Source organism: Streptomyces sp. NPDC001663 (assembly GCF_042893105.1).
Lineage (GTDB): Bacteria > Actinomycetota > Actinomycetes > Streptomycetales > Streptomycetaceae > Streptomyces.
Window position 1 is genome coordinate 1 of the sequence record NZ_JBIAUR010000015.1, and the last position, 112709, is coordinate 112709.

Here is a 112709-nt window from a genome sequence, read left to right on the forward strand (position 1 = left end):
GGGCGGCGGGTCCCCGCTCTTTTTGGGTTGTTCGGTTGCGGTCGTCCGGCGCGCCGCCGCTGCGTTTTTGGGGGGGGGGCCCGGGGGGGGCGGGGGGCCCCCCCCCCCCGCCCCCCCCACCACCGCCTTGTCCGCATACGTTCTTCCCGCTGCGAGCCGCCGGGTCAACGGCGGCTCCCCAGACGGGAGATCGGGGGTGCGCACGTGCGCATCGGACTGCTTACGGAGGGTGGCTATCCGTATGTGAGCGGTGACGCCAGGCTCTGGTGCGACCGGCTCGTGCGCGGGCTCGGGCAGCACGAGTTCGACGTCTACGCGCTCAGCCGCAGCGAGCGCCAGGAGGACGAGGGCTGGATCCCCCTGCCGCCCCAGGTCGGCCGGGTGCACACGGCGCCGTTATGGGCGGCCGAGGACGACGGAGTGGTCTACGGGCGCCGGGCGCGCCGGCGGTTCGCCGAGTGCTACGGGCAGTTGGCGGCCGCACTGTGCACGGGGAGCGCAGGAGATCCGTCCGGCGTTTCGGGGGAGGGCTCGGCCGTTGAGGCGGACCGTTTCGGCACTGCGCTGTACGGGCTCGCCGAACTCGCCCGCGACGAGGGCGGGCTGGTGGGAGCGCTCCGCTCCGAGGCCGCCGTACGCGCCCTGGAGCGCGCCTGTCGTGCGCCGGGCGCCCTGCAAGCGGCGCGTGAGGCGCGCGTACCGGATCTGCTCGCCGTCGCCGCACACCTGGAACGCGCGCTGCGCCCGCTCTCGCTCGACTGGTACGAGGACGACGACGGGCTCGGCTCGGTCGACCTCTGCCACGCCACGTCCGGTGGCTCCGCGGCCCTGCCCGGGCTGCTCGCCGGCCACTTCTTCGGCGTACCCCTGCTGCTGACCGAGTACGGGGTGCGGCTGCGCACGCACTACCTGGCCGTCACCGACGCCCCGCCCGCCGTACGGTCCCTGCTCGCCGCCTTCCACAGCCGGCTCGCCGCCGAGATCTACGCGCGGGCCGCGATCGTCACACCCGGCAACGCGCACGCGCGCCGCTGGCAGGAGCGCTGCGGCGCCGACCGGGCGAAGCTCCGCACGGTCTACCCGGGCATGGAGGCCTCCCACTTCGCCGAGGTGGGCGAGTCCCCGGATTGCGCGGACCCCGACACGCTGGTCTGGGTCGGCCGCGTCGAACCCACCAAGGACCTGGTGTCGCTGCTGCACGCCTTCGCGGAGATCCGCAAGGAGGAGCCGAAGACGCTGCTGCGGATCGTCGGCGCACCGGCCGGCCCCGAGGGCGAGGCCTATCTCGGGCACTGCAAGGCGCTGGCGGCGCAGCTCTTCCCCGACGAGGCCGAAGGGCTGCACTCCGTGGGCGACAACCCGGTCTCCTTCGAGGAGGTCGGCGGCCCCGAACTGCCGAGCCTCGCCGACGCGTACGCCGCCGGGGCCGTGACCGTGCTGTCCAGCGTCGTCGAGGGCTTCCCGATCAGCCTGGTCGAGGCCATGTTCTGCGGCCGCGCGACGGTGTCCACGGACGTCGGCGCGGTCGTGGAGGTCATCGGCGGCACGGGGCTCGTCGTACCGCCGCGCAACCCGCGGGCGCTCGCCGAGGCGTGTCTGGCGCTGCTGCGCGACCCCGAGCGCTGTGAGCGCCTGGGCGCGGCGGCACGCGCGCGTGCGCTGGAACTGTTCACCGTCGAGCAGAACACCACGGCATTTCACGGCATTTACCTGGAGATCGTCTCGCGCACCCCGGTACGCCGCGTCGTCCTCGACGACACCGGAGAGCCCCTGCCCTTCGCCGTCCCCGCCGAGGCGCACGTCCCCGGCCGCTGGACCGGGCAGGGCGCACGCGTCGTGGCCCGCGGCGGACCCGGCTGGGCGGCAGGCCCTCCGGCGCGCGCGACCTCTGCGCAACCGGCCGCCGAGGGGGCGCGATGAGCGGACTGGGAGAACTGGACCGGCCCGGGACACCGGACAGCCCCGGGGCTTGGGACGAGCGCTCGAAGGAGTGGGCCGCGGGGGAGCCGGAGGCATCGGGGGCCGCCGCCGGACCAAGCCGCGGTGACGACATCCTGGCTGGGCTCAGTGACGACGCCTCGGCTGCCCGCCGCAGTGACGACGTCCCGACCGCTCGGCACGGCGACGATGCCCTGGTCGTGCACAGTGACGATGCCCTGACCGTCCCGCGCAGTGACAGTGCCCCCGCGCCGCGCCGCCAGACCTCCGCCCGCCGAACCGCCGCCGACCCCGTGAAGGCGCTGATGCACCGTCACCGCGAGCTGTGCGAACGGGCCGTGGACCCCCTGGAGATCGCCGCGGGCCTGGAGGCCCACGGCGTCACCGACCGCACCGCGGCACGCTTCCGGCACCGGGACGTCTTCTCCCTCGCGGAGGAGCTGTACGCGCGCGTACCCCGCGACGACTCCCCTCCTCGCCCCGCGGCCCTCCCGGCCCCCCGGGCACGCGCCGACTGGGCCCTGCTCACCCTCCTCCCCGGAGCGCTGTGCACCGCGACCGTCGCCGCCCTGCACCTCACCCACGGACAGGCCCGCGTGATCGCGGCCGTCGTGGGCGCCCTCGCCGTGGCCCTCGGCCTGCGCGCGGCACTCTCCCGCGGCCCGCTCGGCACACCGCACCGCACGCCCCCGGGCTCCGCCACCCGCATCTGGACGCACTGGCTCATCGCCTACGCCCTCCTCGGCGACGGCCTCCTGCGCGCGGCCGTCGCCGGCGGCCCCGACAGCCTGCCGAACGGCAGTGCCCACGGCCCCTGGCCGCTCGCCGGCACCCCCGTCCTGGCCCTCGCTCTGGCCTGTGCCCCCGCGGCGTGGACCGCCCACCTCCTCGCCGTGCGCGCCCGCCGCAGACTGACCGCCAGCCGCGGCCTGCAGGACTTCGCAGCCTCCGTACGGCCGCTGCTGCTCGGCACGTTCGCCCTGTTCCTGTGCGCCCTGACGGCCCTGCTCGCCCTGTGCGGCACGGCCCTGGGCGAGAGCGCGGCCTACGCCCAGACCGTCACCCTGGGCGCCCTGCTGTTCCTCGCCCGCCTCCTCACCGTCCACGGCTTCACCCACGCCCCCTCGATCGTTCTCACCGCCACGGCCACGGCCGAGGCGACCGCCCTGGCCACGGTCTTCGCGGGCCGCCTCCCCGGCTGCGGCTTCCTCGCCGCTCCCGTGCGGACCCTCGTCGACGCCTGGGGCCCCGGCAGTGTCCCGGCCCTCATCTGCTCGGCGGCTGCCCTGACCCTGCTGATCCACGCGACCCGCACCCTCACCCGGGCCTCGGCCCACGCACCCGCGGACCGGCCGTGCTGACGCGGCAGCCGTCCCCGGGACACCTCCAGGAGTCGCATGCACGCCGGCCCATGCCGGCCCCCACCCCGCCACAGGCGCCCGGTCCCGCCGCCCGAGGCAACCGCACCACCCCCTCTGAAGGAGAACCCCAGATGATCACCTCCCGACCCGACGCCTCGGCACCGGGAGCCGCCCGATGAGAGTCCTGCTGATCGGAGCCAACGGCTACCTCGGCCGCTTCGTCGCCGACCGCCTGCTCGCCGACCCGGCCGTCCAGCTCACCGCACTCGGCCGCGGCGACGACGCCGACGTCCGCTTCGACCTCGCGTCCGGCAGCCCCGGCGCCCTCACCCGCTTCCTCGACGCGGTCCACCCCGGTGTCGTCGTCAACTGCGCCGGCGCCACCCGGGGCGGTGCCCGCGAACTCACCCGCCACAACACCGTCGCCGTCGCCACCGTCTGCGAGGCCCTGCGCCGCAGCGGCTGCGGCGCACGGCTGGTGCAGATCGGCTGCGGCGCCGAGTACGGCCCCAGCCAGCCGGGCTCCTCCACGGCCGAGGACGCCGTGCCGCGCCCCGGCGGCCCGTACGGCGTGAGCAAGCTCGCCGCCACCGAACTCGTCCTCGGCTCCGGCCTGGACGCGGTCGTCCTCCGGGTCTTCTCACCGGCCGGCCCCAGCACGCCCGCAGGGTCCCCGCTGGGCCGGCTCGCGGAAGCCATGCGCCGCGCCATGCAGTCCGGCGACGGCGAGCTCAAGCTCGGCGGCCTCGGCGTGCAGCGCGACTTCATCGACGTACGTGACGTGGCCCGAGCCGTGCACGCCGCCTCGCTCTCCGCCGCGCAGGGCGTCATCAACATCGGCTCCGGCCGCGCCGTCCGCCTGCGCGACGCCGCCGCCACGCTCGCCCGCGTGGCCGGATACGGCGGCGCCCTCCACGAACTCGACGGCCCGCCCGGCCCGCTGCGGGCGACCATCGGCCATCCGCGCGGCGAATCGGACCACGCCGCCCCGGTCGCATACCCGTACCCCGACGGCTGCGGCAGCTGGCAGCAGGCCGATGTGCGCACCGCACGCGACCGGCTCGGCTGGCGGCCCCGGATCAACCTCGAAGAGTCCCTAGCCGACATCTGGATGGAGGCGGCATGCCGTATCTGACCAGTACCAAAGCGGCCGTCGCGAGCACCGACGTACGTACCGGCCTCGGCATCCCCGGCTACGCACATCCCCTCGTCGCCCCCGCCGAGTGGGGCGAACTCACCCGCCCCGGAACCCCCTTGCACTGGGTCGTCCTCAATGTCGCCGACGGCCCCGGCGCCCGCCCCGACCCGCACTGCCTGGAGGCTGCCGGCCGACTGCGCAACGCGGGCGTCCGTGTCCTCGGCCACCTCTCCACGGCGTACGGAGTCCGCGGCCACGGCGAGGTGATCTCCGACGCCAACCGGTACGTCGACTGGTACCAGGTCGACGGCTTCCTCCTGGACCGCTGCCCGACCGAGCGCGCCTCGCTCCCCGGAGTGCGCCGCACCGTCGCCACGCTCCGCACGATCCGCGACGGCGCCCACATCGTCCTCGGCCACGGCACCCACCCGTACCCCGGATACGCCGAGAGCGCCGACCAGCTGGTCACCTTCTCCGGCTCCTGGAGCGACTACCGCTGGTCGCAGGTGGCCGAGTGGACCGCCGACCATCCGCCCGAGCGCTTCTGCCACTTCGTCCACGGAGTGCCCCGGCCCCATCTGGAGGAGGCGCTGCGCATCGCCCGCTGGCAGGGCGCGTCGACCATCTACTTCACCGACCGCACGGACCGCGGCGGCCGCTGCGATCCCTGGGAGACCATGCCCGGCTACTGGGACGAAATCGTCTCGCGGATCGGAACGGGTGTCTCGGAATGAAGAAGGCCATGGCACTGTTACACGGAGAACAACTGTAGTGATTGACCGATCAACGGAGTCCCCGTGTCGCTGCCACCCCTGGTCGAGCCAGCTTCTGAGCTCACCGTAGACGAGGTCCGCAGGTACTCCCGCCACCTGATCATCCCCGACGTCGGGATGGACGGGCAGAAGCGGCTGAAGAACGCCAAGGTGCTCTGTGTGGGCGCCGGCGGCCTGGGCTCGCCGGCGTTGATGTACCTGGCCGCGGCGGGCGTCGGCACGCTCGGCATCGTGGAGTTCGACGAGGTCGACGAGTCGAACCTGCAGCGCCAGATCATCCACAGTCAGGCCGACATCGGTCGCTCCAAGGCCGAGTCCGCGCGCGACTCCGTCCTCGGCATCAACCCGTACGTGAACGTGATCCTTCACGAGGAGCGGCTCGAGGCCGACAACGTGATGGACATCTTCAGCCAGTACGACCTGATCGTCGACGGCACGGACAACTTCGCGACCCGCTACCTGGTCAACGACGCGGCCGTACTGCTGAACAAGCCGTACGTGTGGGGCTCGATCTACCGCTTCGACGGCCAGGCCTCCGTGTTCTGGTCCGAGCACGGCCCCTGCTACCGCTGCCTCTACCCGGAGCCCCCGCCGCCGGGCATGGTCCCCTCCTGCGCCGAGGGCGGCGTGCTGGGCGTGCTGTGCGCGTCCATCGGCTCCATCCAGGTCACCGAGGCCATCAAGGTCCTCACCGGCACCGGCGAGCCCCTCGTCGGCCGCCTGATGATCTACGACGCCCTGGAGATGCAGTACCGCCAGGTCAAGGTCCGCAAGGACCCGAACTGCGCGGTCTGCGGCGAGAACCCGACCGTCACCGAGCTCATCGACTACGAGGCCTTCTGCGGCGTCGTCTCCGAGGAGGCCCAGGAGGCGGCCGCCGGCTCGACGATCACTCCCAAGCAGCTCAAGGAGTGGATCGACGACGGCGAGAACATCGAGATCATCGACGTCCGCGAGATCAACGAGTACGAGATCGTCAGCATCCCGGGCGCCAAGCTGATCCCGAAGAACGAGTTCCTCATGGGCACCGCCCTGGAGAGCCTCCCGCAGGACAAGAAGATCGTCCTGCACTGCAAGACGGGTGTCCGCAGTGCGGAAGTCCTCGCGGTCCTGAAGTCCGCGGGCTTCGCCGACGCCGTGCACGTCGGCGGCGGCGTCATCGGCTGGGTCAACCAGATCGAGCCGGACAAGCCGGTCTACTAGGCACACGCCTTTCCGGAAGGGGCTCGGCACCACGCGGTCCGGGCCCCTTTCCGCTGCCCGGGCCCGGAGATCCGCGGCCCGGGCCTCGAGGCCCGGTTCCCGGGCTACTCGGCGCAGACCTTGCCGTCCCTCGGCACCGTCCCGTTCAGCAGATACGCGTTCACCGTCGAGTCGACGCAGTCGCTCCCGCTCCCGTACGCACCGTGTCCCTCGCCCTTCCAGGTGAGCTCCACGCCGACGCCCTTGCCCAGCTCGTCGGCCATCTTCCGGGCACCCTCGTACGGCGTCGCCGGGTCCCCGGTGTTGCCGACCACCAGGATCGGCGCCGCACCGGGCGCGCTCACCTGCGGGGTGTCGTACTGCCCGGCCACCGGCCAGTCGTGGCACCAGCCGGCCGTGTCCCAGCCGAGGAAGTCCCCGAACACGGGCGAGATCTTCTCGAACGTAGGCAGCAGCTTCTTCGTCTCCTCGGCGGTCGGCCGCTGCTTGTCGTCCAGGCACGATATGACCCGTTGCGAGTGGGTCGTCGTGCCGTAGTGCCCCGACGCGGTGCGTTCGTTGTAGCCGTCGGCGAGTGCCAGCAGCTCCGAACCGTCACCCTGTTCGGCCGACTTCAGGGCGCTGGTCAGCGTCGGCCAGCCGGCCTTGCTGTACAGCGGCAGGACGATGCCGGTGAGCGCGAGCGTCTGTGTCAGCTTCCGTCCGGACGACGTCGGCAGCGGGTTCGCATCGAGCCGCTTCACCAGGCTCGCGATCTTCTGCGTGCCCTGCTCGGGGTCCTGGCCGGTCGACTTGAGGTAGTCGTCCAGGGCCCGCTGGAAGCCCTTGGTCTGGTTCTCCGCGTGGCCCACGGTGTCGGCGCTCGGGTCGACGACCGCGTCGAGGATCAGCCGCCCGACGTTCTTCGGGAACAAGTGGGCGTACACGCCGCCGAGTTCGGTGCCGTACGAGATGCCGAAGTAGTGCATCTTCGTGTCGCCCAGCACCTGGCGCATCAGGTCCATGTCGCGCGCGGTGTCCGTCGTCGACACGTGCGCCATCAGCTTCCCGGCGGTCTTCTGGCAGCCCTTGCCGAAGTCTGCGGAGTCCTGGAAGTAGGCCTTCTCCTCGGCCGGGGTGTCGGGGGTGGCGTCCACGTCCTCGGCGGCCTGGATGGCCTTGTCGCTGCGGCAGCGCACGCCCTCGCTGGCGGCGACCCCGCGCGGGTCCCAGCTCACCAAGTCGTAGCGCTCGCGCAGCTGGGACACCGTGGCGGCGTACGACGGCATCATGGACACGCCCGAGCCGCCGGGGCCGCCGAAGTTGAACACGAGGGAGCCGATGCGCTTGCCTCCGCGTGCCTTCTCGCGGATGAGTGCGAGGCCGATCGTCTCGCCCTCCGGCTTCGACCAGTCCAGCGGCACCTTGAGCGTCGCGCACTGCCAGTCGCTGCCCGGCGCGGGGGAGTCCGAGGTGGCCTTGCAGCCTCCCCAGTCGAGCTTCTGCCCGGTCAGCGAGGAGGGCAGCGCGGCGGTCGTACCGGAGGAGCCGGACGACGGCGAGGCTGCCGCGCTCGTCTCGTCATCGCTCTTGCCGTCGGACGACGAGCCGCTGCTGCAACCGGCCACCAGGAGCGCGGCGGCGGCCCCCAGAGCCGCGCACCGTACGAATCGCGCCATGCACATTCCCCCCACACGGGCCGTCCGCACCGAGCAGCAAACGGCGGTCGGGCCATAGTAGGCAGATCCACGCCACATCTGCCCAAGCCTGTGGATAACCTTCTGACCTGCGGGTTTATGGGGAATCGGCCTCGGGGTCAGGAGCAGACGGTGCCGGCCGCCGGTACCTTCCCGTCCAGTAGATAGCCGTTCACCGCGGCCTGCACGCACTGGTTCTTGCTGTCGTACGCGCCGTGCCCCTGCCCCTTGTACGTCAGCTCGACGCCGACGCCCTTGCCCAGCGCGTCCACCATCCTCTTCGCGCCCTGGTACGGGGTGGCCGGGTCGCCCGTGTTGCCCACGACGAGGATCGGCGCGGCCCCGGCCGCGCTCACGTCCGGATGGTCGGCGGCGCCCGCAACGGCCCAGTCCGTGCAGCCGAGCATGCCCCATGCGAGGAAGTCGCCGAACAGTGGCGAGGCGGCCCGGAACTCGGGCAGCTTCTGCTGCACGTAGTCGGGGTTGTAACGGGGCTTGTCGTCGGCGCAGTTGATGGAGACGTTCGCGGCGGTGATGTTGCTGTACTCGCCGTTCTGGCTGCGTCCGTTACTCGAGTCGGACAGCGCCATCAGGATCCTGCCGTCACCCTTGTACGCCTGCTGCAGGCCCTGGGTGAGGTACTGCCAGAAGTCCTTCGAGTACAGGGCCTGCGCGATGCCGCTGGTCGCGGTGCTTTCGGTCAGCTGGCGCGGGAAGATGCCGGGGATCGGCTTGCTGTCGAGGTCCTTCAGCAGCGTGGCGATACGGTCCTTGACGTCCTGGGCGGTGTCGCCGATCGGGCATGGTGTGGTCTTCGACACGCAGTCCGCGGCGAAGTTGTCGAGCGCGAGCTGGAAGCCCGCGGCCTGCGCGAGCGAGCCCTGTTCGGAGTTCAGCGTCGGGTCGACGACCCCGTCGAAGACGGCGCGGCCGACGTTCTTCGGGAACAAGTGGGCGTAGACACCGCCGAGTTCGGTGCCGTACGAGATGCCGAAGTAGTACAGCTTGGCGTCGCCGAGGACCTGCCGCATCAGGTCCATGTCGCGGGCCGCGTCGGTGGTGCGCACATGCGGCAGCGTCTTCTTGGAGTTGTGCTCGCAGGCTCCGTTGAACTCCTTCGTGTTGTCCAGGAGCTCGGTGCGCTCGCGGGCGTCGTCGGGGGTCGAATCCTGCTGGAAGTACGCGTCGAGCTGCTGGTCGTTCTCGCACTTCACGGGGGCGCTGCGGCCGACTCCGCGAGGGTCGAAGCTGACCAGGTCGTAGCGGGTGCGCAGCTTCGCGTAGTCCGGGCCGAAGGACGGCAGTTCGGCGACGCCCGAGGCGCCGGGGCCGCCGAAGTTGAAGACGAGCGAGCCGATGCGGCTGCTCTTGTCGCCGCTCGCCTTCGCCCGGATCAGTGCGATGTCGATGGTGTCGCCGTGGGGCTTGGCCCAGTCGAGGGGCGCCTTCATGGTCGCGCACTGCCACCGGCCGCCGTTCGGCAGGGGCGAGGGGGCGTCACCGTCGCCCTCGGCCGCGGAGGGGGCCGGGCAGTCCTGCCAGTTCAGTTTCTGGGCCGGCAGGTCCTCGTCCTTCTTGGCGTCGTCGCTGCAGCCCGCCAGAGCGGAGGCGAGCAGCACCGCGGCGGCGGTCAGGGCAACGGCGCGCAGACGGGGAGGGTTCGGCATGTCTCCATCCTGCGCTCGCGCGCGGGGGGCCGCTCGGGACGCGAGCCGTAAGAGGTACGCCGTATACGGTCGTCGTACTACTACAGCGCGCCCTTGCGTGACAGCTGGTTGAAGGCCAGCCAGCCCGGCAGCACCGGCAGCCACAGGGTCAGCAGCCGGAACAGCAGCACGGCCGGTGCGGCGACCTCCTTGGGGAGGCCGACGGCGATCAGACCGACCGTCAGGGTCGCCTCCACCGCGCCCACGCCGCCCGGGGTCGGTGCCGCGGATCCCAGCGCGTTGCCGGCGAGGAAGACGACGGCGACGCTGGCGATGCTGAGCGAGGTCCCCTCCTGGCCGAAGGCGCGGATCGAGGCGTCCAGGCACATCACGAAGCAGGCGGTCAGCAGCAGCATGCCGCCGATGCCGGTGACGAGCTTCTGCGGCCGCTGCAGCACGTCCAGCATGCGCGGCACGACACCGGCGAAAAGCGACCGCACGCGCGTGGCGACGAATTTCCTCAGGAACGGCACCGAGGTGACCACGAGGACGAGCACCGCGACCGTCAGCAGGCCCGCGATGACCGTCCGGGACGGCGACAGCGACGGTGTCTTCTCGGTGCCGGTCAGATAGCCGAAGGACAGCAGCATCAGGATGTGACAGCCGAGTCCGAACAGCTGCGAGGCGCCGACGCTCGCGACCGCGAGGCCGGGCCGCACGCCCGCGCGTTGCAGGAAGCGGGTGTTGAGGGCGACACCGCCCACCGCGGCCGGCGCGACGATCTTGACGAAGGACCCGGCGACCTGCGCCCCCACGGTCCGCAGGAACGGCACTCGCTCGGGCACGAACCCCAGCAGCGCCATTGCCGCCGCGACGTAGCTGAGCGCCGAGAACAGGACGGCCGCGACGACCCAGCCCCATTCGGCGTTGGCGACGAGCGGACCGAACTCGATGTGGGTGAGCTGCGTCAGCAGGAAGTACGCGCCGATGGCACCGGCGATGAAACTGATCAGCGTCCGCGGTCGCACCCGCTCCAGCCGGGCGGGCTCGACCGGTGCCTGCGGCCTGATCAACAGCACCTGGTGGCGGATCTGGGTGAGCAGATCCTCCTCGCGCGCCTCGTCGATGGCCTCGTCGATCGCTCGCTTCTCGGCCCGCTGCTCCGCTCGTACGGCCTTCTTGTCGGGCTTTTCGAGTACGGGCCCGGTGTCCTCGTCGCCGGCCTCCAGGCGGGCCTGCTTGGCCTGCCGGGACGCCTCCAGGACCGCCTCGCGCTCGCGCTGGGCCCGCTCCCGGGCGAGCTTGCGCAGCGTCGCGCGGGAGGTGCGGCTGAGCGCGATGGGCTGCAGCATCGGCAGGCAGTCGGCCACGGCGTCCGGGCCGAGCACGCCCACCGCCGACGCCACCGCTCGCTCGGCGCCCACCCGCAGGCCGAGCGTCACCAGGAGCTGCGAGACGTCCATGCGCAGCAGCAGCTCGCCGGCCGCGATCTCGCCCACGCGCAGGTCGGTGAGGATGACCGTGCCGGAACGATCCACCAGAATCGCGTCACCCACCAGCCTGCGGTGCGCGATGCGCCGGGACTGCAGTGCCCGTACCTGGTGCCAGGTGTCGCGCAGCAGATCGTCGGTGATCTCCTCGTCCGCCAGGGTGTCGAGCGTGCGCCCGCCGGTGTGCTCGTAGACGAGCATCACGGCGTCGGGGCCGAGCTCGGAAGTGGCGATCAGCTTGGGCGCGTTGGCGCCCGCCGCGATAGCCGCATACGCGAGCAGCGCCTCCTGCTCCAGGGCCTGGCGCAGCGACTGCAGGCTGCTGCGGGTGGCGAAGCCGCGCAGCGTCAGATTGCGCCACGCGCGGTAGAAGAAGCCCTGCGCCTGCTGCTCCCGGTCGACCACCGTGACGTCCAGGGGCGGGCCGTCCTCGAGCGTGACGAAGTAGCGCCGGCCGCGGTCGCCGGTCTCCGGGGTTTCCACGACCTCCTCGCGGGAGGCGCTCACGGGGCGGAAGCCGACGTGCCTGAGGCCCGCCATCAGCGTCCGCCCGGTCGGGCGGACGTTGGGCGAACCGACCGCGTAGAGCGTCCCGTAGGCAATGGTCCAGCCGATGAGCACCGTCAGGATGATCGAGAACGGCGTCGTGTAGCCGGTGACGAGCATCGAGAAGGCGTCGAGAAGCAGCACCATCCACAGCACCGCGCGCCAGCGCGGCCGCCGCGACATGCCGACGGCGGTCATGTACGCGATGACCGGCGCGAGATAGCCGTGCACGGGGTCGGTCAGGGCGTGGATGTCGCCGGGGGAGGGCTGGGTGAGCGCCTCCTGGATGGAGTCGGGGGCGGCCTTGGCGACCCACAGGTCAGTGGCGAGAGTCACACCGTGCGCGAGGACCGCGGCGAGTACGCCGTCGGCGATGCGCAGCCCGTCGCGCTTGATCAACCGCTCGATCGCGAACGCGACCGGTACCAGGAGGATCGCGATGCTGGAGGCCAGTCCCGCGATCTTGATGAGCAGGTCCGGCGCCTGTCCGGTGCCCTTGTTGATGTCCTGTTCGAGCCCTGAGGTGGTGCCGTGTGCGAACGCGGCGATCGCGAGCAGGACGACGATGGCCAGGACGCCCACCAGGAGACGCATCAGGTCGGACGGACGGTGCACGCGCGCGGGGAGCAGCGGTTCGTCGCCCTCGACCTCGTCGGCGTGCGCCTCGTCCACGAGGTCGGTGTCGTCCCCGGCGTCCTTGTTCACGGCTCGCGCGGCCGTGTTCTCGCCGTCTGTGTCGGTGTCCGGGCGCGACGAAGCGTCAGAGGTGCTCTCCGCATCCTCTGGGTGCGCACCCTGCTGCTTCATCGTCTCTTCTTGGTCTCGTATCACCAGTCACCGCCCGCACGATGGTGGCATGCCCCACCGACACACGGGGGCATCAGGGTGCAGACGCGGGGGCGCACAGTCTGCCGGAAGCGCCGTCTCGGGGCGAGGGATACGCACAGTGGCGAGCTGGTCACACTGTCGGTGGGATGGGGCAGGATGGGCCGGATGAGCGAGAAGAGCCTTCCGCGGGACGGCCGGCCGGAGCACCCGGACGCCCTGCCGGAGTACGCCGAGCGCGTCCTCGAGGTCGCCGAACTGATTCCGCGCGGGCGTGTCATGACGTACGGGGACGTCGCCGAATGGCTGGAGGAAGGCGGCCCCCGCCAGGTCGGCCGTGTGATGGCCCTCTACGGGGGAGCCGTGCCGTGGTGGCGCGTCGTGAGCGCGGGCGGCGTCCTGCTCCCGGGACACGAACTGGAAGCGCTCGGCCACTACCGCGCCGAGGGCACCCCCCTGAAGGAGGCGAGCAGGGCCGCCGAGGGCCACCTGCCGCGTCTCGACATGAAGCGCGCGCGGTGGGACGGCGGCGAACACGAGGGTCACACCTGACAGCTTCCGCCATACGGCGGCCCGGCGTGTGACCCGTGCTCCGTACGGGGGAACAGGGGCACGTCCGTGGCATGCCGTACGTTCGTGGGGCGAGGGGCCTGCGTGTCGCGAGTGCCGTGAGGGAAGAAGCGGAAGCCCTGCTTCCGTCCTGGCCGTCGGCGTAGCGTCGGCTGCGCGTGCCCCCCTCATCCCCCGATCACCGTCCTGCACGCGCGGTGGTCCGACAACCAGTACGACCACCAGGACCGGCGAACCACGTGAGCTCCTCTTCCTCCACCAGGCGCCTGCCGCACCCCCGGGTGCGACAGGGGAACAGTGGCGCTTACCGACTGGTCCGTACCCCGCCGGCCCTTCCGGATCCCCCTCGTCTGGACGCGCCACAGCGCTCCGTGGTTGACCACGCGGCCGGTCCGCTGCTCGTCCTCGCAGGCCCGGGCACCGGCAAGACCACCACGCTCGTCGAGTCGGTGGCGGCGCGGATCGCCCGGGGCGGGGACCCCGAGCGCATCCTGGTGCTGACGTTCAGCCGCAAGGCGGCCGTCGAACTGCGCGACCGCATGGCGCTGCGCATAGGAGCGGCACACGCGCCCCGGGCGACCACCTTCCACTCGTTCTGCTACGCCCTGGTCCGCGCCCACCAGGACAGCGAGCTGTTCGTGGAACCGCTGCGCCTGCTGTCCGGCCCCGAGCAGGACGTCGCCGTGCGCGAACTGCTCGCGGGCCAGCCCGACCTGGAGCGGCTCGGCCTCGCGCATGTGCGCTGGCCCGACGAGCTGCGGGCCTGTCTGACCACCCGCGGCTTCGCCGACGAGGTCCGCGCGGTGCTCGCCCGCAGCCGCGAACTGGGCCTGGGCCCGGGCGCCCTGGACGCCTTCGCCCGCCGCATCGGCCGCCCCGACTGGCGTGCCGCTGCCGCCTTCCTCGCCGAGTACCTCGACGTCCTCGACGCCCAGGGCGTGCTCGACTACGCGGAACTGGTGCACCGCGCGGTCCTTCTCGCCCACCGCCCCGAGGCCGCCGAGCGGCTCGCCGCGCAGTACGACGCCGTGTTCGTCGACGAGTACCAGGACACGGACGCGGCCCAGGTACGGCTGCTGCACGCCCTCGCGGGCGGCGGCCGCACCCTCGTCGCCTTCGGCGACCCCGACCAGTCGATCTACGCGTTCCGCGGCGCCGACGTGAACGGCATCCTCGAGTTCCCGACGGCCTTCCCGCGCGCGGACGGCCGCCCGGCGCCCGTCGAGGTCCTGCGCACCTCCCGCCGCTCCGGCGCCGCCCTGCTCACCGCGACCCGGCTGCTCACCCAGCGCATGCCGCTGACCCGGCTCCCGGCGGACAAGGTGCGCGCGCACCGGGCCCTCGCCCCGGTGCGGGACGGCGGCCGCGTCGAGGCCTTCACCTACCCGACGCCCGGCACGGAGCTGGACAACATCGCCGACATCCTGCGCCGGGCACACCTGGAGGACGGCGTCCCGTGGCGCGAGATGGCCGTACTGGTGCGCGCCGGGTCCCGCACGATCCCGACGGTGCGCCGCGCGCTCACGGCCGCGGGCGTCCCCCTGGACATCGACGGCGACGACCTGGCCCTGCGCCACGAACCGGCCGTGGCACCGCTGTTGACGGCTCTGCGGGCGGTGGCCGAGGCGGAGGCGACGGTGCGCTCCGAGGGAGACGGTGCCTCGGCGGAGGGCCCTTCAGCGGAGCCTCCCTCCGAGGAGGAGGCGGCTTCATCGGGGGCGGAACGCTGCTGGCTCGACACCGAAACCGCCCTCACCCTTCTCGCCTCCCCTCTCGCCGGCATGGACGCCGCCGACCTGCGCCGTCTCGGCCGTGCCCTGCGCGACGAGGAGCGGGCCGCGGGCAACGCCCTGCCGCCGCCCTCGGACGAACTGCTCGCGCGTGCGCTGGCGGAGCCGGAGCGCCTGGTCGCGCACGACCCCGCGTACGCGCGTGGCGCCCAGCGGCTCGGCGCGCTGCTGCGCAGGGCCCGTGAGCGCCTGGCGGGCGGCGGCACGGCCGAGGAGGCGCTGTGGGACCTCTGGGAGGGCACGCCGGGGCCCGCGCGCCTGGAGCGGTCGGCGCGCCGCGGCGGCGCGGCCGGGCGCAACGCCGACCGTGACCTGGACGCCGTGTGCGCGCTGTTCGCGACCGCCGCGCGCGCGGAGGAGCGCACCGGCGGCCGGGGCGCACTCAACTTCCTGGAGGAGATCGATGCCGAGGACATCGCCGCCGACACCCTCACCCGCCGTGCGGTACGCCCCGACGCCGTACGCCTGATGACCGCGCACCGCTCCAAGGGCCTGGAGTGGCGCCTGGTCGTCGTCGCGGGCGTCCAGGAGGGCCTGTGGCCGGACCTGCGCCGCCGCGGCTCGCTCCTGGAGGCCGACCGCATCGGCCGCGACGGCCTCGCCGAACCGCTCACCCCGGGCGCGCTGCTCGCCGAGGAGCGCCGCCTGTTCTACGTCGCCGCCACACGCGCGCGTGAGCGACTTGTCGTCACGGCGGTGAAGGCCCCGGCCGACGACGGCGACCAGCCCTCCCGCTTCCTCACCGAACTCGGCGTCGAACCACGGGATGTCACGGGCCGCCCCCGCCGCCCGCTGTCCGTCGCCGCGCTCGTCGCCGAACTCCGCGCCACCACCGTCGATCCGCGCGTCTCCGACACTCTCAGGGAGGCCGCCGCCCACCGGCTGGCCCGGCTCGCCGCGCTCGCCGACGAGGACGGCCGTCCGCTCGTCCCGGCCGCCCACCCGTACCGCTGGTGGGGCATGTTCGAGCCGACCGAGAGCAAGGTGCCGCTGCGCAACCGCGACCAGCCCGTCGTCCTGTCGGGCAGTGCGCTCGACCAGCTCGCCAACACCTGCGCCCTGCAGTGGTTCCTGGGCCGCGAGGTGAAGGCCGACGCACCCGCGACGGTCGCCCAGGGCTTCGGGAACGTGGTGCACGTCCTCGCCGACGAGGTCGCCTCCGGACACACCCCCGCCGACCTCGTCGTCCTCATGGAGCGCCTGGACTCCGTGTGGAACGCGCTCGCCTTCGACGCGCCGTGGAAGTCGGCGCAGGAGAAGGAGAACGCGCGCGTGGCGCTCGAACGCTTCCTGAAGTGGCACGTCATGGACCGCACCGGCCGCACACCGGTGGCCAGCGAGCACGACTTCGACGTCACCCTCGAAGCGGGCGACTACGAGGTGCGCATCCGCGGCTCCATGGACCGCGTCGAGGCCGACGGCGAGGGACGCGCCTACGTCGTCGACTTCAAGACCGGCAAGCAGGCGCCCACCGCGCGCGAGGTGGAGCGCCACCCCCAGCTCGCCGTCTACCAACTCGCCGTCAGCGAGGGCGCCGTCGACGAGGCCTTCGACGGCGTGCGCCCCGAACCCGGCGGCGCCGAACTGGTCCAGCTGCGCCAGGGCGCCGCCCAGCGCGACGGCGGCGAGACCCTGCCCAAGGTGCAGGCCCAGGAGCCGCTGGAGGGGGAGTGGGTCGGCGAACTGCTGGCCAACGCCGCCGGAAAGGTCCTCGACGAACGGTTCACACCGAGCGCCGGCCAGCACTGCACGCACTGCGCGTTCCAGGCGTCCTGCAGCGCGCGGCCCGAAGGGCGGCACGTGGTCGAGTGACGCGGGTGATCTTCGGGGGCTCTTTGTGATCGACCGCACCACGCGTGCTGACCTGCGCTTCTTCCAGCCCCGAGGCCGATCCGTCATCCACTGTCAGTGGCCGCCGCTAGCCTCTCTGACGTGCCGCCCCGTATCACCGACCCCGATCAGCTCAAGGAGCTCCTGGGGATTCCGTTCACCCCGGAGCAGACGGCCTGCATCGTCGCGCCGCCCGCCCCGCAGGTGATCGTGGCCGGAGCCGGGTCCGGCAAGACGACGGTGATGGCGGCGCGCGTAGTGTGGCTGGTCGGCACCGGCCAGGTCGCCCCCGAACAGGTCCTCGGCCTCACCTTCACCAACAAGGCCGCCGGAGAACTCGCCGAGCGCGTCCGCAAGGCCCTCATCAAGGCCGGGGTGACCGACCCGGACGTCATCGACCCGGACAACCCGCCGGGCGAGCCCGTGATCTCGACGTACCACGCCTTCGCGGGCCGCCTCCTGACCGACCACGGCCTGCGCATCGGCCTCGAACCGACCTCCCGCCTGCTCGCCGACGCCACCCGCTACCAGCTCGCCGCGCGCGTGCTGCGCGAGGCCCCGGGACCCTACCCGGCACTCACCCGCTCCTTCGCGGACCTGGTCAGCGACCTGCTCACCCTCGACGCCGAGCTCGCCGAACACCTCGTACGGCCCCAGGAACTGCGCGCCTACGACGCCGGGCTGCTGCGCACCCTGGAGGGCGCCAAACTCACCAACGCCGACCTGCGCAAGGTCCCCGAGGCGGCCGCCGCGCGCCGCGAACTGGCCGATCTGGTGGTGCGTTACCGGGCCGCGAAGCGCGAGCGCGACCTGCTCGACTTCGGCGACCAGATCGCCCTGTCCGCGCAGCTCGCCCAGATCCCCGAGGTGGGCCGCATTCTGCGCGACGAGTTCCGCGTGGTCCTCCTCGACGAGTACCAGGACACCTCGGTGGCCCAACGCATCCTCCTGGCGGGCCTGTTCGGCGACGGCACCGGCCACCCGGTCACCGCTGTCGGCGACCCCTGCCAGGCGATCTACGGCTGGCGCGGCGCCTCCGTCGCCAACCTGGACGACTTCCCGGACCACTTCGCGCACCCCGACGGCCGCCCCGCGACCCGCCAGGCGCTCAGCGAGAACCGCCGCAGCGGCGGCCGCCTCCTCGACCTCGCCAACGGCCTCGCGGAGCCCCTGCGCGCCATGCACGCGGGCGTGGAGGCCCTCCGCCCGGCCCCCGGCGCCGAACGCGACGGCACGGTGCGCTGCGCGCTGCTGCCCACCCACGCCGAGGAGATCGACTGGATCGCCGACTCGATCGCCCACCTCGTGAACACCGGCAAGGCACCGGGCGAGATCGCCGTCCTATGCCGTACGGCTACCGACTTCGCCGAGATCCAGGGCGCGCTCGTCGCCCGGGACGTCCCCGTCGAGGTCGTCGGGCTGTCCGGGCTGCTGCACCTGCCCGAGATCGCCGACCTGGTCGCCGTCTGCGAAGTCCTCCAGGACCCCGGCGCCAACGCCTCCCTGGTCCGCCTGCTCACCGGCCCGCGCTGGCGCATCGGCCCCCGCGACCTCGCCCTCCTGGGCCGCCGCGCCCGCCGTCTCGTCGCCCACGCGCGCGTGGCGGACGACGACGACCGGGACCGCAAGCTCGCCGAAGCCGTCGAAGGGGTCGACCCGTTCGAGGTGATATCGCTCGCGGACGCCCTCGACACCTTCCTGGAGATGCCGCTCGACGCCGTACAGGAGGACGACGGGCTGCCCTTCTCACCGGACGCGCGCGTGCGGTTCGCCCGCCTGGCCGCCGAACTGCGCGACCTGCGGCGGTCGTTGTCCGACCCGCTCATGGACGTCCTGCACCGCGTCCTCGCGGTCACCGGCCTCGAGGTGGAGCTGTCGGCGTCCCCGCACGCCCTGGCCGCCCGACGGCGCGAGACCCTCTCCAACTTCCTGGACATCGCCGCCTCGTTCGCCGCCGGTGACGGCGAGGCGACCTTGCTCGCCTTCCTGGGCTTCCTGCGCACCGCCGCCCAGTACGAGAAGGGCCTCGACAACGCCCTCCCCGGCGGAGAGAACACCGTGAAGGTCCTCACCGCCCACAAGTCCAAGGGCCTGGAGTGGGACGTCGTCGCCGTCCCCGGCCTGGTCACCGGCACCTTCCCCAGCACCCAGGGCCGCGAGAAGTGGACCGCCCAGGGCAGGGTGCTGCCGCACGAACTGCGCGGCGACGCCGCCACCCTGCCCGACATCGAGGCATGGGACTCCCGGGGCCTGAAGTCCTTCCAGGAAGCCATGAAGGAACATCAGCACACCGAGGAACTCCGCCTCGGCTACGTCACCTTCACCCGCCCCCGCTCCCTGCTCCTCGGCTCCGGCCACTGGTGGGGCCCCACCCAGAAAAAGCCACGCGGCCCGTCCGACTTCTTGCAGGCCCTCTACGACCACTGCGAGGTCGGCCACGGCGAGATCGAGGCCTGGGCCGACGAGCCCGCCGAGGGCGAGGAGAACCCGGCCCTGTACGCGGCGAGCACCGACCAGATCTGGCCACTGCCCCTGGACGACGCGGCTCTCGCCCGCCGCCGCGCCGCCGCCGAAACGGTGCTGGCCCACCTGGAGGAGCTCGCGTCCCACGACGACGACCACCCCGCGGCCACGCACGACCCCGACAGCCACGAGGACCCGGACTGGCCGCCGCCACCCGACGACGAAGCCTCTTACGACGAAGCCTTCTACGAGGACGACGACTTCGAAGACGACCCTGGCGACTGGGACGCCTGGTCCGCCGACCGCCCGACCGTCCCGCACCAGGCGACGGCCCCAGAGAGCGCCGTACACCAAGACGCACCGGACAGCGCACGTGCCCACCCGGAGCGCAACGCGCGCGAATCCGGCACCGGGCACACCCGCCCTGCCCCCGCACGCCCCCGCCTCACCCCGGAGGAAGCCCGCACCCTCGCCTCCTGGGACCGTGACCTCGACGCTCTCACCGGCGAACTCCTACGCGCGCGTGAAGCCGTTACCGACGTCCCCCTGCCCGCCTCGCTCACCGCGTCCCAGGTCCTGCGCCTGGCCGCCGACCCGGACGGTTTCGCCCAGGAACTCGCGCGCCCCATGCCGCGCCCGCCGCAACCCGCCGCGCGCCGGGGCACCCGCTTCCACGCCTGGGTCGAGGCCCGCTTCGAAGAGCTGACCCTCCCCGTACTGGAGCCGGAGGAACTGCCCGGCAGCGAGGCGGAGATCGCCGACGAACGCGACCTGGAAGCCCTCAAGGACGCCTTCGAACGCACGGAGTACGCCCACCGCACACCCCACCGCGTCGAGACCCCCTTCCAGCTCGCCATCGCCGGCCGTGTGGTCCGGGGCCGTATCGACGCCGTCTACAAGGAGGGCGACGGCGACGGGGCGACGTACGAGATCGTCGACTGGAAGACGAGCCGCACGCGCACCGCGGACCCGCTCCAGCTCGCCCTCTACCGGCTCGCCTGGGCCGAGCAGCAGGGCGTCCCCCTGGAGTCCGTCAACGCGGCGTTCCTATACGTACGCACCGGTGAGGTCGTACGACCGGAGGACCTGCCGGACCGGTCCGCCCTGGAGCGGCTGCTCCTCGAGGACCCGGCCGCGGAAGCAAACTGTGAGGAACCGCCCAACGAGGATGTCGGTGCGGGCCGATAGGCTCGTGACCATGAGCCAGACCCCGGACAGCGCCGTCCGTACGTACATCGAGCAGCACCGCGCCGCCTTCCTCGACGACCTCGCCGAGTGGCTGCGCATCCCGTCCGTGTCGGCCCAGCCGGACCACGCGCCCGATGTACGCCGCAGCGCCGACTGGCTCGCCGCCAAGCTCCGCGAGACCGGCTTCACGACCACCGAGGTCTGGGAGACGCCAGGCGCCCCCGCCGTCTTCGCCGAGTGGCCCGCCACCGACCCCGAGGCGCCCACCGTCCTCGTCTACGGCCATCACGACGTGCAGCCCGCCGCCCGCGAGGACGGCTGGGACAGCGAGCCCTTCGAACCCGTCGTCCGCGAGAACCGCCTCTACGCGCGCGGGGCGGCCGACGACAAGGGCCAGGTGTTCTTCCACACACTCGGCGTCCGCGCCCACCTCGCCGCCACCGGCCGCACGGCCCCCGCCGTCAACCTGAAGCTGCTGATCGAGGGCGAGGAGGAGTCCGGCTCGCCGCACTTCCGCACGCTCGTCGAGGAGCACGCGGACCGCCTCGCCGCCGACGCCGTGATCGTCTCCGACACCGGCATGTGGTCCGAGGACACCCCCACGGTGTGCACCGGCATGCGCGGCCTCGCCGAGTGCGAGATCCACTTCTTCGGCCCCGACCAGGACATCCACTCCGGCTCCTTCGGCGGCGCCGTGCCCAACCCGGCCACCGCCGCCGCCCGCCTGGTAGCCGCCCTGCACGACGAGCACGCACGCGTGGCGATCCCCGGCTTCTACGACGGCATCGTCGAACTCACCGACCGCGAGCGCGAACTCTTCGCCCAGCTGCCCTTCGACGAACAGCAGTGGCTGCGCACCGCCAAGTCCCACGCCACCCGGGGCGAGGCCGGACACACCACCCTGGAGCGCATCTGGGCCCGCCCCACCGCCGAGGTCAACGGCATCGGCGGCGGCTACCAGGGCCCCGGCAGCAAGACGATCATCCCGTCCTCGGCCATGGTGAAGCTCTCCTTCCGCCTGGTCGCGGGCCAGGACCCCGGCCACATCGAGAAGTCCGTCCGCGCGTGGGCCGCCGAACAGGTACCCGCCGGAATCCGGTACGAGATCACGTTCGCCGCAGCCACGCGCCCGTGTCTGACACCACTGGACCACCCCGCCCTGCAGTCCGTCGCCCGCGCGATGGGCCGCGCCTTCGACAAGCCGATCCTGTTCACGCGCGAGGGCGGCTCCGGACCGGCCGCCGACCTCCAGGAAGTCCTGGACGCACCGGTGCTCTTCCTGGGCATCTCCGTCCCGTCCGACGGCTGGCACGCACCGAACGAGAAGGTCGAGCTCGACCTGCTCCTCAAGGGCGTCGAGACCACCGCGTACCTGTGGGGCGACCTCGCCGAGACGTGGCGCCATGCGCCCTGAGAGTCCAGCGCCGACCGGAGCGGTATCGCGCGCGGGGCACACTGGAACAACCGCCCCACAGCGCCCAGCCCCACCGGATCCGGTCGCCTCCTGCCGTACGTCCCGCCGAACCGCCCGCCCGAACAACCCGTTCCACTGGGGGAGTTGGAAGCACCCGTGACCACCTGGACCGACCACACCGCCGAACGACCCATCTCGCTCACCGCCCCCAGCGGCATCGACCGCGCCGCCCACCACCGGCTCGACGAGGCCTGGCTCGCGGCGGCATGGAGCCACCCCACGACCCGCTGCTTCGTGGTCTCCGGCGGCCAGGTCCTCATCGACGAGACGGCCGACGGCCGTACCGAACTCGTCATGACCCCCTCCTTCGAAGCCCCCCTCACCGAGGCGCACCGCTACTTCCTGGGCACCGACGAGGACGGCGTCAGCTACTTCGCCCTCCAGAAGGACGCGCTGCCCGGCCGTATCGACCAGTCCGCGCGCCCGGCGGGCCTGCGCGAGGCCGGACTGCTGCTGTCGCCCCGCGACGCGGGCCTGATGGTGCACGCGGTCGGCCTGGAGAACTGGCAGCGCACCCACCGCTTCTGCTCCCGCTGCGGCGAACGCACCGTCATCGCCGCCGCCGGCCACATCCGCCGCTGCCCCGCCTGCGGCGCCGAGCACTACCCGCGCACCGACCCCGCCGTGATCATGGCCGTCACCGACGAGGACGACCGCATCCTCCTCGGCCGCCAGGTCCACTGGCCCGAGGGCCGCTTCTCGACCCTCGCCGGCTTTGTCGAACCCGGCGAATCCATCGAGCAGGCGGTGCGCCGCGAGGTCTTCGAAGAGGCCGGCATCAGCATCGGCGGGGTCGAGTACGTCGCCAGCCAGCCCTGGCCCTTCCCCTCCAGCCTCATGCTCGGCTTCATGGCCCGCGCCACCTCGACCGAAGTCAACGTCGACGGCGACGAGATCCACGAGGCCCGCTGGTTCTCCCGCGACGAACTCGGCGCCGCCTTCGAGTCCGGCGAGGTGCTGCCGCCGTACGGCATCTCCATCGCGGCCCGCCTGATCGAGATGTGGTACGGCAAGCCGCTACCGACGAGGAGCTTCGTCTGACCCGGGCGCCGCGATGACCGACCCGTACTGGAACCACAACGTCCACTACCACCCCGAGGTGCTCGCAGCCGTCCCGGACGGCTGCGAGGCGGCACTGGACATCGGCTGCGGCGACGGCCTGCTCGCGCGCAAGCTCGCGACGAAGGCGGCATCAGTGACGGGCGTGGACCGCTCGACGGAGATGATCCGCCAGGCACGTGCGCAGACGCCGGCGAACGTCACCTTCCTGGAAGGCGACTACCTCGACGACACGACGCTCGCCGAGAGCAAGTACGACTTCGTCAGCGCGGTCGCCGTGGTCCACCACGCGCGCTTCGACGAAGCGGTCGGCAGCCTGGCACGGCTGCTGGCCCCCGGCGGCCGCCTGATGATCGTCGGCATGGCGTACAACAAGACGGCCCTGGACTGGGTGATCAGCGGCTGCGGTGTACCGCCGAGCCTGCTGTACCGACGGTTGCGCGGCGGCAAGCGCGGCCCGTCCGGCATGCCCGTCAAGGACTCGTCCATGAGCTGGGGCGAGGCACGCCGGGCCGCACACCGCCTGCTGCCCGGCTGCGAGTTCCGACGCCGACTGCTGTGGCGCTACACATTGGTGTGGGACAAACCACAAGAAGGCGGTCCCTGAAGCTCCTCAGGGACCGCCTTCCGCACCGCCGCAGCGGGGAGCGACTACGCGCCGATCTTCTGCTTCACCTGCGCCAACGACGGGTTGGTGAGCGTCGAGCCGTCCGGGAACAGCACAGTGGGCACCGTCTGGTTTCCGCCATTCGCCTTCTCCACGAACGCCGCGGAATCCGGGTCCTGCTCGATGTTGATCTCGTTGTACGTGATGCCCTCGCGGTCCATCTGGCTCTTCAGCCGACGGCAGTAGCCGCACCACGTCGTGCTGTACATCGTCACAGTGCCCGGCATGTCTCTCGCGCTCCTCAGCTGCTCGGAGATGGGTGGTCGCAGTCATGGAACGTACTTGAAAGGGCCACCATTCCCACATCCGGTCCCCCGCCGGACGTGACGCCTGCCGCATTAGTACGACTGCAGCTACCTGCCTGTGGACAACCGCCGCACCCGTCTCCGCCGACCTGGCAGCATGGCCGTGTGACAGCAGCAACGCACTCCACGCTCTTCCCGCAGGCCCCCGACTCGGCCGACGCGGTGCTCGAAGGGCTCGACCCCGAGCAGCGCGAGGTGGCCACCGCCCTGCGCGGCCCGGTGTGCGTGCTGGCCGGCGCCGGTACCGGCAAGACCCGGGCGATCACCCACCGCATCGCCTACGGGGTCCGCGCCGGAATTCTCCAGCCCTCCAGCGTCCTCGCCGTCACCTTCACCAACCGGGCCGCCGGCGAGATGCGCGGCCGACTCCGCCAGCTCGGCGCCACCGGAGTCCAGGCCCGCACCTTCCACTCGGCAGCCCTGCGCCAGCTCCAGTACTTCTGGCCGAAAGCGATCGGCGGCTCCATGCCCCGGCTCGTCGACCGCAAGATCCAGCTCGTCGCCGACGCGGCCGCCGCCTGCCGCATCCGCCTCGACCGCGGCGAGCTGCGGGACGTCACCGCCGAGATCGAGTGGTCCAAGGTCACCCAGACCGTCCCCGCCGACTACGCGCCCGCAGCCGCCAAGGCCGGCCGTGACACCCCCCGCGACCCCGCCGAGATCGCCCAGCTCTACTCCGTCTACGAGGACCTCAAGCGGGACCGCTCCGTCATCGACTTCGAGGACGTCCTGCTGCTGACCGTCGCCATCCTCCAGGACCGGCATGACATCGCCGAGCAAGTCCGATCCCAGTACCAGCACTTCGTCGTCGACGAGTACCAGGACGTCAGCCCCCTCCAGCAGCGCCTCCTGGAACTGTGGCTCGGCGAGCGGGACAACCTGTGCGTCGTCGGCGACGCCAGCCAGACGATCTACTCCTTCACCGGAGCAACCCCCGACCACCTCCTCGACTTCCGCACCCGCCACCCCGGAGCCACCGTCGTCAAGCTGGTCCGCGACTACCGCTCCACCCCCCAGGTCGTCCACCTCGCCAACGGCCTCCTCGCCCAGGCCCGCGGCCGCGCCGCCGACCACCGACTGGAACTGATCTCCCAACGCGCCGCCGGCCCCGAACCCGTCTACACCGAGTACACCGACGAACCCGCCGAGGCCGAGGGCGCCGCCCGCCGCATCCGCGACCTCATCGACGCGGGCGTCCCGGCCGGCGAGATCGCCATCCTGTTCCGCACCAACTCCCAGTCCGAGACCTACGAGCAGGCCCTCGCCGACGCCGCAGTCCCCTACCAACTGCGCGGCGCCGAGCGGTTCTTCGACCGCCCCGAGGTGCGCAAGGCAGGCATCGCCCTGCGCGGCGCGGCCCGCTTCGGCGGCAACGACTCCCTCCTCGACGACGCCGTGGACCTGCCCTCCCAGGTGCGAGCCGTGCTGTCGGGGGAGGGGTGGACACCGCAACCCCCGGCCGGCTCCGGAGCGGTCAGAGAGCGCTGGGAGTCCCTCGCCGCCCTGGTCAACCTCGCGCAGGACTTCGCCGCCGCCAAACCGGGCGCCACCCTCGCCGACCTCGTCGCCGAACTCGACGAGCGGGCGAGCGCCCAACACGCCCCGACCGTCCAGGGCGTCACCCTGGCCTCCCTCCACTCGGCCAAGGGCCTCGAATGGGACGTCGTCTTCCTGGTCGGTGTCGCCGAAGGCATGATGCCGATCACCTACGCGAAGACCGACGAACAGATCGAGGAGGAGCGCCGCCTCCTGTACGTCGGCGTCACCCGCGCCCGGGAACGCCTCCACGTCTCCTGGTCGCTCTCCCGCTCACCCGGCGGCCGCCCCAACCGCCGCCCCAGCCGCTTCCTGGACGGACTGCGCCCGGGCTCCACCACCACCGCCGGCCGCACCCCGGCGGGCGGCGCCGGCGGCGTCGAGCGCGGCCTCACCAGCAGACCCGAGGCCGTACCGCGGCGCAAACAACGCACCCCCGCCCGCTGCCGGGTGTGCGGACGCACGCTCACCGACGCCGGCGAGATGAAGCTGATGCGCTGCGAGGACTGCCCCTCCGACATGGACGAGGGCCTCTACGAGCGGCTGCGGGAATGGCGCGCGGACCAGGCGCAGCGCAGCGGACAGCCGGCCTTCTGCGTCTTCACCGACAAGACCCTGATGGCGATCGCCGAGACCGCCCCCGACGAGGAGGGTGAACTGGCGCGGATCCCCGGCGTCGGCGTGCGCAAGCTCAACCGCTACGGAGCCGATGTACTGGCCCTCTGCGCAGGCCGCGAGCTTGGAGAAGACGACGAGAGGGACTGATTCAAACTCGTCGAAAAAATAGTTTGCGCATGCCCCAGCAATCCCCATAGGTTCTTAGCCACGGGGACGGAGGCCTTCTCGGAGGCCCCGATTCCGTGTTCTACTTGCATATCCGTCGGACTGGTTCATCCCAGTCCCCCGAGACGCCGAGAGGAGGCGAGTCCAGTGATCAGCATCAAGAGCAGCTCCACCAGCATCGTCAAAATGACCGATCGCTCGGTCGTCGCCTCCCTGTGCATGCTCGACGTCCCGAACCAGGGCACCGGTCTGTCCGGCATTCCTGCCGGTCGTCCGGCGTCCTCCGTGTCTCTCGCGGGCCTTCCCGTCCGTGAGCGCAATGAGCGACCGACGAAGGCACTGGAAGCAGTAGTGGCACAGGCGCAGGCCTATGCCTTTACGGCGGCCGGTGCCGGAGGCCGGAAGCAGACGACCCAGCACCACCTGATGTGGGCCTTCCGTGGGCCAGAACCCTGGAGTGATCCAGCCTGATCGCCGATCAGGCCGGCGCCTTCAGGGCCGCGGAACCCCATCCGGGATCCGCGGCCCTTCTGTTTTCCCCGAACGGGGACGACGGAGCGAAGGGGCCTCGGGACAAGAAAAGAACCCGGTACCAGCCGACTACCGGTCCAACAGGGCCGGACCGACCAGACGAGGAAGACGAACCGTGCAACTCGAAGCGCACGCCCCGTCCGTACCGCCTTCCGAAACGATCCCCCCGCCCGGCCTCACGGAGGACTCCACCTTGACTCCGCTCACTGCGCTCACCGCGCTCGACGACGCCATCGAGAACCTCGGCGTACCCGTCCCCTGCCGTTCCTACGACCCGGAGGTCTTCTTCGCCGAGTCGCCGGCCGACGTCGAGTACGCCAAGTCCCTCTGCCGCACCTGCCCGCTGATCGAGGCCTGCCTCGCCGGCGCCAAGGAGCGGCGTGAGCCCTGGGGCGTCTGGGGTGGCGAGCTGTTCGTCCAGGGTGTCGTCGTCGCCCGGAAGCGGCCGCGTGGCCGCCCGCGCAAGAACCCGGTCACGGCATGAACATCACAGGAACGATCGACCGCCCCCTCACGCACGACCCCAAGAAGCAGGCCCCGATGAAGCCGTCCACCAACGAGCCCGCCGGCTCCGCGATCGAAGATTTCACCACCACCGGCGCGACCGGTTCGCGTCAGAACAGGACCCGAGAGATGCAACTCATCCCAGAAGCCCTGGCTCGTGCGCATATGCACGACCGCCTGCATGAGGCAGAGCGGGAACGCCGGGCCGTGCGCCTGGCGACCGCCCGCCGGATGCAGCGCCGGGCCGAGCGCGCCTCGCTGCGTGCCCGCCGCGCGCTCGCCATGGCCGTCATGCAGTAACCCACCACACCTGAAGCGGTGGCTTCCCGACCACGGGAGGCGATAGCTCCCCGCGGGGGTCGGTCCGTCCGAACGGACCGGCCCCCGCGGTGCGTTGTGCCCGCCGATCGCCGACCGCGGAGTTATCGTCACCGGGTGACGAGTCGTCCCGAAGGCAGTGACGAGGGAGGCTCCCCCGCGGAGCCCGAGTCCCTGGTGTGCGCCCGCTGCGGCACCCAGGCCGAGGGGCCTCAGCCCACCTGGACCTTCTCCGTGGAGAACGGCATCCGGCACTACTTCTGCGACGCGTGCTCTCGCGAGAACCTCAGGGCGATTGAGGGGCGGTTGGACTCGGCCTGGTGGTAAGTCGGCCTCTGTGGGGGCCTCCCCCCCGCCCCCGCCCCTCCCCATCCCTCAGGCACGCAGCACAGCAGCCCGCATCACGCCTCCGCCGCCGACTCCTCCTCGTCCGCTTCCAGGACGAACCCCGGCAGCCACTCCTCCAGTTCCTCGCGCAGCCGTACCGTCGAGCCCAGTTGGCACAGCACGCCGATTGTGCTCAATGTCACTCGGTGTATCAGGAGGTACGCCGGAGGCAGGTTCAGCTGTTTGCCCAACTGGTAGGCGGGGGAGCGGGGATCGGCGATGCGGGCCGCCTGGCTGCGCATCCAGCCGCGGGTGAAGGTGAACTCGTCCGCCCGGGCCGGTTCGATGATCGGCAGGAGGTAGTCGAGTACGGCGCTCGGGTCCAGCTCTATTGAGTCCTTGACGAAGCCCTCCGCGCAGAGCAGTCCGTAGACCGCCTCCGCGTCGCCGTCGATGGTCATGCGCAGGGAGTCGCCGATGGGGGCCGGCAGGCCGCCCGGCAGTCGGTCGACCGTGCCGAAGTCCAGGACGCCCAGGCGCCAGTCGTCCTCGCCGGCCGGACCGCCGGGCAGCAGGCGGAAGTTGCCCGGGTGCGGGTCGGCGTGCAGGAGGCCGGTGCGGGCCGGGCCGGAGAAGAGGAAGCGGGCCAGCAGCTGTCCGGCGCGGTCGCGCTGCTCCTGGGTGCCGTCCGCGATGATCTCCGACAGCGGGACGCCGTCGATCCACTCGGTGATCAGCACCTGGTCGCACTGGTGGACCACACCCGGCACCAGGACGTCCGGGTCGCCCGCGAACTCGTCGGCGTGCGCCTGCTGGGCCTGGGCCTCCAGGTCGTAGTCCAGCTCCTCCGACACCCGGTCCTTGAGCTCCGCGATCAGGGGCTTGATGTCCATGCCGGGGATCAGCGGGCCCAACAGCCGGGCGAAACGGCTCAGTTGGTTCAGGTCGGACAGAAGGGCCTCGCCGGCTCCGGGGTACTGCACCTTGACCGCGACCTCGCGGCCGTCGTGCCACACCCCGCGGTGCACCTGGCCGATCGACGCCGCCGCTGAGGGCTTGTCCTCGAACTCGAGGAACAGGTCGTGCCAGTCCTCGCCGAGCCGCGCGGAGAGCACCGTGTGCACGGTGCGCGTCGGCATCGGCGGTGCAGCTTCCTGCAGCTTCGTCAGCGCCGCACGGTAGGGGCCGGCGACCTCCTCGGGCAGCGCCGACTCGAAGACGGACAGGGCCTGGCCGAACTTCATCGCGCCGCCCTTGAGCTCACCGAGCACCTTGAACAGTTGCTCCGCCGTGCGCTGTTGCAGCTCGCGGCCGACGATCTCCGCGGACTCGCCGACGATCCGCTTGCCCAGTCCCCAGGTCGCCCGCCCGGCGAAGCCGAGCGGGAGCGCGGCGAGCTTGGCGGTCCGGGTGACCGCCTTGCGGGGAAGATCAGACATGCGCCCTCCAGGTCCCTGCCGGCCGCGCCGCGTCTGCCTTACGGCATGACTCCTTCGGCGACCGTTGCCCTGTCATTGTCTCGTGCGAGTCCGCGTCCTCAGAGGTGTGTTCTCCCTTACTTACCTTCTCCGCCGCCCCGCAGGGGCATGCGGCGTGCGGCCAGACCGGTCGCGCATGCCAGGTCAGGCCCGGCAGGGAGACCTCCCAGCGCGCACCGGCGCTCGTCGGAACCCGGCCGTCCAGGAACGCGAGCGCGTGCGCGGCGGCCAGTCCTGCCACCGTAGTGGCCAGCGTCAGGTCGCAGGGTCGCACATGCCGCGACTTTCCCGAGCCCGAGCGCCATTGTGCGACCAGGCGGGGCCAGGCCGGGTCGCGGTCGGTCCGTGCCTCGTGCAGGCAGCCCGCACAGCCCGTCTCACCGGGCAGGACGAGGGGGCCGACGACGCCCGTGGCCTCCACGACGCCGGCGTACAGATGCGGTGTGCCCGAGCCGATCAGGGGTTCGGCGGCGGACGGCGGGGGCGCGTGGACGGAGACGTCGTCACGGGGGGTCAGGATCACCAGGGAGAAGCCGGGGTCGCCGTCCGAGGGGGGTGTCCCGCGGTCCCGGCGCGGTGGGCGGTCCGGCGCGGACCGGCGTGCGGCCTGCCGGGCGGCCTCGTCCCTGCGGTCGCCGACGGACTCGGCGGGCAGTCCGCCCGGCGCCACGTCCCACCGCTCGACCCGGCCGACGTCGCGCACATCGACCTCGCCGATTCCCGCGCCCGCCAGCAGCGAGGCCAGGACCGCACCCACCCGGCCCGCACCCCGCACCTGCACGCGCAGTGAGCGGCGCGCGGCCAGGAGCCTCATCGCGTCGCCCGGCTCACTGGTCACCAGGGACAGCGAGCCGAGGTCCGGGCGGAGCCGGTCGAGGACTTCCTTCTTGCCGCGCAGGGCGTCGGCGGCCGGTCCGCCTCCCTTCGCGTCGTCCAGGAGACCGGACCGCGCCAGCTGCTTCACCAGCCCGTCGACATGACCGTCCGGCAGGTCCATGCGGCGCCCCTCCTCGCGCAGGAGCGGCAGCCCGCGGGTGCCGTTGAGCAGGTCGAGAAAGCTGCCCGTCGCCGTGTCCATCGGGCCCAGCGTCATCGCGTGTGCCGGTGCCATTCCGAACTGCACGGTGTGGAGATCGCGCCAGCCGCGCCTGAGCGCGGGCTTCACCATTGGAACGACCGGAACCATCGCTTCCATCGCATCCATGACAGGCCCCCGTAGCCCTCGTAGAACGTCCCCGTCTGCCGGTTCAGGGCGGCGGTGACCCGTCGATGGTCGGTCGACGGTCCGTCGCGGTGCTCCCGGCGGGGTCCAGCATGCCCGGACCTGGCGCCCGGGTGCCGAAAGTTGTCCACAAGCTGCGGGTATTCGTCGTACAAATCAGACGCTCGGAGGGGGATCGGCACGGAACCGTCCCGGAGTCGGGACTTCCCCCGTGTGCAGCGGGTAACGTCGGGGCGTGCCCGCCGACCCACTGCACCGCGCCGGAACGCCACAGCGCAGCACGACGAGCCAGCCGCCGAGCGGCTCGGGGGCGAGCGCGATCGAGGTCCGCAGGAGCGCCCGGCGCCGCCGGACGGTCTCCGCGTACCGCGAGGGCGATCGCACCGTCGTACTCATCCCTGCCCGGATGTCCGAGGCGGAGGAGCAGCGCTGGGTGACCGTCATGCTCGACAAGCTGGCCGCCCAGGAGAGCAAACGGCTCCTCGGTGACGACGAGCTGGCGGAGCGTGCGGAGCGGCTGTCGGCCCAGTACTTCGACGGCCGGGCCCGGCCCAGTTCGGTGCGCTGGGTGACCAACCAGAACACGCGCTGGGGCTCGTGCACCCCGGCGGAGGGCAGCATCCGGCTGTCGCACCGGCTGCAGGGCATGCCCGAGTACGTCGTCGACTACGTCCTCGTCCACGAGTTGGCGCATCTGCTGGTGCCCGGGCACGGGCCCCGGTTCTGGCGGCTCCTGGAGGCGTATCCGCGCACCGAGCGGGCCCGGGGCTACCTCGAAGGCGTGGTTGCGGCCGAGCGGTTGCCGCACCTGCCGGGCGCGCGCGACGAGTGACGGCCGTTCCCGGGTGTCCGGGGGTGTTGTGTACCGGGTCTGTACCGGCTTCATCCGATGTCGGAGTTTGCCGTTAGCCTGGCGCGACGCACTCACATTCGGGATGGGGGACGGTCGTTACGCATGGCCAGGGAATTCCAACGCGGCCACAAGGCCAAGATCAGTGACCTCACCGCGGGCACCGATCTGTACGTAGGCGTGCAGATCAGCGGCCCCGGACTGACCTTCGACATCAGCTGCTTCGGTCTCGACGCCGACGAACGGCTCTCGGACGACCGCTACTTCGTCTTCTTCAACCAGCCGAAGTCTCCCGAGGAGTCCATTCAGCTCCTGGGCACCCAGGCGGGCGACACGGAGTCCTTCCGGATCACCCTCGACAGGATCCCGTCGCAGATCCAGAAGCTGTCGTTCACGGCGACGCTCGACGGTGCCGGGCAGATGTCGCAGATCGCCCCCGGATACATCCGCATCGTCGCGGGCGGCGAGGAGGTGGCCCGCTACTCGTTCAACGGCTCGGAGTTCTCCACCGAACGGGCCGTGATGCTGGGCGACTTCTACCTGAAGGACGTGTGGCGGTTCGCGGCAGTCGGACAGGGCTTCGACGGCGGCCTCGAGGCGCTGCTGAAGAACTTCGGCGGCGAGGTCATGGAGGAGGAGGCGCCTGCGGCACCTGCCCCGCAGCAGCCGCAGACCGGCGCCGCACCCGGCTTCGCACCGCCCGCATTCGGCGCCCCGGCCCCCGCACCCGCCCCCGCCCCGCAGCCTGCGGCGCAGGGCTTCGCGCCGCCCCCGGGAGCGACTCCGCCCCCGGCCCCTGCGCCGGCGCCCGCGCCGAACGTGCATGCCGCGCCCACCATCATCGCGCCCATGACGCCGCCCGGCGGCGGTCAGGTGCACCCGCCTGCGCCGGCGCCCGCGCCCTACGGCCAGCCGCCCCAGCAGCAGCCGTACGGCCAGCCTCCCGGCCAGACCGCCCCACCGCCGCCCGGCTACGGCCAGCCCCAGGCACCCCAGGCCCCGCCCCCGCCGCCCGGCTACGGACAGCCGACGCCGCCTCCCGGATACGGCCAGCAGCCCCCGTTCGGCCAGGTCCCCGGCCAGCAGGCCCCCTACGGCGCACCGCAGGGCATCCCCCAGGGCGCGCCCCAGGGTGCCGGTGTGTCCGCCGCACTCCAGAAGTTCAAGGAGACGCCCACCGGGCAGCGCTGGACGCAGCAGAACAAGAAGCTCGTCCGCGTCGATCTCGGCATCGGCGGTGGGTCCGTGCTGGCCCGCCAGGGCAGCATGGTGCTCTACCAGGGCAAGGTCGACTTCAGCTACAAGGGCGCCGGGTTCGCCGGCCGGCTCGTGGGCAACGCGACCGGCCAGGAGATGCAGCTGATGCGCTGCAGCGGCCAGGGCCAGGTGTTCCTCGCCGAGAACTCCACCCATCTGCACCCGATCGAGCTCCAGGGCGACGCGATCTGCGTCTCCGCCGAGAACGTCCTCGCCTTCGACGAGGGCCTCCAGTACGAGGTCCGCCGTATCGAGGGACACGGCATCCCCGGGGGCGCGCTGTTCACGATGCAGTTCCAGGGCACCGGCACGATCGTCGTCAAGACGCACGGCACGCCCGTGGTCCTGCCGGTCACGCCGACCACCTTCGCCGACTGCAACGCCGTCGTCGCCTGGTCGGCCGCGGCCCAGGTGATCGTCTCCAGCCAGGTGCGGATGCGGCGCAACGCCTATCCGGGCGACACCGGCGAGAGCGTCAACCTGCAGTTCCGGGCAGCCCCCGGCAACTTCGTCGTCGTCCAGCCCTACGAGGTCTGAGGGAGCCCGTCATGAACCAGCCGCTCGCGGGCTTCGCCCCCGCACCCGTCACCGCCCGCATGGAGAACCACGGCAGCCACATGCTGAAGGTCGCCATGCAGACCGGAAACGACCTCCTCGCGCGCGTGGGGTCGATGATCGCCTACGAGGGCTTCATCCAGTACGAGCCCAACCCGCCGGCCGTGCGCCAGATCGCCCGCGACTGGATGACCGGCGAGGGCGCGCCCCTGATGAAGTGCTCCGGCGACGGCCTGCTCTACCTCGCCGACTACGGCGCCGACGTCGTCGTGATCAACCTCAACGGCGACGGCATCTCCGTCAACGCCACCAACCTGCTCGCGTTCGACGCGTCCCTCACCTGGGGCGTGGAGCGGGTCAAGGGCCTGGCCAAGTTCGCCGGACAGGGCCTGTGGAACACCAAGATCTCCGGGCAGGGCTGGGTCGCGCTGACCTCCCGGGGCAAGCCGATCGTCGTCGACTGCGGTGGCGGCGAGGACGAGACCTACGTCGACCCGGACGCGCTCGTCGCCTGGTCCCCGAACCTCAAGGTGAAGGGCAAGCGCAGCTTCAAGGCGCAGTCACTGATCGGCCGCGGCAGCGGCGAGGCCTACCAGATGGCCTTCTCCGGTCAGGGCATCGTCGTCGTCCAGCCCAGCGAGGACAGCACCGACCGCCTGCGGTTCCGGGGCTGAGGGGGAGCCACAAACGCCATGCAGAGTCCGCTTTTCGCCTTCAACGACTCGCAGTCCCAGGAGCGCTACAGCCTGCAGAACAAGCAGATGCTGCGCGTCACCCTGGAGGGCCACGACGACATCCTCGCCCGCAAGGGCACCATGGTCGCCTACCAGGGCCTCGTCGAGTTCGACGCCGAGTACCAGAACAACCAGCAGGCACGCGCGCGTGCGTACACCGGCGAGGGCCTCAGCCTGATGCGCTGCCACGGGCAGGGCACGGTCTTCTTCGCCAACCTCGCCCAGCACATCCATGTGATGGACGTGGAGCAGGACGGCCTCACGGTCGACAGCAGCTACGTCCTCGCGATGGACTCCTCGCTGCACCACGAGGTCATTGCCGTCGACAGCCAGTACGGCATCTCCGGCTCGGGGAAGTACCAGCTCAACATCACCGGCCGCGGCAAGGTCGCCCTGATGACCTCGGGCGCGCCGCTGATGATGCAGGTGACGCCCGACAAGTACGTCAACTGCGACGCCGACGCGATCGTCGCCTGGTCGACCGGGCTGCGCGTCCAGATGCAGGCCCAGACGCACTCCTCCGGGGTGTGGCGGCGTCGCGGCAACACCGGTGAGGGCTGGGAGCTCAGCTTCATGGGCAGCGGCTTCGCGTTGGTCCAGCCGAGTGAACTGCTGCCGCCGCAGAACGCCCAGATCGGACAGGGCCTCGCCGCCCAGTACGGCATGGGGCAGCACGGTGCGCGGGCCCAGAACCAGGGCAACGTCTGGAGCTGAGGGTCCAGTAATCCAACGTAAGGGGCGCCTGCAATTGCATGCGCCCCTTACCCGTTGCCGAGACTCACAGCCTGGAGCGCGTTGCTTCCAGCAGTCGTACGACCGACTCGTCCGCCACGTCCGCGACCTCTCCGTATGCGAACCAGCGCAGGTCGAGGGACTCGTCGCTGATCTCCTGGACCGCGCCCGGCGGTGCCACGGCCGCGTACTGGACGTCGAGGTGCCAGTGGCACGGTGCCGGGATCGGGTGCCGGTCGAGGCGGACCGGGCCGCCCGGCAGCAGCGTCAGCCCGGAGATGCCCGACTCCTCCGTGGCCTCGCGCAGGGCCGCCGCCTCCAGGGAGGTGTCCTCCGGCTCGCAGTGGCCGCCCATCTGCAGCCACATCTGCAGCTTCTTGTGGAGGGTCAGCAGAACGCGGTCCCGTGACGGATCGATCACCAGGGCGCTCGCCGTGATGTGGCCCGCGTGGCAGGCCTTCCACATGCCGTCCGGGTGGGCCGTCAGATGGTCCAGATAGGCCTGGCGCAGCTCTTCCTGGTCCTCGTACCCCTTGAGCACGAGGACCGCGTCGTCGTACAGGCTCACTCGGTGTCGTCGCCCTTGTCGTCCTCGGGGGCGTCGTCCTTCTTCAGGTTCGGCTTCTCGGCGGAGCCGCCCGCCGCCTCGCCGAGGATCCTGTCCAGCTCGGAGAAGTCCAGCTGCTCGCGGTGCACGAAGCCGTCCGGGTCGTCCAGGTCGGAGGCCGTCGGGAGCATGTCCGGGTGCGACCACAGGGCGTCGCGGCCGTCGACCCCGCGCGCGTCCGTGAGCGAGGCCCACAGACGGGAGGCGTCGCGCAGGCGGCGCGGGCGCAGCTCCAGACCGATCAGCGTGGCGAACGTCTGCTCCGCCGGGCCGCCCGTCGCACGGCGGCGACGCAGCGTCTCGCGCAGCGCGTCCGCGGACGACAGACGCGGCTTCGCCGCCGCGTGCACCACCGCGTCCACCCAGCCCTCGACGAGCGCCAGAGCCGTCTCCAGACGGGCCAGGGCGGCCTTCTGCGCGGGCGTGTCCTCCGGCTGGAACATGCCCTGCTGGAGGGCGTCCTGCAGCTGCTCGGGGTTCTGCGGGTCGAACTGGCCGACCACGTCCTCCAGCTTGGCCGTGTCGACCTTGATCCCGCGCGCGTAGCCGTCGACCGCGCCGTACAGGTGCGAGCGCAGCCACGGCACATGCGCGAACAGGCGCTGGTGGGCGGCCTCGCGCAGGGCGAGATACAGCCGCACCTCCTCCTTGGGCACGCCCAGGTCCTTGCCGAAGCCCTCGATGTTCACCGGCAGCAGCGCGGCCTTGCCGACCGGGCCGAGCGGCAGGCCGATGTCGGTGGAACCGACGACCTCGCCCGCGAGCACGCCCACGGCCTGCCCGATCTGCGTGCCGAACATGGCGCCGCCCATGGAGCGCATCATGCCGATCAGCGGGCCCGCCATGGCCTGCATCTCCTCCGGCAGGACGTCGCCCATCGCCGCCCCGACGCGCTCGGCGACCGGGTCGACGAGCTCCTGCCACGCGGGCAGGGTCGCCTCGACCCACTCCGCACGCGACCACGCCACGGCGGTGCCGGCCCCGGACGGCAGAGAGGTGGCGTCGTCAAGCCACAGGTCGGCCAGGCGCACGGCCTCCTCGACCGCGGTGCGCTCGGCGGGGCCCACGCTCGCGTCCTTGGTGCCGTCAGGAGTGCCCTGGGAGACCGTCTGGCGGGCGATCTGCTTGGCCATGTCCCAGTTCACCGGACCGCCCTCGTACGAGAGCATCTGGCCCAGCTGCTGGAAGGCCGCGCCCAGGTCGGTGGGGTTCAGCGAACCGAACATGGCAGCGAGCGGGTTGTCCGCACCGGGGCCGCCAAAGCCCCCGGCACCTGGCAGCCCGCCGAAACCGAACGGGTTGGCCGGGCCCTGACCACCACCGCTCTGCTGGTCCTTCTTCTTGCCCTCGTCGCCGTCTTCCGGCTCCTCCGGCGGAAGGCCGAATCCGAATGGGGTGTCACTCACGGGATTCCTCGGCTGGTAAGGCCGCCGGTTGTCTCCGACGGCACGGCTGCCCGATAACACCACCCAGCGTAGACACCATGGGCGGTTCGGGCCTCGGTGCTTCGCCGACTCTTGGCCTGCGGCAGGATGGATGCCACCTGGTACGGACGCGTCACTCGCGTTCTTACTGAAGACAACCGCTGGAGACGCCCGGTGAGTTCCCCAGATCCGCAGGTTCGCGCAGCGCGAAACGAGTCAACCAATTCCGCCACGCGCGGGCCCGTCGTCGCGGTCACCGGCGCCGCCTCCGGCATCGGCGCGCTGCTCACCGAGCGGCTCGTCGCCTCGGACGAGATCAAGCAGGTCATCGCCATCGACGAGCGGCGCGGGGAGTGCGCGGCGGCGCAGTGGCACATCCTGGACGTACGGGATCCGGCCATCGCGGACAAGCTGCGGGGCGCGGACGTGGTGGTGCACCTGGCGCTCGATCTCGATCTGGAGACCGATGCCGCCGCCCGTACGGCCTACAACGTCCGGGGGACACAGACCGTGCTGACGGCTGCCGCCGCGGCAGGGATCCACCGCGTCGTGCTGTGCACGTCCGCCATGGTGTACGGCGCGCTGCCCGACAACGAGCTGCCGCTGTCCGAGGACGCCGAACTGCGGGCGACCGCGGAGGCCACCGGTGTGGGTGACCTGCTGGAGATCGAGCGGCTCGCGCGACGCGCCCCCCGCGCACACCCCGGGCTCAACGTCACGGTCGTACGCCCCGCGGTGCTGGTCGGAGGCACCGACACCGCACTGACCAGGTACTTCGAGTCACCTCGGCTGCTTGTCGTCGCCGGGTCGCGGCCCGCCTGGCAGTTCTGCCACGTCGAGGATCTGTGCAGCGCTCTGGAGTACGCCGTCCTGGAGAAGGTCGACGGGGAACTCGCCGTCGGATGCGACGGGTGGCTCGAGCAGGAGGAGGTCGAGGAGCTCAGCGGGATCCGGCGGATGGAGCTCCCGTCCGCCGTCGCGCTGGGCGCTGCGGCCCGGCTGCACAGGATCGGGCTGACACCCTCCCCGGCCGGGGACCTGGCGTACACGATGTACCCCTGGGTGGTCAGCGGGAGCCGGCTGCACGACGCGGGATGGCGGCCCCAGTGGACCAACGAGGAAGTGCTCGCGGAGCTGCTTGAGGAGGTCTCCGGCAGGCACACGGTCGCCGGCCGGCGGCTGGGCCGCAAGGACGCGACCGCGGCCGGAGCCGCGGGGGCGACGGTGGCACTGCTGGGCGCGGCTGCCGTGGTGCGGCGGGCGCGGAAGGCGCGGCGACGGATCTGAACGGCCGGGAACCTGTCCCTTCTGCGGAGCCGGGCCCTGTAGGACACTCCAAACCCGCACGCGCGTGTGCCGGGTGAAAACGCTATTCCCCGCGTTCTGGCGGGTGGGGCACGATGGAGGCATGGCACCCATGAACGATCACCCCGGTGAGCAGGCCGCTCAGGACCCGATCAAGTTGATCGGCATCCGCGAGACGACCCTGTCCGTGGACGAGGTCTTCCGGGCCGTCGGGGACGAGGCCGCCGGCGGGACCGCGCTGTTCGTGGGGACCGTGCGCAACCATGACGGCGGTGCCGATGTCGACCGGCTCGGCTACTCGTGCCACCCCAGCGCCGAGGCCGAGATGCGGCGGATCGCCGAGAAGGTCGTCGCCGAGTATCCGGTGCGGGCCCTGGCCGCCGTGCACCGCATCGGTGACCTGAGCGTCGGGGATCTCGCCGTCGTCGTCGCCGTCTCGTGTCCGCACCGGGGAGAGGCCTTCGAGGCCTGCCGGAAGCTGATCGACGATCTCAAGCACGAAGTGCCCATCTGGAAGCACCAGACGTTCTCGGACGGCACGGAGGAGTGGGTCGGGGCCTGCTGATCCCCCTGCGCCCTACTCCGGTTGCGTAACCGCACCCCTGACGCGAGCGTTGTCAGTGTGACTGGTTAATCTGCTGATCAGTCAGTTCTTTGCGGTTGCCCGCTGGGGTCGGAGGTCGGCATGGGGGCGCTCGTCTGGTTGTTGATTCCTCTCCTCGCTGCGATCGGCGCCGGTGTGTGGGGCAGTTGGGCCAACCGCACCCGGAAGGTGCGCGGCGACGGACCCGAGCTCGACGGGTACGCCCGCTTCCGCGAAGCCATGGAGAAGTCCCACACCGGTACATGACAGAGGTGGGGCTGACGGTGCGCTGACAGACACGTCCCGTACTGTCTTGGCATGCCACGCCGCACCGCGACGATGCTCGCCTCCACCCTGATGCTGATCGCGCTCCTGTGCGCGGGAGTGTTCATCACCGTGCCGTACTCGGAGATGTCCCCCGGGCCGACCGTGAACACGCTCGGCGACCACGACGGCGAGCCGGTGCTGCAGATCTCCGGACACAAGACCTACGCGACCAGCGGCAACCTGAACATGACCACCGTGCGGGTCACCAGCGCCGACTACAACATGAACCTGGTCGAGGCCGTCTACGGGTGGCTCGCGCACGACTACAAGGTCGTGCCGCACGACACGCTGTACCCGGACGGCAAGACCGAGGAGCAGTCGACCCAGGAGAACGCCGAGGAGTTCAGCCAGTCCCAGGAGAGCGCCAAGGTCGCCGCCCTGAAGGAACTCGGCATCCCGGTGAAGTCCTTCGTGATCGTCTCGACCGTGGTGAAGGACTCGCCGGCCGAGGGCAAGCTGCACGCCGGAGACGTGATCAAGGCCGTCGACGGCACCGCCGTGAAGGAACCGGGCGACGTGGCGAAGCTCGTGACCAAGCACAAGCCCGGCGAGGACGTCGTCTTCACGGTCGTGCCGGCCAAGGAGCAGGCCGCCGCCGAGAAGAAGAACAAGACGGCGACCAGGACCCAGAACATCACCATGACGTCGACGACATCCCACGACAGCGGCAAGAAGCGCGCCATCGTCGGGATCTCCGCCGGGACGGACCACACGTTCCCGTTCGCCATCGACATCAAGCTCGCCGACGTGGGCGGACCGAGCGCCGGCCTGATGTTCTCGCTCGGCATCTACGACAAGCTCACCCCGGGCAGCCTCACCGGCGGCAAGTTCGTCGCCGGCACCGGGACGATCGACGACGACGGCAAGGTCGGCCCCATCGGCGGCATCGAGATGAAGACGGTCGGCGCGCGCAACAAGGGCGCCCGGTACTTCCTGACCCCCGCCGAGAACTGCGCGGCCGCCGCCAAGGACACCCCGAGCGGCCTCAGGCTCGTCAAGGTGAACACCATCGACGACGCCCTCGGCGCACTCAAGGACATCCGCAGCGGCAACACCGCCGACCTGCCGAAGTGCACGGCTAAGTAGCCGGACCGGCTACTCCTCGAACGTCGCCGCCAGCGCCTGGGCCAGACCCGGCACCAGGTCCCCGCCCGTGAGGACCTCCGTCGGGGTGTCCTTCTCGCGCAGACGCAGCGCCGAGTCACGCGTACCGTCCCGCAGGACCGCCACCGTCATCCGGACCTCGTGACGGTCCGGATGCTCGGCCACCCACTTCGCCAGCCGGGCCTCGTCCAGCCCCTGAGGGACGGACGCCTCGGCGGACGGCGGCAGCATCAGCCGCTCCACCGTGAGCGCGCAGCCGGCCACCGCGTCGGGCCAGGCGATCGTGGCGAGGAACTCGTCCAGCGGCTTGCCGGCCGGGATCTCCTCCTGCTCGATCGGGGTGAGACCGGCGCTCTCGGACTCGTCCTCCAGACCGAGCTGGGCCGCGAGAGCGGGTTCCTGGGTCCGCAGCCGAGCGGTGTCTACGAGGGCGAAGAGGCGGGCGGGCTGGTCCCAGCCGAGGCCGGAGGCGTACTCGTCGATCTCGAGTACGGCCCGGGTGAGCGGGCTCGCTGCCATGGGAGTGTTGGACATGGTCACAATCCTGCCTCGTTCATGGCCGGAATCGGGAACCGAGTAAACGGTGAGTAAGTTGCATAGGTGTGGGCCCACGATCACGGGGGGCCACGGAAGGTCCACGAACACGCGGGCCTGACGAACCGACAGCGACTTCGAGGTGCGCACCTTGGCTTTCCAGATGCCGGACCGCGGCGGAGGCCCGACGGGGCCACGGATCAGAGTGGGCCGCCCGTCCCGGCGCGTCCGGACCCTGCTCATGACACTGGGCGTCCTTGCCGTGCTCGGCATGGCGTTCACCATGTTCGCGGGCTTCTGGACGGACTGGCTCTGGTACCGCTCCGTGAAGTACTCGTCCGTCTTCACGACCACGCTGTGGACGAAGATCGGACTGTTCTTCGTCTTCGGCCTGCTGATGGCCCTCGCGGTCGGCTTCAACATCTGGCTGGCGCACCGGCTGCGGCCGCCGCTGAGCGCCATGTCGATGGAACAGCAGAGCCTCGACCGCTACCGGATGGGCATCGCGCCGTACAAGAAGTGGCTGCTGCTCGGGCTCACCTCGCTCGTCGGGCTGATCGCCGGCGCCTCGGCGTCGAGCCAGTGGCGCACCTGGCTGATGTGGGTCAACGGCGTGCCCTTCCACCAGAAGGACCCGCAGTTCCACCTCGACATCTCCTTCTACACCTTCGACCTGCCCTGGTACCGCTTCCTGCTCGGCTTCGGCTTCGCCGCCGCGATCCTCTCCCTGATCGCCGCCGCGCTCACCCACTACCTCTACGGCGGCCTCAGGATCACCTCCCCGGGCGCGCGTGCCACCGCCGCCGCCACCGGTCATCTCTCGGTGCTGCTCGGCATCTTCGTCGCCCTGAAGGCGGTCGCCTACTGGCTCGACCGGTACGGACTTGCGGTCAAGTCCAGCGACTTCAAGGCCACGGACAACTGGACGGGCCTCCGGTACGTCGACGCGAACGCCTACCTGCCGGCCAAGACCATCCTGTTCTGCATCGCCGTCATCTGCGCGCTGCTGTTCTTCGCCACCCTGTGGCGGCGCACCTGGCAGCTGCCCATGATCGGCTTCGGCCTGATGGTGCTCTCGGCGATCCTGATCGGCGGGCTCTACCCGGCGATCGTCCAGAAGTTCCAGGTCCAGCCCAACGAGCAGGCCAAGGAAGCGCCGTACGTCCAGAAGAACCTGAAGGCGACGCGCGAGGCGTACGGCATCGACGACACGAAGGTCACGGAGTACTCGGGGACGAGTACGACCAAGGACAAGACCAAGCTGCGTGACGACGTCGACAGTGCGGCAAGCATCCGGATCATGGACCCGAACGTCGTCTCGCCGACGTTCCAGCAGCTCCAGCAGATGCGGAACTACTACGCGTTCCCGACCAACCTCGACGTCGACCGGTACTCCAAGGACGGCAAGGACCAGGACACGGTCATCGGTCTGCGGGAGCTGAACCTCAACGGCATCCCGAAGAACAACTGGATCAACGACCACTTCCGCTACACCCACGGATACGGCGTGGTCGCCGCCAAGGGCACCGAGGCCGACTCCGAGGGCCGCCCGGTCTTCACCGAGTACAACCTGCCGTCCAAGGGCAACCTGGGCACGTACCAGCAGCGGGTCTACTACGGCGAGAAGACCACCACCTACTCCATCGTCGGCGGTCCCCAGAAGGAGATCGACTACTCCGACGACAACGGCGAGAAGACCACCAGCTACACGGCCAAGAGCGGCGTCAACCTCGCCAACCCGATCAACCGGGCCGCGTACGCGGTGGCGTTCAACGAGCCGCAGATCCTCTACTCCGGTGCGATCGGCGAGGGTTCGCGGATCCTGTACAACCGCACCCCCAAGGAGCGCGTCGAGGCGGTGGCGCCCTGGCTGACCATCGACGGCGACGCCTACCCGGCGGTGGTGAACGGCCGTATCCAGTGGATCGTCGACGCGTACACGACGACGAACGGATACCCGTACGCCTCGCGTACGACCCTCGGTGACACGACGGCCGACTCGCTGACCGCGACGAACAACTCGCGCGCGGTGGTGGCCCAGCAGAACCAGGTCAACTACATCCGCAACTCGGTGAAGGCGACCGTCGACGCGTACACCGGCCAGGTCAGCCTCTACCAGTGGGACACCGAGGACCCGGTCCTGAAGACCTGGATGAAGGCCTTCCCGGGCACGGTGAAGCCGCGGACCGCCATCTCGAACGACCTGCTGGCCCATCTGCGGTACCCGCAGGACCTGTTCAAGGTCCAGCGCGAGCTGCTGAGCCGCTACCACGTCACCAACGCGCAGACGTTCCTGAGCGGTTCGGAGGTGTGGCAGGTGCCCGACGACCCGACCAACAAGTCGGGCAACGCGGTGCCGCCGTACTACCTGAGCATGAAGATGCCCGACCAGCCGGCGCAGGCGTTCTCGCTGACGACCACCTTCACGCCCAACGGCCGTGACAACCTGAGCGCGTTCATGGCGGTCGACTCCGAGGCGGGCACAACCGACTACGGCAAGATCAGACTCCTGAAACTGCCGACGGACACAACGGTCAACGGGCCCAAACAGGTTCAGAGCCAGTTCAACTCCGAACAGGACATCGCCGAGACCATCAGCCTGCTGAGCAGAGGCCATTCGGACGTCGAGTACGGCAATCTGCTGGCGGTGCCACTCGACGGAGGACTGCTCTACGTGGAGCCCGTCTACGTACGCGGTGGTGGACTCAAGTACCCGCTGCTGCGGAAGGTCCTGGTGAGTTACGGCACCAGCTACGCCTTCGAGGACACACTCGGGCAGGCCCTCAACAAGGTCTTCGGAGCGGAGGGTTCGACCACCACGCCACCGGACGAGGGGACCACCAAACCGCCGACGTCCACCAATCCCACGGTGGAACAGGCGCTGAAGGACGCCCAGAAGGCCTTCGACGCCGGCCAGGAAGCCCTGAAGAAGAACGACTGGGAGGCGTACGGCGAGGCGCAGAAGGACCTCGAGGCCGCGCTCAAGCGGGCCGAGGAGGCGCAGACCAAGGCCGACAAGACCGGCGGCGGCAGCGGCACGGGCGGCAGCAGTGCCGGCCCGAGCAGCAGTCCCAGCAGTAAGCCGAGCAGCAGTCCGAGCCCGAGCAAGAGCTCCGGCAGCGGCTGATCAAGGGCCCACCCCGCGTCGTGATACGGTTGCCGAACAACGACGCGGGGTGGAGCAGCTCGGTAGCTCGCTGGGCTCATAACCCAGAGGTCGCAGGTTCAAATCCTGTCCCCGCTACTGCAGTCGAAGGCCCGGATCCTCAAGGATCCGGGCCTTCGGCATGTGCGAACGCATGTGCCGACCCGGGGGATGGACGTGCCGCCGTGGGGAGTTGGGAGAACTGTGTTTGACTTGTCTCTCTGTGGGCATGTCGACAAAACGCTGAAGTGACCTCACTGGCTGCGGTATACCAGGTGTACCCAGGTTGCAGGTGGTGCGACGATGGACGTTATGGGGGACAAGGCAACTCTGTTCGAGACAGGGCGATTTGTGCAGCCTTCCGAACCGGGCGAAGCCGGGGAGGTGGCTGAGGAGGCCATCGAGGAAGTTCGTCAGCGGCTCGCGGCGGAAGCCGGCGACGTCGAGGCGATGAGTGTCCTCGGGGCCATGCTGCTGCGCCGCGGTGATCTCGACGGAGCCGAGCCCCATCTGCGTGCCGCCACCGCCGCGGGCGACCGCGCCGCCGCCAACAACCTGGGGGTCCTTCTTCATCAGCGCGGATATGCCGACGAGGCCGCCGGATGGTGGCGGATCGCCGCCGTCGCCGGGTCCGCCGCGGCCGCGCACGCACTGGGACGGCACCACCGCGAGCGCGGGGACGAGCCCGCCGCCGAGTACTGGCTGCGGCAGTCCGCCGAGCAGGGTCACGCCCTGGGGGCGTACGCACTCGCCGATCTGCTGGAGCACCGCGGGGGCGGCGGGGCCGAGGACTGGATGCGGGCCGCGGCGGAACGCGGGCACCGCGAGGCGGCGTACCGGCTGGCGCGTGTGCTTGATCGCAGGGCCGTGGGTGAGGGCGAGAGCGGGTCTGACAACGGTGTCGAACTGCTGGCCCAGGCCGAGCAGTTCTACCGGCAGGCCGCCGCGCGCGGGCACCGGCGGGCCGCGCTGCACCTCGGGGCGATCCTGGAGAAGCGCGGGGAGCTCAAGGAAGCCGGGCGCTGGTATCTGACCTCCGCCAAGGACGGCGAGGCGCGCGCCGCGTGCGCGCTCGGGTTCCTGCTGCGGGACGCCGGGGACACCGAGAGTGCCGCCGTGTGGTGGCTCAGGGCCGCGCAGGACGGCGACGGCAATGCGGCCAACGCGCTGGGCGCGCTGCACGCCGAGCGCGGGGAGACGCAGACCGCCGAGCGGTGGTACCGCGCGGCGATGGACGCCGGCGACGACAACGGCGCCTACAACCTGGGGCTGCTCTGCGCCGAGCAGGGCCGGACCGCACAGGCCGAGCAGTGGTACCGACGGGCCGCATACGCCGGGCACCGGGAGGCGGCCAACGCGCTCGCCATTCTGCTGCTGCAGGGCGGGGACGCCACGGGCGCCGAGCCGTGGTTCTCCAAGGCTGCCGAGGCGGGGAGCGTCGACGCCGCGTTCAACCTGGGGATTCTGCACGCCGGGCGGGGCGAGGACGCGGACGCGCTGCGGTGGTACGAGCGCGCCGCTGCCGCCGGGCACACGGAGGCCGCGCTGCAGGTCGGCATCGCCCGGCTGCGGGACGGGGACGAGCCGGCGGCCGAGCGGCATCTGCGGTGTGCGGCCGGGGGCGGCAGCGCGGAGGCGGCGTACCGGCTGGCGACCGTGCTCGATGCGCGGCGGCCGCCGGAGCCCGCCCATGAGCTCGGGGAGTCGGTGCACGAGAAGAGCGAGTGCGAGGAGTGGTACGAGCGGGCGGCCTCCCAGGGGCACCGGCGGGCGCAGGTGCGGGTGGGAATGATGGCCGCGGCCCGGGGAGACGTGGTGGAGGCGGCCCGGTGGTACCGGACGGCGGCCGAGGCCGGGTCCCGCAACGGCGCCTTCAATCTGGGGCTGCTGCTGGCCCGGGAGGGGAGTGAGCCCGAGGCGGCGGTGTGGTGGACGCGGGCCGCCGACGCGGGGCACGGGCGGGCGGCGCTCCGGCTGGCCCTGGTCTACGCGCGTCGGGGTGAGCTCGCGGAAGGGCAGCGGTGGGCGGATCGGGCGGTGACGCTGGGGCCGGCGTCGGTGTCCGAGCGGGCCACGCGGCTGCGGGACGCCCTGCGGCAGGAGCTGTCTGCGTAAGCAGTGGCACGACTGCCATCAGCCGGGGCCCCCGAAAAGCGATTTGCCTCTGGCCGCGTCCTTCACGTAACGTTCAGTTCACCGACGCGGGGTGGAGCAGCTCGGTAGCTCGCTGGGCTCATAACCCAGAGGTCGCAGGTTCAAATCCTGTCCCCGCTACTCAAGGCTCAGGGCCGGAGTCCAGTCACTGGACTCCGGCCCTTGGCGTATCCGCGGAACTACGGGGTGTGGCCCACCGCCTCCTCGTACAAGGCACGATCCACCGTCTTCGACTCCGGCAGCGGGTCTCCCTGCTCGGCGCCCTGGGCCGCGTAGGCGGACTGGAGGCGGGTCGTGGTGTTCTTGCGGATCTCCCAGTCCATGCGGAGGGGCGGAGTGGACTTCAGGATCGACTTGTCGATTTTCAGGAGCTTGGACAGGTATGTGACGAAGCTCGCGTCCTGTTTGTAGTTCGACGCGAAGTACGTGTTCACTGTGCGGATGTAGGCCCTGAGCAGGGCCACGCCCGCGTCCACGTCGTCGTTCAGCAGCGTGCGGCCGTACAGCATGCCGCCCAGTGGTTCGCCCGGCGGCTGGCCGCCGAGGAAGGCGTAGCCCGCCTTGCCGTCGACCTTGCGCCAGACCGGGTCAAGGAGCCAGGCCGAGTCGACGCCGCCGTTCTGCAGCGCGGTGAGGACGTCCGCGGAGCCCAGCTGGCGGTACTGGATCTTGTCCAGGCCGCCGCCGTGCTGGGCGAGGGCCTTCTGCATGGGGTACGCGATCACGGAACCCTTGCCGATCATCGTGCCGAGCGTGCGGCCCGCCATCGGGACCTGTGTCGCCGTCTCGCCCTTCTTCAGCCGCGCCCACAGGCCGCTCTTCGACTTCGGGTCCGGCGAGAAGTTCCCCGCGACCCACTTGATGTCGAAGCCGCCCTTGATGCCGTTCATGACCGCCGCCTCCGGGGCCGCCCAGAGAGCGTCTACGTCCCCCTTGGCCAGCAGGGGCAGTGCGTCCGGCGTCGGCAGCACCTTGAGCGTGACGTCCAGCCCCTCCGCCTTGAACTCGCCCTTGTCCAGGGCGACTTCGAGCGGGGGGACGTACTCCGCGCTCAGCGTTCCCGTCGCGATCGTCAGCTTGCGTGCCTTGCGGAGGGGCTGCGCGGCGGGGGCGAGCGGCTCGCAGCGGGCCGGTACGCGGTCCGTCGAGAGGTCGGCGGGGTCCGTCCAGGACGCCTTGCCGCAGCCGTCGACCGGGCCGACGGTGCGGGCTCCGGGGCCTGCCTTCGCCCCGGTGCCGTCCGAGTACGGCGACGAGGAGCACGCCGCCGACGCGAGCAGTACGGCGACTGCGGTGACCGCACCGCCGTATGTGCGCCTTCTCATGGCCCGTTCCCTCATGACTGGCCCCTTCCGCGGTCGCGTGGTGCCCATGGGGTCAGCAAGCGGCCCGCGATCCGCACCAGTTCGGAGAACAGCACCCCGAGTACGGCCACGCAGACGATGCCGACGAACATCACGTCGTTCTGGAACAGTGCGCGGGAGTCGAAGATCAGGTGGCCCAGGCCGTTGGTCGCGGCGATCTGTTCCGAGGCGACGATCACCAGCACCGCCACTCCCGCCGCGATCCGCGCGCCGACCAGGACGGAGGGGAGCGAGGCGGGCAGCAGGACGTGCCGGAACATCTGCCAGGGGGAGGCGCCGAAGACGCGGCCCGCGTCGCGGTGGCCGGACGGGATCGCGATCACCGCCGACATCGTGGAGATCCAGACGAAGAAGAAGACCGTCGCCGCCACCAGAGCCACCTGCGGGCCCTCGCCCAGGCCGAACATGTTGAGGAAGATCGGCAGCAGGGCCAGTTTCGGGACGACGTACAGGGCGTCCAGGAGGGGTTCGAGGGCCGCGCGGACCAGGGACAGGGAGCCCATCAGGAGGCCGAGCGCGTAGCCTGCCGCCGTACCGATCGCATAGCCCGCCAGGACGCGCTTGAGCGTCGCCCACACGTCCGGCCACAACTCGCCGGCCGCGGCCCGGTCCCAGCCGTCGGCGAGGATCGTGGACGGGGCCGGGTAGACACGGCTGTCGATCCAGGCCTGGGCGGCGGCCAGTTGCCACAGGAGGACCAGGAGGACCGGGACGGCTGCCGCCAGGGACAGTTCCAGGGCCCGCCTGCGGCGGTGGGCGCGTACGGGATGGAGTTCCTCCGGACCCGGGCGGCGGATCAGGACCGATTCCCGGTCCGGGGCGATCGTGGTCATGCCGGTGCCGCCTCCTTCCGCAGCAGGTCCCACAGCTCGCTCTTGAGGGCCGTGAACTCGGGTGTGGTGCGTACGTCTCCCGTGCGTGGCCGTGGGAACGGCGGGCGATGTTCCGCGATGATCCGGCCCGGGCGGGCGGACATCACCAGGACGCGGTCGCCGAGGACGATCGCCTCCTCCAGGCTGTGCGTGATGAACAGCGTTGTGGTGCGGGTCGTTTGGGTGAGCTCCAGGAGCTCGTCCTGGAGGATCGTGCGGAGTTGGGCGTCGAGCGCCGCGAACGGCTCGTCCATCAGGAGGAGTTCGGGCTCGACCGCCAGCGCACGGGCTATCGCCACGCGCTGGCGCATACCGCCCGAGAGGGTCGCCGGGTAGGCGTGCGCGAAGTCGGACAGGCCCATGCGGGCCAGCCAGACGTCGGCGCGCGCGTTCGCCTCGCGGCGCGGGACGCGGCCGATGTCCAGGCCGAAACGGACGTTGGCGCGGACCGACTTCCAGTCGTAGATGCCGTAGTCCTGAAAGATCATGGCGGCCGGACGCGGGCTGTCGGTGCGGATGGACAACGTGCCCGTGCTCGGCCGCAGCAGGCCCGCGGCGATGCGCAGCAGCGTCGACTTGCCGCAGCCCGACGGGCCGACCAGGCAGACGAACTCGCCCGGGGCGACGGTGAGATCGAGGGGGCCGAGGGCGTCGACGGTGTGGGGCGGGCGGCCGAAGGTACGGGTCAGATCGGTGGCGTGGAGTTTTGGGTGCGGATCTCCCACGGTTGCTCCTTGCGGAGTTCGGTACGGAGAGGGGGGTGCCGCACGACGATATGACGGACCGTCAGATTCGGGAAGCCTGTAGACAGCACGAAGCCCCGGCGCCCAAAGGGGCCGGGGCTTCGTGCAGGAGTGCTACGCCGCCGCGCAGTTCGGGCAGATGCCGCGGTAGGTGACCTCGACGTCGGAGACCTTGAAGCCGAAGCGCTCCGAGTCGGGGAGGTCGGCGAGCGGGTTGCCGCTCGGGTGGACGTCGCGGATCGCGCCGCACTGGGCGCAGACCAGGTGGTGGTGCGGCCGGTGCGCGTTCGGGTCGTACCGCTTGGCACGCTTGTCCGTGGAGACCTCGAGCACCTCGCCGAGGGAGACCAGCTCGCCGAGGGTGTTGTAGACCGTGGCCCGGGAGATCTCCGGCAGCTTGGCGACGGCCCGGGAGTGGACCTCGTCGGCCGTCAGATGGACGTGTTCGCCGTCGAGGACCTCGGCCACGACGCGCCGCTGCGCGGTCATCCGCCATCCGCGGCCGCGCAGTCGTTCCAGAAGGTCGCTCATGAAACCCAGCCTAACAGCAGGGGGACCATTTTCCGAACAGGTGTGAGTTTGGATGCCTGCTCGACTTGGATCAAGTCCAATGTAGCTTTCTGGTCCCCCTGCGTGTTCAGGCGGGCACGTGCTGTCGGGCCGGCGCCCAGCAGCGGATGATGTCGCGGACCGAGACGATGCCCGCGGGCTCGCCGCGGTCGAGGACGATGAGATGGCGGAAACCGCCGTGGGCCATGGCGTGCGCCGCCTCCTCCAGCGTCCAGGACGGGGCCGCGAAGACGACGTCGTTGGTGGTGTGGGCGTGGGCGCGTTCGGAGTCCGGGTCCTGGCCGAGGCCGACCGAGTTGAGGATGTCGCGTTCGGTGAGGATGCCGATGCCGCCGGCGTCGGGGTCGAGGACCACGGCCGCGCCGACCCTGCGGGCGGACATCAGGGCAGCGGCCTGGCGGAGTGTGTGGGCGGGGCCGATGGTCAGGACCACCGTGCTCATGGCGTCGCGGACGAGCATGGACGGAGCCACCTCCAAAGGAATCCACTTTGTTCAGGGATTCACAAGTTCACAAGTGGGGGGACTCTCAGAGTCGCAGGTAAAGCGGGGGTCAACAAGAGGGCGCGTGCGGCCAATTGAGGGCGCACGCGCTCATCTGTGTCTTTACGGGTACTGCTCAGTAGCGCCGGGTGGATCAGTAGCGCTGATTGAGATAACCCAGCAGCTCGTCGTGGAGCAGGCCGTTCGACGCGGCCGCGTTGCCGCTGTGCGGGCCCGGGCGGCCGTCGAGGCCGGTGAAGGCGCCGCCCGCCTCGGTCACGACGATCGCGTTGGCGGCCATGTCCCACAGGGAGAGCTCCGGCTCGGCGCAGATGTCGACCGCGCCCTCGGCGACCAGCATGTAGGGCCAGAAGTCGCCGTACGCGCGCGTGCGCCACACCTCCCGGGTCAGGTCCAGGAAGCCGTTCAGGCGGCCCTGCTCCTCCCAGCCGGAGAGCGAGGAGTACGCGAAGGAGGCGTCCTGCAGCTTCGAGACACGGGAGACGTGCAGGCGGGAGGCCGAGGTGAGGCTGCGGCCGGTGAACGCGCCGTGCCCCTTCGCGGCCCACCAGCGGCGGCCCAGCGCGGGGGCGGAGACCACGCCGACGACGGGCTGGTAGCCGCCCTCGGCCGCCTCGGTCAGGGAGATGAGAGTGGCCCAGACCGGGACGCCCCGTACGTAGTTCTTGGTGCCGTCGATCGGGTCGACCACCCAGCGGCGGGGGCCGGTGCCCTGGACGCCGTACTCCTCGCCGAGGATCGCATCCCGTGGGCGGGAGCGCTGTAGATGGCCGCGGATGACTTCTTCCGCCGCCTTGTCCGCTTCGCTCACCGGGGTCATGTCCGGCTTCGTCTCGACCTTGAGGTCGAGGGCCTTGAAGCGCGACATCGTTGCCGCGTCGGCGGCGTCCGCGAGAACGTGGGCGAAGCGGAGGTCGTCCTGGTAGTCCGGCATGGAACGAACGCTATCCGGCGAGGTCGGCACGGGGCCACCGGGCCTTGCTCACGGTTTGGCCGCACTTGGCGGCACACGGTGATCGACGGGTGGCGGCACACGGTGACCGAAGGGCGCCCCTCCGCACTCTCGCGAACCCTTGACAGTGCCCCCGTGCGCGTCAAATCTGGGCGCAGAGCCGCTCGCCCCAGGGAGGCGATGATGCCTGCAGCGCGGGAATCCCTACTGGACGCCGCGTACACGGCGCTGGCGCGCCGACCGTGGTCCGCCGTACGGATGGTGGACGTCGCCGCGGCGGCCGGAGTGTCCCGGCAGACCCTCTACAACGAGTTCGGCAGCAAGGAGGGCCTTGCCCGGGCGCTGGTGAGAAGGGAGGCGGACGGCTATCTCGCCGGCGTCGAGCGCGCGCTCGCCACGCACAGCGACGCCCGCGAACGACTGACCGCCACCGCCGAGTGGACCGCGTCCACGGCCCGCGAGAACGCGCTCGTACGGGCCATGCTCACCGGCTGCTGGAGCGAGCGCCTGCCCTCGCCGACGCTGTCCGCGGTGCCGTCCTCCTCGGCCGTGCCGGCCCAGCGGCGGGCGGACGGCCCACTGCCCTCGCCCGGCGACTTCGTGGCGATCGTCCGCGACCGGGCCGTGGCGGTGCTGGCCGGGCCCGGCACGCTCAAGTCGGACGCCGCGGACCTGGCCCGCTCCTGCGAACTGGTCGTCCGGCTGGCGCTGTCGTGCGTGGCGGCGCCGCCGGGTGAGGGCGGGGTGGGGGAGTTGGTGCGGACGGCGCTGCCGCGGCAGATGGCGTGACGGCTGCCTGAGCCGGGCCGACCCACCACCGGAGCCGACCAACTACGTGAGCCGGTCGGCTACTTCGGCCCGCCCATCTGCGTGCAGTCGCGGTCCGCCGGCTCCGGCGCCCCGAAGCTCGGCGTCGGCCTGGTTCGGCTAGTGGGAGGAACCGGAGAGTTGCAGGCCGATGACGCCCGCGATGACCAGGCTGATCGAGACGATCTTCAGGGTCGACACCAGGTCGCCGAGGAAGATCATGCCGTAGATCGCCGTGCCCGCAGCGCCGATGCCGGTCCACACCGCGTAGGCGGGGCCGACGTCGAGTTTCTTCAGGGAGAGGGTCAGGAGGCCGAAGCTGCCCAGGGCGAAGATGCAGAACGCGATCGTTGGCCACAGGCGGGTGAAGCCGTGGGAGAGCTTGAGGCACACGGCGAAACCCGTTTCGAGCAACCCGGCCACCACCACCAGCAGCCACGCCATGTGCTGTCCTCCCGTATGTCCGGCTCGGTGCGATTATGCACTTACCGGACTCGCGGCCCCACAAACAACGCGGAGGTCAGTCGCCCTCCTTGCGCTCCCTCGTCGCCAGCAGCCGACGTAGCGAGTACAGGCGCGCCGGGTCCGCGTGGCCCTCGGCCACCCACTCGTCCAGCGCGCAGTCCGGCTCGTCGTGACTGCATGCGCGGGGGCAGCCCTCCGTGCCCGGCTCCAGGTCGGGGAAGGCCTTGATGACCCGGGACGGGTCCACATGGTGCAGACCGAAGGAGCGGACGCCGGGGGTGTCGATGACCCAGCCCGCACTCTCCGGCAGGGGGATCGCGCGCGCCGAGGTCGTGGTGTGCCGGCCGCGGCCCGTGACGGCGTTGACATGGCCGGTACTGCGTCGTCGGTCCTGTGTGACCAGCGCGTTGACCAGGGTCGTCTTGCCCACGCCCGAGTGCCCGACGAACGCCGTCGTCTTGCCGTCCAGCTGCTTGCGTACGCGGTCCACCGCCTCGCCGCTCTCCAGCTCCTCCCGGCTGGTGACGACGTAGGGGACGCCCAACGCCCCGTACAGCTCCAGGAGTTCGTCGGGGGAGGCCAGGTCCGACTTGGTGAGGACGAGGAGCGGGGTGAGGCCGCCGTCGTACGCCGCGACCAGGCAGCGGTCGATCAGGCGGGGGCGGGGTTCCGGGTCGGCCAGGGCCGTGACGATCGCCAGCTGGTCGGCGTTGGCGACGACCACCCGCTCGTACGGGTCGTCGTCGTCGGCCGTGCGGCGCAGTACGGAGGTGCGCGGTTCGATGCGGACGATGCGGGCCAGGGTGTCCTTCTGGCCGGAGAGGTCGCCGACGATGGCCACCCGGTCTCCGACGACGGCGGCCTTGCGGCCCAGTTCGCGGGCCTTCATCGCCATGACGACCCGGTCCTCGACCAGGCAGGTCAGACGGCCCCGGTCGACGGTGAGGATCATGCCCTCGACCGCTTCCTCGTGCTTGGGCCGGATGTTCGTCCGGGGCCGGTTGCCCTTGCGGTTCGGGCGGGAGCGGATGTCGTCCTCGTCGGTGTGCTTGCCGTAGCGGCGCATGGCGGAAGTCCCTACGCCCCGAGCATCCCGGTCCACAGGTCGGGGAAGTCCGGCAGGGTCTTCGCCGTCGTCGCCACGTTCTCGATCTGCACGCCCTCGACCGCGAGGCCGATGATCGCGCCGGCCGTCGCCATGCGGTGGTCCTCGTACGTGTGGAAGATCCCGCCGTGCAGCTTGCGCGGGCGGATGTGCAGGCCGTCGGCGGTCTCGGTGACGTCACCGCCGAGCTCGTTGATCTCCTTGGTGAGCGCGGCCAGCCGGTCCGTCTCGTGCAGCCGCAGGTGGGCCACGCCCCGAAGGGTGGAGGGGGAGTCCGCGAGGGCGGCGACCGCCGCGATGCCCGGGGTCAGCTCGCCGACCTCGCCCAGGTCCACGTCAATACCGTGGATCGCACCCGAACCGGTGAACTCCAGCCCGTACTCGGTGAGTTCGCAGGAACCGCCCATTTCGGTGAAGATCTCCCGCAGCTTGTCGCCGGGCTGGGTGGTACGGGCCGGCCAGTCGGGGATCACGACCTTGCCGCCGGTGACCAGGGCGGCGGCAAGGAAGGGCTGCGCGTTGGACAGGTCGGGCTCGATGGTCAGGTCCCGGCCGAGCAGCGCACCCGGCGTCACCCGCCACACGTTCGGCTCGCCGCCCGACTCGGGGGTGTCCACCTGGGCACCGACCGCGCGCAGCATGTCGACCGTCATGCGGATGTGCGGGAGGGAGGGCAGCGAGGAGCCGACGTGACGGACCTCGACGCCCTGGTTGAAGCGGGGGCCGGACAGCAGGAGGGCGCTCACGAACTGGGACGACGACGAGGCGTCGATCTCCACGGGACCGCCGTCCAGCGCACCTCCGCCGTGCACGGTCAGCGGCAGCGTGCCCCGGCCGTCGTCGTCGATACGGGCGCCGAGGACGCGCAGGGCGTCGATGACGCCGTTCAGGGGGCGCTCGTACGACCTCGGGTCGCCGTCGAAGCGGATCTCGCCGTCGGCGAGCGCGGCGACGGGGGGCAGGAAGCGCATCACGGTGCCGGCGTTGCCGACGTCGACCGTGGCCGGGCCGTGCAGGCCGGTGGGCAGGACGCGCCAGGTCTCGCCGGTGCCGTCGGGGCCGACGCCCTCCTCGATGGCGACGCCCATGGCGCGCAGGGCGCCGGCCATCAGCAGGGTGTCGCGGGAGCGGAGGGGGCGGCGCAGCCAACCGGGCTCCGAGGCGAGCGCGGCGAGGACGAGGGCGCGGTTGGTGACCGACTTGGACCCCGGCACGTGGACCGTCGCGTCGACGGCTCCGCTCGCGTGGGGGGCGGGCCAGAGGGCGGTTTGTGCGGCGGGGTTTTGGGCCATGGGTTCACTTTATAAGGAGGCGGTTCGTCCGGTGCGGCGCCGTTGCGGCTGGTCGCGCCCACGCGGCCAAGCCGCAAGCCGGTACAGCCGCGCGCCCCTGTGATGCGCCCCTTCGGGGCTGCATCACACCTCCAGCAGCCACCTGCCGCCACCTATCAGCGAGCACAGGGACACGGCGTGGAACAGGAACAGCCACAGCCCCGCCGGCACGTGTGTGAGTCGCGACAGCTGGTCCGCGTCCGAGTCCCCGGCACCCCCTCGCATCCGCTTCGCCTGCAGCTCGAACGCCGGGCGCACTCCACCCACCAACAGGAACCACACCACCGCGTACGCGAACGCCGCCTGCACCTGAGGGCCCGCCAGCCACGACACCAGCAGGAACGTGCCCCCTGTCAGCACCACCGTCAGGGCGCCGTACGCGTTGCGGATCATCACCAGCATCGCCACCAGCAGGGCCGTCGCCAGCCACAGCAGCAGGGTGATGTGACCCGCGGCGAGCAGGGCCGCGCCGCCGAGGCCGAGGAGCGGGGGAGCGGTGTAGCCGGCGGCCGCGGTGAGGATCATGCCGAGGCCGTGCGGCTTGCCGCGGCTGACGGTGAGGCCGCTGGTGTCGGAGTGCAGGCGTATGCCGGTGAGCTGGCGGCCGGTGAGCAGCGCGACCAGACCGTGGCCGCCCTCGTGGGCGATGGTGATGGCGTTGCGGAAGATGCGCCACAGGCCCTGCGGGACGATCACGGCGAGCGCGGCGACGAGGGTCGCGACCACCACCCACATGTCGGGGTCGGGCTGGGTGCCGAAGACCCTGTCCCAGAGGGAGGAGAGCGAGGCGATAGCGGTGCTGTCCATTGTCGGCGGTGGCTCCCGTAGGTCTCGTCGAATCTGGCAGTGTGGCACGTATGTGCGGACGGTATGCAGCAAGTCGTGGGCCAGAGGATCTCGCAGGAATCTTTGAGATCGAGAAGTGGGAGCCCGAGGAGACCCTGGCGCCCGACTACAACGTGGCCCCGACCAAGGAGGTCTACGCCGTCCTCGACCGCCCTCTTAAGGACGTGGAGGACCCGCGGCCGGTTCGGCAGCTGCGGAAGCTGAAGTGGGGGCTCGTGCCGAGCTGGTCGAAGACCCCGGAGGGCGGTGCGCGGATGATCAACGCCCGCGCGGAGACCGTCCACGAGAAGCCGTCGTACAAGAAGGCCTTCATGTCGAGGCGCTGCATCATCCCCGCCGACGGCTACTACGAGTGGGTCACCGGCAAGGGTGAGCGGGACCTGGAGGTCGAGGGGAAGAAGAAGCGGCCGCGCAAGCAGCCGTACTTCGTGCTGCCCGCCGACGGGTCCGTCTTCGCGATGGCCGGGCTGTACGAGTTCTGGCGGGACAAGACCCTGCCGGACGACCACCCGCAGTCCTGGTGGGTGACCTGCTCCGTCATCACCACGGAGGCCGAGACGAGCCCGCTCGCCGTGGCCCCCGCCGAGGGCCCGCACGCGCTCGCCGAGATCCACCCGCGGATGCCGCTGATGCTGACGCCCGACCGCTGGGACTCCTGGCTCGACCCCTCCCGCACCGACCTGGACGACCTGCGCGGCCTCCTCGCCCCGCCCCCGCCCGGCCTGATGCGCGCCTATCCGGTCTCCACGGCCGTCAGCAACGTCCGCAACAACGGCCCCGAGCTGCTGAAGGAGCTCGAGGGCCCCGAAGAGGGCACACTTTTCTGATGTGACGAACGAGTCCGACGTGACGACCGAGATCATTGGTACGGATGCCGGGGATGCCCGCATCACCTGGCACCCGGCGAGGAAGGCCGCCCGGCTCGTGCTGGCGGTGAGCCACGGCGCCGGCGGCGGCATCGGGGCGCGGGACCTGCAGGCGCTGGCCGCGGTGCTGCCCGGGCACGGCGTGAGCGTCGCGCTCGTCGAGCAGCCCTGGCGGGTGGCCGGCAAGAAGCTGGCGCCCGCGCCGAAGACGCTGGACATCGGGTGGCGTGGCATCTGGCCCGCGCTGGCCAAGCCCGGGCTGCCGGTGATCTCCGGCGGCCGCAGCGCCGGAGCCCGTGTGGCCTGTCGTACGGCCGTCGAGCTGGGCGCCCGTGCCGTCCTCGCGCTCAGCTTCCCACTGCACCCGCCGGGCAGGCCCGAGAAGTCCCGCGCCGACGAGCTGCTCGGATCGGGGGTGCCCACCCTCGTCGTGCAGGGAGGGAACGACCCCTTCGGGAAGCCGGAGGAGTTCCCCGAGGGAACGTACGAGCTGGTCGAGGTACCCAACGGCGATCACGGGTTCGCCGTGCCGAAGAGGGCCGCGATCACCCAGGAGGACGCCGTGGCGATCATCACGGATTCGGTCGCGAAGTGGGCCGGGTCACTCGGGTAAAGGCCCGGGAATGTTGCGGACCGTACCTCTGTTGAGGCGGACAGAAGTGCTGAACCACCAGCACCGATCGTCGTAGGAGAGGAAGTCCGCCGCATGGGTTCGACCATCTGCCCGAGCCGCAGCAGCCGCACTGACCTGGACTGGACGGTGCTGACTGCGGCCAAGACCACCCCTATTCGAGGGGCGGCGGGGACGGGTAGTCGTCTATCCTCCGATTCTGGTGGGACCGGTTTCGGTGCTGCCCGGAATCTTGAGGAGGTGGGTCCGGTCACTGGGATCGACGCAGGGACCGACAACGGCCAGGCGGAGCTGCCCGAGGGCCAGGGCGTCAGCGCGGAGACGACCGCGGAGCGCACTGCGCGCTTCGAGCGGGACGCGCTCGAATTCCTCGACCAGATGTACTCGGCCGCGCTGCGCATGACGCGCAACCCGGCGGACGCAGAGGACCTGGTGCAGGAGACGTACGCGAAGGCGTACGCGTCCTTCCACCAGTTCCGTGAAGGCACCAACCTCAAGGCGTGGCTCTACCGGATCCTCACCAACACCTTCATCAACTCCTACCGCAAGAAGCAGCGTGAGCCGCAGCGGTCGGCGGCGGAGGAGATCGAGGACTGGCAGCTCGCCCGTGCCGAGTCGCACATGTCGACCGGTCTGCGCTCCGCGGAGTCGCAGGCGCTCGACCACCTGCCCGACTCGGACGTGAAGGAAGCACTCCAGGCGATCCCCGAGGAATTCCGTATCGCCGTGTACCTCGCCGACGTTGAGGGCTTTGCGTACAAGGAGATCGCGGACATCATGGGGACACCCATCGGTACGGTGATGTCCCGGCTGCACCGGGGCCGCCGTCAACTGCGCGGCATGCTCGAGGACTACGCGCGCGAGCGCGGCCTGGTCCCGGCCGGCGCCGGAGAGTCGGACGAAGCGAAAGGCTCGGGCTCATGAGCTGCGGAGAGCCGCACGAGACGGACTGCAGTGAGGTACTCGACCATCTCTACGAGTTCCTCGACAGTGAGATGCCGGACGTCGACCGCGACAAGTTCAAGCAGCACTTCACGGAGTGCTCGCCGTGCCTGGAGAAGTACGGCCTGGAGCAGGCCGTGAAGAAGCTGGTCAAGCGGTGCTGCGGGCATGACGACGTGCCGAGCGACCTGCGCGCCAAGGTCCTGGGGCGGCTCGACCTGATCCGCTCCGGGCAGGCCGTGCCCGAGCACGACATCACCGCGTCGCCCGTGACGCCGCAGGAGTCCTGAACTCCCGCGCGCCGTCCACGAACGGGCTGCCGTCACTCGAACGTGCTAATCCGCGGTTCATAAGCCCGCGGACTCCCCCGCTGCCGCTCTAGGCTCGTCCGCCTGAGCAGACACGGCCGGGGGAGGGGCGTGATGGAGGCGGTTCCGGCGCGGGCACGTGCGTACGTCGCCTGTACCGTCCTCGGCGCCCTGTGGTGCCTGCTTCCGCTGCCCAGGACGTACACCCCCTGGTGGGCGGTCGTGCTGCTCGCCGTGCTCTACGCCGGCTGTGAGCAGGCCGCCGCCCGCTGGCGCTTCGCCGGAACGTTCTACCCCGTGCTGCTCGCCGGGGCCTTTCTGCTGCCGCCGCCCGCCGCCGCGCTCGTCCCGCTGCCGGGCGCGCTGCTCTCCCGGGTCGAGCAACGCCCGTATGCGCTACGGCGGATCTGGCGCGCCGCCCAGCTGTCGCTCGGCGTCTGGGCCGCCGGGCAGATGCACTGGGCGCTGGGCGGCCGGGACGCGGTCGTGGCCTCCGACTTCCCGTACGCGCTGGTGCCCGCCGGGGCCGCGGTCCTCGCCTTCTGTCTGGTGCTCACCGCGCTGGACGGCGGGATCCGCGCGCTGGCCACGGGGGCGCCGCCCGCGCCTTCGGGGCGGCGGGGGAGGGCGCCGGTGCGGCGGGCCTGGCGGGGGCTGTTCCTGCGGACCCTCGCGCCCGTCGCCGTGCACGGGCTCGCCGGGCTGATGATGGCCGTCCTGTGGCGCAGCCCGTACGGTCCCGTCGCCGCGCTGCTGGTGCTGCTGCCGATGTGCGTGTCCTGGTGGGTGTTCGCGCAGTACCACCGGGAGCGCGCCGCCCACCAGGCGACCATCCGCGCACTGGTGCAGGCCGTCGACATCAAGGACGGCTACACACGCGGGCACAGCGAGCGGGTCGGGCAGGCGTCGATGATGATCGCGCGCGAACTCGGCATGGACGACGCGCGGGTCGAGGTGCTGCGGTTCGCCGGGATCCTGCACGACGTGGGCAAACTCGGCGTCCCCACAAGGCTGTTGAGGAAGAACGGGCCGCTGACTCCCGAGGAGCGGCGGGTGATCGAGCTGCATCCCGAGTACGGCCACGAGATGGTGCGCGGAATCGGTTTTCTGGGCGAGGCCCGGGCCGCCGTGCTGCACCATCACGAGCGGCTCGACGGGAGCGGATACCCGTACGGGCTGATCGGGAGTCAAATCCCCGAGTCTGCAAGGGTGGTGGCCGTTGCGGACGCCTTCGACGCGATGACCTCCACGCGCTGCTACCGGCGGGCGCGGCCCGTCCCGGTCGCCCTGGAGGAGCTGGAGCGGTGTGCGGGCGCGCAGTTCGATCCGCGGATGGTCGCCGCGCTGATGCGGGCGCTCGGACGGGAGGGGTGGTGTCCGGCGGTGACGGCCGACGAGGAGCGGGTCGACATGGTTCCGGCCCGGTCCGTCTCGTCCTCCAGCCGGCCGGGAGCCCCTCGATGACCTCCCGCCCGCCGCTGCTGGTCCTCATCCACACCTGTGCCGGCCTCCTTGCCGCCGGCTCCCTCGCCGTCACGCTCTGGACCGGCCTGGAGGAACGCCCCGCCGCCCTCGCCTTCGGGCTGCTCGTCACCGTCGGTGAGCTCGACCGCTGGACCGGCGCCCGGGTCCGGGAGGCCGCGCCGCTCGGGGCCGCCGGGGCGCTGTCGTACGCGCTGCTCGGGGAGGACGCCGGGCAGCCCACCCACCACGGGGTCACCCAGGTCGTCGCCGTCGTGCTCGCCGCCGCGCTGCTCGGCAGCGTGCCGCACATCGCGCGCGGGCAGGGCCCGGTGCTCGACCATCTCGCGCGGCGCGTGCTCACCGTCGCCTTCGCCGCCGTGTGCTTCCAACCCCTGTACAACCGTGGGGTGTTCGAGCAGTGGCGGGGGCCCGCCTACGCACTGCTGCTCCTGGCCCTCCTCGCGCTCACCGCCCTGTGCGACGCCGTTCTCGCCGCCGCGCTCGCGCACTCCCGGACCGGGTGGCCCTTCGGTCCGCTGCTGCGGGACGAGCTGCACGCCCTGCTCGGCATCGGGTCGGCCGTGTGCGCGACGGGCGCGGTGATGGCGCTCGCGGTCGCCGTGGTCGGGCTGTGGGCGCTGCCGGTGTTCTCGCTGCCGCTGCTGCTGACCCAGCTGTCCTTCAAGCGGTACGCCGCCGTACGCACCACCTACCGCCAGACCATCACCTCCCTCGCCCGCGCCACCGAGATCGCCGGGTACACCCCCGCCGGGCACGCCCGCCGCGTGGCGACCCTCAGCCGCGCCGTCGGACGGGACCTCGGGCTCACCCGGCCCGAGCTGACCGTGCTGGAGTACGCCGCCCTCATGCACGACATCGGGCAGCTCAGCCTGGTCGACCCGGTGCCGGCCGGCGCCACCGCCGTACTGCCCGCGGCCGAGCAGCGCCGGATCGCGCTGCTCGGCGGGGCCGTCGTACGGCAGACCGGGGTCGACGGCGCGGTCGCCGTGGTCGTCGAGCGGCAGGCCGACCCCTACCGGGAGCAGCCCCTTGCCGCCCGTATCGTCAGGGCCGTCAACGCCTACGAGGAGAAGGCGCGGGACGCCGGGCCGGGCGGGCCCCTGACGGCCCTGGAGGAGCTGCGCCTTGCCACTGCCGGGGACTACGCTCCGGAGGTCGTGGAGGCACTGGCCCGGGTCCTGGCGAGGGACTGTCTGACCCTCCCTGCGGCTGGGTAACCCATGGGTAATGAGCGCCCTTCCAGCCGCACGTGGTTGGATGCGAATGAGAGGGTGTCCGGGGGCAGCACAGCCAGCCCACTCCAAGGAACTGGCAGGCGGGAATCGTGAGGATCTTCGGCAAGGGACGGCACCGGCCCTCCGCCTCCTGGCGGCAGGCCACAGATCGCGCCTTCACGCTGATCGGCGACGGCCGGTACGAGGACGCGGGCGCACTGCTGACACGTGCCGCCGACCTGGAGCCCTGGCTGTCCGAGTCCTGGTTCAACCTGGCCCTCCTGCACAAGTTCCGGCACGACTGGGAGCAGGCCCGCGCCGCCGGCCTGCGCGCCGTAGCCCTGCTCGACCGCGAGACCGGCGCCCCCGACTGGTGGAACGTCGGCATCGCCGCCACCGCCCTGCAGGACTGGCCGCTGGCCCGGCGCTCCTGGCAGGCCTACGGGCTGCGGGTGCCGGGTGCCGCCGCGGCGAACGGCGAGCCGCTCGGGATGGAGCTCGGCAGCGCGGCCGTACGACTGTCCCCGGAGGGGGAGGCCGAGGTGGTGTGGGGACGGCGGCTGGACCCCGCGCGGATCGAGGTCCTGTCCATTCCGCTGCCGTCCTCCGGGCGGCGGTGGGGTGAGGTCGTACTCCATGACGGGGTCCCGCACGGCGAGCGGACCACTACGGCCGGGCATGCCTATCCCGTCTTCGACGAGATCGAGCTGTGGGCGCCGTCGCCCGTCCCCACCTGGGTTGTTCTTCTGGAGGCGGCCACCGAGGCCGACCGGGACGCGCTGGAGCAGCTCGCCGCCGACGCCGGCTTCGCCGCCGAGGACTGGTCGTCCTCCGTACGGCTGCTCTGCCGTATGTGCTCGGAGTCGCGGATGCCGTCCGACGAGGGCGACGGGGAGCACCTCGACCCCCATGACCACAGCGAACCCGGTCACCCGGGTCCGCTCGGACACCGGACCGACGGGCAACTGTGGGTGCCGGAGCGGGAGTGTGGCGTGGCCGCCCCGGCCTCCCTGGTGAGGGGGCTGCTGGACGGGTGGGTCGCGGACAGCCCTGACTCGCGGGACTGGCGGGATCTGGAAGAGGTCTGCTGAACAGTCCCCGTACCCTGTATCAGCAGCAACCCCAGGTTTTGAGGAAGGCATACGTCGGCATGGCGCAGCAGGACACCGATCAGCAGCACGCGGGCGTGCTCCCCGTGGACGACGAGGGCTTCGTCATCGACACCGAGGAGACCGAGGAGCGCGAGAACGCCTGGCGCGAGGCAGGGACCTCCAGACCGATCACGGTCGTCGGGAACCCGGTGCTGCACAAGGAGTGCAAGGACGTCACCGACTTCGGCGAGGAGCTGCAGCAGCTGGTGGCGGACATGTTCGCCAGCCAGCGCACCGCCGAGGGCGTGGGTCTGGCCGCCAACCAGATCGGCGTCGACCTGAAGGTCTTCGTCTACGACTGCGGCGACGACGAGGGCGTGCGGCACGTGGGCGTCGTCTGCAACCCCAAGCTCGTCGACCTGCCCGCCGAGAAGCGCCGCCTGGACGACAGCAACGAGGGCTGCCTGTCCGTGCCCACCGCGTACGCGCCGCTCGCCCGTCCGGACTACGCCGAGGTGACCGGGCAGGACGAGAAGGGCAACCCGATCAAGGTCCGCGGCACCGGCTACTTCGCACGGTGTTTGCAGCACGAGACCGACCACCTGTACGGCTACCTCTACATCGACCGCCTGTCCAAGCGCGAGCGCAAGGACGCACTGCGGCAGATGGCCGAGAACGAGCCCCGCTACCCCGTCGTCGCCAACGACTGAGACCTCAGGATCATCCCGAGTGATCACAACTCCCATACGTACGGCGTCTGTTCAGGCTTAACTCCCTGACCAGGCGCCGTTCGTCTGTCCGTCGCACGTTCGATCGGATGTGCGCTTGTAGTGATCCATAATCAGTCACACAAGGGGATATTCTCGGCACCTTGGGGTAGTGAGTGGAGCAAATCCGTTCCCAGAACGGTCAGTTGTGGTGCTGAATGGGAAGTGCGGGGATACGCAACGGCGCACGCCCGGCACGGCGGGAGGGGTGTGTGCAACTGGCGGCTGAGAGGGGTTTGTTCGTGCCTGTTTTCCCACACAGCACCACAGCGACCGCGATCGCGGTCCCACCATCACTCTCTCTTCCGGTGATCGAGGCCGCGTTTCCCCGACAACTGCACCCGTATTGGCCCCGATTGCAGGAGAAGACGCGCACCTGGCTGCTCGAGAAACGGCTCATGCCGGCGGACAAGGTGGAGGAATATGCCGACGGACTTTGCTACACCGACCTCATGGCCGGGTACTACCTGGGCGCCCCTGACGAGGTCCTCCAGGCGATAGCGGACTACAGCGCATGGTTCTTCGTCTGGGACGACCGCCACGACCGTGACATCGTCCACCGGCGGCCGACCGCCTGGCGGCGGCTGAGGTTCCGCCTGCACGCGGCCCTCGACTCCCCCCGGGACCACCTGCACCACGGCGATCCCCTGGTCGCGGCGTTCGCGGACACCATGGTGCGCCTGTACTCGTTCCTGCCGCGGACGTGGAACACCCGCTTCGCCCGGCACTTCCACGCGGTGATCGACGCGTACGACCGGGAGTTCCGCAACCGCACCGAGGGGATCATCCCGACGGTCGAGGAATACCTCCGACTCCGCCGGCTCACCTTTGCGCACTGGATCTGGACCGATCTGCTGGAGCCGAGCGCCGGATGTGAACTCCCGGACACCGTACGGAAACACCCGGCATATCGGCGGGCGGCGCTGCTGAGCCAGGAATTCGCCGCCTGGTACAACGACCTCTGCTCGCTCCCGAAGGAAATAGCGGGCGACGAGGTCCACAATCTCGGAATCAGTCTCATCAAACACGAGGGGCTGACTCTGGAAGAGGCGGTCGCCGAAGTCAGGCGACGCGTCGAGAAATGCATCTCCGAATTCCTCGTCGCCGAACAAAGTGCATTACGGCTCGCCGACGAACTCGCCGACGGCACCGTGCGGGGAAAAGAACTGAGTGCCGCCGCAAGGGCCTGTGTCTGCAATATGCGGAACTGGTTCAGCACCGTCTACTGGTTCCACCACGAGTCCGGCCGTTACATGGTCGACAGCTGGGACGACCGGTCCACGCCCCCGTACGTCAACAACGAAGCGGCAGGTGAGAAATGACCGTCGAGTCCGTGCGGCCCGAACCGCAGATATATGCGGAATCGGAGCTGCGTGAGCCGCCCCTCGCCGGCGGCGCCGTACCGGTCCTCGGCCACGGCCTGAAGCTGGTGAGCGATCCGCTGGCCTTCATGTCCCGGCTGCGCGAGTACGGCGACGTCGTACGCCTCAAGCTCGGCCCCAAGACGGTGTACGCGCCCACCACCCCGGCGCTCACCGGAGCCCTCGCGCTGAACCCCGACTTCATCATCGCCGGCCCGCTGTGGGAGTCCCTGGAGGGACTGCTCGGCAAGGAGGGCGTCGCCACCGCCAACGGCCCCCGCCACCGGCGCCAACGCCGCACCATCCAGCCCGCGTTCAAGCTCGACGCGATCCCCGCCTACGGCCCGGTCATGGAGGAGGAGGCGCACGCGCTCACCGAGCGCTGGCAGCCCGGCGAGACGATCGACTGCACCTCCGAGTCGTTCCGTGTGGCCGTCCGTATCGCCGCCCGCTGTCTGCTGCGCGGCGACTACATGGACGAGCGCGCCGAGCGGCTGTGCGTGGCCCTCGCCACCGTCTTCCGCGGCATGTACCGGCGGATGGTCGTCCCCCTCGGCCCCCTGTACAACCTGCCGCTGCCGCCCAACCGCAAATTCAACCGGGCCCTGGCCGATCTGCATCTGTTGGTCGACGAGATCGTCGCCGAGCGCCGGGCGTCTGGTCAAAAGCCGGACGATTTGCTGACGGCATTGCTGGAGGCGAAGGACGAGAATGGCGACCCGATCGGGGAACAGGAGATCCACGATCAGGTCGTCGCGATAGTCACCCCGGGCAGCGAAACCGTGGCGTCCACGATCATGTGGCTGCTGCAGGTCCTCGCGGAACACCCGGAACACGCGGACCGGGTGCGCGACGAAGTCGAATCGGTCACCGGCGGTGTCCGTCCGGTTGCATTCGAGGACGTCCGCAAGCTCAGGCACACCAACAATGTCGTCGTCGAGGCCATGCGTTTGCGCCCCGCCGTGTGGATATTGACGCGGCGGGCGGTGACCGACACGGAACTCGGTGGCTATCGCATTCCGGCCGGGGCCGACATCGTGTACAGCCCGTACGCGATCCAGCGCGATCCGGAGTCGTACAAGGACAACCTGGAGTTCGACCCGGACCGCTGGCTTCCGGACCGGGTCAAGGACGTGCCGAAACACGCCATGGCGCCGTTCAGCGTGGGCAATCGCAAATGCCCCAGCGACCACTTCTCGATGGCGCAGCTGAGCCTCATCACGGCGGCGCTGTCGGCCAAGTACCGCTTCGAGCAGGTGGCCGGGTCCAACGACAGGACCCGGGTCGGAATCACGCTGCGGCCGCACAGGCTGCTGCTGAAGCCGGTGCTCCGGTGACGGTCAGGCGGCCGCTTCCGGTCCCCTGAACGTGTGGCGGTAGGCGTTCGGGGTGGTCCCGATCGCCTGGACGAACTGGTGACGCAGCGCGGCCGCGTTGCCGAACCCCGTTCGGCCGGCGATCGCGTCCACCGTCTCGTCCGTCGCCTCCAGCAACCGCTGGGCCAGCAGCACGCGTTGGCGCAGGATCCAGCGGTAGGGAGTCGTCCCCGTCTCCTGCTGGAAGCGGCGGGCGAAGGTGCGCGGCGACATGTGGGCGCGGTCGGCGAGCTGCTCGACCGTGACCTCCTCGTCGAGGTGCCGCTCCATCCACACCAGCACCTCGGCGACCGTGTCGCCGTGCGAGCGGGGCAGCGGGCGCTCGATGTACTGGGCCTGCCCGCCGTCCCGGTGCGGGGGTACCACCATGCGCCGGGCGATCTTGTTGGCGACCTCCGGGCCGTGCTCCTTGCGCACGATGTGCAGACAGGCGTCGATACCGGCGGCGGTGCCCGCGGAGGTGATCACCGGGCCCTCGTCGATGTACAGGACGTCGGGCTCGACGCTCAGCCGCGGGTAGGCCCGCGCCAGATCGTCCGCGTGGTACCAGTGCACGGCGCAGCGCCGGCCGTCGAGCAGTCCGGCCGCGGCGAGCACGAAGACGCCGGAGCACACGCTGAGCACCCGCGCCCCGCGCTCGATCCCGCGCCGCAGCGCCTCCAGCAGCTCGGGCGGGAACTCCCGCGACTCGAAGCGGGCCCCCGCCGGCACGGCGATGAGGTCGGCCTCCTCCAGCCGCTCCAGGCCGTGCTCGACCTGCATGGAGAAGCCTGCGCGCGTGCCCAGCACCGGCCCCTCGGCCGAGGCGACCGCGAAGTCGTACACGGGCAGTCCGTCGTCACTGCGGTCGGTGCCGAACACCTCGCAGACGACGGCCAGTTCGAAGGGGTTCACGCCGTCCAGCACGACGGCGGCGACGTTCTTCAGCATGCCTCCAGTGTGCACCACGATTGGCAGTATTTCGAGGGTCTACGGCAGTCCTGCCACTGTTTGTAAGGAGCTATCGGCGCGACAGTGGTGTCTATGGATACGGCACACATCGAAGGACTGATCGGAATGCTGACCGTTCTCGGAATCCTCGTCCTGCTGGTCCTGCCGTCCGTGCTCGGTATCGTGCACGACCGTCGCATCGACCGGCAGATCCGTGAGGCCGAGCAGGCCCACCGGGAGGCCGAGGGCCACCGCCCTCCGGCGCAGAGCCCGGTGCGGCGGCGCTACTTCACCTCCACGGTGACCCACCACTCCTGAATCCCCAGGCACGAGACCCGGCCGGTCTGGGCGGCGCACAACGGCCGCGTGGACTCCAGCCGGGTCTTTCCTGTCGCCACGGCCTTGAACGCGGCGCTCGCGTCGCCGGGCTGCAGAACGAACCCGCTGTTGGCGGCCTCCAGGCCGGAGCCCTTCGCGGAGACCGGCTTCCAGGGCCGCTTGGCGGTCCCGTCCAGAGTGATACGGACCGTCTCGCCCACCGCCAGGCACACGGTGTGGCCGCTGTCGGCGGCGTCGAGCGTCGACGCCTCCGCGCAGCCCCCGGGACTCGACGTCGGGCTCGTCGACGGGCTCGGTGCGGAGGTGGGGGAGGACGACACACTGCCGGCGTCGCCGCCCTTGCCGCTGTCGGTCTGGCTGCCGCAGCCGGCCAGGGCGAGGGTCAGTGCCGCGAGGGCGAGGGTCGTGTGGGGGATCGTTCGGCGCATGGGGGCCTCCTCGCTCCTTGGACGTATCACCCGTGCTCCCGGATCCACGCCGGCGATCTACGCCGGAGATCTGCGCAGGACATCCACACCGGAGCCCCGGTCGCGAAGGCGGCGACCGGGGCCCGGGGTCGAACGGTGTCAGGCGGTGATCAGCTCGTCGTCAGGGCGGTGTCGTCGAGGACGAAGCTGGTCTGGAGCGAGGAGTCCTCGACACCGCTGAACTTCAGGGTGACGGTGGAGCCGGCGTACGAGGACAGGTCGAAGGACTTCTGGGCGTAGCCGGAAGCCGCGTTGAGGTTGGAGTAGGTGGCCAGGGTGGTCGAACCGGCGGTGACCGTCAGCTTGTCGTAGGCGGTGCTGCTGGAGGTCTCCGCGGTGTCGACGTGCAGATAGAAGGTGAAGGTGGCCTTGCAGCCGCTCGGCACGGTCACCGACTGGGACAGCGTGTCGGTGTGGGTGGAGCCGTACCCGTCCAGCCAGGCGTAGTAGGAGCCGGCGTGCGCCGACTCACTGCTGGAGTTGGTGATGACGCCGCTGGAGGCGCTCCAGGTGGTGTTGCCCGACTCGAAGCCGGGGTTGCCGAGCAGCTGGGACGAGGTGCAGGTGCTGCTGCCGGAGCCGACCGTCCAGGTGAAGGAGGCCGAGCCGGAGGCGCCGGTGGAGTCGCTGGCGGTGACGGTGACCTGGTAGGTGCCCGCGGTGGACGCCGTACCCGTGATCTTGCCGGTGGAGCTGCTGATCGACAGCCCGGTCGGCAGGCCGCTCGCGCTGTAGGTCAGGGTCGCCCCCGCGCTGTCGGTGGCGCTGATCTGGAGGCTGACCGAGCTGCCGGTCGTCGTCGACTGGCTGCCCGGGTTGGTGACGGTCACCGTGTTGCCGGTGCTGGTGCCCGAGGTGAAGGCGGTGGTGCCGTTGGGGGTGCCCCAGCCGGTCGGGCCGTCGTAGCCGGTGGTCGCGGTGCAGAAGTACGAGGTCGAGCAGGAGCCGTTGCTGCCGCTGGTCACGTCGTACAGGTTGCTGGTGTGGCTGTAGGGGTACTTCGCCGGGTAGTCGCTGGACCCCGGGGTGCCGGCCAGCGCGTACACGCCGGCGATGATCGGCGCCGAGGCGCTCGTACCGCCGTAGACCGCCCAGCCGGAGCCGCCGTAGGTGTCGTACACGGCCACGCCGGTGGCCGGGTCGGCGACCGCGGAGACGTCGGACTCCATGCGCTTGCTGCAGCCGGTGTCGGTCTGCCAGCTCGGCTTGGAGTCGTACGCCGAGCAGCCGGAGCCGGTGCCCTCGGTGGAGCTGGTCTTCCACACGGACTCGGTCCAGCCGCGGGAGTTGGAGGACGTGGACAGGGCCGTGCCGCCGACTGCCGTCACGTACTGGGAGGTTGCGGGGTACTCGGCGCCGTAGCCGGAGTCACCGGCGGAGACGGTGATCGCGACACCGGGGTGCTTGAAGTAGGAGGTGTCCTCGCTGGTCTGGGAGGAGGACTCGTCGCCGCCCCAGCTGTTGGAGACGAACTTCGCGCCGAGGGCGACGGCCTCGTTCTCGGCGGTGCCGAGGTCGGAGTCGGTGGCGGAGTTGGCCTCGACGAGGATGATGTTGCAGTTCGGGCAGACGGCGCTGACCATGTCGATGTCGAGCGCCTCTTCGCCGGCCCAACCGGTGTCGTTGGTGGGCAGCGAGATGGTGGAACCGGTCTGACTGACCTGCTTGAAGCAGCCGTTGGCCTTGGTGCAGGCGGAGAGGCCGTACTGCGAGCGGTAAGTCGCGAGGTCCGACTCGGCGTTGGGGTCGTTGTACGCGTCAACGACGGCAACTGTCAGCCCTGATCCACCCGTTGAGGGCAGGTTGTAGGCGCTGTGCAGGTTGGCCGGGCTGAGGCCGGAGGGCGCGGCGGCGGCGACCGCGGAGGCCAGCCGCTGCTTGATGTCGGTCCTGCGCTGGGCGAAGCAGGACGCGCTACCGGGGGCCGCGGTGGCGCACAGGTGCGTGGTCGGCACCTTCTGGCCGGCCTTGCCGGTCGAGTGGAACGTCTGGCGGTCGGGGGAGGTGAGGGCCTTGGCGTTCTGGGTGACGCGGGTGGTGTGGGTCGCCGCGGGCGCCGCGTGCGCGGGTGCGGCGACGAGTCCGGCGAGACCGAGGGCGAGGGCGGGTATGGCGGCGGTCAGGAGTCTTCGCAGACTCCGTCGGGGCTTATCACGCATGGGGGTACTGCCTCCGTCGTTGGAGTGGGGTTCTCGACGCTGGTGGCAGGCCTGTGACGCGCGTAGCGGCGGCGGTGCGCGATGCCGTCATGGGCATGACACTTTGATCGTCCTGTGCCGGTGTTGTATGTGCATGACAGGACGGCCAGAAAGTAGCGGGCGGCGAGGAGCCCGGAACAGATGGGCCGGAAGAACTTTGCCGCTCCGTGGGAGGTCCATGGCCGACCGATGGAGGCCCTATGGACCCTCCATGGACGAGCCCCGCCCGGGCCACTCCAGCACCCTCAACTCCGGCCACTGCTCCCGCCAGCGCGCGGACTTGGCTTCGTATACGGAACGCGGGGCGAGCACGGGGTTCGGCCGCACGACGAGATTGAAGACGTCGGAGAGGCCGTGCGGCGCATAGACCCGCCACCGGCCGCCGGTCTCCAGCCGCACGCCCAGGCAGCAGGTCGTGGCGGCGAAGCTGTCGATCGCCGCCTCGCTCGACTCGTACGGCGGGCACGGCACCCCGAACTTGTCCTCGTACCAGAGGTGCACGCGCGCCTCGTTGCGGATCTCGACCTCGGCCGGGAGATCGGCGAAGATCTCCCGGCCGGCCTTGATCACGGCGTCCTCGGCCTCCCAGGACAGATCGTCGGCGTCGAAGTAGAAGACGTCGTAGTCCTTGATGCCGGCGGTGGGCGGCCGGTCGGTGACGACGTTCCAGACGGTCTGGAAGAGGCACCCGGCGGTGAGATACCAGCCGGGCAGCTCCATCGTCGCGGTCCGCCCCAGGACCTCGGTCAGCACGCTGTTGCGGGCCAACACCGCGCGGAGGGAGTCAAGTTGGTCGTCGAGAGGGAGGCGGCTGATCATCCTCCTGGCTTATCACAGCCGGGACCGTCAGAAGTCCTCGTCGAAGTCGACCGTGCCCTCCACCGCCACCTGGTACGCCGACGGGCGGCGCTCGAAGAAGTTGGTCAGTTCCTGGACGCCCTGCAGCTCCATGAAGGAGAAGGGGTTTTCGGAGCCGTACACCGGAGCGAAGCCGAGGCGGGTGAGGCGCTGGTCGGCGACGCACTCGAGGTACTGGCGCATCGAGTCGGTGTTCATGCCGGGCAGTCCGTCACCGCACAGGTCGCGGGCGAACTGCAGCTCGGCCTCGACGGCTTCGTGCAGCATGTCCGTCACCTGCTGCTGGAGCTGGTCGTCGAAGAGCTCCGGCTCCTCCTTGCGGACGGTGTCGACCACGTCGAAGGCGAAGGACATGTGCATCGTCTCGTCCCGGAACACCCAGTTGGTGCCGGTGGCCAGGCCGTGCAGCAGACCCCGGCTGCGGAACCAGTAGACGTATGCGAAGGCGCCGTAGAAGAACAGGCCCTCGATGCATGCCGCGAAGCAGATCAGGTTCAGCAGGAAGCGGCGGCGGTCGGCCTTGGACTCCAGGCGGTCGAGCTTCTCCACCGAGTCCATCCACTTGAAGCAGAACCCGGCCTTCTCGCGGATGGAGGGGATGTTCTCCACCGCCGCGAAGGCCGCCGCGCGGTCCTCCGGGTCGGGGAGGTAGGTGTCCAGGAGCGTCAGGTAGAACTGGACGTGGACTGCCTCCTCGAACAGCTGGCGGCTCAAGTACAGCCGTGCCTCGGGGGAGTTGATGTGCTTGTACAGCGTCAGGACCAGGTTGTTCGCGACGATCGAGTCGCCCGTCGCGAAGAAGGCCACCAGGCGGCCGATCAGGTGCTGCTCGGCGGGCGTCAGCTTCGCGAGGTCGGCCACGTCCGAGTGGAGGTCGACCTCCTCCACGGTCCAGGTGTTCTTGATGGCGTCCCGGTAGCGCTCGTAGAAGTCCGGGTAGCGCATGGGGCGGAGGGTCAGCTCGAAGCCCGGGTCGAGAAGGTTCTTTTCGGTGGAGCTCATTACTGGCAGGCCTCGCAGGACTCGGGGTTTTCAAGGGAGCAGGCGACCGCGTCGGGGTCGGCGGCCTGCTGCACGGGGAGGGTGGCTCGGGCCGCGCGTGCGATGCGCGTCGCCGGGCGGGAACGCAGGTAGTACGTCGTCTTCAGACCCTGCTTCCAGGCGTACGCGTACATCGAGGAGAGCTTGCCGATGGTCGGCGTCTCCAGGAACAGGTTGAGGGACTGGGACTGGTCCAGGTACGGAGTGCGGGCCGCCGCCATGTCGATCAGACCGCGCTGCGGGATCTCCCACGCCGTGCGGTACAGCGCCCGTACGTCGGCCGGGATCCAGGTGAAGTCCTGCACCGAGCCGTTGGCTTCGCGCAGCGCCTCGCGGGTGCGGGCGTCCCAGACGCCGAGGTCCTTCAGTTCCTTCACCAAGTACGAGTTGACCTGCAGGAATTCACCGGACAGCGTCTCGCGCTTGAAGAGGTTGGACACCTGCGGCTCGATGCACTCGTACACGCCCGCGATCGACGCGATGGTGGCGGTGGGGGCGATCGCGAGGAGGAGCGAGTTGCGCATGCCGACCGCGGCGACACGTTCCCGCAGTGCCGCCCAGCGCTCCGGCCAGGTCGGCTCCACACCGTAGTGGTCGGGGTGCAGGACGCCCCGTGCCGTACGCGTCTTCTCCCAGGCCGGCAGCGGGCCGTTGCGCTCGGCGAGGTCGGCGGAGGCCTCGTACGCGGCGAGCATGATGCGCTCGGCGATACGGGTGGACAGCGCCTTGGCCTCCGGGGAGTCGAAGGGCAGGCGGAGTTTGAAGAAGACGTCCTGCAGGCCCATCGCGCCCAGGCCGACCGGGCGCCAGCGTGCGTTCGACCGGCCCGCCTGCTCGGTCGGGTAGAAGTTGATGTCGACCACGCGGTCCAAGAAGGTGACGGCCGTGCGGACCGTCTCGTCCAGCCGCTCCCAGTCGATGTCCTGACCGGCCACGAACGCCCCCAGGTTCACCGAGCCCAGGTTGCAGACCGCCGTCTCGCCGTCGTCCGTGACCTCCAGGATCTCCGTGCAGAGGTTGGAGGAGTGGACGACATGACCCGGCTCGGCCGTCTGGTTGGCGGTGCGGTTGGCCGCGTCCTTGAAGGTCAGCCAGCCGTTGCCGGTCTGCGCGAGGGTGCGCATCATGCGGCCGTAGAGGTCGCGGGCGGGGATGGTCTTGCGCGCGAGACCCCCGGCCTCGGCCTTCCGGTAGGCCGCGTCGAACTCCTCGCCCCACAGGTCCACCAACTCCGGTACGTCGGCGGGGGAGAAGAGGGACCACAGCTCGTCGGCGTTCACCCGGCGCATGAACTCGTCCGGGATCCAGTGCGCGAGGTTCAGGTTGTGCGTACGGCGGGCGTCCTCACCCGTGTTGTCACGCAGCTCCAGGAACTCCTCGATGTCGGAGTGCCAGGTCTCCAGGTAGACCGCGGCGGCACCCTTGCGCCGGCCGCCCTGGTTCACGGCGGCCACCGAGGCGTCGAGGGTCTTCAGGAACGGGACGATGCCGTTGGAGTGCCCGTTGGTGCCGCGGATCAGCGAACCGCGGCTGCGGATACGGGAGTAGGCGATGCCGATGCCGCCGGCGTGCTTCGAGAGACGGGCGACCTGGTGGTAGCGGTCGTAGATGGAGTCCAGCTCGTCCAGCGGGGAGTCGAGGAGGTAGCAGGACGACATCTGGGGGTGCCGGGTGCCCGAGTTGAAGAGGGTGGGGGAGGAGGGGAGGTAGTCGAGGCGGCTCATCAGGCCGTAGAGCGCGGCGACTTCGTCCACCGACCGGCTGGTGTCGTCCTCGGCGAGGCCGCTCGCGACCCGGAGCATGAAGTGCTGGGGCGTCTCGATGACCTTGCGGGTGATCGGGTGCCGCAGGAGGTAACGGCTGTGGAGGGTGCGCAGGCCGAAGTAGCCGAAGCGGTCGTCGGCCTGGGGGTCGACGAGGGCGTCGAGGCGGTCGGCGTGCACGCGGACGAACTCCGCCGTGCGGTCGGCGATGAGGCCCTCGCGGTGGCCGACGGCGACGGACTCCGTGAACGACGTGACGCCCTGGGAGGCGGCCTCGGCGGCGATGCCGATGGTGAGGAGCCGGGCGGCCAGCCTGCTGTACGCGGGGTCCTCGGAGATGAGGCCGGCGGCCGCTTCCGTGGCCAGTTCGCGCAACTCCGCCTCGTCCGCGCGTGCGGACCGACCGCGCAGTGCGGCCGCGGCGACCCGGCCGGGGTCGGCGTCGGGGAGGTCGGCGGTCAGCTCGGTCAGGGTCCGCAACAGGGCGGTTCCTGGACCGTCTTCGGCCACAGGGGCGGTCGTGGTCGCTGAAGCCGGTTCGGCTGGCGCGATGGTCACGTGGGGCTCTCCCTCGCTCGGCAGTGGGCCTGAGGGAGGGCAGGGGGCAGCACACGAGCGCGCACGGCGTCGCGTCCACCGGCCCACTCCACGAGGCCCGGACGTCGGAGCACCCGGGCCACGGTGGCCGGGCGCACTGTCGGCAGGTCCTCGGACTGACGCTCGTACGTGTGCGAACACGCATGAGTACACCGTTGCGGGACAGTTCCGGATTCGCACCGGATTCCCCTGCGGCGACAGCGAGCATGAGCATACATCTTGTGCCGGGTGGGGGGAGCACCCCCATATGTTGTGTCGCGGCTGACTTCGGAGCGTGTCAGAGCGTCAACTCATAGGTGATCAGCGTGAAGTCGACGCCCGCGATCGGCTTCCAGTCGCGCCCGGGGGCGCGGACGAAACCGGCGCGTTCGTAGATGCGGTGGGCGGTGTGCATGATCGGCTGGGTGGACAGCACGATTCCGGTGCAGCCCTCGGTGGCCCTGGCCCGGTCGACGCAGGCGCGGACGAGGGCCTCTCCGGCGCCCCTGCCCCGGGCTGCCCGGTCGACGGCGAGCATTCGTATCTCGGCCTCTCCGGGGCGCGCGAGGTCCGCCATGGGGCCGCCGGACGGGACGTAGGTGACGCCGCCGAGGAGTTGGCCGCCCTGTGTGGCCACCAGTACGTCGGCTTCGGCCGCCCGCTCGGCGACGTCCTTCAGCTTGTCGAGGTACCAGTCGCTCTCGCCGAAGGTGAGGAGGCCGTCCTGGAGGTAGGCCTGGGCGGTGATCTCGCCGAGGGCCTCGTACTCGCCGGGTGCCACCGGCCGGATCACGATGTCCATGGGCTCGAGTGTGCCGGACGGGTACGACGGCGGGCTCGGGGTTTTCCGCCGAGGGCCGCCGGGTTGCAGGCCGTCCGGGGAGTGCTTCCATGGAGGTAGGCGTCGGCGCCCGCGGATCCCTCCGTTTCGAGAGCCCTTCTCGGAAGGAGACGCACGATGACGAGGGTCGTCCGTCACCCGCCCGGCAGGGAGCGGCCGCGGAACGCGCCGATGGCGACACTGGCTCCGAGGCGAGCGGGCAGCTGGGCCGGACGCGGTTTCGCGGGCCACTGGCACACCCTGACGATCCGTCTGGAGGCCCGCCGCGGCACCGCCCGCCCCAAGAAGTGGCGCCGAGGGATCTCCTACACCAACGTCACCCGGGCCATCTGGCTGGTGGCCCTGCTCGCGGTGCTCGCCTGGTGCGCGGAGGGCCTGTACATCCTGATCACGAGCGATACGACCAGCTTCGAGAAGTGGCGGAAGGACAATCAGGGCTTCGAGACCGCCATGCGCTTCGTCGGCCCGGTGCTCACCGCCTCGATCGCCGCAGCGCTCTTCCTGTTCTGGTGGTACCGCTGGACCAAGCGGCGCTATCTCACCAAGGCACAGGTCGACCCCAGCCGGCTGGTGCCCACCGCCGGACCGGACACCGCCGAGATCGTGGGCCGGGAGGAGATCGCCCAGGTTCTCGCCGAGCGGCTGCGGGAGCGCGACACCCGGCGGCCCTATCTGCTGGTCGGCGGTGTCGGCGTGGGCAAGACCGCCGTCCTGGTGCGGCTCACCGAACTGCTCGCCCGGCAGAACGCCGTGCCCGTGCCGATCCGGCTGCGGGACGCGACCGACGGGACCGACCTGAACTTCGAACGCATGGCCAGGAAGCGTTTCGCCGACGAGGCCCCCCGCGGCATCCTCGCCCGCACCAAGACCGAGCGGGTCTGGCAGCAGCTGCTCGCCGACGACAAGCCGGTCGTCATCGCCGACGGACTGGAAGAGGCTCTCCTCGGCGACGGCCACCAGCAGAACCGGGACAACATCATCCGGCGGGCCATCGAGCGCGCCCACCAGGAGAAACTGCCCCTCGTCATCGCCTCCCGGCCGCACAGCCCGCTGGAGAGCACCTCCGCCGCGATCGTGGAGCTGGAACCGCTCAGCGAGGAGGAGGCCCTGCGCTTCGTCGGGGCGGACGTCCCCGAGACGGACGAGCGGCGCGTGGACTGGATCGTGGAGACGGCGGAGGTGACCGAGTCGCCCGTCTATCTGCAGATCGCCCGCGAACTGCACCGCCACGGCGCCCTGGAGCACGACCGGCCCGACAACGATCCGCAGCACATGAACACCCGCAGCAGGGACCGCGGCACGCTGCGGCTCTGGCTGCTTCAGACGTGGGACGAGGCGCTGTGCGAGGGTCGGCTGCGCGAGGAGGTGGCGCTGGCCCCGCAGGAGCGCCGCGACACCCTCGAGGTAGTCTCCGCCCTGGCGTGCGTCGGACTGCTCCAGGACAAGCTGGAGGTCGGCTTCGGGGAACTGCTCGACTCGGACGTCCATCCCGGTCCGGCGCGGCGCGCACAGGTCCGGGCAGAGCATCTGTGGGCCGGCCGGCGCGGCTTCGACCGGTACGGCAGGCGCGGGAACGTCTTCTCCGAGTGGCACCGACAACAGATCTGGGACGTGCTCTGCGAGCGGCTCGGCGAGGAGGAGAGGCGGCGGCTGCTCGGCGGGAACATGGACCAGTGCCGCGCCGCCCTCGCCCGCTTCGCGAGCAACGCGGACAAACTCGGCCTGGTGGAGGGCTTCGAGCGGAGGGTCCGTTTCCCGCACAGCATCATCCAGGCCTACTTCGGCTACCGCGTCCTGAGCCACCTGGGCGAGCGGGGCGCCGGAGAGCTCGTCGAGCACGCTCTGCAACCGCCCGGCCCCAGCCGCGAACTCCTCATCGCCCTGGTGCTGTTGTCCCGTCGGCGGGCGGCGAGGCTCAGAGCCAGGGCGGGCGGTGTCCGGGCCGAGGCGAAAAGGGAGCTGCAGGAGCTGGTCCGCCGCTCTCCCGTGCGGGGGCACACCCTGGCCCACCGGCTCTGTACGGCCGCGCACCGCCGTACGGACGACCCCAAGGCCCTCGACCTGTACGCGGCCGCCGTGGAGATCGAGAGTGTGGAGGACGATCCCGGTCTGCTCGGCGGCATCCTCGAGAAGGCACGGAGGACCTGGGCCTGTTGCAAAGGGGACCAACGCACCGTCGACGATGCGAAGCTGCGGCTGCTCAAGCAACTCGGAGCCGCGCTGCGGAGCGTCTCCGGCAGGATCGACACCACTCCGCTCTACGAGCGCCTCTTCGAGCTGGGCATCCAGGAACCCTCGTACTCCATCCGCCTGGCCGCCGCCCAGGAGTTCGGCACCGGCGGCAACCCGGCGTTCGCCGTGATCCGCGCGCGGGCCGGGCTGAACACCGACCCTGTGAAGGAGTACAACGACCGGCTCGGCGAGCTGAAGGCTTGGAAGCGTCAGGAGTACGAGAAATGGGCCGTGCGCATGGCCCGGGCGCGGGCCGCGGGCACGCCGTCACGGGCCGCGGCGTCCGCCCGCATCGGCCGGCTGCAGGACGACCGACGGAACCTCAACCAGGAGTACCGGAAGAAACGGGTCGATCTGTTCCGGGAGTTCGTGATGCGGGCCTGGATGATCCCCATGCTGCTGGGCTCGGTCGACGAGGCCCACCGTGACGAGGCCCGGGAACGCCTCACCAAGTGGCTGCGCCACCTCGACCCGAATTTCACCGGTGGCGTCCCCGACCTGCCGCTCGCCTTGGAGGCCGCGCTGGCCCAGGGCTTCAAGTACGCCGCCAACCGGCGCAAACGGCACCCGCAGGCCTACCCGGGCGGGCGCGCCGACCTGATCCGGCAGGCCGAGACCGTGCTGCAGCAGTCCCGGTGCTGGTACGCCCAGCTCGTCCTGCTCCAGGCGCTGTGCCTGTGGGAGCTCCCGGACAGCGTGGGCGCCCATGAGCCGTTCGCGAACGGGGCGGCGGGCGGGAACGGTCACCGCGACCGCGGGCGCGAGCTCACCCGGGCGACGGACGGGCCCTCCCGGGCGATGGGCGGGGCGACCGCGGTACAGACCGTGGAGCGCTGGCTGTCCATGGCCGGCACGGTGAACAGGGCGCCCGGCCACCTCGGTGCGAACGGCGACTCGTCCCGGCGGTCCCTGCATCCGTTCGTCGCCGAGGCGGGCGACCTGGTGGCCCTCGCGCTGGAGACCGGGCAGCCCGAGCGGTTCCTCTGGATCGACGAGAAGGGCGTCGCCGACAACATCGGCGCCCGCACCGGCAACCCCGAGGGATACCGCAAGCACAGCCTGTGGATCCCGCCCTCGGTCGGATGGAGCACCCTCGACGCACGAGCCGAGCGTCTTGTCGCCGACGTGTTGGTGATGCTGAACCTCATCGAACGGGACGGGCACCCGGACGAGGTCGAGGAGCGGATGGCCCGCGCAGAGCAGCACGGGATGCCGCTTCCGCCGTGCATCTGTACGGATCGCTCGCCGCTGCGGCCCGATCTGCGGGCCGGTGTCTCGGACCCGCCCGCGCCGGGGACGACGTGTCTGCCGGACTGCAAGTTCCAGTTGTGTCCGTATCCGCCGCGGGGTTGTGTGCCTCGGGGTGAGATCCGTGAGCCGTTCTGCCGGCAGCAACAGGCGCTGCTGCCGGGGCGGTTGCGGCGGTGGCTTCCTCGCGGGGTGCGGAGGAAGACGCCGCAGTGGGTGGGGATGCGGGTGGGGGAGTTGGACCGGTTCTGGGGTGCGATGGCCGGACGTACGAGGGATTAGGAAAACAGCGGGCCGCCGGATTTCTCCGACGGCCCGCTGATCGACGCAACTACTAGTGGGAGGCACCGGCCGTCGCCGGCGGCAGCTCCACCTCGACGCCCGGATCCCCCGCGTCCGCCGTGTAGTCCTCCGGCTTCGTCTCGTCCACGCCCTCCGGGGCCTTCAGTGCCTTCAGTACGAAGGTCAGGACCACCGTCACGACCACGTTCAGGACGAACGCCGTCAGGCCGATGTAGCCCATCTCGCCGAGGCCCGGGATGTCGGCGTTGGAGCCGCCGAAGTGCTTCTGGCTCGGATTGGTCGGGGAGGCGACGCCGTACGCGGCGAGGGTGCCGTAGACCATGCCGACCGCCCAGCCCGCGAGCAGGGCCCAGCGGTGGAACCAGCGGGTGAACAGGCCGCCGACCAGGGCCGGGAAGGTCTGCAGGATCCAGATGCCGCCCAGCAGCTGGAAGTTGATCGCGACCGTCTTGTCCATGGTGAGGACGAAGACCAGCGCGCCCACCTTCACCAGCAGCGAGACCAGCTTGGAGACCTTGGTCTCCTGCTCGGGTGTCGCGTCCGGCTTGATGAAGTCCTTGTAGATGTTGCGGGTGAAGAGGTTCGCGGCCGCGATGGACATGATCGCCGCCGGGACGAGCGCGCCGATGCCGATCGCCGCGAAGGCCACGCCCGCGAACCAGCTCGGGAACATGTCCTCGAACAGCTGCGGGATCGCCAACTGCCCGTTGGTGACCTTGACCCCGGCCGCGATCGCCATGAAGCCCAGTAGGGCGAGCAGGCCCAGCATCAGCGAGTACAGCGGCAGGATCGTGGTGTTGCGGCGGATCACGTCACGGCTCTTCGAGGACAGCGTCGCGGTGATCGAGTGCGGGTACATGAAGAGCGCGAGCGCGGAGCCCAACGCCAGCGTGGCGTACGTCCATTGGGTCGCCTCGGCCGGGGCCAGCGCGCCGCGCGGCTTGCCGGTCACCGGGTTGGTCGCGCTGAACGCCTCGCCCGCCTTGGCGAAGATGTCGTCGAAGCCGCCGAGCTTGATCGGGATGTAGATGATCGCCACCGCGATGACGATGTAGATCAGCGTGTCCTTCACGAACGCGATCAGGGCGGGGGCGCGCAGACCCGACGAGTACGTGTACGCCGCCAGCACACCGAACGCGATCAGCAGCGGCAGGTCCTTCACGAACCAGTTGGAGTTCGCACTGCCGCCGACGCCCATCACGTCCAGCACGGCCTGGATGCCGACGAGTTGGAGCGCGATGTACGGCATCGTCGCCAGGATGCCGGTCAGCGCGACCGCGAGCGACAGCCCCTTCGAGCCGAAGCGTCCGCGCACGAAGTCGGACGTCGTCACATATCCGTGGCGGTGCGAGACCGACCACAGCCGCGGCAGGAACGTGAAGATCAGCGGGTACACCAGGATGGTGTACGGCACCGCGAAGAAGCCGGCCGCGCCCGCCGCGTAGATCGCCGCCGGCACGGCGACGAAGGTGTACGCCGTGTAGAGGTCGCCGCCGAGCAGGAACCAGGTGATCCAGGTGCCGAACGACCGTCCGCCCAGGCCCCATTCGTCGAGGCTCTGCTCGTTCTCGGCCCGGCGCCAGCGCGCGGCCAGGAAGCCCATGGCCGTGACGGCCACGAAGAAGAAGATGAAGACGCCGAGCGCGACGCCGTTCACGCCGTCCTTCACTGCGACGCACCGCCCTTCAGCGCGGCGCGGGCGCGCTGGTCGCGCTGCCACAGCTTGTACGCCGTCATCGTCAGCGCCGTGGAGATCAGCACCCACAGCATCTGGTACCAGTAGAAGAACGGGATGCCGATGAACGCCGGGTCCGTCTTGGCGTAGGAGCCGACCCACAGCATCGCCACGAACGGCGCCACCAGGCAGACGGCAATGACCACGCGGACCGGTGTCACCACCGGAGGTCTCACTTCAGGCGCATCCGACATACGGCGGCTCCGTCCCCTCACGATCACCTTTGATCACCTGTGTAATGCGCAGGCAATCTAGGTCACCGTGTCACGGAAGCGGAAGAGCTCGTCCGCATATCGGTATGTCGATTCCGTGAAGGCCCGACATCGGTGTCAAAGGCACGCGCCAACAGCCCGACGGCAGCGGGTCGACGATCCGATGACAGCGCGTCAGCAGCAGCGGAAGCCCTGCCGCGGATCCTGCTCCTGACGGTCCGTCCTCATCCGCTCGAAATCACGCCGGGACGGCACCTCCGCCTGTGGGTGGTCCTTCCGTACGTGCGCCACGTACCGGTCGTACGCCGACTCGTCGGTCAGCTCCCGCACATACCAGCGCACACTCCTAGCCGCCCGTACCAGCGCCGACCGCATCGCGCGCCTCCTCCTTCTCCTCGTGGGTCGGAATCAGCCCGGCCGGAGCGGTGATCTTCGACTCGACGTACGGCGACTCGCTGAGCGTGGACAGGGCGGGCCGGCGTATGTGCCGGACGCAGACGCGCAACGCGTCCGCGATGACCACGACGACCAGAAGGGCCAGCACCGCCGTAAGGACGCCGTCCACCGTGGAGTTGGTGACCACGGTGTGCATGTCGTCCATGTTCTTTGCCGGTGGCAGCACCTTCCCGGCGTCGATGGCGTCCTGGAAGACCGACCGCTGCTTGAAGAAGCCGAGCTTCGGGTCGCTGGAGAACACCTTCTGCCAGCTCGCCGTGAGCGTGACGGTCGCGTCCCAGGCGAGCGGAATCCCGGTGATCCAGGCCCACTTGAGGCGCCCGGACTTCACCAGCAGCGTGGTGCAGACGGCCAGGGCGACCGCGGCAAGGAGCTGGTTGGAGATGCCGAAGATCGGGAACAGCTGGTTGATGCCGCCGAGGGGCTCGTGCACGCCCACCCAGAGGAAGTACCCCCACAGCGCGCACACGATCCCGCTGGTGATGACCAGGCCCGGCTTCCAACTCACGTTCTTGAACGGCCTGATGACATTGCCCAGCATGTCCTGGAGCATGAACCGGCCCACCCGCGTACCGGCGTCCAGCGCGGTCAGGATGAACAGCGCCTCGAACATGATCGCGAAGTGGTACCAGAAGGCCCTGAGGCCTCCGCCGGTGACCTTGGAGAAGATCTCCGAGACACCGATGGCGAGCGTGGGCGCACCGCCGGTGCGGGAGAGCAGGGTCGCCTCCTCGACGCTCTTCGCCGCCTGGGCGAGGTCGGCCGGGGAGATCTGGTAGCCCCAACCGGTCACCACCTGCGAGGCGTTCTGGACGGTGGTGCCGATGACGCCCGCCGGCGCGTTCATCGCGAAGTACAGCCCCGGGTCGATGATGCTCGCCGCGACCAACGCCATGATCGCGACCGACGACTCCATCAGCATGGAGCCGTAGCCGATCATCCGGACCTGCGTCTCCTTCTGGATCATCTTCGGCGTCGTACCGCTCGATATGAGCGAGTGGAAACCGGACAACGCCCCGCAGGCGATGGTGATGAAGACGAAGGGGAAGAGCGAGCCCGCGAAGACCGGGCCGTCGCCGCGCGAGGCGAAGTCGGTCACCGCGTCCATCTTCAGGGTCGGCAGGGTGATGACCACGCCGAGCGCGAGCAGCACGATCGTGCCGATCTTCATGAAGGTGGAGAGGTAGTCGCGGGGTGCCAGGAGCATCCAGACCGGCAGGATCGAGGCGATGAAGCCGTACGCCACCAGCCAGACGACCAGCGTCGAGGGCGCGAGCGTGAACGTGTCGGCCCACGACGACTCGGCGACCCAGCGCCCCGCGACGAGCGCGAGCAGCAGCAGCGCCACGCCGATCAGCGAGACCTCGGCGACCCGGCCGGGGCGAAGTACCCGCAGATAGAAGCCCATCAGCAGGGCGATCGGGATCGTCATCGCGATGGAGAAGGTGCCCCAGGGCGAGGCGGCCAGGGCGTTGACGATGACCAGGGCCAGCACACCGAGCAGGATGATCATGATGGCGAAGGCGGCGATCAGCGCGGCCGCGCCGCCGAAGGGGCCGATCTCCTCGCGCGCCATCTGGCCGAGCGAACGCCCGTCCCTGCGCGTGGAGAAGAACAGCACCACCATGTCCTGGACCGCGCCCGCGAACACCACGCCGGCGATGATCCAGACCGTGCCGGGCAGATAGCCCATCTGCGCGGCCAGCACCGGCCCGACCAGGGGCCCGGCGCCGGCGATCGCCGCGAAGTGGTGGCCGAGCAGCACGCGGCGGTCGGTGGGGTGGAAGTCGATGCCGTTGTTGAGGCGTTCGGCCGGAGTGGCCCGGGTCTTGTCGACCTTGAGCACCTTGTACGCGATGAACTTCGCGTAGAAGCGATAGGCGATCGCGTACGAGCCGAGGGCGGCGGCGACCATCCAGGCGGCCGACACGTCCTCGCCCCGGGAGAGCGCGAGCACGGACCAGCCCGCCGCACCGACCAGTGCGACGAGGGTCCAGATGACGATGGAGCGGACGTTCGCGGTACGCACTGGGATGTCCTCCCGTCCATGCGGCGACGGGAGGACCGTAGAACAGGAGCGGCAGTTGCGCTACACCGCGTGCAGTACTGGGGGGAGGTCCTTGTGGTGCCCTACTCCTGAGGACGCTTCAGACGCGCGACGAACTTGTATCGGTCGCCCCGGTACACGGACCGCACCCACTCCACCGGCTGCGCCTCCCGGTCCAGTGAGTGGCGGGAGAGCATCAGCATCGGCAGGCCCACGTCGGTGCCGAGCAGGCCCGCCTCGCGCGGGGTGGCCAGCGAGGTCTCGATGGTCTCCTCGGCCTCGGCGAGATGGACGTCGTAGACCTCGGCGAGGGCGGTGTAGAGCGACGTGTACTTCACGAGGCTGCGCCTGAGCGCCGGGAAGCGCTTCGCGCTCAGGTGCGTCGTCTCGATGGCCATCGGCTCGGCGTTGGCCATGCGCAGGCGCTCGATGCGCAGCACCCGGCCGCCGGCCGTGATGTCGAGGAGCTCGGCGAGGCGGTCGTCGGCGGTGATGTAGCCGATGTCCAGCAACTGCGAGGTGGGCTCCAGGCCCTGGGCGCGCATGTCCTCGGTGTACGAGGTGAGTTGGAGCGCCTGCGAGACCTTCGGCTTGGCGACGAAGGTGCCCTTGCCCTGGATGCGTTCGAGGCGGCCCTCGACGACCAGCTCCTGAAGGGCCTGCCGCACCGTCGTGCGCGAGGTGTCGAACTCGGCGGCCAGCGTGCGCTCGGGCGGTACCGGCGTGCCGGGCGACTGTGTCTCCGTCATGTCGAGCAGGTGCTTCTTCAGGCGGTAGTACTTGGGCACGCGCGCGGTACGGACACTCGCTCCACCCTCGTTCTCCGCACTGCTGACGTCGGTGCTCATGCTCTGCCTTCCCGGCTCCGGATGCGGGTCACTTCGTGATCCCTTCTGTATACCGTCGCCAGCTGTTTTGGTCTAGTCCACGGAGGGCTAAGTGGTCTAGCGGACGAGACTACTCCGGCGTCGCTGTTTTCGCTGGCTTCTTACTTAAAGGTTCCTGCATATGTAGGTCGCATAACGGCTGGTCAGGGCCGTTTCGAGGGCCCTTGACAGCTCCTCTGGTCTGGTCCAAGCTCCCGGTACTGGTCTACACCATTGGTTCAGGTCCCGGCGCATGAGCGGGGAGGTGTGGGCATCCCTGAGGAGGGTGGCGTGAAGCGCAAGCTCATAGCCGCGATCGGTATCGCGGGCATGATGGTCTCCATCGCGGCGTGTGGGGGCAATGACGACAACGGCTCTTCCAACAGCGGCGCGGACGCCAAGGAACTGACCGTCTGGCTCACCGTCGACGCCCAGAACAACTGGCCGAACCTGGTGAAGGCGGCCGACGCGGCGGTTCAGAAGAAGCATCCCGGCATCAAGATCAACCACGAGTACTACGGCTGGCCGGACAAGAACACCAAGCTCGACGCGGTGCTCGCCACGGACAAGGCCCCCGACGTGGTCGAGATGGGCAACACCGAGATGCTGAGCTACATGGTCAAGGGCGCCTTCGCACCCGTCGACGCCTCGAAGTTCACCAACTCCTCCGCCTGGCTCGACGGCCTCAAGGCCTCGGTGACGTACAGCGGCAAGACCTACGGCGTCCCGTACTACGCGGGCGGCCGCGTAGCCAACTGGCGCAAGGACCTCTTTGCCTCGGTCGGCGTCAAGACCCCGCCGAAGACCTACGCCGAGCTCACCGCCGCCCTCGACAAGGTGCAGAAGAAGGAGGGCGACAAGTTCTCCGCCTGCTACCAGCCCACCCGCGACTGGTACGCGGCCATGTCCTTCGTCTACGACGCCGGCGGCTCCATCGCCAAGGAGTCGGGCGGCCAGTGGAAGGCCAACCTCTCCTCGCCGGAGTCCATCAAGGGCCTGACCGAGTTCAAGAACGTCATCGACAAGTACATGCACGGCGACAAGACCAAGGACGAGTCGGACCGTTACATCGTCTACGGCCAGGGCAAGTCCGGCATGATCTTCGGTGCCGCCTGGGAGGGCGCGACCTCCGCCGACCCGAAGAACGACAAGACCGGCAAGCTCAAGAACAACCTCGAGAACTTCGTGATGCCGGGTCCGTCCGGCCAGAACATGCCCGTCTTCCTGGGCGGTTCGGACCTCGCCATCCCGGTGAAGTCCAAGGCGCAGGCCGTCGCCGCCGAGTGGATCAACGCGTTCACCGGTCCCTCCGGTCAGAAGGGCCTGATGGCCAAGGGCAACCTGCCCAACAACAAGACCGACCTCGCGACCCTGAAGAACGACCCCGCGACGGCGGTCCCGGCCACCGCGGCCGAGTCCAACTGGTTCGTCCCGATGGCGCCCGGCTGGGGCCAGGTCGAGAAGGCCCAGGTCCTGCAGACCATGCTGCAGAACATCGGCACCGGCAAGGAGTCGGTGGCGGCCGCCGCGAAGGAAGCGGACGCCGCGATCGACAAGGTCATCAACACCAAGTGACCTTCGGGCAGGGCTCTGTTGCACCGACAGAGCCCTGCTTCTCGTACGGCTGCGCGGGGTTCGGCCCCGTGCGGACGTGCGGGCTCCGCTTTCGTACGACCTGAGGGACCGCTGAGGAGCGCGCCATGAGTGCCGCAGACACCACCACCCCTGCCAAGGTGCCGCCGCCGCGGCAGGCGCCGCCACCACCGCCGGTCGCGAAGCACCCACGCAGAGCCCGGACTTCGGGCGGCGCGGCCACACCGTGGCTGCTGCTCGCGCCCTGTCTGCTGATCCTCGCCCTGGTGATGGGCTACCCGCTGGTCCGCCTGGTCACCCTGTCCTTCCAGAAGTTCGGGCAGTCCCAGCTGTGGGGCTTCCAGCCGGCCGAGTGGGTCGGCCTGGACAACTTCACCGGAGTGCTGGGCGACGGCGAGTTCTGGCAGGTCGTGGTCCGGACGATCCTCTTCGCGGCCGGTGCCGTCATCTTCACGATGGTCCTCGGCATGCTGATCGCGCTGCTGCTCCAGCGGGTCTCCGGCTGGGTGAAGACGCTGGTCAACATCGTGCTGGTGGCCAGCTGGGGCATGCCCATCATCGTTGCCACCACGGTCTTCAAGTGGCTGTTCGACGCCGACTACGGCATCCTCAACGCGCTGCTCAGCAAGCTGCCGGGCGTGGAGATGATCGGCCACAACTGGTTCGCCAGCGGCCCGCAGGGCCTCGCCGTGATCATGCTGCTGGTGGTCTGGGGAGCCGTCCCCTTCGTGGTCATCACGCTCAGCGCCGGACTCACCCAGGTCCCGGCCGAACTCGAGGAAGCCGCCCGGCTGGACGGCGCGGGCTCCTGGGGCGTCTTCCGTTACGTCACCCTGCCCATCCTCAAGCCGATCATCGTGATGCTCACGACCCTGTCGGTCATCTGGGACATGGGCGTCTTCCCCCAGGTCTTCGTGATGCGAAACGGCCACCCGGAAGCGGAGTTCCAGCTCCTGACCACCTACTCCTACGACCGTGCCTTCGTGGTCAACGACTATGCGCAGGGCTCGGCGATCGCCCTGATCACCGTGGTGCTGCTGCTCGGCGTGGTCGCCGTGTACATGCGCCAGATGCTGAAGATCGGAGAGGTCGAATGAGCGCGATCACCACCGGGCGGCCCGCGACCCCCACCGGCCGGCCCCGCAAGTCCAAGCTCGGCTGGAACCTTCTCGGCCTCCTGGTCTTCCTGACCGCCGGCTTCCCCGTCTACTGGATGCTCAACACGGCCATCAAGCCGGCCAAGGACACCATCGACCCCGACCCGAGCCTGTTCCCGACCGGCTTCACGCTCGACAACTTCCGCCGGGCGCTGGCGATCGCGGACTTTTGGGGCCCGGTCGGTCGCAGCCTGATCGTCTCCCTGTCGGTCGTGGCGATCGGCATCGTCGTCGGCATGCTGGCGGCGCTCGCCATCTCCCGGTTCGCGTTCCGCGGCCGCAAGATCGTGATCGTCGGCATCCTGGCCGTCCAGATGGTCCCGCTGGTCGCCATGATCATCCCGGTCTTCCTGCTCCTCAACGACCTGGAGCAGTACGACAAACTCTCGGGCCTGATCATCACCTACCTGACCTTCATCCTCCCCTTCACGGTGTGGACGCTGCGCGGCTTCATCGTCAACATCCCGAGGGAACTGGAGGAGGCAGCCATGGTCGACGGCTGCTCCCGTACGGGCGCCTTCATCCGCGTGGTCTTCCCCCTCCTCGCCCCCGGCATGGTCGCGACCTCGGTCTACGGCTTCATCCAGGCGTGGAACGAGTACCTCTACGCCCTGATGCTGCTCAGCCAGAAGAACCAGACCGCGACGGTCTGGCTCGGCAACTTCACCACCAAGCACGGCACCGAATACGCCCCGATGATGGCCGGAGCCACGATGATGGCCGTGCCGATCGTCGTCCTGTTCCTCCTCGTCCAGCGCAAGATGGCCGCGGGCCTGACCGCCGGCGCAGTGAAGGGATAACGCCACCCGATGACGACATTCGCCAGCGGTACAGACACCCTGACCCGCGACGCCCTGACGGTCCTTCAGCCGGGCTTCACCGGTACGACGGCTCCGGAATGGCTGCTGCGCCGGCTCGGTGAAGGCCTCGCCTCCGTAGGCCTCTTCGGCCGCAACATCGCCTCCCCCGAACAACTGGCGGCCCTGACCGCCCAGTTGCGGGCCGAGCGGGACGACGTCCTGGTCGCGATCGACGAGGAGGGCGGCGACGTCACCCGCCTCGAGGTCCGCACCGGCTCCTCCTTCCCCGGCAACAACGCGCTGGGCGCGGTCGACGACGTGGACCTGACGAGGGAGGTGGCCGCGGAACTCGGCCGTCGCCTCGCCGCCTGCGGGGTCAACCTCAACTGGGCCCCGTCGGCCGACGTGAACTCCAACCCCGAGAACCCCGTGATCGGTGTCCGCTCCTTCGGCGCCGACACCGACCTGGTCGCCCGGCACACGGCCGCCTATGTCACCGGCCTGCAGTCCGCCGGAGTCGCCGCCTGCACCAAGCACTTCCCGGGCCACGGCGACACGGCCGTCGACTCCCACCACGCGCTCCCGCGCATCGACGTGGACGCGTCGGTCCTGCAGTCCCGCGAACTGACCCCGTTCCGCGCCGCCGTCGCCGCCGGCACCCGGGCGATCATGAGCGCACACATCCTGGTCCCGCTCCTGGACCCGGACCACCCGGCGACCCTCTCCCGCCCGATCCTCACCGACCTCCTGCGCGGCGAACTCGGCTACGACGGCCTGATCGTCACCGACGGCATGGAGATGCAGGCCATCGCCGGAACATACGGCATCGAACGGGGCAGCGTCCTCGCGATCGCCGCCGGCGCCGACGCGATCTGCGTGGGCGGCGGCCTCGCAGACGACGAGACGGTACGCCGCCTGCGCGACGCCCTGGTCGAGGCGGTCCGCTCCGGCGAACTCCCCGAGGAACGCCTGGCCGACGCGGCGGAACGGGTGCGGTCACTGGCCCGCTGGACGGCAGCCGCAGGAGCGGCCGGCGCGGAGCTGACGGCCGATCCCGAGGTCGGCCTGCGTGCGGCCCGCCGCGCCCTGAGGGTGACCGCGGCGGAGCCCTTCACCCCGCTCACCGAACCGCCCTACGTCGCCGCCTTCACCCCGGTCGCCAACATCGCGGTCGGCGACGAGACCCCCTGGGGCGTCGCGGCGGAGCTCTTCCGCCGCCTCCCCGGCACCGAAACGGGCAGCTTCGCCGGCGACTCCGCAGGCCTCGCAGCCCTGGCCGCGGCGGGCCCGCGCCGCATCGTGGCCGTGGTCCGCGACGAACACCGCCACCCCTGGATGACAACGGCCCTGGACACGGTGCTCAAGACCCGCCCTGACACAGTCGTGGTCGAAATGGGCCTGCCCCAGGCGCCCCCTCGCGGCACCCTCCACATCGCGACGCACGGGGCGGCCCGAGTGTGCGGCCGAGCGGCGGCGGAGATCATCACGGGGGAGTAGCCCCTACGACGCGACGGGCGCCGGCCCCTTTCAAGGGGCCGGCGCCCGTCGCGTCGTCAAGGGGCGCGGGGAGCTGCGCGAGCAACCCACCACCACCCGCGGTCCGAAGCCCACCGAACCCGGCGGACGAAACCGCTAAATCCCCTGCCAGTCCGGCTTGTTGGCAAACGTGTGCCGGAAGTAGTCCGCCAGCTTCAACTTGGACGCAGCCCCCTCGTCGACAACAACCGTCGCATGCGGATGCAACTGCAAGGCCGAGGCCGGACACACCGCGGCCACCGGCCCCTCCACAGTCGCCGCAACCGCATCCGCCTTGCCCTCGCCCGTCGCGAGAAGCACCAGATGCCGAGCCTCGAGAATCGTCCCGATCCCCTGAGTGATCACATGATGCGGCACCTGCGAAATGTCCCCGTCGAAGAACCGCGCGTTGTCCACCCGGGTCTGCTCGGTCAACGTCTTGATCCGAGTCCGCGAGGCCAACGAGGAACAGGGCTCGTTGAACCCGATGTGCCCATCCGTCCCGATCCCGAGCAACTGCAGATCCACCCGCCCGGCCTCCGCCAGCGCAGCGTCATACGCGGCGCACGCCGACTGCACGTCCTCAGCCGTCCCGTCGGGCCCCATGAACGCGTCCATCCCGATCCCGAGCGGCTCCAGCACCTCACGGCGCAGCACCGAACGGTACGACTCCGGATGCTCGGCCGGCAGCCCCACATACTCGTCGAGCTGCGCGATCCGCGCCCGCGAGGCGTCCACGGCACCGGAGCGCACCTTCGCCGCCAGCGCCTCGTAGATCGGCAGCGGGGTGGAACCGGTGGCCACGCCGAGCAGCGCCTCGGGCTTGCGCCGCAGGAGCTGCGCCATGGCCTCGGCGATGAGCTCGCCGCCCGACTTGGCGTCCGGAACGATGACAACTTCCACGCTGGCCTGCCGATCTGAAGAAACGGTCTGAAGAGGGGACTCAACCGGCACCCGGAACGGGCTATGTGGTTTAGACCAATCTAACAGAGTCGCCCCTTGTGGCCCAGGTGAAGTGGGGTCATCGTCTTTCCATGCGCAGGACAGGCGCCATTCGCCATGGGGGAGTGGAATTGGTGCGATGCCGCCGTGCGCAGCACCCCTCAGCTGAACCGGGAAGGACCCCACCATGACCGCCGCGACACCGGACCCCCGCACCGACGTCCCGGGCCGGATCATGGCCCGCGAGATGGCCGAGCAGCCCGCCGTGCTGCGCCGCATCCTGGAGGAGGGCGCCCCCGGCATCCGGCAGGTTGCCCAGGAGATCGCCGCCCGCAGGCCCCGCTTCGTCCTCCTGACCGCCCGCGGCACCTCCGACAACGCCGCCCTCTACGCCAAGTACCTCCTGGAGATCCGCCTCGGCCTGCCCTGCGGCCTGACCTCGATGTCCACGACCACGGCGTACGGGGCCCGCCCCGACCTCACCGACGTCCTCGTCGTCACCGTCAGCCAGTCCGGCGGCTCCCCGGACCTGGTGGCCTCGACCCGGGCCGCCCGCGAGGCGGGCGCGATCACCCTCGCCGTCACGAACAACCCCGGCTCACCACTGGCCGGCGTCTCCGAGTATCACGTCGACATCATGGCCGGACCCGAGAAGGCCCTCCCCGCGACCAAGACCTACACGGCCTCCCTCCTCGCGCTGTACCTCTTCGTAGAAGGTCTGCACGGCGGCGACGGCACCCCCGCGAAGGTGCTCCCCCACCTCGCCGAGCAACTCCTCGGCCGGCAGGACGAGATCCGCGCCCTCGCCGCCCGCTACCGCTTCGCCGAGCGCATGGTGATCACCTCCCGCGGCTACGGCTATCCCACGGCCAAGGAGGCCGCCCTCAAGCTGATGGAGACCAGCTACATCCCCGCCCTCTCCTACTCCGGCGCCGACCTCCTGCACGGCCCGCTCGCCATGGTCGACAACGTCTCCCCGGTCATCGCGGTCGTCACGGACGGCAAGGGCGGCGAGGCCCTCCAGCCCGTCCTCGACCGGCTGCGCGGCCGCGGCGCCGACCTGTTCGTCGTCGGCCCGGCGCACCAGGTCGAGCAGGCATCGGCCGGCTTCGTCCTGCCCACCGAGGGAGTGGCCGAGGAGGTCCAACCCATCCTGGAGATCATCCCGCTGCAGCTCCTGGCCCACGAGATCACCATCGCCCGAGGCCAGGACCCGGACGCCCCGCGGGCGTTGGCGAAGGTGACGGAGACGCGCTGAGTGAAGCAGGGGCGGACGCGGCACCTGTTCTTTCGGCCCTTAGGTCAGCGAACCCCCCGTCACATCCACCCAACTCCCCGTGACCCACCGCCCCGCGTCGGAGGCCAGGAACGCCACCACGTCCGCGACATCGGCCGTCTCTCCCACCCTGCCCAGCGCCGATATCGCGGCTGCCTGCTCCCACCCGCCCGCAGTGCCGTGCAGCAGCTCGTACGTGTTGTCCGTGTCGATGATTCCCGGCGCGACCGAGTTCACCGTGATGCCCCGGGGGCCCAGCACCTTGGACAGGTCGCGGGAGAAGACGTCCAGCGCGCTCTTGGTCATCGCATACGCCACGTTGTCCGGCATCGCGGCCGTCCGGGCCAGGCCCGACGAGATGTTGATGACCCGGCCCCCGTCGCGCAGCCGCGCAATGCCCCGCCGGACGATGAAGAACGGTGCCTTCACATTCACGGCGAAGGCCCTGTCGTACTCCTGCTCCCCGATCTCGTCGATCGGCCGCGTCTTCCCGATCGCGGCGTTGTTCACCAGGATGTCCAGCCCGTCCGCGTGCCGGTCGAACTCCTCCCACAGCGCTTGCGCATCCCCCGGCCGCCCCAGCTCCACCCCGATCGCGAACGCCGAACCGCCCGCCGACTCGATCGCGGCAACCGTCTCCTTCGCCGCCGCCTCGTTGACGCCGTAGTGCACCGCGACCCGCGCCCCGTCACGCGCCAGCCGCTCGGCGACCCCGCGCCCGATGCCCCTGCTCGCCCCCGTGACGAGTGCCGTCCTGCCTGCAAGCACGCCCATGTCGGCGCCCCCTTCGCAATTCCCTAGCGGTCGCTACAAAAAGACCGTACAGCAGCCCGCCGACATTTCTCTAGCGCCCCCTATACAATTCACTCCATGGTGGGCAGCAAGGACACGAAGACCGAGGCCGCACCAGCCTCCAAGCCGCGCGGCCGCCCCCGTTCCTTCGACCGCGAGACCGCGCTCGAGAAGGCGGTCATGGCCTTCTGGGAGCACGGGTACGAGGCCACCTCCGTCTCCGACCTCACCCGGGTCATGGGCATCGGAGCGCCGAGTCTGTACGCGGCCTTCGGCGACAAGCGGGCGCTGTTCGAGGAGGTCGTGACCGTGTACGGCGCGCGCTACGGCTCCTTCGGCGACCGTGCCCTCGCCGAGGAGTCCACCGCCCGGGCGGCCGTGGAGCGGATGCTGCGGGAGGCCGCCGCCGAGTACACGGCCCCCGGCCGCCCGCACGGCTGCCTCGTCATCCACGCGGCCACGAACTGCACGAGCCCCGAGGTCGAGGAGTCCCTGCGCGAGCGGCGCAACGCCAACATCGCTGCCTTCGAGAACCGTATAAGGGCAGGCATCGCATCGGGGGAGCTGCCTGCCGGGACCGACGCCGCCGCGCTCGCCCGGCACACGGGAGCAATCATCCAGGGCATGTCCCAACAGGCGCGGGACGGGGCGAGTCGCGAGGAGTTGGAGGCGCTCGCGGAAATTGCCATGGCCATCTGGCCCCGCACATGAACCCACACGGGTTAGGCTGCGTGGTGGATGCTAGGGCGTCCGACCAGTTGGAGACCGTTCGAGAAATAACAACAACGAACAGGCTCCAACGCATGGACACGCATAGTGGTCTAGTCCACAATTGAACCAGAGACTTCCGTCTTCCCCGCACAGGAAGGCGGACCGAGGAACCGGAGCTCTCTGCCCTGACTGCCCCGGCTCCTCAACCTTCGGCCGACACCGGGACCGCACACCCCGCGGCCGATATTGCTCCGGGCTGCGGTGCCGAGAGGGTTGAGGGTCCCTCTCAGGCGCCGCGGCCCGCGGGTGTTTTCCGGGCCCGTACGGCCTCCCCTGCGCAGGACCGCTCATTTCGGAGCCGTACAAACCGCCAGGTACGCTCGCACACGTGCCCTCCATGAACGAACTGGTCCGCCAGCACACCGCCCTCGACGACTCCGACCTCGAGTGGCTCCATCTGCTGGTCTCGGAGTGGCAGCTGCTCTCCGACCTCTCCTTCGCCGACCTCGTCCTGTGGGTCCCCACCAGCGACGGCACCCGGTACGTCTCGGTGGCCCAGATGCGCCCCAACACCGGCCCGACCTCGTACCAGGACGACATGGTGGGCCACCTCGTCCCGCGCGGCCGCCGCCCCATGCTGGACGCGGCGCTCGACGAGGGCCGGATCGTGCGCGAGGGCGACCCCGAGTGGCGCGAGGAGGTCCCGGTCCGGGTCGAGTCGATTCCGGTACGGCGAGAGGGGCGTGTCCTCGGTGTCATTGCGCGCAACACCAACCTGCTGACCGTACGCACGCCCAGCCGCCTGGAGTTGACGTATCTCCAGAGCGCCTCGGACCTGGCGCAGATGATCGCGGCCGGCGCCTTCCCGTTCGCGAACCAGCAGATGGACATGGATGCCGCACCGCGCGTCGGCGACGGCCTGATCCGCCTCGACGCCGACGGCATCGTCCAGTACGCCTCTCCGAACGCGCTCTCCGCCTACCACCGCATGGGCCTCGCCTCCGACCTCGTCGGACAGCACCTCGGCAAGACCACCGCCGAACTCGCCCCGACCCGTGGGCCGGTGGACGAAGCCCTCTCCAAGGTCGCGAGTGGCTGGGCGCCGCGCGAGTTCGAGATCGAGGCCCACGACGGGGTCATCCAGTTCCGCGCGATCCCGCTCAAACCCAAGGGCACACGCATCGGTTCACTCGTCCTGCTCCGGGACGTCACCGAACTCCGCCGCCGCGAGCGCGAGTTGATCACCAAGGACGCGACCATCCGGGAGATCCACCACCGGGTGAAGAACAACCTCCAGACGGTCGCCGCCCTGCTCCGTCTGCAGGCCCGGCGCATCGATTCCGACAGCGGCCGCGAGGCCCTCGAAGAGGCGGTCCGCCGCGTCGGATCGATCGCGATCGTGCACGAGACGCTCTCCCAGAACCTGGACGAGCGCGTGGAGTTCGACGAGATCGCCGACCGGGTGCTGGCCATGGTGGCGGAAATCTCGCCGGGCAAGGTCACCGGCCGGCGCTCCGGCCGCTTCGGCATCCTGGACGCCGAGGTGGCCACCCCGCTGTCGATGGTCCTGACCGAGATCCTGCAGAACGCCCTCGAACACGGCTTCCGCGAGGGCGACACCGGCACGGTCGAGGTCTCCGCCGTCCGCGGCGGAACCACCAAGGAGGCCCGCCTCCTGGTCACCGTCCAGGACGACGGCGTCGGCCTACCCGAGGGCTTCGACCCGCACACCGGGGGCAACCTGGGTCTGCAGATCGTACGGACCCTGGTGGAAGGGGAGTTGGGCGGCACGTTCGACATGGTGCCGGCGCCGGAGCGCGGGACCCGGGTGATCCTCGACGTGCCGGTGCGGGCGAACAAGTAACGCCGCACGCCGGCGCTGCCGTACCCAACTGGGGCCGTACGCAAGGCCGGTGGACAGCAAGAAGCCCCGGACCGTTCCCAGGTCCGGGGCTCGAATGCTCGTTGCCAGCTTGTGCTGCGCATCGGGGGTACTGCGCGCTGCGGCTCGGGGGCGGGAGATGCGTACTCGCTGTACGCGCCGCCAAGCTCAGGCTTTGTGGGGCGGGTGTGTCAGGCGGAGGCCTGACGGGCCCGGTTGCGGGCGGCACGGCGCTTCATGGCGCGACGCTCGTCCTCGCTGAGACCACCCCAGACGCCGGAGTCCTGGCCGGACTCGAGCGCCCACTGCAGACACTGATCCATAACGGGGCAGCGACGGCAGACGGCCTTGGCTTCCTCGATCTGCAGCAGCGCAGGACCGGTGTTGCCGATGGGGAAGAAGAGCTCGGGGTCTTCCTCGCGGCAAACGGCGTTGTGACGCCAGTCCATGGCTGCTACCTCTCCTTGGTATTACATGCGGGTTGCTTGTGAATGTGAACGCTTTCACGAATCCCTCAACAAGTGAAGGGCCGCCCGACAGGTTTCCCTGTCGTGGTCCTGGGGTTTGAAGAGGGGTTCCGGTGATCTGTGGACGCCGGTGTTGCGGGCTGTCCCGACCGCCACGTAGAGACTCGCAAACCTCAGCGGCGGATACAACCCCTTCCGGAAAGTTTTTTTTGATTCCTCGGTGTCGACTAGGTCACAGCCGTACTTCCATGGGGTGGATCCTGGCCTAAACGTTCGAGTGAAAGGACTTCAGCCCTTTCTGCTCACACAATCACACGCAGTGCACGGCGTACGCCTGTGAACGTCACGCTCGTGCGCAGCCCCAGGTGGTCGCCGTCCATCTGAAGGGGCAGAGGTGCCTTCGAATGCAAGGTGAACTGGTCCAGGTCGTGCAGAGACAGGGCGTGCTTGCCGTGGGGTCCGCGCTCAGGGGACGAAGTGAGCAATTGTGTGGAATACCGGACGGCTGCGACCGTGGACATACGGCTGAGACCGAGTACGTCGAGCCCGGTATCGAACGAGGCCTTAGGTGTCGCGTACACCGGGCGATTGCCCAGATACGTCCATGGGGACGTGTTGCAGATTATGGACATCACCAGGTCGGTCACCGGCTCCTCGCCGGGCCGCTCCAGGGTGATCGTGCCGTGCCGCCGGTTGGGTTCCTGCAGGAACTGCCGTGCGACCTGGCGCAGGTAAAGGGCGTGTGTGGATTTCTTGCCCTGCTCCCGCTGCTGCTCGACCCGGCCGACCACGCCGGCATCGAAGCCGAGCCCGGCGCAGAAGGTGAACCAGCGGGTCGGCACCGCCTCGTCCTCCGTGCCCGGGGTGCCCGCGGCTATGCCCATGCCGACCGTGCGCTCGCTGCCCTCGCGCAGGGCGTCCAGCAGTGCGCCGGTCGCCTCCACGGCGTCGTTCGGCAGGCCCAGGGCGCGGGCGAAGACGTTGGTGGAGCCGCCGGGGACCACGGCGAGGCGGGGGAGACCCTCCGGGTTCGGACCTGCGTGCAGCAGGCCGTTGACCACCTCGTTGACCGTGCCGTCGCCGCCGAGGGCCACGACCAGGTCGATGTCCTCGCTCTCCGCAGCCTGCCGGCCCAGGTCGCGCGCGTGGCCGCGGTACTCGGTGGTGACCGCCTCGAGTTTCATCTCGCTCGCGAGGGCGTGGATCAGGACGTCGCGCGTACGTGCGCTTGTGGTGGTAGCTGCCGGGTTGGCTACGAGAAGTGCACGCATGGGTTGCAGCGTACCTACTGGGTGGTACCGGGCACAGGCCGAGGTAGGGATCAGGTAAGAGGCGGGGCGTGAGTCTCACCACGGGGACCGGGCTCAACCCTGCCGTGGGGGCCTGCGTCCCTGGGGCCGGCCGTCAGCTGCCCGGGGCTACCCTTCAGAGGTGACCAGTGAGCAGACCCACACCGAGGAAGACACCGCCGCCCGCCCGCGCCGTCTGACCTACGCCGCCGCGCTCGCCGCGCTGGAAGGGGTCGCGCTGGTCGCCGGCGGAGTCTGGATGCTCGTGGAGGGCCTCGGAGGCGACCCGGACGACCGCGGGTCCGCCGTCACCGGCGGCATCACGCTGATCGTCCTTGCCCTGCTCCCGCTGCTGGCCGCCCGCGGGCTGCTCAAGCAGAAGAGCTGGAGCCGCGGTCCGGCCGTCATCACGCAGATCATGGCGCTGCCGGTGGCCTACAACCTGCTGCAGGCCGACAGCGTGGCCATTCCGGCGGGGATCGTGCTCGCGGTCGTCGCCGTCGCGTCCCTGGTGCTGCTGGTCAATCCGGCGACGACCCAGGCCCTCGGGATCAAGGGACCGGGTCGTGCGCAGGACGGCAAGCAGTAGTTCGTACGGCGCCGCAGCGGCCGTGGAGCTGTGGTCTACTCCTCGACCAGGAGCTTCTCGCGCAGCTGGGCCAGGGTGCGGGCCAGCAGGCGGGAGACGTGCATCTGGGAGATGCCGACCTCCTGCGCGATCTGCGACTGGGTCATGTTGCCGAAGAAACGCAGCAGCAGGATCCGCTTCTCGCGCGGCGGGAGGTCCTCCAGGAGCGGCTTGAGGGACTCGCGGTACTCGACGCCCTCCAGAGCCTCGTCCTCGGCGCCCAGGGTGTCGGCGACGGCCGGGGACTCGTCGTCCGTGTCGGGGACGTCCAGGGACAGTGTGGAGTAGGCGTTGGCCGACTCCAGGCCCTCCAGGACCTCCTCCTCCGAGATCGCCAGCTTCTCGGCGAGCTCGTGGACCGTGGGGGAGCGGCCGTGCTGCTGCGAGAGCTCCGCGGTCGCCGTGGTGAGCGCGAGGCGCAGCTCCTGCAGGCGCCGCGGCACGCGGACCGCCCAGCCCTTGTCGCGGAAGTGCCGCTTGATCTCGCCGACGACCGTCGGGGTCGCGTACGTCGAGAACTCGACGCCGCGCTCCGGGTCGAAGCGGTCGACCGACTTGATCAGGCCGATGGTGGCGACCTGGGTGAGGTCGTCCAGCGGCTCGCCGCGGTTGCGGAAGCGGCGCGCGAGGTGCTCGACGAGCGGCAGGTGCATACGGACCAGCTGGTTGCGCAGCTCCGCGTACTCCGCGCTACCGTCCTTCAGCTTGCGCAGCTCGACGAACATCGCGCGCGCTCCGCTGCGGTCCTGTGCGTCGTGCTGCGTGGCCTGCTGCACGCTCTGCGCGCCCTGCCCGTCGCCCTCGGCGTTTCGCTCGTGCTCGCTCATCGTCCCGCCCGTCGCCCTTCTCCGAGCCCTCGCCTCCGCTCGGACCGGGGTGACCCCGTTCCGTCCGTCCAGAGGGGTGCTCTGCACGGCGCCTTCCCGATCCCGCTGCCCGTCGTCCGGGAGGCCGGCCTCCGTGGAGTCGTCCTCCGGGTGCGGCCGGGCCTGCTCGGGGATGCCCGCCATGCCGTCGGTGCCGACGGCATCCTCCGTGCGTCGGGACCCGCCTGTGCCCTCGGCCGGCAGCTCCCGTGTGCCGCGCTCTTCGTCACGCACCGGCCCGTCCCCTGTCCTCACGCCGGCCCGGGTCCCGCGCCGCGCTGTTTGTAGAGGCTGATCGAAACGGTTTTGTCCTTGTCCACGGCGGAGGAGACCTTGCCCGCGAGCGCGGACAGGACGGTCCAGGCAAAGGTGTCCCGCGAGGGGGCATGACCGTCCGTGGTCGGCGCCGAGACGGTGACCTCGAGAGAGTCGTCGACGAGCCGGAAGACACAGCTGAGAACCGAGCCGGGCACGGCCTGCTGGAGCAGGATCGCGCAGGCCTCGTCCACCGCGATGCGCAGGTCCTCGATCTCGTCGAGGGTGAAGTCCAAACGGGCCGCGAGGCCGGCAGTCGCGGTACGCAACACCGACAGGTAGGCACCCGCGGCCGGCAGCCGGACTTCCACGAAGTCCTGGGTCGCGGGCTCGCCTGCGATCTGGGACACCCTCACCTCCAAGGTGGTACAAGCTTTTCGGGGCCGAGGGTTGCCCCCCGGGGTAACGCGATGTGTGGTTCAGCGGTGACGCTATCGCGCTCTCAACTTTCCTGTCCCCAGGACCCCAACCCCTTGCCGTCACTCACAGTAAACCTGTGGACACGCTCCGTGTCTAGGGGTCTGCGGCTCCAATTGGGAAGAACGCGCGCCGGGTTGACGTACCCAGACGTCAGACGGTCGAACCGTCCGGATCGTGGGTCGTCCCCCGGTCGTCCAGGGTCACACGAGAACGTGGTCAACGAAGCACCATCGCCAGTTCTCGCCGGGCTCGAACGTGCGCATGATCGGGTGTCCGGAGTCCTTGTGGTGCTCTGTGGCGTGCCGTCCCGGCGAGGAGTCGCAGCAGCCGATGTGGCCGCAGGTGAGGCACAGCCGCAGTTGTACCGGGTGCGTTCCCTGCGCCAGGCACTCCGGACACGTCTCGGTCAGCGGACCGGGTTCCGGGAGCGGCAGCGCGTCGGCATGCGTGCACTGTTTCATGATTGCCAGATTACGACGGGTGTGCGGACGGCCGCGCGGAAAAACCGAGGGTGGGCGAGGGTCATGGACGTTATGCCACTGCTGTTGCTGGTGGCGGCCAGCACCGCGATCGCGGCGGCCGCCCGGCGCACTCCGGTGCCGGCCCCGCTGCTGCTCGTCGCGGTGGGACTCGCCGTCTCGTACGTCCCCGGGGTGCCGGACTACACCCTCGACCCGGACATCGTGCTGCCGCTGGTGCTGCCCCCGCTGCTGCACAAGGAGGCCGTCGAGAGCTCGTACCTCGATCTTCGGGCCTCGATGCGGCCGGTGGCGCTGCTGTCGGTGGGCTACGTGCTCTTCGCGACGTTCGTGGTCGGCTGGGCCGCCTATCTGATCGTGCCGGGGCTGCCGTTGCCCGCGGCGCTGGCGCTGGGCGCGGTGGTGGCGCCGACGGACGCGGTCGCGGCGGCGGCGGTCGCCCGGCGGGTGGGGCTGCCCTCGCGGATCACCACGATCCTCCAGGGCGAGTCCCTGCTGAACGACGCGACCGCGATCACCGCGTACCGGGTCGCCGTCGCGGCCGCGGTCGGCGAGGGCGCCTCCTGGATCGGCGGGATCGGCGAGTTCCTGCTGGCGGCACTCGGCGGTGTGGCGGTCGGGCTGGTGCTGATGCTGCCGATCCACTGGCTGCGCACGCACGTGAAGGAGGCGCTGCTGCAGAACACCATGTCGCTGCTGATCCCGTTCGTCGCCTACGCCGTCGCCGAGCAGGTGCACGCCTCCGGAGTCCTCGCGGTCGTGGTCGTCGCCCTCTATCTCGGACACCGCGCGTGGGAGGTCGATTTCGCCACCCGCCTCCAGGAGGACGCGGTGTGGAAGGTGGTCGCCTTCGTCCTGGAGTCGGCGGTGTTCGCCCTCATCGGACTGCAGCTGCAGGTCGTCCTCAAGGGCCTCGGGGACTACGAGGGCGTGGACGCCGCCTGGTACGCGGTCGTGGTCTTCCTGGTGGTCGTCGTGAGCCGGTTCGTGTGGGTGTACCCGGGGACCTTCGTGCCCCGCATGTTGTCCCCGCGGATCAGGGAACGCGAGGCCAACCCCACCTGGAGAGGGCCGATCGTGACGTCCTGGGCGGCCATGCGGGGCGTCGTCTCGCTGGCCATCGCCTTCTCGATCCCGCTCACCGTGAACGGCGGCGAGCCCTTCCCGCAGCGCAACCTCATCCTGTTCCTGACCTTCACGACCGTCATCGGGACCCTGGTGGTGCAGGGGCTCACCCTGGCCCCGGTGATCCGCCTGCTGAACTTCCCCGCCCGGGACACGCAGGCCGAGACCCTCACGGAGGCCAACGCCCAGGCTCAGGCCTCCCGGGTCGCCGAGGGGCGCCTGGACGAACTCCTCACCGACGAACGCAATGCCCTCCCGCCGCCCCTCGCGGACCGGCTGCGCCAGGTCCTGGAGCGCCGCCGCAACGCCGTCTGGGAACGCCTCGGCCAGACCAACCCGGTCACCGGCGAATCCGTCGACGACACCTACCGCCGACTGTCCCGGGAGATGATCGGCGCCGAGCGCGCGATGTTCGTCAGGCTGCGGGACGGCCGCTACATCGACGACGAGATGCTGCGGACTCTGCTGCGCAGGCTGGACCTGGAGGAGGCGGCGGCCTACCGGGAGACGGCGGACGGCTCCTGAGGAAAAGGCCGCCCGGTGACGACGGCCGCCACCGTCGTCCCGCGCGGGAGCGCCCCCTCTTCAGCCAGGGCGACAAGTCCGTACAGCAACTTGGCGACATACAGACGCTCGACCGGCACCCCGTGACGCTGCTCGAAGTCCTCGGCGAAGGCGTCGAGTTCCGAGGGCACGCGCGCGTAGCCGCCGAAATGGAAGCGGTCGTCGAGTCTCCAGTCGCCGATACGGCCGCCGAACGCCTGCTCCTGGAGGCCCTCTATGTCGGCGGTCAGGAAACCGCCCTTGAGGACAGGTACGCCCAGGGCGCGCTGGCCGGGGCCCAGCCCCGCGGCCAGCCCGGCGAGCGTGCCGCCGGTGCCGCAGGCCAGGGCGACGACGTCGGCCTCGCCGCGCAGCTCCTCGCCCAGGGCCCGGCAGCCGCGTACGGCTTCGGCGTTGCTGCCGCCCTCGGGGACGACGTACGCGTCGTCGGCGCCGGCCGTGCGCAGCACACGCGCGAGGGTGCCGGGTTCGGCCTTGCGGCGGTACGTCGACCTGTCGACGAAGTGCAGCCGCATGCCGTCGGCCGCGCACCGGGACAGCGAGGGGTTGAGCGGACGGTCGGCCAGCTCCTGGCCGCGCACCACGCCCACCGTGGGCAGCCCGAGGAGGCGGCCCGCGGCGGCCGTCGCGCGCAGATGGTTGGAGTACGCGCCGCCGAAGGTGACGACGGTACGGCCGGCCGCCGCGGTGAGGTTCGGCGCCAGCTTGCGCCACTTGTTGCCGATCAGTTCCGGGTGGATCAGGTCGTCGCGCTTGAGGAGGAGACGGATGCCGTGGCGTGCGAAGCGGTCGTCCGGCAGTTCCTGCAAGGGGGAGGGGAGCCGGGGGTGCAGGGTGTCGAGGCCGGTCACTCGGCCATTGTGGCCTGGCGCGTCACTTCAGGCGCTCCCGGATCCGCTCCCTCATCGACGCCATCGTGAACCCGCGCGGGTCCACCTTCCCCGGCTGCCACTCCAGGTGGCCGATGACCGACCGCTCCGTCCAGCCGTGGTGCCGGCACACGGCCGCGGCGGCTTTCTCGATCGCCTCCAGCTGGGCGGCCGGCCAGGGGTCCTCGCCGTCGCCGAGGTTCTCGCACTCGAAGCCGTAGAAGTGCCGGTTGCCGTCGGTGTTCGCCTCGTTGTCCGGCGGAAGCGCCTTCTCGGCGATCACCGCGCGCAGCACGTCGTCGTCGCCGAGGCCCGCGTGGTTGGCGCGGCCGTAGCCGACCAGGTGGACCGTGCCGTCCTTGGTGATGACGCCGTGGCAGAGGGGGCCGGGCAGGCCCGGGTAGCCGTCCCGGCAGATCTCGACGGTGCGTTCGCTGCCGCTCGTCACCGTGTGGTGGATCATCACGCCGTGGACGGGGCCCCACGGCCCCTTGTGGTTGCGGTTGTGGTGCTCCCAGTCGCCGACCTCGACGACCGTCAGGCCCTCCGCCCTGAGCCCCTCCAGGAAACTGCCCGCGGACATGGGTGATGCCATGACCGCCTCCTTCGTACCGTGCCGGCGGCCGCCGGTCGCGGCCCCTCGTCTCGTAGGTCTTACCGACAGTGCACGACTGATTACACATGGTTCGCGGGACGGATGTCTCGATCCGGACATCCCGAACACCGTGCCCGCTGGACAGAATTCGCGCATCTGCCCAGCCGCGGATGATCCATTCCCCCTCTTTCGTGTAATAGCACCGACACGCTCCGTGATGGGAGGCTTGTCCGCGGAGATCGACGCAGCCGCGCAGTCGGGCGCCGGCTGTATGACCGGGAGGGCAGTTCTCATATGTCGGTAGGCGAAGAGGTCCGTACGGAGCAGGGCAAGCCGCAGCAGAGTCTCGGCACCGCTGCCGCACGGAACCTGGCCACCACGACCAAGTCCGCACCCCAGATGCAGGAGATCAGCTCACGCTGGCTGCTGCGCATGCTGCCGTGGGTGAACGTCCAGGGCGGCACCTACCGGGTGAACCGGCGGCTGAGCTACGCCGTCGGAGACGGCCGCATCACGTTCGTGAAGACCGGCGACCGGGTCGAGGTCATCCCCGCCGAGCTCGGCGAGCTCCCGGCCCTGCGCTCGTACGAGGACGAGGAGGTGCTCTCGGAGCTCGCCCAGCGCTGCCGGCAGCAGGAGTTCGCGCCGGGATCCGTGATCACCTCGTTCGGCAGTCAGACGGACGAGGTGTACCTGCTGGCGCACGGCAGGGTCGAGAAGGTCGGCACGGGCCCGTACGGCGACGACGCGGTCCTCGGGGTGCTCGCCGACGGCGCCTACTTCGGCGATGCGGCCCTGGTCGACCCGGACGCCATCTGGGAGTACACCGCCCGCGCGGACACCGCGTGCACAGTGCTTGTCCTGTCCCGTCAGGACGTCGACCAGGTCGCGGAGCGCTCCGACTCCCTGCGCGAGCACCTCCAGCAGCTGCGCGCGATTCCGCAGCAGCGCACCAACAAGTTCGGCGAGAAGGAGGTCGACCTCGCCGCCGGCCACAGCGGCGAGCCCGACATCCCGCACACCTTCGTCGACTACGAGGCCAGGCCCCGCGAGTACGAACTGAGCATCGCCCAGACCGTGCTGCGCATCCACTCGCGCGTGGCCGACCTCTACAACCAGCCGATGAACCAGACCGAGCAGCAACTCAGGCTCACGGTCGAGGCGTTGAAGGAGCGTCAGGAGCACGAGCTGGTCAACAACCGCGAGTTCGGGCTGCTCCACAACTGCGAGTACGACCAGCGGCTCCAGCCGCACGACGGCGTGCCCAGCCCCGACGACCTGGACGAGCTGCTCAGCCGGCGGCGCGGCACCAAGCTGCTGCTCGCCCACCCGCGCGCGATCTCCGCGATCGGCCGCGAGCTCAACAAGCGCGGCCTGGTCCCTGAGACCATCGAGGTGGCGGGCAACCGCATCCCGACCTGGCGCGGTGTGCCGATCTACCCCTGCAACAAGATTCCGGTGAGCGAGGCCCGTACGAGCTCGATCATCGCCATGCGTACGGGCGAGGCCGAGCAGGGCGTCATCGGACTGCAGCAGGCCGGCATCCCGGACGAGATCGAGCCGAGCCTGTCCGTGCGCTTCATGGGCATCAACGAACAGGCGATCATCAAGTACCTCGTGACGGCGTACTACTCGGCCGCGGTGCTCGTGCCGGACGCCCTCGGTGTCCTGGAGAACGTCGAGATCGGTCGCTGGAGGTGACGTTTCTGCACCTCGGAGCCGTGTCCCCGCCCACCGGGGCGGGTACACCCCGGTCGTATGCGCCCAGCAGCAGCGGAAGCGCTACCGTCCGCGGACTGACCGAGGGGGATCCCATGGCCGAGTTGATGACGGACACGAAGCAACGTGCCACCGGGGCGGGGCCGCTGGACGGACACGAGGCGGCGGCGATCCTGGACCGCACCCGCGCGTGTGTCGACCCCGAACTGCGCGCCGCGGTCGACTCGTTGCCGGGCTCCATGCGCCGGATCGCGCTCTACCACTTCTGCTGGGAGCACGCGGACGGCAGTCCGGCGGCGGGCAACGCGGGCAAGGCGATCCGTCCCGCACTGGTCCTCACCGCGGCGGCCGCGCTCGGCGGCCCGGGAGCGCGCGAGTCGGCGGTGCGGGCGGCCGCGGCGGTGGAACTGGTCCACAACTTCACGCTGCTGCACGACGACGTGATGGACCGGGACACCACCCGGCGCCACCGGCCCACCGCGTGGACCGTGTTCGGCGACGCCGACGCGATCCTCGCCGGAGACGCCCTGCAGGCGCTCGCCCTGGGGATGCTCGCCGAGGACCCGCACCCGGCGTCCGCGCAGGCCGGCGCCCGGCTCGCGGCCTGCGTCGTCGAGCTGTGCGCGGGGCAGCACGCGGACACGGCGATGGAGCGGCTCGGCCCCGGCGAGGTCACCCTCGACGAGGTGCTGACCATGGCCGAGGCGAAGACGGGCGCGCTGCTGGGGTGCGCCTGCGCGCTGGGCGCGCTGTACGCGGGGGCGCCCGCCGAGGACGTCGAGGCGCTGGACGCCTTCGGCCGTGAGGCCGGGCTCGCGTTCCAGCTCATCGACGACGTGATCGGCATATGGGGCGACCCGAGCCGCACCGGCAAGCCGGCCGGCGCCGACCTGGCGGCCCGCAAGAAGTCCCTGCCGGTCGTCGCCGCGCTCACCTCGGGCACACCGGCGGCCGGTGAACTGGCCGCCCTGTACGAAATGCCGTACGACAAGGAGGACGCAGAGGCGATCGCGCGCACCGCTCTCGCCGTGGAGCAGGCCGGTGGGCGCGACTGGGCGCAGGTCCAGGCCGCCGACCGGATGGCCCGCGCGATGCAGGAGCTGGCCCGCGCGGTTCCCGACCCGGAGGCGGCGGGCGGGCTGCTCGCGTTGGCGGAGTTCGTGACGCGTCGCACCAGTTGACCGCTGTACTCAACAGACCCCGGAGCCACCGGGGCGGCCGCGCGGCTCCTGACCCCGCACGGCCGCCCAGGCTCCGGCCCGGTGGGTCCCGCACATCCCCACGGTGTGCGGGGCCCCCTTTTTCGTGGCCCCCGTATAGGCTCAACAGCCGCACAACCGAGGTCGGTTGAGATGAGAGGGCGGCACATGGGCGTGGCGATCCGGACGGCGGACGAGGGCGACCGGGAGCTGGTCGTGCGGCTGCTGGACGAGGCCTTCCAGGACGATCCGGTCAGCGGCTGGGTCTTTCCGGGCGACGAGTACCGCCGTACGACCCACCACAGGCTGATGGCCGCTTTCACGGAGATCGTGCTCGCCGAGGGCCGTATCGATGTCACCGAGGACGGCACCGCGTGTGCGCTGTGGTTGTCGGTGCCCGCCGAGGAGCACGACGCCGACGACGACGGGCCCGCCCAGCTGCGGGCCGCCGTGGATCCGGAGAACGAGCGCGTCGAGCTGATCGGCCGGCTGACCGCGGGCATCCACCCCGTCGGGCGCGCCCACGAGTACCTGTGGATGATCGCCGTCACGCCCGACCGCCAGGGCGAGGGGCTCGGCACCGCGCTCGTCCAGCACGTCCTCGACCGCTGCGACCGCGAGCAAGTGCCCGCCTATCTGGAGGCCAGCAACGCCCGCAGCCGCGCGCTGTACGAGCGCCTCGGCTTCGAGCTCACCGGCACCCCCCTCGACCTCCCCGACGGCCCGCGGATCTGGCCGATGTGGCGCGAACCGCGCACGCACTAGGCGCTCCGGCTTCGCCATGACCGACTTCGCGCCGGAGTCGGTGCGCACCTTCGGCAACGGCGTTCTGGTCCGTACGTACGCGCGCAGGCGATGACCGGCCTACGCTGAGGGCATGGACAGCTCAGAACACGTCTGTCCGGCCTGCGGACAGCCCGTGGAAACGGTCGTCAAGCGCCACAAGACCCTGGGCGCGTGGGTCCCGCTGTGGGTGGCGGGCCCCTGCCACAACCCACAGTGCGAGGCGTACGTCCCCGAGGGCGCCGCGCCCGACGTGACCGCGCCGGACGAGGAGCCCGGCGAGACGCCCGCGCAGAAATCCTGAACCCCGCGCCGGGAAGATCATTGAGCCCGCGTCGAAATTTCCCCGAATCCGGTGTCGAGAATCCCGGCCCGGCTCCGACGTCCCCCGTGAGAGCCGCTCATCGAGGGCGGTGAGAGCCGAAGGAGCCAAGTCATGAAGTACCTGGTCATGGTGCAGTGCACGCAGGCGGACTACGAGGGCATGCAGGGCACGGCCAACGCGACCTCCCCGGCCTGGAGCCAGGAGGACGTCCAGGCCATGTACGCCTTCATGGGCGCCCTCAACGACGACCTCGCCGAGACCGGCGAGATGCTCGACGGACAGGGCCTGACCGAGCCGGCGAAGGCCCGGCTGGTCGGTCTGGGCGACGACGGCAAGCCCGTGATCACCGACGGTCCGTACAGCGAGACCAAGGAGCTGCTGGCCGGCTACTGGGTCCTGGACTGCGCGAGCCTGGAGCGCGTCACGGAGATCGCCGAGCGCATCCTCCAGTGCCCCCAGCCCGCCGGGGCCACCAACTACCCCGTGGTGATCCGGCCCATCGGCGACCCTTCCGCGGACGTCTGAGCACCCTGTGGGCCCCGCCGCCGAGACCGAGGACCTGCTGCGCCTGCACGCGCCGCAGGTCCTCGGTGCGCTGGTCAGGCGGTACGGCCACTTCGACGCCGCCGAGGACGCCGTACAGGAGGCGCTGCTCGCCGCGGCCGGGCAGTGGCCCTCGGCCGGGGTTCCGGACAACCCGCGCGGCTGGCTGATCAGAGTGGCCTCGCGGCGGCTGACCGACGCGCTGCGGTCCGAGGAGGCCCGGCGGGCGCGGGAGGAGAAGGCCGCGGCGCTCACCTCGCGTCTGGCGTCCGGGCCCGATCGCGCGCCCCGCGAGGACGACACGCTCACGCTCCTCTTCCTGTGCTGCCACCCCGACCTCACCCCGCCCGCGCAGATCGCGCTGACCCTGCGCGCCGTCGGCGGTCTGACGACGGCCGAGATCGCCCGGGCGTACCTGGTCCCCGAGGCGACGATGGCGCAGCGCATCAGCCGGGCCAAGCAGAAGGTGCGGGGGGTGCGCTTCGGGCGCCCGGACAACTGGGAGCAGCGTCTGCCGGCCGTCCTGCACACGCTCTACCTGATCTTCAACGAGGGCTACACGGCGACGTCCGGTACCAGCCTGCAGCGCCGTGACCTGGCCGGAGAGGCGATCCGCCTGACCCGTGCCGTCCAGCGCCTGCTCCCCGACGACGGCGAGGTGGCGGGACTGCTGGCCCTGATGCTGCTCACCGATGCCCGCCGCGACGCGCGCACCGGTCCGCACGGCGAGCTCGTGCCCCTCGACGAACAGGACCGCGACCGCTGGGACAAGGCCGCGATCGAGGAGGGCGTGGCGCTGGTCACCCGGGCGCTCGCGCGGGGCTGTGCGGGCCCGTACCAACTGCGGGCCGCGATCGCCGCCGTACACGACGAGGCGCCGTCCGCGGAGGCCACCGACTGGCAGGAGATCCTCGGCCTGTACGAGGTGCTGGTCCGCCGGGTCCCCGGCCCCGTCGAGCGCCTCAACCGGGCCGTGGCCCTCGCCATGGTCGACGGACCGGAGGCGGGCCTTGCGGAACTCGCCCTGCTGGAGCCGGAGTTGGGCCACCGGCTCGACGCGGTCCGGGGCCACCTCCTGGAGCGCGCCGGCGCCCATGACGAGGCCCGGACCGCCTACGAGGCGGCGGCCGCGAAGACCCTGAGCCTCCCCGAGCAGCGCTATTTGCAGGGGCGGGCGGCACGGCTGAGGCCGTAACCTGCCCCCATGGCCGATCACATCCTGCACATCACCGAACGCGCCCTCTGGGACGCCGCCCGCGCAAAGGGCACGTACGAGATCTCGACCCGCGGCCGCACCCTCCAGGAGGAGGGCTTCATCCACTGCTCGACCCGCACTCAGCTCCCGGGGACCGCCGGCCGTTTCTTCGACGGCCTGGACGACCTGGTGGTCCTGGTCATCGACCCGGACCGCCTGAACGCCCCGCTGAAGTACGAGTCCAACAAGCCCGGCGGGGACGAGTTCCCGCACGTGTACGGGCCGATCCCGGTGGCCGCCGTGGTCGACGTGGAGCGGTGGCCGGCGTGAGCGGTTTACCGCGCCGCCGGGTGTGGCGGTGGGCCGTGACGGTGTGGGCGGTCGCGGTGGCCGTCGGGGGGCTGCTCACGCTGTGGCTGCAGGACTCGACGGAGCCGCGGCCGCCGGCCCGCTGGGAGAACGCGGACCCGAGCCCGTCCCCGTCGGCCGGGCGGTACGAGAGCACGGAGTGCCCGATCCCGACTCCCACCCCCACCGACGAACCGTTCTACTTCGCCTGCGCGGTCAAGGTCGGCTGACCCGTCCGCCCGTCTCCGGATCCCGCCCCGTCAGGCAGTACGTGCCGCCCGCCGGGTCCCGCAGCACCGTCCAGCCGGAGTGCCGGGCGACGAACTCGGCACCGAGCCGCTCGTGATGGGCGCGGGTCGCCTCGATGTCGGCGCAGGCGAGGTCCAGGTGGGCGGTCGTCTCCCGTTCCTCGCCGAGCCGTTGGAGGAGGATGCGGACCGGGAGGCCGGGCGGCGGCTCCACCACGTGGAACTCGGGGAGCGAGCCCGGCCGGGAGTGCCACCCCGGCAACAGGCCGCCCCAGAAGGCGACTTCGGCGTCGTAGGCGGAAGGTGCGAGGTCGATGCAGACCTGGTCGAGGCGGCTGCCGTGCACGACGGGTGGCCGCGTCACCTGACCGCGCCACGGCATGGTGCAGAACAACTGCCCTGCGGGCGACCGCAGTACGGCCCACGTCCCGTGCTCGGCGACCGTCTCCGCCCCGAGCCGCAGCGCCGACCGTACGAATTCCCGTACGTCGTCCACGGGGAAGTCGAGATGTGCACCGCCAGGACCCGAGGAGACTCCCTGCACCTTGACGCAGGCGTCGGCACCGTCGGGCAGGAGGGTCGTGAACTCCTTGTTCTCGCCGCGGAGTTCGGAAAGCCGCGTGTCCGTGACGGCCGTCCAGAACTCGCAGGCGGACCCGAAGAGTTCGTACGGCCGGTCCATGAACGCGTAGGTCCACAGGACCTGTCGGCTCATCCCTTCCGCTCCATGAACCGCAACATGTTCCCCGCCGGGTCCCGGAACGCGCAGTCACGCACTCCGTACGGCATGTCCGTCGGTTCCTGGATCACCTCGGCGCCGGATTCCCGGACGCGGGCGAAGAGGGCGTCGCAGTCCTCGGTGGTGAAGTTGACCCCGCGCAGCATGCCCTTGGCCAGCAGCTGCTCCATCGCCTCGCGGTCGGCCGGGGAGAGATCCGGGTTCGCCGCGGGCGGCTCCAGGACGATCGACACGTCCGGTTGCAGCGGCGACCCGACGGTCACCCACCGCATTCCCTCGTACTTGACGTCGTTGCGGATCTCCAGGCCCAGGACGTCGCAGTAGAAGGTGACAGCCTTGTCGTGGTCGTCGACGGCGATGAAACAGTTGTGCAGTTTCAGGTCCATGGGTCCAACCTAAGGTCAATTCCGGCGTCACGTCCGTCTCGGGCGCGTGTACGCCCGTGCCACGCAGGGCGGGATCTCCGCGCTCTCCTCGTGCGAGCGGGCCCGGTAGGAGCTCGGCGTCTCGCCCACCAGCTCGGTGAAGCGGGCGCTGAAGGAGCCGAGGGACGTACAGCCGACCGCCATGCAGACCTCGGTGACCGTGAGGTCCCCGCGGCGCAGCAGTGTCTTGGCGCGCTCGATCCGGCGGGTCATGAGGTAGCCGTAGGGGGTCTCGCCGTAGGCGGCGCGGAAGCTGCGCTGGAAGTGGCCCGGCGACATCAGGGCGGTGCTCGCGAGGGCGGCTACATCGAGGGGTTCGGCGTACTCGCGGTCCATACGGTCGCGTGCCTGTCGCAGGCGTACCAGATCCTCACGATTCACCATGTCAGGATCGCACGATCCTCACCGGCCGGGCGCCTCCTCCTGACGTTCGCTTTGCCTTCAGTTCGCCTGCCGTATGAAAGCGCTTGTTCCCATGGGGCAATGGACCACATCACGTTCCTCGTGGCGGTCGTCATCGTCACGGCCCTGGCCTTCGACTTCACCAACGGATTCCACGACACCGCGAATGCGATGGCCACCTCCATCGCCACCGGCGCCCTCAAGCCCAGAACGGCGGTGCTCATCAGCGGAGTCCTCAACATCGTCGGGGCCTTCCTGTCGACGGAAGTCGCCAAGACGATCTCGGGCGGCATCGTCGACGACACGCTCGTCAGTCCGGGAATGATCTTCGCCGGGCTGGTCGGGGCGATCCTGTGGAATCTGCTGACCTGGCTGGTCGGACTGCCCTCGAGCTCCTCGCACGCCCTGTTCGGCGGGCTGATCGGCGCCGTCTGGGTCGGTGCGGGTTCCAACGGCGTGCACTTCGACAAGGTTGTCGAGAAGGTGCTGATCCCGGCGGTGGCCTCGCCGGTCGTGGCCGGCGTCGCGGCCCTGATCGCCACCTACCTCGCCTACAAGCTCACCGCCCGCGCCCGCAAGGACTCCGTCACCAAGGGCTTCAGGCTCGGCCAGATCGCCTCGGCCTCGCTGGTCTCGCTCGCGCACGGCACCAACGACGCGCAGAAGACCATGGGCATCATCACGCTGACACTGATCTCCGCGGGCGCGCTCGGCCACGACGCCGGCCCGCCGGTGTGGGTGATCGCGTCGGCCGGTCTGGCCATCGGCCTCGGCACCTACATCGGCGGCTGGCGGATCATCCGCACCATGGGCAAGGGCCTGACCGAGATCCAGTCCCCGCAGGGCTTCGCCGCCGAGACGGCCTCCACGACGGTCATCCTCACCTCCGCGCACCTGGGCTTCGCCCTGTCCACCACGCAGGTCGCCTCGGGCTCCATCCTCGGCGCGGGCCTCGGCCGGCGCCTCGCGGAGGTCCGCTGGGGCGTCGCGGGCCGCATGGTCGCCGCCTGGCTGATCACGCTGCCGGCGGCCGCGCTGGTCGGCGGTGTCTCCGCGAGCGTGGTCAAGCACGGCGGCAACCTCGGCACGATCGTCGTCGCGCTGGTCGGCGCCGCGGTCGCCGCGGGCATCGTCGTCGTCTCGCGCCGCAACCCGGTGCACGCGCACAACGTCAACGAGGGCCACGAGGTCACCATCCGCACCGCACCGCCGGCCAGCGTCGGCACGGCCGCCTGAGCACAGGGAGTTTCGTAGCATGAGTCTCGACTGGAACGCACTGGGCGAGGTCACCGCGGTGAGCATCGGCGTCACCGTGGCCGTGGTCGTCGTCTTCGCCCTCGGGGTCCTCGGCCTCGCCCGCTTCGAGGGGGCGAAGGAGGGCGGCGACGGCACCTCGTCCCTGGGCATGGCGCAGGCCGGGCTGTGCTTCCTCGCATGCGCGGCCGTGGTGGCGTACGGGATCTATCTGATCGTTCCGCAGTTCCACTGAGCACCGGAAGGACAACGGAATGACGACGCCGCCTCTGCTGGCCGAACTGGCCGCGCTGAAGGTCGACTACACCGACCCCGACGACCCGGTCCTCATCCGCCCGGACGGCTCCCCGATCGACACCTGGCGGGAGAACTACCCGTACGCGCACCGCATGGAGCGCAAGGAGTACGACTGGCACAAGCGGCTCCAGCAGATCGAGCTGCTGAAGCTGCAGAGCTGGATCAAGGAGACCGGGCGCCGGCTCGTCGTAGTCTTCGAGGGGCGGGACGCGGCTGGCAAAGGCGGCACCATCAAGCGCTTCACCGAGCACCTCAACCCGCGCGGCGCCCGGGTGGTGGCGCTGGAGAAGCCGACGGAGCGCGAGAGCGGCCAGTGGTACTTCCAGCGCTACGTCGAACACCTGCCGACCGCGGGCGAGATCGTGCTGTTCGACCGCTCCTGGTACAACCGGGCCGGCGTGGAGCGCGTGATGGGCTTCTGCTCGGACGACGAGTACCGGCGCTTCATGCGCCAGGCCCCGCTGTTCGAGCGGATGCTCGCGGACGACGGCGTCGAGCTGATCAAGTTCTGGTTCTCGGTCTCCCAGGGCGAACAGCGCACCCGCTTCACCATCCGTCAGGTCGATCCCGTACGGCAGTGGAAGCTCAGCCCGATGGACCTGGCCTCCCTCGACCGCTGGGACGACTACACCAGGGCCAAGGTCGCCATGTTCCGCGAGACGGACACCGAGCACGCGCCCTGGACGGTGGTGAAGAGCAACGACAAGAAGCGGGCCCGCGTCGAGGCCATGCGCAGCGTCCTGGCCCGCTTCGACTACGCCGACAAGGACGAGGAGGTCGTCGGCAGCCCGGACCCACGGATCGTGGGCGCCGCGGCGGGCCTGCTGGAGGCAGGGGAGGACGATCACGGCGGCCACTAGGCACGTCGTGCGGCCGCTCTGTGGAGGACTACGGCTTGTTCCACAGGGCGGCCACCGTCTGTGCCGCCGCCCGCCCTTGGGCGAAACCGGCGTTGCCGGCCGGTGTCCTGCTCGCCGGGGACAGCGGGTCCGGCCCGAAGGCGGCGAGGGACTCCTCGTCGGGGACGACGACCTCGACGAGCCCCCCGCGCCCGGCGATCGCGGCCGCGTCGGCCTCCAGCACCGGGTCGGGCATCGGGGCGACGACGAGCGTACGGGCGTGGTCCGCCGCGAGATCGAGGTTGGTGAGGGAACGGATGCCGCCGTCGATGTAGCGGTCGGCGCCGATCGTCGTGGCCGGCCAGACACCGGGGATGGCGCAGCTCGCGGCCACGGCGTCCACCAGGCCGACACCGGCGGCGCGGTCGAAGAGCCGGGTCTCACCG

The 112709-nt window shown here is 70.5% G+C and carries 103 protein-coding genes, 2 tRNA genes, 1 pseudogene and 1 riboswitch (1 of these 107 running past the window's edge); of the genes and pseudogenes, 62 read left to right on the top strand and 44 right to left on the bottom strand.

Going from position 1 to position 112709, the window contains the following annotated elements; translation table 11 throughout:
* Positions 1-204: 204 nt before the first annotated feature.
* The 5 genes from ACFY1L_RS39055 (at position 205) to moeZ (ending at position 6413) form a co-directional block, all read left to right on the top strand.
* A complete protein-coding gene (locus tag ACFY1L_RS39055; RefSeq protein WP_388835623.1) occupies positions 205-1920 on the top strand; it encodes a DUF3492 domain-containing protein in 1716 nt (571 codons plus the stop codon).
* Positions 1917-3299, top strand: coding sequence for a hypothetical protein (locus ACFY1L_RS39060; RefSeq protein WP_388835626.1), 1383 nt, complete (start codon positions 1917-1919; stop codon positions 3297-3299). Before ACFY1L_RS39055 ends, ACFY1L_RS39060 begins: the two co-directional genes overlap by 4 nt.
* Positions 3300-3474: 175 nt before the next feature.
* The gene (locus ACFY1L_RS39065) at positions 3475-4434 is read left to right on the top strand and encodes an NAD-dependent epimerase/dehydratase family protein (protein ID WP_388835629.1); all 960 of its coding nucleotides are present in this window, start codon (positions 3475-3477) and stop codon (positions 4432-4434) included.
* On the top strand, positions 4422-5171 hold the full coding sequence (locus ACFY1L_RS39070; protein WP_388835632.1) for a spherulation-specific family 4 protein: 750 nt from the start codon (positions 4422-4424) through the stop codon (positions 5169-5171). The genes ACFY1L_RS39065 and ACFY1L_RS39070 overlap by 13 nt, the downstream gene beginning before the upstream one ends.
* A gap of 63 nt (positions 5172-5234) precedes the next feature.
* Positions 5235-6413: an adenylyltransferase/sulfurtransferase MoeZ gene (gene moeZ / locus ACFY1L_RS39075; protein ID WP_388835635.1), complete on the top strand. Its 1179-nt coding sequence runs from the start codon at positions 5235-5237 to the stop codon at positions 6411-6413.
* A 104-nt stretch (positions 6414-6517) separates the two neighbouring features.
* Here the strand turns inward: moeZ and ACFY1L_RS39080 are convergent, their stop codons facing one another.
* The 3 genes from ACFY1L_RS39080 to ACFY1L_RS39090 form a co-directional block, all read right to left on the bottom strand.
* Positions 6518-8071 carry an alpha/beta hydrolase gene (locus ACFY1L_RS39080; RefSeq protein WP_388835638.1) on the bottom strand — a complete coding sequence of 518 codons (1554 nt, stop codon included), beginning with the start codon at positions 8069-8071 and terminating at the stop codon, positions 6518-6520.
* 137 nt (positions 8072-8208) lie between these two features.
* Positions 8209-9756 (bottom strand): alpha/beta hydrolase, encoded by a 1548-nt coding sequence (locus ACFY1L_RS39085; protein WP_388835641.1) that lies wholly within the window; start codon positions 9754-9756, stop codon positions 8209-8211.
* 80 nt (positions 9757-9836) lie between these two features.
* The gene (locus ACFY1L_RS39090; RefSeq protein ID WP_388835644.1) at positions 9837-12578 is read right to left on the bottom strand and encodes a lysylphosphatidylglycerol synthase domain-containing protein; all 2742 of its coding nucleotides are present in this window, start codon (positions 12576-12578) and stop codon (positions 9837-9839) included.
* A gap of 186 nt (positions 12579-12764) precedes the next feature.
* On the opposite strand from ACFY1L_RS39090, the gene ACFY1L_RS39095 reads away from it, so the two are divergent.
* From ACFY1L_RS39095 to ACFY1L_RS39120, 6 genes are all read left to right on the top strand, one after another.
* On the top strand, positions 12765-13148 hold the full coding sequence (locus ACFY1L_RS39095) for an MGMT family protein (RefSeq protein ID WP_388835647.1): 384 nt from the start codon (positions 12765-12767) through the stop codon (positions 13146-13148).
* A gap of 257 nt (positions 13149-13405) precedes the next feature.
* The gene (locus tag ACFY1L_RS39100) at positions 13406-16768 is read left to right on the top strand and encodes an ATP-dependent helicase (RefSeq protein ID WP_388835650.1); all 3363 of its coding nucleotides are present in this window, start codon (positions 13406-13408) and stop codon (positions 16766-16768) included.
* Positions 16769-16888: 120 nt separating this feature from the next.
* Positions 16889-20437: an ATP-dependent helicase gene (locus tag ACFY1L_RS39105; protein WP_388835653.1), complete on the top strand. Its 3549-nt coding sequence runs from the start codon at positions 16889-16891 to the stop codon at positions 20435-20437.
* A gap of 10 nt (positions 20438-20447) precedes the next feature.
* Entirely contained in the window at positions 20448-21851 is a 1404-nt protein-coding gene (locus ACFY1L_RS39110) for a dipeptidase (protein WP_388835656.1), read from the top strand.
* 156 nt (positions 21852-22007) lie between these two features.
* Complete coding sequence (nudC, locus tag ACFY1L_RS39115; protein ID WP_388835659.1) at positions 22008-22952, top strand: NAD(+) diphosphatase; 945 nt, start codon at positions 22008-22010, stop codon at positions 22950-22952.
* Between the two features lie 13 nt (positions 22953-22965).
* Positions 22966-23577 carry a class I SAM-dependent methyltransferase gene (locus tag ACFY1L_RS39120; RefSeq protein WP_388835662.1) on the top strand — a complete coding sequence of 204 codons (612 nt, stop codon included), beginning with the start codon at positions 22966-22968 and terminating at the stop codon, positions 23575-23577.
* A 44-nt stretch (positions 23578-23621) separates the two neighbouring features.
* On the opposite strand, the gene ACFY1L_RS39125 is transcribed toward ACFY1L_RS39120, so the two are convergent.
* Positions 23622-23864: a mycoredoxin gene (locus ACFY1L_RS39125; protein WP_030929162.1), complete on the bottom strand. Its 243-nt coding sequence runs from the start codon at positions 23862-23864 to the stop codon at positions 23622-23624.
* A 183-nt stretch (positions 23865-24047) separates the two neighbouring features.
* On the opposite strand from ACFY1L_RS39125, the gene ACFY1L_RS39130 reads away from it, so the two are divergent.
* The 5 genes from ACFY1L_RS39130 to ACFY1L_RS39150 all read left to right on the top strand — a co-directional run bounded on the left by ACFY1L_RS39130 (position 24048) and on the right by ACFY1L_RS39150 (position 27941).
* Positions 24048-26243, top strand: coding sequence for an ATP-dependent DNA helicase UvrD2 (locus ACFY1L_RS39130; RefSeq protein ID WP_388835665.1), 2196 nt, complete (start codon positions 24048-24050; stop codon positions 26241-26243).
* Between the two features lie 165 nt (positions 26244-26408).
* Positions 26409-26732: a hypothetical protein gene (locus ACFY1L_RS39135; RefSeq protein WP_388835668.1), complete on the top strand. Its 324-nt coding sequence runs from the start codon at positions 26409-26411 to the stop codon at positions 26730-26732.
* Between the two features lie 175 nt (positions 26733-26907).
* Positions 26908-27276 carry a WhiB family transcriptional regulator gene (locus ACFY1L_RS39140; RefSeq protein WP_019072119.1) on the top strand — a complete coding sequence of 123 codons (369 nt, stop codon included), beginning with the start codon at positions 26908-26910 and terminating at the stop codon, positions 27274-27276.
* Positions 27273-27596, top strand: coding sequence for a hypothetical protein (locus ACFY1L_RS39145; protein WP_361264361.1), 324 nt, complete (start codon positions 27273-27275; stop codon positions 27594-27596). Before ACFY1L_RS39140 ends, ACFY1L_RS39145 begins: the two co-directional genes overlap by 4 nt.
* 135 nt (positions 27597-27731) lie before the next feature.
* Positions 27732-27941: a hypothetical protein gene (locus ACFY1L_RS39150; protein WP_388835673.1), complete on the top strand. Its 210-nt coding sequence runs from the start codon at positions 27732-27734 to the stop codon at positions 27939-27941.
* Between the two features lie 74 nt (positions 27942-28015).
* On the opposite strand, the gene ACFY1L_RS39155 is transcribed toward ACFY1L_RS39150, so the two are convergent.
* Together ACFY1L_RS39155 and ACFY1L_RS39160 are read right to left on the bottom strand one after the other, a co-directional pair.
* Positions 28016-29380: an ABC1 kinase family protein gene (locus tag ACFY1L_RS39155; protein ID WP_388835675.1), complete on the bottom strand. Its 1365-nt coding sequence runs from the start codon at positions 29378-29380 to the stop codon at positions 28016-28018.
* Positions 29373-30587, bottom strand: a complete 1215-nt coding sequence (locus tag ACFY1L_RS39160; RefSeq protein ID WP_388835678.1) for a TOMM precursor leader peptide-binding protein — start codon at positions 30585-30587, stop codon at positions 29373-29375. Before ACFY1L_RS39160 ends, ACFY1L_RS39155 begins: the two co-directional genes overlap by 8 nt.
* 289 nt (positions 30588-30876) lie before the next feature.
* On the opposite strand from ACFY1L_RS39160, the gene ACFY1L_RS39165 reads away from it, so the two are divergent.
* The 4 genes from ACFY1L_RS39165 to ACFY1L_RS39180 all read left to right on the top strand — a co-directional run bounded on the left by ACFY1L_RS39165 (position 30877) and on the right by ACFY1L_RS39180 (position 34751).
* Positions 30877-31473 carry a M48 family metallopeptidase gene (locus ACFY1L_RS39165; RefSeq protein WP_388835681.1) on the top strand — a complete coding sequence of 199 codons (597 nt, stop codon included), beginning with the start codon at positions 30877-30879 and terminating at the stop codon, positions 31471-31473.
* A gap of 123 nt (positions 31474-31596) precedes the next feature.
* Positions 31597-33285: a TerD family protein gene (locus ACFY1L_RS39170; protein ID WP_388835684.1), complete on the top strand. Its 1689-nt coding sequence runs from the start codon at positions 31597-31599 to the stop codon at positions 33283-33285.
* An 11-nt stretch (positions 33286-33296) separates the two neighbouring features.
* Positions 33297-33977, top strand: coding sequence for an AIM24 family protein (locus ACFY1L_RS39175; protein ID WP_388835687.1), 681 nt, complete (start codon positions 33297-33299; stop codon positions 33975-33977).
* 18 nt (positions 33978-33995) lie between these two features.
* Positions 33996-34751: an AIM24 family protein gene (locus ACFY1L_RS39180; protein ID WP_388835690.1), complete on the top strand. Its 756-nt coding sequence runs from the start codon at positions 33996-33998 to the stop codon at positions 34749-34751.
* Between the two features lie 64 nt (positions 34752-34815).
* Here ACFY1L_RS39180 and ACFY1L_RS39185 read toward each other — a convergent pair whose 3' ends face one another.
* On the bottom strand, positions 34816-35337 hold the full coding sequence (locus ACFY1L_RS39185; protein WP_388835693.1) for an NUDIX hydrolase: 522 nt from the start codon (positions 35335-35337) through the stop codon (positions 34816-34818).
* Complete coding sequence (locus ACFY1L_RS39190; protein ID WP_388835696.1) at positions 35334-36782, bottom strand: zinc-dependent metalloprotease; 1449 nt, start codon at positions 36780-36782, stop codon at positions 35334-35336. Before ACFY1L_RS39190 ends, ACFY1L_RS39185 begins: the two co-directional genes overlap by 4 nt.
* Before the next feature lie 192 nt (positions 36783-36974).
* Between ACFY1L_RS39190 and ACFY1L_RS39195 the strand changes: the two genes are divergently transcribed.
* The 4 genes from ACFY1L_RS39195 (at position 36975) to ACFY1L_RS39210 (ending at position 40101) form a co-directional block, all read left to right on the top strand.
* Entirely contained in the window at positions 36975-38087 is a 1113-nt protein-coding gene (locus tag ACFY1L_RS39195; protein ID WP_361264389.1) for an SDR family oxidoreductase, read from the top strand.
* 121 nt (positions 38088-38208) lie between these two features.
* Complete coding sequence (locus ACFY1L_RS39200; protein ID WP_388835699.1) at positions 38209-38670, top strand: molybdenum cofactor biosynthesis protein MoaE; 462 nt, start codon at positions 38209-38211, stop codon at positions 38668-38670.
* A 120-nt stretch (positions 38671-38790) separates the two neighbouring features.
* Positions 38791-38955: a hypothetical protein gene (locus ACFY1L_RS39205; protein ID WP_388835702.1), complete on the top strand. Its 165-nt coding sequence runs from the start codon at positions 38791-38793 to the stop codon at positions 38953-38955.
* Between the two features lie 51 nt (positions 38956-39006).
* Positions 39007-40101 carry a PDZ domain-containing protein gene (locus ACFY1L_RS39210; protein WP_388835705.1) on the top strand — a complete coding sequence of 365 codons (1095 nt, stop codon included), beginning with the start codon at positions 39007-39009 and terminating at the stop codon, positions 40099-40101.
* 9 nt (positions 40102-40110) lie between these two features.
* Here ACFY1L_RS39210 and ACFY1L_RS39215 read toward each other — a convergent pair whose 3' ends face one another.
* Entirely contained in the window at positions 40111-40653 is a 543-nt protein-coding gene (locus tag ACFY1L_RS39215; protein ID WP_388835708.1) for a PPA1309 family protein, read from the bottom strand.
* Positions 40654-40816: 163 nt separating this feature from the next.
* Here ACFY1L_RS39215 and ACFY1L_RS39220 point away from each other — a divergent pair, with 163 nt between their 5' ends.
* The 4 genes from ACFY1L_RS39220 to ACFY1L_RS39235 all read left to right on the top strand — a co-directional run bounded on the left by ACFY1L_RS39220 (position 40817) and on the right by ACFY1L_RS39235 (position 46072).
* Positions 40817-43780, top strand: coding sequence for a UPF0182 family protein (locus ACFY1L_RS39220; RefSeq protein WP_388836303.1), 2964 nt, complete (start codon positions 40817-40819; stop codon positions 43778-43780).
* 43 nt (positions 43781-43823) lie between these two features.
* A tRNA-Met gene (locus ACFY1L_RS39225) sits at positions 43824-43897 on the top strand.
* Between the two features lie 204 nt (positions 43898-44101).
* A complete protein-coding gene (locus ACFY1L_RS39230) occupies positions 44102-45913 on the top strand; it encodes a tetratricopeptide repeat protein (RefSeq protein WP_388835711.1) in 1812 nt (603 codons plus the stop codon).
* An 85-nt stretch (positions 45914-45998) separates the two neighbouring features.
* A tRNA-Met gene (locus ACFY1L_RS39235) sits at positions 45999-46072 on the top strand.
* Between the two features lie 59 nt (positions 46073-46131).
* Here ACFY1L_RS39235 and ACFY1L_RS39240 read toward each other — a convergent pair.
* The 6 genes from ACFY1L_RS39240 to hisN form a co-directional block, all read right to left on the bottom strand.
* Positions 46132-47277, bottom strand: a complete 1146-nt coding sequence (locus tag ACFY1L_RS39240; protein ID WP_388835713.1) for an ABC transporter substrate-binding protein — start codon at positions 47275-47277, stop codon at positions 46132-46134.
* A gap of 11 nt (positions 47278-47288) precedes the next feature.
* Positions 47289-48149: an ABC transporter permease gene (locus ACFY1L_RS39245; RefSeq protein WP_388835716.1), complete on the bottom strand. Its 861-nt coding sequence runs from the start codon at positions 48147-48149 to the stop codon at positions 47289-47291.
* Entirely contained in the window at positions 48146-48913 is a 768-nt protein-coding gene (locus ACFY1L_RS39250) for an ABC transporter ATP-binding protein (protein WP_388835719.1), read from the bottom strand. The genes ACFY1L_RS39245 and ACFY1L_RS39250 overlap by 4 nt, the downstream gene beginning before the upstream one ends.
* Before the next feature lie 132 nt (positions 48914-49045).
* Positions 49046-49462 carry a Fur family transcriptional regulator gene (locus ACFY1L_RS39255; protein WP_275781022.1) on the bottom strand — a complete coding sequence of 139 codons (417 nt, stop codon included), beginning with the start codon at positions 49460-49462 and terminating at the stop codon, positions 49046-49048.
* Positions 49463-49568: 106 nt separating this feature from the next.
* The gene (locus ACFY1L_RS39260) at positions 49569-49961 is read right to left on the bottom strand and encodes a cyclic nucleotide-binding/CBS domain-containing protein (RefSeq protein WP_388835722.1); all 393 of its coding nucleotides are present in this window, start codon (positions 49959-49961) and stop codon (positions 49569-49571) included.
* 175 nt (positions 49962-50136) lie between these two features.
* Positions 50137-50937, bottom strand: coding sequence for a histidinol-phosphatase (gene hisN / locus ACFY1L_RS39265; protein WP_388835725.1), 801 nt, complete (start codon positions 50935-50937; stop codon positions 50137-50139).
* 201 nt (positions 50938-51138) lie between these two features.
* Between hisN and ACFY1L_RS39270 the strand changes: the two genes are divergently transcribed.
* Positions 51139-51744, top strand: a complete 606-nt coding sequence (locus ACFY1L_RS39270) for a TetR/AcrR family transcriptional regulator (protein ID WP_388835728.1) — start codon at positions 51139-51141, stop codon at positions 51742-51744.
* A 138-nt stretch (positions 51745-51882) separates the two neighbouring features.
* On the opposite strand, the gene ACFY1L_RS39275 is transcribed toward ACFY1L_RS39270, so the two are convergent.
* The 4 genes from ACFY1L_RS39275 to ACFY1L_RS39290 form a co-directional block, all read right to left on the bottom strand.
* A complete protein-coding gene (locus ACFY1L_RS39275; protein WP_388835731.1) occupies positions 51883-52206 on the bottom strand; it encodes a DMT family transporter in 324 nt (107 codons plus the stop codon).
* 76 nt (positions 52207-52282) lie between these two features.
* On the bottom strand, positions 52283-53293 hold the full coding sequence (rsgA, locus tag ACFY1L_RS39280; RefSeq protein WP_388835734.1) for a ribosome small subunit-dependent GTPase A: 1011 nt from the start codon (positions 53291-53293) through the stop codon (positions 52283-52285).
* A gap of 11 nt (positions 53294-53304) precedes the next feature.
* The gene (gene aroA / locus ACFY1L_RS39285) at positions 53305-54624 is read right to left on the bottom strand and encodes a 3-phosphoshikimate 1-carboxyvinyltransferase (RefSeq protein ID WP_388835737.1); all 1320 of its coding nucleotides are present in this window, start codon (positions 54622-54624) and stop codon (positions 53305-53307) included.
* 123 nt (positions 54625-54747) lie between these two features.
* A complete protein-coding gene (locus ACFY1L_RS39290; RefSeq protein WP_388835740.1) occupies positions 54748-55470 on the bottom strand; it encodes a M50 family metallopeptidase in 723 nt (240 codons plus the stop codon).
* Positions 55471-55520: 50 nt separating this feature from the next.
* On the opposite strand from ACFY1L_RS39290, the gene ACFY1L_RS39295 reads away from it, so the two are divergent.
* The 10 genes from ACFY1L_RS39295 (at position 55521) to ACFY1L_RS39340 (ending at position 65511) form a co-directional block, all read left to right on the top strand.
* Positions 55521-56336: an SOS response-associated peptidase gene (locus ACFY1L_RS39295; RefSeq protein WP_388835743.1), complete on the top strand. Its 816-nt coding sequence runs from the start codon at positions 55521-55523 to the stop codon at positions 56334-56336.
* Positions 56337-56355: 19 nt separating this feature from the next.
* The gene (locus ACFY1L_RS39300; protein WP_388836306.1) at positions 56356-56988 is read left to right on the top strand and encodes an alpha/beta family hydrolase; all 633 of its coding nucleotides are present in this window, start codon (positions 56356-56358) and stop codon (positions 56986-56988) included.
* 258 nt (positions 56989-57246) lie between these two features.
* Positions 57247-57930 carry an RNA polymerase sigma factor SigR gene (sigR, locus tag ACFY1L_RS39305; RefSeq protein WP_388835746.1) on the top strand — a complete coding sequence of 228 codons (684 nt, stop codon included), beginning with the start codon at positions 57247-57249 and terminating at the stop codon, positions 57928-57930.
* On the top strand, positions 57927-58238 hold the full coding sequence (gene rsrA / locus ACFY1L_RS39310; protein ID WP_361264437.1) for a mycothiol system anti-sigma-R factor: 312 nt from the start codon (positions 57927-57929) through the stop codon (positions 58236-58238). Before sigR ends, rsrA begins: the two co-directional genes overlap by 4 nt.
* 132 nt (positions 58239-58370) lie before the next feature.
* Positions 58371-59720 (top strand): HD-GYP domain-containing protein, encoded by a 1350-nt coding sequence (locus ACFY1L_RS39315; RefSeq protein ID WP_388835750.1) that lies wholly within the window; start codon positions 58371-58373, stop codon positions 59718-59720.
* Positions 59717-60958 (top strand): HD-GYP domain-containing protein, encoded by a 1242-nt coding sequence (locus tag ACFY1L_RS39320; protein ID WP_388835753.1) that lies wholly within the window; start codon positions 59717-59719, stop codon positions 60956-60958. The genes ACFY1L_RS39315 and ACFY1L_RS39320 overlap by 4 nt, the downstream gene beginning before the upstream one ends.
* A gap of 107 nt (positions 60959-61065) precedes the next feature.
* A complete protein-coding gene (locus ACFY1L_RS39325; protein ID WP_388835756.1) occupies positions 61066-62046 on the top strand; it encodes a tetratricopeptide repeat protein in 981 nt (326 codons plus the stop codon).
* Between the two features lie 59 nt (positions 62047-62105).
* Positions 62106-62756, top strand: a complete 651-nt coding sequence (gene def, locus ACFY1L_RS39330) for a peptide deformylase (protein WP_361264449.1) — start codon at positions 62106-62108, stop codon at positions 62754-62756.
* A gap of 299 nt (positions 62757-63055) precedes the next feature.
* On the top strand, positions 63056-64135 hold the full coding sequence (gene cyc1 / locus ACFY1L_RS39335) for an epi-isozizaene synthase (RefSeq protein WP_388835759.1): 1080 nt from the start codon (positions 63056-63058) through the stop codon (positions 64133-64135).
* Positions 64132-65511, top strand: coding sequence for a cytochrome P450 (locus ACFY1L_RS39340; protein ID WP_388835762.1), 1380 nt, complete (start codon positions 64132-64134; stop codon positions 65509-65511). Before cyc1 ends, ACFY1L_RS39340 begins: the two co-directional genes overlap by 4 nt.
* A gap of 3 nt (positions 65512-65514) precedes the next feature.
* Here the strand turns inward: ACFY1L_RS39340 and ACFY1L_RS39345 are convergent, their stop codons facing one another.
* The gene (locus tag ACFY1L_RS39345; RefSeq protein WP_388835765.1) at positions 65515-66480 is read right to left on the bottom strand and encodes a GlxA family transcriptional regulator; all 966 of its coding nucleotides are present in this window, start codon (positions 66478-66480) and stop codon (positions 65515-65517) included.
* A gap of 93 nt (positions 66481-66573) precedes the next feature.
* Here ACFY1L_RS39345 and ACFY1L_RS39350 point away from each other — a divergent pair, with 93 nt between their 5' ends.
* Entirely contained in the window at positions 66574-66798 is a 225-nt protein-coding gene (locus ACFY1L_RS39350) for a hypothetical protein (protein ID WP_388835768.1), read from the top strand.
* Here ACFY1L_RS39350 and ACFY1L_RS39355 read toward each other — a convergent pair.
* From ACFY1L_RS39355 to ACFY1L_RS39380, 6 genes are all read right to left on the bottom strand, one after another.
* Positions 66765-67247, bottom strand: a complete 483-nt coding sequence (locus ACFY1L_RS39355) for a hypothetical protein (protein ID WP_388835771.1) — start codon at positions 67245-67247, stop codon at positions 66765-66767. The genes ACFY1L_RS39350 and ACFY1L_RS39355 overlap by 34 nt on opposite strands.
* Before the next feature lie 149 nt (positions 67248-67396).
* Positions 67397-69445 carry a putative Ig domain-containing protein gene (locus ACFY1L_RS39360; RefSeq protein WP_388835774.1) on the bottom strand — a complete coding sequence of 683 codons (2049 nt, stop codon included), beginning with the start codon at positions 69443-69445 and terminating at the stop codon, positions 67397-67399.
* Positions 69446-69682: 237 nt separating this feature from the next.
* Positions 69683-70303, bottom strand: a complete 621-nt coding sequence (locus ACFY1L_RS39365; protein ID WP_388835777.1) for a nucleotidyltransferase family protein — start codon at positions 70301-70303, stop codon at positions 69683-69685.
* A 27-nt stretch (positions 70304-70330) separates the two neighbouring features.
* Complete coding sequence (locus tag ACFY1L_RS39370) at positions 70331-71344, bottom strand: ribonucleotide-diphosphate reductase subunit beta (protein ID WP_388835780.1); 1014 nt, start codon at positions 71342-71344, stop codon at positions 70331-70333.
* Positions 71344-73704, bottom strand: coding sequence for a ribonucleoside-diphosphate reductase subunit alpha (locus tag ACFY1L_RS39375; protein ID WP_388835783.1), 2361 nt, complete (start codon positions 73702-73704; stop codon positions 71344-71346). Before ACFY1L_RS39375 ends, ACFY1L_RS39370 begins: the two co-directional genes overlap by 1 nt.
* Positions 73705-73827: 123 nt before the next feature.
* A riboswitch (cobalamin riboswitch) is annotated at positions 73828-73964 on the bottom strand.
* A 56-nt stretch (positions 73965-74020) separates the two neighbouring features.
* On the bottom strand, positions 74021-74524 hold the full coding sequence (locus ACFY1L_RS39380) for a GNAT family N-acetyltransferase (RefSeq protein WP_388835786.1): 504 nt from the start codon (positions 74522-74524) through the stop codon (positions 74021-74023).
* 156 nt (positions 74525-74680) lie between these two features.
* Between ACFY1L_RS39380 and ACFY1L_RS39385 the strand changes: the two genes are divergently transcribed.
* Positions 74681-78325 (top strand): NACHT domain-containing protein, encoded by a 3645-nt coding sequence (locus ACFY1L_RS39385; RefSeq protein WP_388835789.1) that lies wholly within the window; start codon positions 74681-74683, stop codon positions 78323-78325.
* 52 nt (positions 78326-78377) lie between these two features.
* Here the strand turns inward: ACFY1L_RS39385 and mctP are convergent, their stop codons facing one another.
* The 5 genes from mctP to ACFY1L_RS39410 form a co-directional block, all read right to left on the bottom strand.
* Positions 78378-80015, bottom strand: a complete 1638-nt coding sequence (gene mctP, locus ACFY1L_RS39390) for a monocarboxylate uptake permease MctP (RefSeq protein ID WP_388835792.1) — start codon at positions 80013-80015, stop codon at positions 78378-78380.
* Positions 80012-80275, bottom strand: coding sequence for a DUF3311 domain-containing protein (locus ACFY1L_RS39395; protein WP_388835795.1), 264 nt, complete (start codon positions 80273-80275; stop codon positions 80012-80014). Before ACFY1L_RS39395 ends, mctP begins: the two co-directional genes overlap by 4 nt.
* Positions 80276-80467: 192 nt before the next feature.
* Positions 80468-80668 carry a YbdD/YjiX family protein gene (locus tag ACFY1L_RS39400; RefSeq protein ID WP_388835798.1) on the bottom strand — a complete coding sequence of 67 codons (201 nt, stop codon included), beginning with the start codon at positions 80666-80668 and terminating at the stop codon, positions 80468-80470.
* Positions 80640-82778, bottom strand: a complete 2139-nt coding sequence (locus ACFY1L_RS39405) for a carbon starvation CstA family protein (protein WP_388835801.1) — start codon at positions 82776-82778, stop codon at positions 80640-80642. The genes ACFY1L_RS39400 and ACFY1L_RS39405 overlap by 29 nt, the downstream gene beginning before the upstream one ends.
* 101 nt (positions 82779-82879) lie before the next feature.
* A complete protein-coding gene (locus ACFY1L_RS39410; protein WP_388835804.1) occupies positions 82880-83644 on the bottom strand; it encodes a GntR family transcriptional regulator in 765 nt (254 codons plus the stop codon).
* Positions 83645-83953: 309 nt separating this feature from the next.
* Here ACFY1L_RS39410 and ACFY1L_RS39415 point away from each other — a divergent pair, with 309 nt between their 5' ends.
* From ACFY1L_RS39415 to ACFY1L_RS39430, 4 genes are all read left to right on the top strand, one after another.
* Positions 83954-85237, top strand: coding sequence for an extracellular solute-binding protein (locus ACFY1L_RS39415; protein WP_388835807.1), 1284 nt, complete (start codon positions 83954-83956; stop codon positions 85235-85237).
* A gap of 125 nt (positions 85238-85362) precedes the next feature.
* Positions 85363-86352 (top strand): carbohydrate ABC transporter permease, encoded by a 990-nt coding sequence (locus tag ACFY1L_RS39420; protein ID WP_388835810.1) that lies wholly within the window; start codon positions 85363-85365, stop codon positions 86350-86352.
* Positions 86349-87212: a carbohydrate ABC transporter permease gene (locus ACFY1L_RS39425; protein WP_388835813.1), complete on the top strand. Its 864-nt coding sequence runs from the start codon at positions 86349-86351 to the stop codon at positions 87210-87212. The genes ACFY1L_RS39420 and ACFY1L_RS39425 overlap by 4 nt, the downstream gene beginning before the upstream one ends.
* A 9-nt stretch (positions 87213-87221) precedes the next feature.
* Entirely contained in the window at positions 87222-88709 is a 1488-nt protein-coding gene (locus ACFY1L_RS39430; RefSeq protein ID WP_388835815.1) for a glycoside hydrolase family 3 protein, read from the top strand.
* Between the two features lie 135 nt (positions 88710-88844).
* On the opposite strand, the gene nagB is transcribed toward ACFY1L_RS39430, so the two are convergent.
* Positions 88845-89630 carry a glucosamine-6-phosphate deaminase gene (nagB, locus tag ACFY1L_RS39435; protein ID WP_388835817.1) on the bottom strand — a complete coding sequence of 262 codons (786 nt, stop codon included), beginning with the start codon at positions 89628-89630 and terminating at the stop codon, positions 88845-88847.
* 226 nt (positions 89631-89856) lie between these two features.
* Between nagB and ACFY1L_RS39440 the strand changes: the two genes are divergently transcribed.
* On the top strand, positions 89857-90927 hold the full coding sequence (locus ACFY1L_RS39440) for an SIS domain-containing protein (RefSeq protein ID WP_388835819.1): 1071 nt from the start codon (positions 89857-89859) through the stop codon (positions 90925-90927).
* Between the two features lie 39 nt (positions 90928-90966).
* Here the strand turns inward: ACFY1L_RS39440 and ACFY1L_RS39445 are convergent, their stop codons facing one another.
* Complete coding sequence (locus tag ACFY1L_RS39445; protein ID WP_388835822.1) at positions 90967-91719, bottom strand: SDR family oxidoreductase; 753 nt, start codon at positions 91717-91719, stop codon at positions 90967-90969.
* Positions 91720-91815: 96 nt separating this feature from the next.
* On the opposite strand from ACFY1L_RS39445, the gene ACFY1L_RS39450 reads away from it, so the two are divergent.
* Complete coding sequence (locus ACFY1L_RS39450; RefSeq protein WP_388835825.1) at positions 91816-92448, top strand: TetR/AcrR family transcriptional regulator; 633 nt, start codon at positions 91816-91818, stop codon at positions 92446-92448.
* Between the two features lie 397 nt (positions 92449-92845).
* Complete coding sequence (locus ACFY1L_RS39455; RefSeq protein ID WP_388836309.1) at positions 92846-94312, top strand: sensor histidine kinase; 1467 nt, start codon at positions 92846-92848, stop codon at positions 94310-94312.
* A 209-nt stretch (positions 94313-94521) separates the two neighbouring features.
* On the opposite strand, the gene ACFY1L_RS39460 is transcribed toward ACFY1L_RS39455, so the two are convergent.
* Together ACFY1L_RS39460 and ACFY1L_RS39465 are read right to left on the bottom strand one after the other, a co-directional pair.
* Complete coding sequence (locus ACFY1L_RS39460; RefSeq protein WP_006142322.1) at positions 94522-94779, bottom strand: WhiB family transcriptional regulator; 258 nt, start codon at positions 94777-94779, stop codon at positions 94522-94524.
* Positions 94780-95099: 320 nt separating this feature from the next.
* Entirely contained in the window at positions 95100-96068 is a 969-nt protein-coding gene (locus ACFY1L_RS39465; RefSeq protein ID WP_388835828.1) for a diacylglycerol/lipid kinase family protein, read from the bottom strand.
* A 160-nt stretch (positions 96069-96228) separates the two neighbouring features.
* On the opposite strand from ACFY1L_RS39465, the gene ACFY1L_RS39470 reads away from it, so the two are divergent.
* Positions 96229-96675: a hypothetical protein gene (locus tag ACFY1L_RS39470; RefSeq protein ID WP_388835831.1), complete on the top strand. Its 447-nt coding sequence runs from the start codon at positions 96229-96231 to the stop codon at positions 96673-96675.
* Positions 96676-96710: 35 nt separating this feature from the next.
* Here the strand turns inward: ACFY1L_RS39470 and ACFY1L_RS39475 are convergent, their stop codons facing one another.
* The 3 genes from ACFY1L_RS39475 to ACFY1L_RS39485 form a co-directional block, all read right to left on the bottom strand.
* A complete protein-coding gene (locus tag ACFY1L_RS39475) occupies positions 96711-97814 on the bottom strand; it encodes an RNA polymerase sigma factor SigF (protein ID WP_388835833.1) in 1104 nt (367 codons plus the stop codon).
* Between the two features lie 17 nt (positions 97815-97831).
* Positions 97832-98245 (bottom strand): hypothetical protein, encoded by a 414-nt coding sequence (locus tag ACFY1L_RS39480; RefSeq protein ID WP_003992877.1) that lies wholly within the window; start codon positions 98243-98245, stop codon positions 97832-97834.
* Positions 98246-98515: 270 nt separating this feature from the next.
* Positions 98516-98776 carry a UBP-type zinc finger domain-containing protein gene (locus ACFY1L_RS39485; protein WP_388835836.1) on the bottom strand — a complete coding sequence of 87 codons (261 nt, stop codon included), beginning with the start codon at positions 98774-98776 and terminating at the stop codon, positions 98516-98518.
* 63 nt (positions 98777-98839) lie between these two features.
* Here ACFY1L_RS39485 and ACFY1L_RS39490 point away from each other — a divergent pair, with 63 nt between their 5' ends.
* The gene (locus ACFY1L_RS39490) at positions 98840-100444 is read left to right on the top strand and encodes a Na+/H+ antiporter (protein WP_388835839.1); all 1605 of its coding nucleotides are present in this window, start codon (positions 98840-98842) and stop codon (positions 100442-100444) included.
* Here the strand turns inward: ACFY1L_RS39490 and ACFY1L_RS39495 are convergent.
* Complete coding sequence (locus tag ACFY1L_RS39495) at positions 100417-101334, bottom strand: 1-aminocyclopropane-1-carboxylate deaminase/D-cysteine desulfhydrase (protein ID WP_388835842.1); 918 nt, start codon at positions 101332-101334, stop codon at positions 100417-100419. The two genes, ACFY1L_RS39490 and ACFY1L_RS39495, sit on opposite strands and share 28 nt — an antisense overlap.
* Before the next feature lie 22 nt (positions 101335-101356).
* Complete coding sequence (locus ACFY1L_RS39500) at positions 101357-101947, bottom strand: N-acetylmuramoyl-L-alanine amidase (protein ID WP_388835845.1); 591 nt, start codon at positions 101945-101947, stop codon at positions 101357-101359.
* Positions 101948-102241: 294 nt separating this feature from the next.
* On the opposite strand from ACFY1L_RS39500, the gene ACFY1L_RS39505 reads away from it, so the two are divergent.
* The 9 genes and pseudogenes from ACFY1L_RS39505 (at position 102242) to ACFY1L_RS39545 (ending at position 108289) form a co-directional block, all read left to right on the top strand.
* Positions 102242-103648: a family 2B encapsulin nanocompartment shell protein gene (locus tag ACFY1L_RS39505; RefSeq protein ID WP_388835848.1), complete on the top strand. Its 1407-nt coding sequence runs from the start codon at positions 102242-102244 to the stop codon at positions 103646-103648.
* A gap of 113 nt (positions 103649-103761) precedes the next feature.
* The gene (locus ACFY1L_RS39510) at positions 103762-104847 is read left to right on the top strand and encodes a family 2 encapsulin nanocompartment cargo protein polyprenyl transferase (RefSeq protein ID WP_388835851.1); all 1086 of its coding nucleotides are present in this window, start codon (positions 103762-103764) and stop codon (positions 104845-104847) included.
* Positions 104848-105033: 186 nt separating this feature from the next.
* A complete protein-coding gene (locus ACFY1L_RS39515; RefSeq protein WP_388836312.1) occupies positions 105034-105630 on the top strand; it encodes a GNAT family N-acetyltransferase in 597 nt (198 codons plus the stop codon).
* A 4-nt stretch (positions 105631-105634) separates the two neighbouring features.
* Positions 105635-105724: pseudogene (locus tag ACFY1L_RS39520) on the top strand (dihydrofolate reductase); the annotation flags it as partial.
* Positions 105725-105742: 18 nt separating this feature from the next.
* Positions 105743-105952 carry a hypothetical protein gene (locus ACFY1L_RS39525; protein WP_388835855.1) on the top strand — a complete coding sequence of 70 codons (210 nt, stop codon included), beginning with the start codon at positions 105743-105745 and terminating at the stop codon, positions 105950-105952.
* Positions 105953-106084: 132 nt separating this feature from the next.
* Positions 106085-106498, top strand: a complete 414-nt coding sequence (locus tag ACFY1L_RS39530) for a YciI family protein (protein WP_388835858.1) — start codon at positions 106085-106087, stop codon at positions 106496-106498.
* A gap of 7 nt (positions 106499-106505) precedes the next feature.
* Positions 106506-107711, top strand: a complete 1206-nt coding sequence (locus tag ACFY1L_RS39535; RefSeq protein WP_388835862.1) for an RNA polymerase sigma factor — start codon at positions 106506-106508, stop codon at positions 107709-107711.
* Between the two features lie 9 nt (positions 107712-107720).
* A complete protein-coding gene (locus tag ACFY1L_RS39540) occupies positions 107721-108041 on the top strand; it encodes a DUF952 domain-containing protein (RefSeq protein WP_388835865.1) in 321 nt (106 codons plus the stop codon).
* A complete protein-coding gene (locus ACFY1L_RS39545; protein WP_388835867.1) occupies positions 108038-108289 on the top strand; it encodes a hypothetical protein in 252 nt (83 codons plus the stop codon). Before ACFY1L_RS39540 ends, ACFY1L_RS39545 begins: the two co-directional genes overlap by 4 nt.
* Here the strand turns inward: ACFY1L_RS39545 and ACFY1L_RS39550 are convergent.
* The 3 genes from ACFY1L_RS39550 to ACFY1L_RS39560 are packed head-to-tail and all read right to left on the bottom strand — an operon-like array spanning position 108276 to position 109852.
* Positions 108276-109022 (bottom strand): VOC family protein, encoded by a 747-nt coding sequence (locus ACFY1L_RS39550; RefSeq protein WP_388835870.1) that lies wholly within the window; start codon positions 109020-109022, stop codon positions 108276-108278. The genes ACFY1L_RS39545 and ACFY1L_RS39550 overlap by 14 nt on opposite strands.
* The gene (locus tag ACFY1L_RS39555) at positions 109019-109432 is read right to left on the bottom strand and encodes a VOC family protein (protein ID WP_361264554.1); all 414 of its coding nucleotides are present in this window, start codon (positions 109430-109432) and stop codon (positions 109019-109021) included. The genes ACFY1L_RS39550 and ACFY1L_RS39555 overlap by 4 nt, the downstream gene beginning before the upstream one ends.
* 27 nt (positions 109433-109459) lie before the next feature.
* The gene (locus ACFY1L_RS39560; protein ID WP_361264983.1) at positions 109460-109852 is read right to left on the bottom strand and encodes a helix-turn-helix transcriptional regulator; all 393 of its coding nucleotides are present in this window, start codon (positions 109850-109852) and stop codon (positions 109460-109462) included.
* 102 nt (positions 109853-109954) lie between these two features.
* Here ACFY1L_RS39560 and ACFY1L_RS39565 point away from each other — a divergent pair, with 102 nt between their 5' ends.
* From ACFY1L_RS39565 to ppk2, 3 genes are read left to right on the top strand one after another with little or no spacing between them, the layout of a single operon-like run.
* A complete protein-coding gene (locus ACFY1L_RS39565) occupies positions 109955-111109 on the top strand; it encodes an anion permease (protein ID WP_388835874.1) in 1155 nt (384 codons plus the stop codon).
* 19 nt (positions 111110-111128) lie between these two features.
* Positions 111129-111362, top strand: a complete 234-nt coding sequence (locus ACFY1L_RS39570) for a hypothetical protein (protein WP_388835877.1) — start codon at positions 111129-111131, stop codon at positions 111360-111362.
* Positions 111363-111381: 19 nt separating this feature from the next.
* The gene (ppk2, locus tag ACFY1L_RS39575; protein ID WP_388835880.1) at positions 111382-112284 is read left to right on the top strand and encodes a polyphosphate kinase 2; all 903 of its coding nucleotides are present in this window, start codon (positions 111382-111384) and stop codon (positions 112282-112284) included.
* A gap of 28 nt (positions 112285-112312) precedes the next feature.
* Here ppk2 and ACFY1L_RS39580 read toward each other — a convergent pair whose 3' ends face one another.
* On the bottom strand, positions 112313-112709 hold the 3' portion of the coding sequence (locus ACFY1L_RS39580; RefSeq protein WP_388835882.1) for a patatin-like phospholipase family protein. The gene runs 446 nt beyond the window's last position; the window shows 397 of its 843 coding nt (coding positions 447-843); its start codon lies off the right edge, out of view; its stop codon occupies positions 112313-112315.

What these genes read in the sequence shown, in the direction of transcription:
- ACFY1L_RS39060 (WP_388835626.1), top strand. Translation starts at nt 1,917, where the DNA reads ATGAGCGGACTGGGAGAACTGGACCGGCCCGGGACACCGGACAGCCCC.
- ACFY1L_RS39065 (WP_388835629.1), top strand. Translation starts at nt 3,475, where the DNA reads ATGAGAGTCCTGCTGATCGGAGCCAACGGCTACCTCGGCCGCTTCGTC.
- ACFY1L_RS39070 (WP_388835632.1), top strand. Translation starts at nt 4,422, where the DNA reads ATGCCGTATCTGACCAGTACCAAAGCGGCCGTCGCGAGCACCGACGTA.
- ACFY1L_RS39080 (WP_388835638.1), bottom strand. Translation starts at nt 8,071, where the DNA reads ATGGCGCGATTCGTACGGTGCGCGGCTCTGGGGGCCGCCGCCGCGCTC.
- ACFY1L_RS39085 (WP_388835641.1), bottom strand. Translation starts at nt 9,756, where the DNA reads ATGCCGAACCCTCCCCGTCTGCGCGCCGTTGCCCTGACCGCCGCCGCG.
- ACFY1L_RS39090 (WP_388835644.1), bottom strand. Translation starts at nt 12,578, where the DNA reads ATGAAGCAGCAGGGTGCGCACCCAGAGGATGCGGAGAGCACCTCTGAC.
- ACFY1L_RS39095 (WP_388835647.1), top strand. Translation starts at nt 12,765, where the DNA reads ATGAGCGAGAAGAGCCTTCCGCGGGACGGCCGGCCGGAGCACCCGGAC.
- ACFY1L_RS39110 (WP_388835656.1), top strand. Translation starts at nt 20,448, where the DNA reads ATGAGCCAGACCCCGGACAGCGCCGTCCGTACGTACATCGAGCAGCAC.
- ACFY1L_RS39120 (WP_388835662.1), top strand. Translation starts at nt 22,966, where the DNA reads ATGACCGACCCGTACTGGAACCACAACGTCCACTACCACCCCGAGGTG.
- ACFY1L_RS39125 (WP_030929162.1), bottom strand. Translation starts at nt 23,864, where the DNA reads ATGCCGGGCACTGTGACGATGTACAGCACGACGTGGTGCGGCTACTGC.
- ACFY1L_RS39145 (WP_361264361.1), top strand. Translation starts at nt 27,273, where the DNA reads ATGAACATCACAGGAACGATCGACCGCCCCCTCACGCACGACCCCAAG.
- ACFY1L_RS39155 (WP_388835675.1), bottom strand. Translation starts at nt 29,380, where the DNA reads ATGTCTGATCTTCCCCGCAAGGCGGTCACCCGGACCGCCAAGCTCGCC.
- ACFY1L_RS39160 (WP_388835678.1), bottom strand. Translation starts at nt 30,587, where the DNA reads ATGGTGAAGCCCGCGCTCAGGCGCGGCTGGCGCGATCTCCACACCGTG.
- ACFY1L_RS39170 (WP_388835684.1), top strand. Translation starts at nt 31,597, where the DNA reads ATGGCCAGGGAATTCCAACGCGGCCACAAGGCCAAGATCAGTGACCTC.
- ACFY1L_RS39175 (WP_388835687.1), top strand. Translation starts at nt 33,297, where the DNA reads ATGAACCAGCCGCTCGCGGGCTTCGCCCCCGCACCCGTCACCGCCCGC.
- ACFY1L_RS39180 (WP_388835690.1), top strand. Translation starts at nt 33,996, where the DNA reads ATGCAGAGTCCGCTTTTCGCCTTCAACGACTCGCAGTCCCAGGAGCGC.
- ACFY1L_RS39200 (WP_388835699.1), top strand. Translation starts at nt 38,209, where the DNA reads ATGGCACCCATGAACGATCACCCCGGTGAGCAGGCCGCTCAGGACCCG.
- ACFY1L_RS39205 (WP_388835702.1), top strand. Translation starts at nt 38,791, where the DNA reads ATGGGGGCGCTCGTCTGGTTGTTGATTCCTCTCCTCGCTGCGATCGGC.
- ACFY1L_RS39210 (WP_388835705.1), top strand. Translation starts at nt 39,007, where the DNA reads ATGCCACGCCGCACCGCGACGATGCTCGCCTCCACCCTGATGCTGATC.
- ACFY1L_RS39215 (WP_388835708.1), bottom strand. Translation starts at nt 40,653, where the DNA reads ATGTCCAACACTCCCATGGCAGCGAGCCCGCTCACCCGGGCCGTACTC.
- ACFY1L_RS39220 (WP_388836303.1), top strand. Translation starts at nt 40,817, where the DNA reads ATGCCGGACCGCGGCGGAGGCCCGACGGGGCCACGGATCAGAGTGGGC.
- ACFY1L_RS39230 (WP_388835711.1), top strand. Translation starts at nt 44,102, where the DNA reads ATGGACGTTATGGGGGACAAGGCAACTCTGTTCGAGACAGGGCGATTT.
- ACFY1L_RS39240 (WP_388835713.1), bottom strand. Translation starts at nt 47,277, where the DNA reads ATGAGAAGGCGCACATACGGCGGTGCGGTCACCGCAGTCGCCGTACTG.
- ACFY1L_RS39245 (WP_388835716.1), bottom strand. Translation starts at nt 48,149, where the DNA reads ATGACCACGATCGCCCCGGACCGGGAATCGGTCCTGATCCGCCGCCCG.
- ACFY1L_RS39255 (WP_275781022.1), bottom strand. Translation starts at nt 49,462, where the DNA reads ATGAGCGACCTTCTGGAACGACTGCGCGGCCGCGGATGGCGGATGACC.
- ACFY1L_RS39260 (WP_388835722.1), bottom strand. Translation starts at nt 49,961, where the DNA reads ATGCTCGTCCGCGACGCCATGAGCACGGTGGTCCTGACCATCGGCCCC.
- hisN (WP_388835725.1), bottom strand. Translation starts at nt 50,937, where the DNA reads ATGCCGGACTACCAGGACGACCTCCGCTTCGCCCACGTTCTCGCGGAC.
- ACFY1L_RS39270 (WP_388835728.1), top strand. Translation starts at nt 51,139, where the DNA reads ATGCCTGCAGCGCGGGAATCCCTACTGGACGCCGCGTACACGGCGCTG.
- ACFY1L_RS39275 (WP_388835731.1), bottom strand. Translation starts at nt 52,206, where the DNA reads ATGGCGTGGCTGCTGGTGGTGGTGGCCGGGTTGCTCGAAACGGGTTTC.
- rsgA (WP_388835734.1), bottom strand. Translation starts at nt 53,293, where the DNA reads ATGCGCCGCTACGGCAAGCACACCGACGAGGACGACATCCGCTCCCGC.
- aroA (WP_388835737.1), bottom strand. Translation starts at nt 54,624, where the DNA reads ATGGCCCAAAACCCCGCCGCACAAACCGCCCTCTGGCCCGCCCCCCAC.
- ACFY1L_RS39290 (WP_388835740.1), bottom strand. Translation starts at nt 55,470, where the DNA reads ATGGACAGCACCGCTATCGCCTCGCTCTCCTCCCTCTGGGACAGGGTC.
- ACFY1L_RS39295 (WP_388835743.1), top strand. Translation starts at nt 55,521, where the DNA reads ATGTGCGGACGGTATGCAGCAAGTCGTGGGCCAGAGGATCTCGCAGGA.
- rsrA (WP_361264437.1), top strand. Translation starts at nt 57,927, where the DNA reads ATGAGCTGCGGAGAGCCGCACGAGACGGACTGCAGTGAGGTACTCGAC.
- ACFY1L_RS39315 (WP_388835750.1), top strand. Translation starts at nt 58,371, where the DNA reads ATGGAGGCGGTTCCGGCGCGGGCACGTGCGTACGTCGCCTGTACCGTC.
- ACFY1L_RS39320 (WP_388835753.1), top strand. Translation starts at nt 59,717, where the DNA reads ATGACCTCCCGCCCGCCGCTGCTGGTCCTCATCCACACCTGTGCCGGC.
- def (WP_361264449.1), top strand. Translation starts at nt 62,106, where the DNA reads ATGGCGCAGCAGGACACCGATCAGCAGCACGCGGGCGTGCTCCCCGTG.
- ACFY1L_RS39340 (WP_388835762.1), top strand. Translation starts at nt 64,132, where the DNA reads ATGACCGTCGAGTCCGTGCGGCCCGAACCGCAGATATATGCGGAATCG.
- ACFY1L_RS39345 (WP_388835765.1), bottom strand. Translation starts at nt 66,480, where the DNA reads ATGCTGAAGAACGTCGCCGCCGTCGTGCTGGACGGCGTGAACCCCTTC.
- ACFY1L_RS39350 (WP_388835768.1), top strand. Translation starts at nt 66,574, where the DNA reads ATGGATACGGCACACATCGAAGGACTGATCGGAATGCTGACCGTTCTC.
- ACFY1L_RS39355 (WP_388835771.1), bottom strand. Translation starts at nt 67,247, where the DNA reads ATGCGCCGAACGATCCCCCACACGACCCTCGCCCTCGCGGCACTGACC.
- ACFY1L_RS39360 (WP_388835774.1), bottom strand. Translation starts at nt 69,445, where the DNA reads ATGCGTGATAAGCCCCGACGGAGTCTGCGAAGACTCCTGACCGCCGCC.
- ACFY1L_RS39365 (WP_388835777.1), bottom strand. Translation starts at nt 70,303, where the DNA reads ATGATCAGCCGCCTCCCTCTCGACGACCAACTTGACTCCCTCCGCGCG.
- ACFY1L_RS39370 (WP_388835780.1), bottom strand. Translation starts at nt 71,344, where the DNA reads ATGAGCTCCACCGAAAAGAACCTTCTCGACCCGGGCTTCGAGCTGACC.
- ACFY1L_RS39380 (WP_388835786.1), bottom strand. Translation starts at nt 74,524, where the DNA reads ATGGACATCGTGATCCGGCCGGTGGCACCCGGCGAGTACGAGGCCCTC.
- ACFY1L_RS39385 (WP_388835789.1), top strand. Translation starts at nt 74,681, where the DNA reads ATGACGAGGGTCGTCCGTCACCCGCCCGGCAGGGAGCGGCCGCGGAAC.
- ACFY1L_RS39395 (WP_388835795.1), bottom strand. Translation starts at nt 80,275, where the DNA reads ATGTCGGATGCGCCTGAAGTGAGACCTCCGGTGGTGACACCGGTCCGC.
- ACFY1L_RS39400 (WP_388835798.1), bottom strand. Translation starts at nt 80,668, where the DNA reads ATGCGGTCGGCGCTGGTACGGGCGGCTAGGAGTGTGCGCTGGTATGTG.
- ACFY1L_RS39410 (WP_388835804.1), bottom strand. Translation starts at nt 83,644, where the DNA reads ATGAGCACCGACGTCAGCAGTGCGGAGAACGAGGGTGGAGCGAGTGTC.
- ACFY1L_RS39420 (WP_388835810.1), top strand. Translation starts at nt 85,363, where the DNA reads ATGAGTGCCGCAGACACCACCACCCCTGCCAAGGTGCCGCCGCCGCGG.
- ACFY1L_RS39425 (WP_388835813.1), top strand. Translation starts at nt 86,349, where the DNA reads ATGAGCGCGATCACCACCGGGCGGCCCGCGACCCCCACCGGCCGGCCC.
- ACFY1L_RS39430 (WP_388835815.1), top strand. Translation starts at nt 87,222, where the DNA reads ATGACGACATTCGCCAGCGGTACAGACACCCTGACCCGCGACGCCCTG.
- ACFY1L_RS39440 (WP_388835819.1), top strand. Translation starts at nt 89,857, where the DNA reads ATGACCGCCGCGACACCGGACCCCCGCACCGACGTCCCGGGCCGGATC.
- ACFY1L_RS39445 (WP_388835822.1), bottom strand. Translation starts at nt 91,719, where the DNA reads ATGGGCGTGCTTGCAGGCAGGACGGCACTCGTCACGGGGGCGAGCAGG.
- ACFY1L_RS39450 (WP_388835825.1), top strand. Translation starts at nt 91,816, where the DNA reads ATGGTGGGCAGCAAGGACACGAAGACCGAGGCCGCACCAGCCTCCAAG.
- ACFY1L_RS39455 (WP_388836309.1), top strand. Translation starts at nt 92,846, where the DNA reads ATGAACGAACTGGTCCGCCAGCACACCGCCCTCGACGACTCCGACCTC.
- ACFY1L_RS39460 (WP_006142322.1), bottom strand. Translation starts at nt 94,779, where the DNA reads ATGGACTGGCGTCACAACGCCGTTTGCCGCGAGGAAGACCCCGAGCTC.
- ACFY1L_RS39465 (WP_388835828.1), bottom strand. Translation starts at nt 96,068, where the DNA reads ATGCGTGCACTTCTCGTAGCCAACCCGGCAGCTACCACCACAAGCGCA.
- ACFY1L_RS39485 (WP_388835836.1), bottom strand. Translation starts at nt 98,776, where the DNA reads ATGAAACAGTGCACGCATGCCGACGCGCTGCCGCTCCCGGAACCCGGT.
- ACFY1L_RS39490 (WP_388835839.1), top strand. Translation starts at nt 98,840, where the DNA reads ATGGACGTTATGCCACTGCTGTTGCTGGTGGCGGCCAGCACCGCGATC.
- ACFY1L_RS39500 (WP_388835845.1), bottom strand. Translation starts at nt 101,947, where the DNA reads ATGGCATCACCCATGTCCGCGGGCAGTTTCCTGGAGGGGCTCAGGGCG.
- ACFY1L_RS39505 (WP_388835848.1), top strand. Translation starts at nt 102,242, where the DNA reads ATGTCGGTAGGCGAAGAGGTCCGTACGGAGCAGGGCAAGCCGCAGCAG.
- ACFY1L_RS39510 (WP_388835851.1), top strand. Translation starts at nt 103,762, where the DNA reads ATGGCCGAGTTGATGACGGACACGAAGCAACGTGCCACCGGGGCGGGG.
- ACFY1L_RS39515 (WP_388836312.1), top strand. Translation starts at nt 105,034, where the DNA reads ATGGGCGTGGCGATCCGGACGGCGGACGAGGGCGACCGGGAGCTGGTC.
- ACFY1L_RS39525 (WP_388835855.1), top strand. Translation starts at nt 105,743, where the DNA reads ATGGACAGCTCAGAACACGTCTGTCCGGCCTGCGGACAGCCCGTGGAA.
- ACFY1L_RS39530 (WP_388835858.1), top strand. Translation starts at nt 106,085, where the DNA reads ATGAAGTACCTGGTCATGGTGCAGTGCACGCAGGCGGACTACGAGGGC.
- ACFY1L_RS39540 (WP_388835865.1), top strand. Translation starts at nt 107,721, where the DNA reads ATGGCCGATCACATCCTGCACATCACCGAACGCGCCCTCTGGGACGCC.
- ACFY1L_RS39550 (WP_388835870.1), bottom strand. Translation starts at nt 109,022, where the DNA reads ATGAGCCGACAGGTCCTGTGGACCTACGCGTTCATGGACCGGCCGTAC.
- ACFY1L_RS39555 (WP_361264554.1), bottom strand. Translation starts at nt 109,432, where the DNA reads ATGGACCTGAAACTGCACAACTGTTTCATCGCCGTCGACGACCACGAC.
- ACFY1L_RS39565 (WP_388835874.1), top strand. Translation starts at nt 109,955, where the DNA reads ATGGACCACATCACGTTCCTCGTGGCGGTCGTCATCGTCACGGCCCTG.
- ACFY1L_RS39570 (WP_388835877.1), top strand. Translation starts at nt 111,129, where the DNA reads ATGAGTCTCGACTGGAACGCACTGGGCGAGGTCACCGCGGTGAGCATC.
- ppk2 (WP_388835880.1), top strand. Translation starts at nt 111,382, where the DNA reads ATGACGACGCCGCCTCTGCTGGCCGAACTGGCCGCGCTGAAGGTCGAC.